We start from the raw sequence: 86,023 nt of genomic DNA on the forward strand, positions 1-86,023 counted from the left end.
CAGAACCAGAACCAGAACCAGAACCAGAACCAGAACCAGAACCAGAGCAGCCATCCGGAGGGAATACAATGAGCGACACCTCACCCCCCATTGACATCCAGCATGTCAAAGACCAAATCGGTGATAGCATGGACTTGGTAAAAATGCTGCTTGATAAGTACGTAAAAAACCAAACCAATGATTTAGAGGCTTTGAAGGCCGCATTTGCAGAACAAGATATCGAAAAAATTAAAAAACTTGGCCACAAAATGAAAGGAGCGGCCGCCATGATCGGCGCCAAAGCACTATCACAAACATGTCTTGAGTTAGAAAAGTCACCGCATGATGAGTTGGAGGCGCTACATCCCTACCTTCAGCGGATAGAGGATCAGACAACACAGGTGATTCAACAGGCAGAGCACCTCTCTGAAACATCTTGATACATTATCCGGCACTGGTTAGCATAGCCGTTAGCGCGGGATAAGATAAAAACAATGACCCATCAAAGACCTAGGGCCCGACAAACGCTGTCGGATCCTGGGTTTTATTGTAAGGAAAAACTGATGATAATGCGTTTTGTATTGAGCGGTTGCCTCGCTCTCTCCCTAGCTGGCTGTGGTGAGCCGAAGGTTTCAGCACCGTCTGAAACACCGCCTCGGCCAGCAAAATTACTGGCGGTAGTGACGAATGAAGATGGACTCGCCCGCCAATTTCCTGCCCAAGTTGAAGCGGATGATAAAGCCTTGCTCTCATTTCGTGTATCAGGCGTGATTGAGTCAATGCCGATCAAAGCAGGTATGGATGTTGCGAAAGGGCAAGTCCTGGCGGCGTTAGACAGTCAGCAATATCAGCTGCAATTGGATAAGGCGCGTGCGCAATATCAGCTTGCTCAGGTACAGTTTAACCGTGCCGAACGCCTGCACAATAATAAAGTGATCGCCGAACAAAGATTCGATGAAGCCCGCTCGGCACTCAGTGAAGCGGCGGCTGGTCTAGAGCAAGCGCAGACAAATCTGAATTATACGCAACTAAAAGCGCCGTATGCGGGGACGGTCTCACTCCGAATGAAAGAGGAGAATGAATTCGCACAAGCACAAGCGCCAGTGCTACACATTCAATCCAAAGACATCATTAATGTCAGCTTTCAATTGCCAGAACGCTATTTCCATTACTTTGCACAGCATGCGGATAATTTGGTCCCAAGCGTATCATTTGACACCCACCCATCACGCCAGTTTCCCGCGCAGTTTAAGGAAATTGATACAGAGGCGGACCCTAAAACGGCGTCTTACCATGTCACTGTGAGTTTAAATCGACCTGACGCCATCAATGTTTTGCCGGGAATGGCAGCAAAAGTGCATGCCACCATTCCTACTCAGTCGCAAACGCAAGTGCCTCAGTCTGCCGTGCTCGAGACCAATGAGGGAACGGCCGTATGGCGCGTTGGTGATAACGGTGAAGTTAAGCTAACCCCAGTCACCTTGCGTGAAGGAAAAGTCGTTTCGGGCCTAGAAAATGGTGAGGTGATTGTGGCAACTGGCGTCAGTGCGCTGAAAGAGGGTGACCGTGTGAAAGCATGGGTGAAGGAGAGAGGATTATGAGAGCAATACATGGACTGATTGGTGTCCTTGCGGTGGGGGCGCTGTTTGGGTGCCAACCGGAGACCGAGTCTCAACCTGCTCCTTTGCCGGTAGTGTCCACGTTTACCGTGAGCCAACAACCATTAAATGAACGCATCTCTTTCCCCGCGGTGGCGGCAGCAGCTGATAAAGCCACGCTCGCGTTTCGCGTACCGGGGGAAATTCAAGCGATCAATGTCAAAGCGGGTGATCGCGTGACGCAGGGACAGGTATTGGCACGTTTGGAGCCGACCGATTACCGCTTAGCGGTAGAGAATGCCAGTGCACGTTTTGACGTGGCCGATGCGCAGTATCGCCGCTCAGCCCCCCTGGTAGAGAAAGGTATGCTTGCCCAATCACAATTTGATGAATTAAAAGCGCAGCGTGAAATTGCGCAAGCGGAGCTGGCTCTGGCCAATCTTCGTTTGTCTTATGTTGCGCTCAGAGCGCCAGCTGACGGGGTGATATCTAAGCTGAATGTTGAGCCATTTGAAACCATCGCGCCAGGACAAGGGATCATGAACATTCATGACGCCTCGCGTGCTGATATTCGAGTACAAGTGCCGGATGTGTTATTCACCCAAAACACGGGCGCGAGTGCAGAAGAAGTGCAAGCGCGACTCAAACCGAAAGTCTTAACTCAGCAAGGGCAGTCTTACCCCGCCACTATCGATGAATACACGGCAGAGCCGGATCCGAGCAGTGGTGCTTTTGTGGTGACGCTCACCATGCCAATGCCGCAGCAGCAGTTTATTTTAGATGGTATGCCCGTACAGGTCAGTATCGCTCGGGAAGGACTACAACTGACACGCACCGGGCTCTCTGTGCCAATCGAAGCGGTGTTTAATCAAGACGGCGATCCACTGGATAGAGCCCATAGTTATGTATGGATTTATGACAGTCGCACGCAAACCGTGGCGAAACGGCGGGTAACGATGGGGCTCATTCATGGCCAGCGGCTAGAAATCACCCAGGGTGTGTCTAAAGGGGATCGTATCGTGGTGGGAGGAACCAATCACCTGTCTGAGGGGCAAAAAGTGACGCTGGCATCGAAAGAGGAAAACGCATCATGAAGCAGGGTGTAGCCGGATATTTTATTCAAAATAAAGTGATTAGCTGGATGATCACGCTGATTTTCCTTATTGGCGGCACCCTTGCATTTTTGGGCTTAGGGCGGTTGGAAGACCCGGCTTTCACAATCAAAGATGCGATGGTGGTGACCAGTTATCCAGGTGCCACTCCCCAGCAAGTGGAGGAAGAAGTCACTTATCCGCTGGAGAAAGCGGTTCAGCAGCTGACCTATGTGGATGAAGTACGTTCGATCTCCAGTCGGGGTCTGTCCCAGATCACGGTCAAAATGAAACCCAAATACCGCTCTGATGATTTGCCTCAGATTTGGGATGAGTTGCGACGAAAAGTCCATGATGCTCGTGGCGCGCTTCCTCCTGGTGTTAATCCGCCACAGGTGAAAGATGATTTTGGCGATGTGTTTGGGATCATGTTAGCCGTCACTGGCGAAGGGTACGGCTACAGCGAACTGAAAGACTACGTCGACTTTTTACGCCGCGAGCTTGAGCTTGTTGATGGCGTAGGCAAGGTGCAAGTCAGCGGTACGCAGCAAGAGCAAGTCTTCATTGAGGTCTCGATTCAGCGGTTAAGTAGCCTAGGGATCGCACCGGATACCTTGTTTAATTTGTTGGCGACACAAAACCTCGTGAGCAACGCCGGGGCCTTGCGTGTGGGTGATGAATATATTCGCATTCACCCAACTGGCGAGTTTTCCTCCGTGGATGAGCTGGGTAACTTAATTCTGACTGAAGCAGGGTCACAAGGGCTAATTTATTTGCGCGACGTTGCCGAGGTAAAGCGTGGATATCAAGAAGTACCGCGACAAATTATTTCGTATAACGGTAAACAAGCGCTACAAGTAGGGATATCGTTCGCTGATGGTGTGAACGTGGTAGAAGTCGGCGACAAGGTGGATAAGCGTCTCGCGGCGTTAAACAGTGATCAGCCTGTGGGCATCAATGTCCATCATGTCTACAACCAGCCCAATGAGGTCGATACCTCAGTCAGCGGATTTGTCTCCAGTTTAGGCCAAGCGGTAGCGATTGTGATTATCGTACTGCTCTTTTTTATGGGCCTGCGCTCTGGGCTATTAATTGGTTTGGTGTTATTGCTGACGGTACTGGGTACGTTTGTATTCATGTACTATTTTGAGATTAACCTGCAACGTGTGTCTCTCGGGGCGTTAGTCATTGCCCTAGGGATGTTGGTGGATAATGCCATCGTGGTGGTCGAAGGGATACTCGTGGGCTTAAAGCGAGGGCGAACTCGTCTACAGGCGGCTCACGATATTGTGACGCAAACCAAGTGGCCTTTGCTGGGGGCGACGGTGATCGCGGTAACGGCGTTTGCCCCGATTGGCTTGTCCGAAGACGCAACGGGCGAATACTGTGGCACCTTATTTACGGTGTTATTAATCTCCTTACTGTTAAGTTGGTTTACCGCCATCACGTTAACGCCTTTCTTTGCCAGCGTGTTTTTCAAAGAAACTCCGCTCGACGAAGGGGATGAGGGCAGTGATCCCTACAACGGGATTCTGTTTGTGGTGTATAAACGTTTTCTTACCGCCTGCATGCATCACGCCTATATCACCTTGTTGGTAATGGTAGTGGCATTGGGGGCCAGTATTTATGGCTTTGGCCACCTCAAGCAGTCGTTTTTCCCAGACTCTACCACGCCCATGTTTATGGTCGACATTTGGCTGCCAGAGGGCACTGATATTCGTGCAACACAAGGTACCTTGGATGAGGTGTCGAGCTGGCTGAGTAAACAACAAGGCGTCAACTATGTCTCTACCAGTGCCGGACAAGGCTCGCAACGTTTTATGTTGACCTATTCACCGGAGAAAACATATGCCGCCTATGGCGAGCTGATCGTCCGCGTTGACCAATACGAACATGTTAAACCCACTATGGGCATGGTGCGTGAGCATGTTCGTAGCCAGTACCCAGATGCGCAGCTTAAACTGAAGCCTATTTCCTTAGGGCCTGCGACTGGCTCGAAAATTGAAGCGCGTATTTTTGGTTCAGACCCCACTAAGTTACGCGCAATTGCTAAACAAGTAGAAGCACGATTGCATCAGGATCCTGATGCGGTGAATATTCGCCATGATTGGCGTAATCGCACCAAAGTTCTTGAACCTGCGTTCAATGAAAGTCAGGCGCGACGCTATGGTATCACCAAAAAAGATGTCGACGAGTTACTGACAATGACATTCAGTGGCAAACGGATTGGTGTATACCGGGATGGGACTAACCTTATGCCGATCGTTGCGCGATTGCCCGATGAGGAGCGTGTGAATATCAATACCTTAGAAGGCATGAAAATATGGAGCCCGGTATTGAAAGACTACATTCCTTTACAGCAAGTTATTCTCGATTACGACATGCGCTGGGAAGATCCGATTATCATGCGTAAAAACCGCAAAAGAATGCTCACCGTGTTGGCTGATCCCGATCCCTTGCGGGAAACCACCGCGGCGACCTTGCTAAGCCGCGTGCGTGCGGATATTGAGTCGATTCCTCTGCCTGAAGGTTACAGCATTGAATGGGGCGGGGAGCATGAGTCTTCCAAAGAGGCAAAAGAAGGCTTATTTAGCATTATGCCGCTTGGTTATTTGTTTATGTTCCTGGTCACCATATTGCTGTTTAACTCGGTGAAAGAGTCATTGATCATTTGGCTCACGGTGCCCTTAGCGGTGGTTGGGGTCACCACAGGGCTGCTGTTGTTAGATACGCCGTTTGGTTTTATGGCGCTTTTGGGCTTTTTAAGTTTGAGTGGAATGCTGCTTAAAAACGGCATTGTGTTGATCGATCAGATCAACATCGAAGTGGCCAGTGGTAAGCAACGCTATCAAGCGGTCGTCGATGCGGCGGTAAGCCGGGTACGCCCGGTGTGCATGACAGCCATTACCACTATTTTAGGGATGCTCCCTTTGTTGCCGGATGTTTTCTTCCGGCCGATGGCGGTGACGATCATGTTTGGGCTCGGATTTGCCACCGTGCTGACATTGATAGTAGTGCCCGTGCTATATCGGATCTTCTATCAAATTCGCTATCACCCTGAATAACCCCACCTTAAGCACCGTGTTGACGGTGCTTTTTTTGTGTTTCAATCTTAAGATAAAAGCGCCTGTGTATAACTTAAATTTCATCCACAAAAACAGTTGATAACTCGGTGAATTTCATCGCAACCTCGCGATTTTATCGGCGTTGCGTAAAGTCAATAATGTAATGGTGAATTCAGAACCAAAATCACAATGGTGTTGGGGGTTATGTAACTGATTGATTATACTTTATGGGTAAGTAGGGCCAGTCTATTATGGAGATAGACTGGCTGAAGACGTGACAAACAATGAACTGATAAGCGCGTTGATAGTGGATTAGCCGTCGATTTTTTTGACCGATAGCGTCAATTCAAAGGTCGCCATAGGCTCATCCCCGTGTAAGCTCGGGCAAGTGGCGACAATGGTGACAGGCTGATTAACGCGATGACCTGTTTCGATTGATTCACTGATCATCTGGTTAATCTTGTTGCCATCGAAACAAGTAAACACCACATCATCCTCGGGTCGTTTATGAAAATCAGCGTTGACGGATTTAAACGCTAAGCTAATTTTAACCCCGCGTTGCTCAGCCATCGCCATGGCAAGAAAGCCACCTGCGACATCAGCGCCAACCGCCAACGCGCCGAAATACATGCTGTTGAGGTGGTTTTTGGTACGCCGCCCCAGTGGGATTCGCATTGTGACATGCTTATCGTCGATGGAGAGGATCTTAGGACGACACCAGCCAATCATCGGCACTTTTAAGAAGCCGAATAACGACAAATGTTGATTAGCGCGTGCTAACGGAGACGAGAACATAGACACTCCTTGTTATCTGGTCATACCTGTCACGCTACATCGATGCTCAATTTGTCGTCAACATCTTGTTAACAAAGTTGTGGTCTAGTGCTTTATTTTTTCAGGCATTCGACATCCATTGTTGGGATTAATCCATTGCATAAGGCACGAAGAATAATGGCGCAGGTTTTGGTGTCTGTGACTTGTCCATTGGCAACGAGTGCCTGTAACTGGGAAGGGCTCACCCAATAAGGCTCGATAAACTCATCGTCATCGAGTTGCGTCTCGGTGGATGTGAGCGCTTGGGCAATGTAAAAATACTGCACCTCATCGCAAAACCCGGGCACAGGGTGCGCGATGCCGAGTGGATGCCAGCGAGTTGCCACATAACCGGTCTCTTCTTCTAACTCTCTTTTGGCGGCGTCTCGTGGTGGCTCCTTCGCTTCCAGTGTCCCTGCTGGCGCTTCGATAATCCATTGATTGATAGCCGGACGAAATTGCTTGAGCAGTAGTATATTGCCAGCGTCTGACAGGGGTAATACCACGACGGCCCCGGGGTGGCGCACAACGTGATGTGCGTGGTACTGGCCATCAGGTGTGTATGTATGCGCCTCCACCAAGCTGAGCTTTTGCCACTGGTAGCGTATCGTGTCATTCATGTTCGTATGATCCTTTGTTCGTGGTGCCATCAGTATTTTTGGTGCAGTGTTTTTTGCTAAAGTATGATAGCATTCGCCGCCTTAATTGGCGTGTGTACGCCTTTTGCTTTTGATTTACCTTTGGAGTGATACCTTGCAATTTGACGATCTGGGACTCGATAGACGCTTACTGTCGCTTATTGCCCACCGTGGATTTGAACAGCCAACAGACATTCAACGTCAAGCCATTCCCGTTGTAATGGCAGGCAAAGACCTATTGGCCTCTTCAAAAACAGGGTCGGGGAAAACTCTGGCGTTTTTGTTGCCAGCTATGCAGCGTGTGTTGCGTTCTAAACCCCTCAGTCGTCGCGATCCGCGTGTTTTGATCTTGGCGCCGACCCGTGAGCTAGCAAAACAAGTGTATGGTCAGCTGCGTATGCTGACTAGCGGCACTAACCACAAACCGGCTTTGGTGCTCGGTGGCGAGAATTTTAACGAGCAAGCGAAAGTGTTTCGTCAATCGCCAACCTTTGTGGTCGCGACACCGGGTCGATTAGCTGATCATCTTGAACAACGCCATCTGTCTTTGTCGGGGCTGGAAATGCTGATTTTGGATGAAGCGGATCGCATGCTTGACCTAGGCTTTAAAGCACAGCTCGATACAGTTAACCAACATGCTGATCACCGTTTAAGACAGACATTGATGTTTTCTGCCACCTTGGATCATCAGCAAGTGACTGATATCGCAGCAGGGATGCTCAAGTCGCCTAAACGTGTAGCCGTAGGAGAAATTGAAGCGTTACATAGCGATATCGAACAGCACTTTGTGCTGAGTGATCACCTCGACCATAAACACGCGCTGCTTGAGCAACTGGTCAAAGCCAATGCGCATAAGCAAGTCATGATTTTTACTGCGACACGCGCTGATACTGAGCGTTTGGCGGAGCGTTTTTCTCAGGCAGGCTACCAAGCAATTGCACTCAGTGGCGAATTGAATCAGGCCACACGCAGCCGAATCATGAACGAGTTTGAGCGTGGATTTCATGAGGTATTGGTGACCACGGACGTGGCATCGCGTGGTCTGGATTTAATGAATGTGTCTTTGGTGATTAATTTTGACATGCCAAAGCATGCGGAAGAATACATCCATCGAGTAGGGCGTACCGGTCGTGCTGGACAGCAAGGGTTGGCCTACTCATTGGTTGGACCTAAAGATTGGCGTAGTTTTAAAAATATCGAAGGCTTTTTGCAGCAAAAACTCGATTTCACCAAGATTGAAGGCTTTGAAGGAAAGTTTAAAGGCTTTAAAGAGCAAAAAGCGAAAAAATCAAAGCCGTCGGATTCAGTTAAACATAAAAAAAAGCCGGCTAAAGCGCAGAAAAAAGCACCTAAAAAACGTGATAGAAGCTTTTACACCAATGTACCTGCTGGTGATGCGCCTTTAGTCAAAAAGAAACCTAAGCCAGAATCCTAACCTCGCAGTGGTGACAACGCGTTTGTCACTTAGTGTTAATCGTTAACCTGCTCGCTGCGCCATAAGCGCAGCGGTATCTGTTCCCTCGCTATCCGGCGATTGTTTTCTCTTTAATTGTTAGTCGCAATCGTCAGCGGTAGTGAAAGCTGCGCATTGTCGCACCGCAAAATGTTTAGTGATGAAATTTTATGCGTTCAACTGTCGAGTTGAGCAAAAAACTCACTTTTCTTTGCGTGAGATCGATTCTATGGCTGATTTTACAGTGAGTTATCCGTAGACTACGCCCATCTGTTGGAAAGCGCTTATCCTTTGAACAGTTTGAGTCGCTGAAAACACGTATCGCTCTGTCTATCATTTTTAAACTGGGAAAATTGCTGTGGAAACTGCACTGGTCGTTGCTTTTATCACTGCTGCGGCGTGGATTGTTCGCCGTGAACGTGCTGCACAATAATCTGCTGATTGAGCCCTTTTATACACTCGTTTTAGTCAGCAAAAACGAAAAGCCTTCTCCGTGGAGAAGGCTTTTTTATGTTTATGTGTTCTAATGCCAGGGGTCAGCTGTCGTAATAGTCACCATCTGACACTTCATGAAAATCTTCTACTTGGCTGGCGGCTTGGAAATCAGCAGCAGGCTTGAGTTGACGTCGCCGTAACATCGTTACTTGCTCTTCCAAGCGATGAGCAGTCTCAATGTTGCCTTCTTGATAGGCCTCTTGGATCTTTCTTTCAAATTCATCAATACGTTGAGTCATCACCATCGTTATACCCTCCGACAGTTCCCACGCACAATCACAACAAGCATCGCTGTGGGAGTTGCACCACGCACTAAGACGCCCGCCTTTTGATAGCGGTTACGTCCATACCTTAAACTTAGTTTAGTTTGACAATATAACCAGTGAGAGAGGTCACACTGGACGGCAACACAAGGGAGTGAGATGGTTACCGTTTGCTATTAATACAGGTATCTGACAGAAAAAATCAAGCGATTTTGTTCCAAGCCATTGGCACGCCACGTTGCGCCGAGCGACAAGGTTTCAGTGGAGTGAAAGCGCCCGCCAATTTCCACCAAACTGGTGGTGTCGTCCTGATCAAAGATGATAGAACCGACATAGAAATTCGCCTCAAAAGGTGGCGCGATCCACGCTCGCATGCCACCGCCAGCTACCGTGGCAAACTGACCTGTATCATGCACTCTATCTCCGGTACGTTTTAACCACGCCCCTTCCAGCTCGCCATACACATCGACAAACTGGTTAATTGGGGCATGAAACCCCACACCGCCTGAGGTGTACCAGTCTCCTTCAAACTGCGTATCCCCTTTGACGACAAAGTGTGCGCCTTCGGTAAATGCAAAGCGTCCTAGCCCGCCAATCCCACTCGGGTTTGCAAGGACGTTGACCTGAATATGGTTGTAATCAAAATTGGTCGCATGGACAGCGGGTACGGTCAGGGTTATGGCCAATAGTGCCGCTTGACTGAGGCGTGTGATCACAGCATTTACTCCATTTGCATTTAACATCAGTGTAATAGCTTCAACGCAACCAGTGCAATCACTTCGCCGATCTTGCACCCATATTTAAGTTACGGCGCACATTGTTGTTCGCTTAATTTACGGGTCTGATTGTGTCAACATTTTTGTTGATTTGATGTTTGTGTTTTGCGTAAAAAAATATTTGCACAAAAGAATATGGCAGGTTAGCGTAAGAGTTCAACAAAGAAAACGTGGTAATCAGCTACGTGAACCCGCGACATGCAAACACAGGATTAGCCCATGAGTGTACACCCAACGGATGACGTAAGAATTGAGCAAATAAAAGAACTTCTTCCGCCTATTGCTGTATTGGAAAAGTTTCCCGCAACTGACGCGGCGGAACAGACTGTCTTTGCGGCGCGTCAGGCGATCCATCAGATCCTAAACGACCAAGACGATCGTTTGGTTGTCGTTGTGGGGCCCTGTTCTATTCACGATCCTAATGCGGCACGTGATTATGCCAAAAAACTTAAGCAGCTGCGTGAGACATTGAGTGCCGACCTGGAAGTGGTGATGCGGGTTTATTTTGAAAAGCCGCGCACAACAGTGGGTTGGAAAGGCCTAATTAATGACCCGTATTTAGATAACAGTTTTAAAATCAATGATGGCCTGCGATTAGGACGCCACTTACTGTTAGACATCGCAGATTCTGGTTTGCCAGCAGCGGGTGAATTTCTCGACATGATCACGCCACAGTATATGGCAGATTTAATTAGTTGGGGCGCGATTGGGGCGCGCACGACAGAGTCTCAGGTGCATCGCGAACTCGCTTCTGGGCTATCTTGTCCTGTTGGGTTTAAAAATGGCACAGATGGGAATATCAAGATTGCTACGGATGCGATTCGCTCAGCGAGTTCACCGCACCAGTTTTTATCGGTGACCAAGTATGGGCACTCTGCGATCGTCGCGACTGGAGGTAATGAGGATTGTCATCTGATCTTACGTGGGGGCAAAACACCTAATTATTACGCGGGTGATGTCGATCAGATCTGTGGCGCGTTGGCCGATGCTGGATTACGACAAAAATTGATGATTGATTTGAGCCATGCCAATAGCAGCAAACAATATCAAAAGCAGAAAGAAGTCAGCGAAGATGTGGCGGGGCAAGTTGCAGCCGGTAACAAAGCGATCTTTGGAGTGATGATTGAGAGTCATCTCGTCGAAGGTCGCCAAGACTTAACTGACGGTCAGTCACTAACCTATGGCCAAAGCATTACGGACGGGTGTATTGGTTGGGAGGATACAGAGCGCGTCCTCCATCAGTTGGCCGCCTCTGTGCGAGCACGCCGCGAAAAGGCCACGCCACTCAGTGAATCCGCTTAATCTACAAAAAGCCCCCAACGCTTGGGGGCGAATCATAGCGGTCAGTGCGTGTCACTGGCCCTATTTATTTTTGGAAAATGGCTTGAAACTCGCGTTTTAATCCTGGCTTTAAGCGTGCTTGTTTCAGTTGCTTCGATAAATCTTTAACACAAGAGCTGAGCACATCATCAAGAATTTGCGCTTTGTAGTTATCACGCTCTTCGTCAGACATATCACTTAAATCCACTTTTTCCAGCTCGCTCAGTGCATCGATACCAGCATAGCTTTGGCTTATGGCGACGAGTGCATGAAATTGATCATAGTTGTCGAGAATGTTTTGCGCACTGGCAGGCAGTTTTTCCCACGCCTCTTTGACACTGGCACTGGACGCGTCATGGACAGAAGCGATCATCGCGTACATGGCTTCAGGGGCTTGCTCGTATCGGATCACGCATTGTAGCTCAGGAGAAAAGCTATCAAAGCTGACCGTTGGTTGGTTAGCGTCGGGCATTCACAGGCTTCCTTACGACTGTTTTGAGGAGGATGGATGTGTTTTTTTGTCGTTGCTTGTTTTATCGTGTGATCTTGCTTGCTCCGCCAATGGCACCACGGTGTCTGTTGAGAGGGTGGCACGGTTCTCACCAGCAAGCAGTCCCCCTTTTTCAATGGTCAATTGCTCGGTGTTCAGGACGCCTTTCATCTTGCCTTGAGAGAGAATATCGATAGCGTCTGCATCGCACTGTCCCTCGACCAAGCCGTTGATGGTGATATGCTTCGCGTTGATGGTACCGCGAAAGTGGCCAGACGCTGAGATAACAACGGCGTTAGCCTGGGTGATATTCCCTTCCCCAAACCCATCAATTTGAATATCCCCTTCAAGATCAATATCACCGACCACTTTACAGTTTCTGGCGACGATCGATAAGCCATGACTCGGGGTAGACTTTGAACTAAACAGACCCATGTCGTGCACTCCACATACATCATTTTGGTCAAGTATATCATTAGCTGTGCGTCGATGGTGGCGCTCTGGTGCACAACCCGATGACTAAGGTGTGATCCCGCTACCAGTATTGGTGATCGTCGCCTTGGATGGATTATTGCGCGGTTATCGGCGCAGTGATTGCTTGCGTGACACTCAGTTGATATAACTCGATGAAACCGACTATATGGGACCATCGTTATGTCAAGGACACTCTCAGCGTATCAGCAACGTGTCATTGGTTGTTTGCTTGAAAAAGAAGTGACCACTCCAGAACAGTATCCGCTCACACTCAATGCGCTGACCACTGCCGTGAATCAAAAAAGCAATCGTGAGCCTGTCTATGAGATGGCTGATTCAGAGGTATTAGACATCGTAGAGAGCTTGATTGAGAGGCGTCTGGTGAGTCTGCAAGAGGGCAGTGGTGGTCGTGTCTCCAAGTATCAACATCGTTTCTGTAATACACAATTTGGCGATCTCACTCTCAGCGAGCCGCAAAAAGCGATCCTGTGTGTCATGTTATTGCGAGGCGCTCAGACGCCCGGGGAGTTGAGAACCCGCACACAGCGCCTCTATGCCTTTAATCGTGTCGAAGATGTTGAGCGCACACTGGCTGACATGATTGCGTCAAACTGGGTAAAAAAATTGCCGCGTGAGGCTGGGAAGCGCGAGTCGCGTTATCAACACCTATTTACTGACGGTGTGAATACGCCGAGTCACTCAGTATCGCAGGAGGAGTCAGAACCGACCACTGATGCATCTTTGGTGACGCGAGTGAGTGCGTTAGAGCAAGAAGTGGCGGAGCTACGTCAGATGTTAGAGGCTGTTTTGGAGCGATAACACCAATGAATACGCCTTGGTTTGTTTATTTGATTCGAACGCGCCAAGGGCAGCTTTACTGTGGCGTCACCACGGATGTTAGCCGAAGGTTGATACAACATCGCCAAGGTAAAGGCGCGCGAGCGCTAAGAGGGAAAGGACCGCTGTCACTGGCGTGGCAATCGCAGCCGATGGAAAAGCGAACGGCGATGCGGCGCGAATGGCAAATAAAGCAATGGCCGAAGCAGCGCAAGGAGGCGTTATGCGCGCGCTTTGATGGTGTGCGTGACAGTTTCGATTAATTAAATAAGCGGGTGATAGGTTGTGACTGAGTGAGGAGCGCCGTTAACTGGTGGATATTCATTGAGGGATAGTAAAGGTGCCCCTGCGCGTAGCGACAGCCCAGATCAAGCAAAAAGTCACGCTGATCTTCGCGTTCCACTCCTTCCGCAACCACTTTTAATTTCAGCAATTGCGCCATCTTAATGACGGCTTGGCAAATCACGATATCGTCTTTGCAATGAGGCAGATCGGCGACAAAACTGCGATCGATTTTGACGGTGTCCACCGGGAAATGCTTAAGGTAGGCGAGGGAGGAGTACCCCGTGCCAAAATCGTCAATTGCTAGGGAAACGCCTGCTGCCGCGAGCGTGTGTAAGGTATGTTGGTTTTGGCTGAGGTTTTCAATGAAAACTTGTTCTGTCAGCTCAATTTGCACTCGTTCGGGTGGGACTTGATGGCGTTCGATGGCATGGAGAATAGTATCGGCGAGGAAGCTGTCTTGGAATTCATGCCCAGAGATATTTATCGCGATAAATGGAGGGGCGCAGTGCTGCGCCAGCAAGGTTGCATAGGTTTCTAGCGCCTCATTAACCACCCAAGTACCTAACTGCCGCATAAGCCCGGTGTCTTCTGCGGTACGAACGATGGTATCAGGAGAAATTACCGCGCCCTCTGTATCTTGCCAACGTACCAAGGCTTCAATGCCGGCAATGCTGTGATCGTTTAAATCGATTTGCGGCTGAAAATGTAAGCTCAACTCGTTACCTTGAATCGCTTTGCGGATGGCGTACTCGGTATCTTTTTTCTGATGCAGATGGTCTCGCATGGCCATTTGGAACACCACGACTCTGTGATGAGAGAGTTGACGAGCGCGATGGGCCGCGGTGTCTGCGTGACGTAACAGTTCCTGAGCCGGCATGGACGCATCGTAACGGTAACTAATGCCGACGGCACAGGTGACAATAATCTCCTCTGCGTGATGGAAGAAAGGTTGCTCAATGGTTTTGCGGATCTGTTTCGCGTAGATCTCCGCTTTCAGCGGTGAAAGCTCGCTGCCGGCAATCGCGAATTGGTCATCGCTGATTTTGGCAATGTAGTCATCGGTTTGCCTGACGCGTTGTAGACGCTGTGCTAATTCAACTAAAAGCTGATCATGCACCGCTTGTCCATATAAATCATTGATCTCTTTTATGTTATCAATATCTACGCAGATTAGCGCGAGATCGTGTGGGTAAGTGCTGGATTCATGTACTCGCTGCTGAATATAGCGAGTGAGGGCATGACGATTGGGGAGATACGTCAAGGCGTCGTGGTTTGCGATAAAATGTAGTTGCTGCTCGACGTCTTTGCGTTGCTCAATTTCATTTTTTAAATAATCAATCGTGGTCTGTGCCGCCCGGCGAGACATCAAATTCACCTCAGCCAAATACAAGGTGATGCCCAATAAAAGCGCCACAAGCATGCCGGCGATGTAAATCATGATGGGTAATGAAATAAACTGACTGGCGCCTGGCTCTTGCCAAAGCGTGAGCTGCATCGCCGATTGCGTGCTCGTCAATCTCAAAGGTGCCGAACCAACCGCGGCAAACGGGGAGATAGTGTCACCGCGCAACACGGTGTCGTTTGCCCAACGGGTGATGGTGAGGTGTTGATGTTGGTTAAGATAGTCGGACGCAACCTGGTTAATAAGCGCGTCAAGATTAATGATTGCACCAAGATAGTAGCTTGGCTCTGCACGGTCACGGCTATAAATCGGATAAGCAATTCGCCATTGGGTAAGATCGGGCTGGTCTGTCTTAAGCTGGCCCTCTGGTTCACCCACTACGTCAAATGAAAAACGCGGTTGATCCTGGCTGGTATCCGCGTGTGTTTGCCAACTTATTACTCGTCGACTGTCCGCCCAAAATAATGATGAAATATAGGCACTGTCTTGTTGGGTTTGTTGCACCAAGGCTTGCCATGTCGAGAAGGTCGAGGGCACATCTAACTCGATATTGCTGGCTAATGCACTTAGCCGCGTGAGTTGCGTATCAATGTCACGTTCGACGGCACGAGACAAAGCTTGAACTTCCACATTGAGAAGTTTTTCAATCCGTTGTGCTTGTTGTGATTGGGCAGCCTGATACAACAAAAACGTCGCAACGAGCACAGCAAAACAGACGAGCGCGATGAAAATCATCGCACGTCCACGGGGTTGTGCCGACCGTCTAGCGAGTGTGATCGGGTCCTCGTTGTGACCGTTGAATGTCGATAAAGGCATAGGGCCTGCGCGTAAGGCTTAAGGTTATAACCAGATTTTGCCAGTGTAGTTCGAAGAATGGGTGATTGCGCGTATCAATACTGAGACATTGCCCGGTAGCGTGGCGCCGACAGAATGGACTGATTAATCCAGCCTCTGACCCAAACGCGACCGAATATGGAATTGTACAAAAAAATTTTTTTGTACAATTTTGATCCATCCTCTACTCTTAGTTGTACAACATATTATAAATGTACAACTCCGTAGCCAATACGGCGCGGCTAGTGTAGAGGTCAGTTATGTCATTCCCCGTCGGTGTTAGCGCCTGTGTTATTGGCGAAAAAGTACGATTCGACAGTGGTCATAAGCGGAGTCCCTTTGTCAGCAAAGAGTTAGCACCCTATGTAGACTTTGTGCCAGTATGCCCTGAAGTCGGGATCGGACTCCCTGTACCGCGCCCCGCTATTCGGTTAGTCGACAAAGGCGATTTGTCAGTGAGGCTGGTGGAAACCAAAGATCAGCAAAAAGATTACACCGAAAAAATGACGGCGTTCAGTGAGCAAAAAGCGGAGGAGCTCGCTCATCAATCACTGCGTGGCTACATTGTTTGTGCTAAGTCACCGACTTGTGGCATGGAGCGGGTGAAAGTCTACCGCGAGAATGGTTACGCCTCCGATATTTCCGGGGTAGGGCTTTACACTCAGGCACTGATGGCGCGTATGCCATGGCTACCTGTTGAAGAAGACGGCCGGCTTAACGATCCTATCCTCAAAGAGAACTTTGTTTTTCGGCTATTTGCGCTTGATGATCTTTACCAGAGTGTCGAGCAAGGGGTGACCAAGAAAGCCCTTGTCGATTTCCACTCACGCTATAAGTTGGTGCTGATGGCGCACTCACCTGAAAAGTACCGTGAGCTTGGGCGATTTATGGCCAACATCGGCCATTATGACCTTGATCGTTTTTTTGAACAGTACCGCACCGCGTTTATGCAAGCCATCGCCATTCGTGCGACGCGTAAAAAACACACCAACGTGCTGATGCACCTGCAAGGCTATTTTAAAAACAACCTTGATAAAAGCCAGAAAGCTGAGTTAGCGAACCTTATTCATGCGTATCGTCAGGGCACCATGCCTTTACTGGCACCGCTGACGTTGATTTCGCATCACCTCCATAATCACCCTGATGCGTACTTAGCTAACCAAGCCTATCTCAAGCCTTATCCTGATGCGCTGAGGCTTCGCTATGGCCTTTAACACGACTCACGCTCTGACCATCAGTCAGGTCGCGGATCAAACCGGGGTTAACCCTGTCACGCTGCGTGCTTGGCAGCGACGTTATGGATTGCTTGCGCCTGAGCGGACGGCCAAGGGACATCGGCTTTATAGCCAAGAAGATGTAGAGACTATCGCTCATATTCTTCAATGGTTAGATAAAGGCGTACCGATCAGCAAGGTCAAGCCACTTCTGGCTCACAGTCCCGCGTCGGCAGACACGGGCGATGACAGCGTGGCACGTGAACTGATTGACTGTATTCACACATTCTCGGTTAAACGGCTAGGGAACGTTCTGGACACGCTTTTAAAAGAGTATCCCTTCTATTGGTTAGTCGAGCATGCCTTTACCCCAGTCGACCAATGGTTAGGTGACGACGGGGAAGCGGTACGTTTGTTACAGCGCGACCTGTGGCAAAGCGCCGTGATCGATCGATGCCGAACAGCGCTGGCGGCGAATGCAAAACGGCATGCACCATCTCGATGCTGGCTTGTCTCCTTAACCGTGACCAGTGAATACCAACGTGTGCTGATGGCCATGGCACTCAACGAGAAGGGTTACAGTGTCACTATTCTGTCAAGCCCGCATCAACAGTTGAATATGTTGGTTGAGGTGATGCGGGAGCAGGGGGCGAGAACATTGGCCTTGATGGCAAATCGTCGGCTCGATCGTGCCCAACTCAATCAGGTACGCCATTGCCTTGCTCAAGATGATATTGAGGTGGTGAGCCAAGCTTTTATCTGCTCCGTACACGGTGACGAGTTGGCAGAACTTAAGGAGAACAAAACGTTATGCATCTAGTCTGGTTTCGGCGCGATTTACGCGGGCTGGATAATCGTGCGTTGAGCGCAGCCAGCGACGCGTCCGAGCCCGTGGTGGGGATTTTTATTGAGACACCGGAACAGTGGGCATCGCACCATCTTTCGCCCAAGCAAGCGGGCCTTATTAAGGCGCGGCTAGACGCGTTACGTGAGGAGCTTAGCGAGCAAAATATTCCTTTAGTGGTGGAGCGTGCGGCTGATTTTCCTCAATCGGCAGAAAAAGTGGCCGAGTATGCGCACCGCATTGGCGCAACAGCGGTGTTTGCCAACAAGGAGTACGAGCTTAATGAAAGCAAGCGTGATGGACAGGCATGCGCGGCGTTAGCGGACAAAGGCATCGCATGGTATGCCTATGATGACCGCAATTTATTTGCCCCGGGCACCATAAAATCGGGAAAAGGTGAACCGTATAAGGTGTTTACTCCCTTCAAAAAAGCCTGCTTACGAGCCCTAGACGGCATGGATGTTTCACCGTGCCAAAAACCATCCAAGCGCGAGACAAACTCAGCCGTTGACGCGATCTTTTCACAGCTTCAACCGATTCATTTTGATTATCCGATGGAGGATGTCTCGGACTGGGCGTCCGATGAGAAAGGGATCCTCGCGCACATGCGTCGTTACTGCCGCGAGCAAGTGGCGAATTATAAACGACAGCGTGACTTTCCGGCGGTTGATGCCACCAGTCAGCTTTCTCCTTATTTGGCCATTGGCGCATTATCCCCGCGTCAATGCTTGGCGCGTTTACAAGAAGAGCAAGCCGATTGGCGCGAGCCCGATACAGGGGCTGCCACCTGGCTGTCGGAGCTTATTTGGCGTGATTTCTATCAGGAAGTGAGCGCACAAAACCCAGCAATCAGCAAAAAGTACAGCTTTTTAGCCTGGGGCGAATCCGTGGTATGGGATAACGACCCGACATTGTTTGAGGCTTGGAAGACGGGAAAAACGGGCTTCCCCATTGTGGATGCGGCCATGCACCAGCTTAATCAAACGGGTTGGATGCATAACCGGTTGAGAATGATTGTGGCGAGCTTTTTGACCAAAGATCTGCTTATCGATTGGCGCTGGGGAGAAGATTACTTCATGTCCAAACTGATTGATGGCGATTTTGCCTCGAACAACGGGGGCTGGCAATGGTCTGCGTCGGTGGGGACCGATGCTCAACCTTATTTTCGGATCTTTAATCCGACCACACAGGGAGAGCGATTTGATAGCGATGGGCGCTTTATTCGTCGCTGGTTACCGGCGCTTAAAGAGGTGCCAGGCAAGCATATTCACAACCCCTGGCAGTGGGCGGATAAGTATGCTCAGTCCCTTGATTATCCGCGTCCGGTGGTGGATCACGCCACTCAGCGCAAAAAGGCGCTGGCTATTTTTGAAGCGGCGAAGAATCAGCCTCAGGAGCAAACACCATGACTCGCTCCCCAACCCATGTCGGTGTGTCGCAATTTGTGACGACCTATCAAGCGCTTAATAAAGATAACTTGTCATCACTGGCGACGATTTATCACCCCAAGATTGTGTTTGTCGACCCAGCGCATGAGATAACCGGCTTAGAAGCGTTTATCCAGTATTTTTCGCTGCTGTACGAAAACGTGACCGATTGTCAATTTCATATACACACGACCGCGGTAGATGGAGACGATGCCTTTGTGACCTGGACCATGATGTTATCGCATCCCAAGTTGGATGGGGGGAAAACGCGACAAGTCCAGGGCTGCTCTCACTTACGTTTTTATGACGGCAAAATCATTCGCCATCGTGATTACTTCGACTTAGGTGAAATGCTGTACGAGGCGCTGCCAGTGATAGGTCGCCTGCTCAAACATATCAAAACGAGGCTAGGACAATGAAACACGTATTGATCACCGGCGCCACGTCGGGAATTGGTGAGCAATTGGCAAGAGACTATGCACGTCAAGGTTGGCAGGTAACGGCCTGTGGGCGAAACCAAGACAAGCTCAACACCATGGCTCGCGATCACGCATCATTAGACGCATTGGCGTTTGATGCCACGGATGGCGAACAAACGGATCAAGCGCTGAGTAACCTAAGCGTCTTTCCCGATTTAATTATTCTAAATGCTGGGACGTGTGAATATATCGACCATGGCAAAGTCGATGTGGCGCTGTTTAAACGCGTTTTTGAGATCAATGTCTTCGGCGTCCTCCACTGTATTGAAGCGCTACAGAGTCGGTTCACCAATAGTACGCATCTTGCTATTGTCGGCTCGTCGGCCAGTTACATGCCGCTGCCACGTGCGGAGGCATACGGCGGTTCGAAGGCGGCGATTAGCTACATAGCCAACACCTTATCGGCAGATCTGGCGCAACAAGGAGTGACGGTGTCACTTATTTCCCCAGGGTTTGTAAAGACACCACTGACAGACCAAAACGACTTTGCGATGCCAATGCGCATCACGGTGGAGCAAGCATCGGCGGCGATTCAACAAGGATTAGCAAAAGGAAAAACGGAAATACATTTTCCGCGAAAATTTACCTTTATTCTCAAGTTTCTCGCGCTATTGCCTATGTCCTGGCAGCGAGCTCTCGCACGACGTATGACAAGGAACTAAATCATGAAAATTGCCATCATCGGCTCAGGCATTGCCGGTTTGACGTGTGCTCATTATCTCAATAAACAGCATGACATCACCTTGTTTGAAGCGAATGATTATTTGGGGGGCCACACGGCCACGGTCGATGTCGAGGTCGCCAGTGGACAGTACGCGATTGATACCGGCTTTATCGTTTTTAACGATCGCACATACCCGAATTATGAACGTTTGCTCAATGAAATTGGTGTGGGTCGCCAACCTTCCCAGATGAGCTTTAGTGTTCGCAATGATGCGAATGGACTGGAGTATAACGGGCATAGCCTGTCCTCGTTATTTGCGCAGAAGCGCAATGTCATCAATGTACGCTTCTACCGGTTTTTGGCGGAGATCATGCGATTCAACCGCCTCGCGCGCGACGCACACGAGACGGGTGAGGCCGAGCGGCAAGGCGCACTCAATACCCTAGGCGATTTTCTCAATCAACATGGGTTCAGTGATTATTTTTGTCAAAACTATATTCTCCCCATGGGCGCGGCTATCTGGTCATCTACCTTGTCGGATATGCGTGGCTTCCCCTTGGCGTTCTTTCTACGTTTTTTCCAAAATCATGGCTTATTGGATATCGCGAATCGGCCGCAATGGTATGTGATCCCCGGTGGCTCTCGTGAATATGTTAAAAAGCTCACGCCTGCCTTTGAGGATAAGATCCACCTGAATTCACCGGTGACACAGGTTCGCCGTACCCCTGATGCGGGATGGGTGACGACAGAGGCCGGTGAGCAGGCGTTTGAGCAGGTGATTTTTGCCTGTCACAGTGACCAAGCCTTGGCCATGCTGGCCGATCCTAGTGAAGCGGAGCAACAGGTGCTCGGGGCGATTCCCTATCAAGACAATGAGGTTGTGCTTCATACCGATACATCGCTGTTGCCCAAGCGTCAGGGCGCCTGGGCGAGTTGGAACTATCATTTGCCCTTGTCAGATAAAATAGACACAGATCCGGCGGCTTTGACCTACAATATGAATATATTGCAGTCAATTCAGGCGCCTGAGACATTCTGCGTGACGCTAAATCAAACCGATAGGATTGAGCCGAGTAAAATTCTCAAGCAATTTGTCTATGCTCACCCCGTATTTAATACCGACAGTGTTGCTGCACAGCAACAGCGCCATCGAGTGAATGGCCAGCAACGTAGCTGGTTTTGTGGCGCCTACTGGTATAACGGCTTTCACGAGGATGGTGTGCGGAGTGCGCTTGATGTGGTGGAGGGGATCAATTCGTGAGTGAGTCGGTTTCAGCACTCAATAGCGGCTTGTATGTCGGACACGTGCGGCATCGGCGTTTTAGCCCAATAAAACACACGTTCAATTACCCGGTGTTTATGCCTGTGATTGATCTGGATGAGCTTAGTTTGCTGGCATCGCAGGTCACAGGGTTTCGCTTGGGCAAGTGGGGGGTAGCCGCCTTTGATCACCGCGATTATTTGAATGGACAAGCGGATACCAAAGCAGCATGCATCGATAAGATTCAAGAACTGACAGGCGAGCGCATTGAGGGGAAAGTGTATGCGTTGTGCCAGCTACGTTATTTGGGCGTGTATTTTAGTCCGGCCAACTTTTATTACCTCTATGACCAAGCGCATAACTGGCGTTATTTATTAGCCGAAGTGAGTAATACCCCGTGGGGAGAGCGGCATTATTATGCCGTGCCTGCGGGTCAACGGTATGAACATGACAAAGCGTTTCATGTCTCTCCGTTTAATCCTATTAAGCAGCGTTATCACTGGCGTCTGCGCCCCTTAGGTAAGCGGGTTCACTTGCACCTCGAGGCTCACCGACAACAGAAAGAATTCGACGCCACACTGGGACTGCAGCGACGTCCGTTTACATCAAAAACACTGAATAAGTTATTGATCCGGACGCCGATGGAAACAGTAAAAGTTGTCATTGGTATTTATTGGCAAGCGCTCAAACTATGGATAAAGGGCGCACCGTTTTATCCGCACCCGAGTGCGAAGAAGGAGTAATTATGTCTGCAACGGACGTCCCTCAGAGTCAACGCACACTGACACGTAAAGAGCACTACGCTAAACAGTTGGTTTACACCTTGCTAGCACATGTTGATGAGGCGTGTATTTCTCTGGTCGATGAGCAGGGCCAGACCTTACAGTGTGGTGTTCCTCAGGCACAATTACATGCATCCGTGCTGGTACACGACCCACGCTTTTACACCCGGATTTTAACCGGCGGCAGCATTGCGGCGGCCGAGGCATACATCGATGGTTGGTGGGAATCGCCAAACTTAACTGACGTCATTCGCGTATTTGCTCGCAACCTGCCTGCTATCGACAGAATTGAAAAGCACACTGGCTGGCTGGTGGGACTAGGTAACAAGCTTGCTCACTGGCGCAATCGCAATGAAAAAGAGACCGCGCGCCGCAACATCGCAGCACATTATGACCTCGGCAACGACTTGTACCGTCATTTTCTTGATGAGCAAATGCTGTATTCCAGTGCTATTTACACTGACAAAGAAATGACCCTAGAGCAGGCCCAAGTGGAAAAAATGGACCGACTCTGCCGACAGCTTGCGCTGACCTCAAACGATCATTTGCTCGAGATTGGCACTGGCTGGGGAGGCATGGCGGTCTACGCGGCCAAGCATTACGGCTGCCGCGTGACCACCACCACGATCTCACAAGAGCAATATGCGTGGGCGAAAGCCTGTGTCGAGCGAGAAGGGCTGGAAGATAAGATCACGCTGCTACAACAAGACTACCGCGATCTGACCGGTGAATACGACAAACTGGTATCGATTGAAATGATTGAAGCGGTGGGCAAAGAGTACTTGAACACTTTTGTGCGTCAATGTCAGGCCTTGCTTAAGCCTGATGGTTTGATGGCTATCCAAGCGATCACCATTGCTGATCAGCGTTACGAACATTACAGCCGGAACGTCGACTTTATCCAAAAGCATATTTTCCCCGGAGGATTCTTACCTTCAGTGAGTGTGTTGTTGTCTCACCTCACCGCTCAAACTGATTTTGTGATCAGAGACTTAAAAGACATCGGCTTGGATTACGCACAAACCTTGGCGGATTGGCACACACGCTTCAATCAGCAGTCGGAGGTACTGCGCGATTACGGCTATGACGACCGTTTTGCGCGTTTGTGGCGCTACTACTTTTGCTATTGTGAGGGCGGCTTTAGGGAGCGAACCATCAGTGCCGTGCAGCTACTCCTAAGTCGCCCTGCTTGGCGAGAGGCATAATCCGTGCGCTTTGTCGTTATCTCTTTATTGTTCAATGTTTACTGGTTTTCGGCGGCGCTTGGCCCGCCGAGCTTTCAGTGGTTAATGGTCGCGATGCTGCTGGGCGCGATCCTTTATGATCGCAGCGTGATGTGGGCTATTGCCGTGCTTACGCCTGTTGGCTTGATTGGAGATAGCTTATTACTCCACACACAGTGGTTGGCTGTTGATACTGAGTACGTTGTGATGCCGCTGTGGCTACTATTACTGTGGCTAGGATTTTGCAGTTTTGTCTGGTTAATGCGTGACCTGATCCTTGCACGTGCATTTTGGTTTATGGCGGCGCTGGGCAGTTTGGGTGGCGCGAGCAGTTACTGGGCAGGAGAGCGTTTAGGGGTTTTAAGCTTCCCACAGTCACTATGGGTCACTGGCGCGGTACTGATAGGGGTCTGGTTAGTCTACAGCATCTTCCTGATTAACCTGATGCAATGGCTGCAACATCAATTGCGTGCCCGTTCTACCGCGACAAGGAGAGAGCCATGAATAGGCGGATAAAACACCTTATTTTGATGCTTGCGCTCGCAATGCCTGGCTATGCGGTCGGGACCACGACGTCGTCAATGACATGGCAAAGCTGGCCACAAGTTGGCGAAGCGACGTTAACTTGGGGCTGGTGGACCATCTATCAGTCATCACTGCGCTCACCGACCGGGCGTTATCAAGCGCAAGCACCCCACGCGCTAGTGATTACCTACGCGCGAGACATCAGTGATCAACGACTGATGAAAGCAACCAAGGATCAGTGGGAACACTTGGGCTTTACGGAAACACAACGAGCGGGTTGGGAAAAAGCGCTAGACAAAGCGTGGGGAGATATTGAAGAAGGCGATCGTTTGGCATTCGTGCGCCACGCACAAAAAGGGATATTTTACGCCCAGCCAAAAGGAGAAAGCTGGCAAACGACATTGACCGTGGATGACACCGAGCTGGCGGATGCATTTCTCGCGATCTGGTTATCGGAAGACACGGATTATCCAGATCATCGTCGAGCATTATTAGGAGAAACGCCATGAGAAAAATGACGCAGACGATAGGCAAGATCCTAACGGTATTGGTGAGTGCCATGCTGGTGGTGGCGTGCTCTGCCGATATTGATGATTACCAAGGTCAAAAGCCGGACTTTAACTTGTTTGAATACTTTGAAGGACAAACAAAAGCCTGGGGTATGGTGCAAGATTTTACCGGTGAGCAAACCCGACGCTTCGTTGTTGATATCGAAGGTGTGGTAGAGGGAGACACACTGACACTGGATGAATCCTTTGTGTATGCCGATGGCGAAACGCAAACCCGAGTTTGGACGATTAAACGTCACCCTGACGGGACTTATACAGGGACGGCTGGCGACATCGTCGGGACGGCAAAAGGAGTGGTGGCGGGCAATGCGCTTAATTGGCGGTACGACTTAGTGGTGCCAGTTGGCGACAGCGAATACCAACTCCACTTTGACGATTGGATGTTTCGCCAAGACCAAGATCGCCTCTTTAACGTCACTTCGATGCGTAAATGGGGGATAGAAGTCGGCAAAGTCACGCTTTTCTTTGAGCGGGTAGAGCCATAGTGCGCGAACAGGACGCGTCAGAGGCGTTAACCAACCCCCCTGGCTAGACCGATTGCGCGTTGGATAACCCAGCGCAACAGCTTGGGGATCGGGGCTTTTAACTCGTTCTCGGTATAAGCGATAATGGCCAGCGCGGCGTCGGGCTTGGCATAGCGTTTTAACGCTTTGGCGATAATGCGTTTGTCGTTCATATGAGGCTGCTGTCCCGTGACGCCGGCCATATCACGAAACAAAGGCTCATAGCCGTTATTATATAGGTAGTGTTCAATGTCGCGGTCAGGCAGCACGGTTAAACGCGCGCCCTCTGGTTGATGCTCTATTTGCCCGCGCGCCGTCGCAGCGTACTTCTTACCAGCCATATCGCCATCTGCCACTAAATGCCATTCAATGCCCAAGGCCTTGGCGGCCTTGATCAACGGCCGCAAACCGCTTTGGGCAAACTCGATAAGGTGTACCCCTTCTGCCGCTAAGTCATAACCTTGCAATCGCGCTAGCTCGTTAAACAGCCAAATTTCTGTTTCACCCTCCACCAATAGCCAACAGCGTGCAAACAGTGCACTGGGTCGGTGAAAACGAACATGGAAGGTGACGCGGCGACGCTCGTCTTGGCTGAGAAGGTGAGACGGTACTTGGTGGCTATGGGTTTCGGTGGGGTGTCGCACCAGACGGCGAATATGGTCTAGTTGTACACCCGCGAGCAAATCACCACTATTGGTAGTAAGCAGCTTTTGCATCGGCATCAACTGAATCAAGCGCCACGCTTGGTTCAGTAAGGTTGGATGAAGTCGCCCCTCTGGATCTTCAAATAGCATCACTGGCCGCGCATTACGTTTGAGCTGTTTGGGCCCGCGTGCTCGGACAAACGCACTTAATAGGCCCATGAGCACGAGCCGGCTTTGATTAGAGGTGTTTGCGGCCACCGCTTCGAGCGGGTGCATTTGGTTATGCGTGATGGCCAATGCGCCTGGGGCATGAATGGGATAAGGATCGCGGTCATGCTCGTAGGCGGCAAAATAGTGATCGAGCAATTGACGCATCGCATGCAGGCCGCTCTTTATCTCGCCTTTATTCACATGGCCAGGCATCATCAACAGGCGGCGATAAGTGTTGTCTAACCGCTGCTCAAGACGGGTGTTATCTTTGGTCACCGCTTGTCCTGGTACGCGCATGCGCCTTGCGTCACGTACACGAACGACAGGATGGATTTGCATCAGGTGGCTGGCGAGCGCGTCACTGTTTTCGTGCTCAATCATATCGCCTTGTGAGGATAAAAACGCTCTTCGTACCGAGACCTTGCTTTCTTGGATGGTGGCGCTCAAGCAATAATCAAGGGTTCGGCAACCCGCGTTGGTTCCATTCCAAACGGGTTTAAAACGACGATAGCGACGCGCTTTATGCTCACCGGGAAAGCTCTCTTGCCAACGGAGAATGATTTGAAACTGTTGTTCAGGCAAGACCCCCAGAACATGGTCGACATGAAAGTCCGAGCGTTTGAATTGAGGTTTATCGCCACTGGGGTGGAGGGCAATTTCTAACGCATCGAGTAGAGAAGATTTCCCCCATGCATTTTCACCGATTAAAACGGTCAGTTCATCTACTTGCAGTGACAGGCGGTTGATACCACGAAAGCCTGCTATTTCAATTCGGTCTAGTCTCATTGTCACCTCTGTTTTACAGTATGACACCTTCTTGAAAAAGAAAACCCAGTCCTTTGTGGTTTTGTGCTATATGCCTGATTTATTGCACTTAACCAAGTGGGGACTCGGGCATATTTACAATAGGGTGGTGAGCGAAACCCTGATATAGTGTTTAGAGTTAATAACGCAGCCCGATTGGGCGATCATCAAGAGACAGTCATGCTATCGTTTGAAGCCCTACAAGTGCTGGATGCCATTGAGAGAAAAGGAAGTTTTGCTGCCGCCGCTGAATCATTGAGTCGTGCGCCGTCATCATTAAGCTACCAGGTTCAAAAACTCGAAGACGAGCTGGGTTTGGTGATTTTTGATCGCTCCGGACATCGCGCCACATTTACCGATGCGGGGTATTTATTGGTTGAACGTGGGCGGATGTTATTGAATGCCGCCGATGAGATGGTCGCCGATGCGGCCTCCTTGGCACACGGATGGGAGTTGGAGATTTGCCTGGCCTATGATGGGCTGTTTAAAAGCCACTTCTTCTTTCCTCTGATCGAGCGCTTGGCGAAGAAAAGCAATACGCGCCTTAAGTTGACCGAGCAAATCTTGGCAGGATGCTGGGAAGCGCTGGCTCAAGACCGCGCTGATGTGTTGGTGGCACCCATTCCCGACACGGTGCCGCAGGGCATAAAGGTACAGCCTTTGGGCGAGATGAGCGCCTATTGGGTAGCCGCGCCCGACCATCCCATTCACAAAGAGTCGCGTCCCGTTGAGCCAGATGTGCGTGCCAAATATCGCGGGGTGGCGGTGGCGGATACTGCGCGTGGTATGCAACCTAAAACCTTTAATGTGTTAGAAGACCAGCCGCGGCTCACCGTCAGTTCAATGCACGATAAATACGCGGCGATCTTAAACGGACAAGGGATCGGGACGCTGCCTTGGTTTTGGATACAAGATGATCTCAATGCGGGCCGTTTAAAACGCTTGAAAGGCGGAGAGCCATTCGAGCTAACGCTTGGGGTGGCCTGGAAACGTAATCGGATGGGTAATGCTAAATCATGGTTAGTACGCCAGCTTCCCAAGCTCTTAGCGCCCTACCTGCAAGCAGGGGATATTCCCATTGGTCACAAGTAGGTAAAACAGCGTTTCGCTTGCTCGTTTTTAGCCGCGCTCGTCCGGCCGATGCATGCAGCCCAAGTCCGTTTAGACGTTTTTAGTCGTTAACTGGCGGATGCGGGTGCAAAGACAGCTGCATATCGACAATGCCATCTTCCATTTGCACATCAATACTAAAACCACATTTTTGTGCCAAGGTTATCATCCCTCGGTTATTGGGCATCGTCATCCCGGTGATCCGCGATAATCCCGCTTGGCGACCGTAATCGATGATGGCTTGCATAAGCACGCGACCTAAACCTATCCCTTTCAGATCGGAACGCACGAGCACGGCAAACTCAGCGTCGGTGTTTTGTGGATCTGCCAGCAAGCGTGCTACCCCCCAAATCTCTTCTTCGCCAGACGCAAGATGGTAAGTAGCCACGAGTGCCATTTCACGGTCATAATCAATTTGGGTCAGGTTTGCCAGCGCTTCATGGTTGAGTTCGCCGACGTCGGAAAAAAAGCGACGATACAAATCTTCTTCAGAGACTTTTTCTACGAAGGCTTTATGCGTCGGTTCATCCTCGGGAAGAATAGGACGAAGCAGAATGGTCTGCCCATTTTTGAGCTGGATAGACTGCTCAAGCTCTTTCGGATAGGGGCGTATCGCTAACCGCTTTTGTTGACTGCCTGCGTAATCACGCAACCGTAGGGAGGCATCGAGAATAGTCAGCTCATTGCCAGACACCAATAAAGGGTGAATATCGAGTTCATCAATCTCTGGGCAATCAATGATCATCTGTGACAGGGTCACTAAAAAACGGCATAAGCGGGGAATATCAATAGAGACCGGAAAACCACGTTGTTTGATTTTGCCGCTCTTTATCGCGCCAATGACCAGGTAACGTGCCAATGCCATGTTTAATGGTGGGATCGCAACCGCGGCATCCTTGGTCACATCCCAATCCGAGCCCCCTTCACCCAGCAGAATGATAGTGCCGAATACGGGATCATTGCTGATGGTCACCCGCAATTCTTGCGCGCCAGCGCGATGAGCCATGGATTGGACTAACAGGCCTTCAATACGCGCGTCTGGAAAGGTAACCGTGACACGATCCACAATGGCTTGGGCGGCATTCGCGACTTCAGCGCCAGTGCGTAGATTGAGCATGACGCCCTGTACATCCGATTTGTGTCGGATATCTTGTGAGCGCAGTTTTACCGCGACCGGGTAGCCAACCTGTTCAGCAATTTGCGCGGCTTCGACCGAATCATTAGCTAACCAGGTTGCTATTACTTGCATGCCATAGGCTTCGAGTAAGGGGCGGACTTCGTGGGTGGTTAAGGTCAGGTGCTCAATATCTTCTGCTTGATCGATAAACGCGCGAGCGGCGGGCAAGTCGTAGTCCATATTCCCCGTCGAGGTGGGCGTTTCCATTAATTGCTTTTGGTTGCGCCGATACTCCACGAGATGCATATAAGCGGTAACGGCGCTTTCGGGCGTACGATAGGTCGGAAAACCGGCATGGGTAAACGCGAGACGCGCGACCGTGGCATCATCGCCTTCGCCTTGCCAGTTGGTCAGAATATTAAATCGGCGCGCGCGAGGGTTTTCTTTGAGTGAATGGATAATGGCCTTGGCGGTGCTCAAGCCCGGCGCGGTGACCGAGGGAGAATGCATGATAAGTACGGCATCGGCATCGTCACTGTTTAATACAATGTCAATCACCGCTTGATACCGTTGCGTATCGGCGTCGCCCACGATGTCAATGGGGTTGGTTTGCGACCAGCTTTTGGGAAGGACCTGATGCAAGGCGTCGAGCGTTTGTTCGCTCAGCGTCGCTAACTTGCCGCCAGCATCCATCAGCGTATCGACGGCCATCACCGCCGGCCCGCCCCCATTGGTAATAATTGCAAGGCGTTCACCACGGAGTGGCACCGAGTGAGCAAGGGTTTCCACCGCCGCAAACAGCTCGTGCGTATTGTTAACGCGAAGCATACCTGAGCGGCGAATTGCCGCATCGTAGGCGGCATCTAAACCAATATTGGTATGACTGAGCTGCTCGAGCGCCACCGAGCCACCTCGTGTGCGGCCGCTTTTAAGTACCAGGATCCGCCGATTACGGGCAGCGGCGCGGGCGGCTGATATAAATTGGCGCGCGTCGCGTATTGAGTCGACATACAGCAAAATGGCGTCGGTTTTGCTGTCACGACAAAGAAAATCGAGTAACTCTGGAAAATCGATATCGCTGGCTTCACCGAGTGAGATAAAAGTGGAAAAGCCAATACGTTTGTTGCGAGCCCAATCTAAGATGGTGGTGCATACCGCTGCAGATTGAGAGACAAAGGCAATATTGCCCTTATTGGCAGGGACCGGCGCAAATGACGCATTGAGATTGAGCCAAGGTAAGATCATGCCAAGGCTATTAGGGCCGAGGACGCGCATGGTATATTTTGCCGCGATCTGTTGCATGGCGTCGTATTGACTGATCGCTTCTACATTTAATTGTCCCCGCATGCCCGCTGCCAGCACAATCACCAGCTTTACCCCCCGCTCGCCAAGCTGCGCAATAAGAGGAGGGGTGATTTCGCCACGCGTACAGAGGATGGCTAAATCAGGCACCAAGGGAAGATCTGCCACGGTTTTGTAGGCTAATATACCGGCAACCGCTTGGTACTTGGGCGTCACGGGCATGATAGGGCCTTGGAAGCCGCCGGACTGCAAATTGCGCGTGACGACATAGCCAGCACGACCACTGTGATCAGACGCGCCCACTACAGCGATGGACTTTGGCTTGAGGAGTTGATCAATACCGGCCATGGTGCCCTCCGTTGGTTGACGTGTGCTTGCTTGTGGTGCTCAGAGGTGCAAGCGTGTTTATTGGCCAGTTTATCGGTTTGCGCTTGAATTCAACGGTTTTTTTTAGCGCAATGTGATCTCGGCATGGCAGAAAATGAACAGTGAGATAGACTAAAAGCGACGTTTAACGTGACTATCTGTGAGCTGTAGCCGGAAACCTCTTGCAAGAGGATAACTTTTGGTTGAATGGCTCCTAGGTCGGGGGCACAATGAAACAAACTTGGATAACTGACAGAATCACAATGAAAAAATTGGCCTTACTGGCTATCGTCATGCTGCTGACCGGATGCAGTGGCGGTGGCGTTACCACTGAAATTTACAGTCAGACAATTGAATCAACCGACAAGCGCGATAGCGTGCAAACGGAAGATACCGCGCGAACGGCAGACGCCGAGCCGATGATGAACACGGCCAAGCCTGAGCCGAAGCCAGCACCGAAAAAGCAAGCGGTGAAATCCGCGACGCAAAGCGCTGGGTATACCATCCAAGTCGTTGCCCTTAGTCATGATAGAGGGTTCAGTGATTATGCCAAACGGCTTCCGAGCGACCAGCCATTGTGGAGCAACAAAAAAATGGTAGATGGTTTGCCATGGTACACCTTGTTATACGGTGAATATCCAAGCCGTGATGCCGCGAAACGAGCGATTAAGGCACTGCCACAAACCATTCAGGAATATGGTCCTTTTGTACGCGATATCAGTAAAATAAAACGGTCTTCAACACCTGAGATGATCCGTGTGAATTAATTCGCGGGTTGGTGTGATTGAAAAGCTGGCGAATGCCAGCTTTTTTGTTGCGTGGCGTTTATCCCTGTATTGCCGGTGACGCGCTAGCGGCACAGATTGAACAAACCTCCAGCAAATGGGCTCTAATGAACGAATAAAAACACCTCTGAGAGATGCAAGCGAATCCGCATTTGTCTACTATGGCGTTAATGTCCGAACAGCGCGTCTAGACGCGTGATGAGAGAAGAAAATGACCAAACTCAACCTGCTTTTGTTATGCGGTGGCGGCGGGGCAGAACATGATATTTCCCTCGTATCTGCCCGGTATATTGAATCACAATTAGCTAAGTTACCCCGCGTTAAGGTGCATAAAGTTGAAATGACCCAAGACGGGTGGCACCTGGATGACGGTATGCGCTGTCATCTTGATACTGATGGCAACCTGTGCAGTAAAGTGGAACTCACGCAAATTCACTATGTTGTGCCTTGCCTTCATGGCTTCCCAGGCGAAACCGGCGATATTCAGTCATTACTGACGATCACTGGCCTGCCATACTTGGGATGTGACGCGGAAGGTAGCCAGATCTGTTTTAATAAAATAACGTCAAAGCTATGGTTTGATGCACTTGGTATCCCCAACACCCCCTATGTGTTTATCACCGATCAAGGCGAGCAGAGCCAAGCACGTGCCTCCGCGTTTCTAGCGGACCATCAGGCGGTGTTTGTGAAAGCGGCCAGCCAAGGGTCGAGTGTAGGGTGTTACCACGTAACAGATGCCGCGCAGCTACAAGCCCGGATTGCCGATGCATTCACCTTCTCGGATCAGGTATTGATCGAAAAAGCGATCAAGCCGCGTGAATTAGAGGTGGCAGCGTTTCAAGTGGGCGATGAAATTATCGTGACACGCCCCGGGGAAATCCGGTGTCCCGAAGGGAGCTTTTACACCTACGAAGAAAAGTACAGCGAAGGGAGCCACAGTAATACCTATATAGAGGCTGAAAACCTGACTGAAGCACAAGTGGCAGCAATCCGTGCCTACGCCCATCAGGCATTCAAGCAACTGCGTTTAAAAGACATGTCGCGTATCGATTTCTTCTTAACCGAAGACAACGAAATCTTAGTCAATGAAATTAATACGTTTCCTGGCATGACGCCTATTTCTATGTTCCCCAAACTGATGGAGCACCATGGCTTAGCATTCCATGAATACTTGGCATCCTGTATTAGCACGGCCACGGGTCGACGGGTCAATTGATTAATCGGTAAGTTTTTTTCGTCGGTAACGCGACTTGGCTTGTTCGCTGGCCTCCGTATTACCGACATATTGCGCCGGCATGGCGGGGCTTTTCCAACGTCCCATATGTTGGATTTGTTTTATCGTCATGCCTTTTTTCGCGAGCGACCGACTTGCCCCCACTCTGGGTGACTGGCCGGAAAAGGTGACGGACTCATCCAACAGCGCACTAGCTCGTCGAAAAACACGATAAATCGATGATGGGTCAAGCGGCGCTTCTCCCAACTGACCATGCTTATTAATTCGCCGAAGTAGGGGGCCTTGGCGGATACCTGTTTTGTCTAACCAGTCCATCAATAACCTAGCGACGGATTCAGACAGTGGGACGCGCTGGTCTCTCACCATAATAAATGCTTGTGCCTCGACCGTGATCAGGTCATCTACCGACAGGGCGGCTAGCTCGCTGCGCTTTAATAATCCTTCGTATGAGAGCGACCAAACTAAACGATCACGTATGTCTTTTAAGCGCTTTGAACGGGCAAGCTGTTGGTTTAACGCCGCTAGATGATGAGATTGAAAGGGAGTGGCCTCTCGGCTTTCTGGTAACTTCGCGTGGAGTAGGCGCGCCATTGCGTACTTTACTTCCCGGTGTTTACTGGGATCTTTAAATTGGTGAAGCTTGTGCACCAAGCCGACGGTAATAACCATCCTACGCACGGCTGAAATCTTACGCCGATTGGCTGTTATTTCAGCAAAACGGCGCAGCGTGGTGACAGCACAAGGAAGTGGCGTCACATTCTGTTTTTGGCAGAAGGCAACGAAAACACGCCAGTCATTACGATAACTCAACAGCGAGTTTTGACTATAGACGTCTTGCGTGACAGAAGACCATTCTTCAATGCTCAATGTGCCTGTATTAAAGCGAGCTTGACTTTCTTCAATATCATTTGTGTCTAAAGGCAATAGTCTTTTCATAACGCACTATAACTTTTTATTAATAAATCCAATGTATCAGATTTTAGTGAAGAATGTTTGAAATATATCTCAATTCGCCTACTCCTTAGTCTAACAGCCGCTTGTGCGGGTGAAATTTCTCGAACAACGCGTGATAATAGTCTAAAAATGAAAGATGTTCGTACGCCATGTATGTGTATCGGATTATTGTTCGCGAAAGGAGATAACCATGACTCGACGCCTTTTTCATCGTGGTTATACGATTGAAAAGACAGAAGGTGGTAATGAGACCACGGAGGTTTACCGGGCTAGAGTCGCAGGTAAATCGATCTCTGGCAGTTTGCAGAATGTAAAAAAGTCAATCGAGTGGTGGGCTGACACAAGCACATTCGTGGAGCCCGCTGATTTTGACGATGAAGAGAATGACGTATCGTCAAAAAAGCAGGTGGAAGAATATAAAGGTTTTCGTATCATGAACGACGACCCAGAAAAAGATGAAAAGGGCTGGTACATGATTGTACGCGGTAACTTAATGAAAGGCTCGCTGCCCGCACTCAAACACTTTATTGACAAAAATGCAGAGCAACTCCGCGCTTAAGAGGGAAAGCCACTGAGTGGCTCTCCCTGTCATCGGCTGCTATGTGGATTCAGCTTTGATATAGTGTGCCCAAACGCTTCAACGATACAGAATTATGTCTGATAATAATCATTTAGTTTACTCGACAGAAACTGGCAGAATTAAAGCCGAGCCAGAAAAGCCAAGCCGCCCTAAAGGTGATGGCATCGTTCGTATTCAGCGACAAACCAAAGGGCGCAAAGGTAAAGGCGTCAGCTTGGTAACAGGGTTGGATCTTGATGATGGCGCGCTGAAACTGCTCGCCGCTGAGCTTAAAAAAGTGTGTGGCTGTGGTGGCGCAGTCAAAGATGGCGTTATTGAGATCCAAGGGGACAAACGCGATGCCCTCAAGGCACACCTAGAAAAGAAAGGCCATATAGTGAAGCTGGCGGGCGGCTAAGATCTAAAAACATCATAATAGAAACAAAAAAGGCAGCGTGGGCTGCCTTTTTTGTGTTCAGTGCAGTTATTAGGTATGACCGTCTGCGTCAATCAAGGCATCGAAGCGCTCATTACCGTGTAGAGATTCGAAGTCTGCTTCTTCACGAGCGGCTTCGCGCAGTGACGCACTCTCTGCAACCGCCAGCTCTAAGTCAGAGACAGCCTGATCTTCCGCCCCCAACCTCGTATAAGCACATGCGCGTTGGAAGAGGGCGTTGGCATTACGCTCATCCACCTCGAGCACGCGGTTACTGATACTGAGCGCCCAATGGTATTCGCCCATTTCCATCGCAGCATCCGCCTTATGGGTGAGCGCTTCAAGGTCACCAGGACGGATTTTGAGGATTTCATTATAAATTTCCATCCGCTGCTCTGGCGTCTGCGAATGTTGCGCACGCAACCATAAGTTATGGATCTCGTTAATGCGTTCAATCTCTTTGTTATTTTCAGCAATAATGCGCGTTTTACGCTTCAAGTCGCGTTCCAAAGCTTGGAACTTGCGTTCATATTGCTCTGCAATTTCAGATAACTGTTGATCCGCCAGTTCTTTAGTATTGGTTTTTATATCGCGCAAAGACTGCCAACCCACCAACGCAATCAATGATGCCGCACCGGCAATCAGATAAAAGAAGTAGGTCACTGTTACATTGGCATAGTTCAGTGATTTATCCGCTACGTCCAGCTCACGATCGGTAATCTCGGTCACCATTCGCTTTTCTAGCGCCTGGAAATCGGTTCTTAAGTTTCGGATTTCATCCAAAACGTACCTTTCCATCAGGGGTTTATCGTAAATACTTTGCTCAGCATACGAGGTCGGCTCTTTCGCCGCTTTGATATGCTTGACATCGTTTTCATCTTCAGCACTAGCACTGAAGCTTGCTAACGCCACGAGCAAACAAGCCCAAATGTGCGCTTTCATGGTTATCCTTATGTAACGAATCAGTGAGAACTAGCGAGACTTTAGCAAACCTTCTGCAGACTAAAAAGGTTAACAGATGGAATTCGCTGATAAGATGACTTTTCAATACCTAACGCCCGATACGATCCGTGATTGGAGCGTCAAGCACCGTGAGCGACCGCCTTGACAATCACTATAACGACAATCATATTGGATGTATATAAGTCAAATATTGTTGACATGGTGAGCGCAATGAACCGATCTATTTTAGATGCAGTCATGAACGCAGAAGGTATCGTTGAACCAAGCAAAATGGCCGCGTTCTTCCATACCAACTTGAAAGAAATTGCGTCGTTGTCTGGATTACCTTATTCCACGTTAAGCCGCACAGAGCGATATTCAACGATTAAGGCACAGCAACAACTGCGTAACTGCACAGAAGTGATCAACCGCATCCTGCCGTGGACGGGAAATGAATTTCATGCCTACGCATGGTATCGGAGCGAGGGGCTGCCAGAGTTTGGCGGATTAACCGCAGAACAACTGGTTAAACACGATCGAATGGACGCACTGAGAGCCTACCTTAATCATACGAGCGAAGGCGGTTATGCATAAAGAAAGGCTGCAGGAATACCTATTCCGCTTTGAAGGTGCGGTATTTCGTGGCCATAACCCTCGCTGGTCATACGCGCCTAACAGTGGGGAAGGAGCAAGACGCAATGGTGGGCGCTTTAACCCCAAAGGCGTTGCCGCGCTATATACCTCATTGTCTCAATCGGGTGCATGGGTCGAGGCTCAACAGGGATTTCGTTTTAAAGCGCAGCCTTTGACAATATGTCAATATGATGTCGACTGTGACAATGTACTCGACCTGACCGATGAAACAGTGCTGCTAAACTGTGGCATCAAGCCCTCAACACTCAGCTGTGCCTGGTTAGATCAAGTAACCCAGAACCAAACCCCCGATAGTTGGCACTTATCGAAACAGCTCATCAGTGCAAAGGTCAACGCCATTATTGTGCCCAGTTTTGCGCGTGGCGCCACCCGAGAGATGAAAAACATCGTATTTTGGCGATGGCGTGATACGCCACCCAACATGGTTAAAGTGATTGATGACTTTGAACGGCTGCCGCCATCACCTTACTAGCGCCACCCGCCAAGGTAAGTGAAGCCCCAGTGTTTGCCAAAATAGCTTGGTATAACCCGTAAAGCCGTTCCGTCTGGCTCATCACCGCGCGCTTGAAGCATCTCAGGTCAAGCGGAGCATTTGAACTGAGTGGGTTAAAGAAAGTGGTGATTAGCTATTTTATGGTAAATATCGTTTATGGTAAATGATGGGCAAGCATGAATACACGTCGCTAAGTAGGGCGACAGTTGTCGTAATGGCGCATCAGCAGCGCTCTCTATATGATAAACAACAAACCTCGTTTTACTTCAGCACTCCCAAACTATATTTAACATAACATACATAATGCGCACTGGTGGTTGGTTTGTTAACATACAGCCGTAACGCTCAGTCCATTGCGTAAATCTTCTCAACCTGACTAATGTCTTTCCCGTTCCAAATCATTTCTGCATGGAAGCATTGTATGACGTCGCTAACCACTTGTGGCGTAGACATCGCCCAACAGCTCCCTTTTTCATTTCTTACTGAGTTGTAGCGGATCCCCGTTAATGCGTCATCTTGCCGAACCTGACGACCAAACGCCTGTGCCGCTGAGTAATCAATCAGGTCGTAGATTGGATCTGTCATTGGCTTATCGCACACATCAATCACTTTATCGTCATCAAATGTGAAACGAAGCGCCCTAAACACCAAGCGATCATAATGAAGCCCATTAACATCAGTCCAACACTTGCGCTGGTGATACATGACTTCCTTTAAAGCGGTTTGTTCGGTGTCGCCGATATACAGCATTCCAAAGCTGCCATCAGCGAAACGCGAACCATCACGATTAATGTGAGTAAAGGCAGCGACAGCATAGCTACGCCCACGCTCACAGTGGCACGGGATTTCTTCCGGCTTAATCAGGGATACATCGCCCACTTCATCGAGAATACGTGGATTCGTCAATGCTTGCAGTTGATACATCACCTCAAAGTCCTCAGGATTGAGGACATCATCAAACAAGTCAATCGTCGGGTACTTAGACGGAATGAGCCTATATCCTACCGCTTGATGTTCTCGAGCATTCAGCATTTTATCCCCACTGACCTGAACGTAAAGCGTCAACACGACAAAACACTTCGTAGAGATCAGCAAATTTGCCGCTACTCATAATAGATAAAGGAGTCCGCCCTTCGAAGTAAGCGTTTTTGTTCTCCATAGACATGAATCCCTGAACGTTCTCTTGGTTATCGAAGATAATTCGAAGACTACCGTGGATGTTTGCGATGTAGCTTAAACGCTCAAGCTGATCATCATCCATAGATATCGTGTCTGGGTTAGCCTTGTACTTTTGGAACGTAGACCTTGGTATGCGAAGAATTCGTTGCATGTCTGCGCCGGTACATCCCCATCCTTCCATTATGTTTACAGCAGCCTTGAAGCCGACCTGAGCCATTCTCTTCTTGTCTGCCGCTTTTAGTGCTTGTGCTGCTGTCATATCATTCACCATTTCATGTTTGCACACTCTCATCATGGACCTAATGTTTAATTTTGTCCACAATGAGACATAAGGCCTTACACAGCTCGCGACATTTTTTCGTCTTGGGTTGACCAAACCTCGCCCCCGAATCAACGCCCTAACAGACCACGCTTGATGTCATCGTCTGGTATGTCTTGATACATTAAACAGCGGCGCGCTGCCACACCTCACCTCGCTTGGATTGATTGGTATAACGATGTCCGATAAAGTGCTGATAATACGTCGTCAATGCGAGTGAGCTTTATGATAAAAACAGCTTTGGTGGGTTTTGGCTTTTCTGCTAATACATTTCACGTTCCTTTTTTGAGTGCAATCTCTGAGTTTGCGATTTCAGCTGTTGTATCCAGTAAACCCGAGCAGGTTGCACAGCGGTTACCTAAAGCGGCCTGCTTTGATGATCTCAGCACCTTACTCACCCAACAAACCCCGGATTTGGTGGTGATCACCACACCCAACCATCTCCACTACCAACATGTTAAACAAGCATTAGAAGCCGGTTGTCATGTCTTAGTGGAAAAGCCTTTTGTCACCAATAGCCGTGATGGTCTCGAGTTAGCAGAGCTGGCCAGGCAAAAAGGCTTAGTGTTGTGTCCTTACCACAATCGACGTTGGGATGGGGATTTTCTCACTCTGAAAGGTTTACACCTCGCAGGTGAGCTTGGCGACATCAAAGTCATGCACTCTAGCTTTAATCGCTACCGCCCAGAGGTTCGTCAACGGTGGCGTGAGCTACCAGGTGAAGGCGCCGGTATCTTGTATGATTTGGGTTCACATTTAATTGACCAAGCACTGCTCTTATTAGGGGATCCGAATGCGGTTTCCGCCAGTTGCCGCGCACTCCGCCCCGGCAGTGAAACGACTGACTACTTTCAGGTGACTCTGCACTACCCAGACAAAGAGGTAATTCTTTCCTCAAGTCCCTATCGATCTGGCACCACAGAGCGTTTTGTTGTTCATGGTGAAAAGGCAACCTTCAGTACCGTAGGGCTGGATATTCAAGAAGAGCAACTACGCGCTGGCTTGATGGTGACTGTCTCTGGTTTCGGTGAACAAGCGTATCAAGGGATGCTCGAAGTAGGTGACAGCGTCACACCTGACCCGCTTACGCTTGAAGATGGCCAATACCACCGCCTATTTGACGGGCTAGCTCAGGCAATTACCAATGATCAACCCTCGCCTGTTTGCCCCATCTCCGCAAGCAAAGTTATCTATGCTATTGAGTTGGCACAAACAGCCTCCGATACAGGCACTCGCCAGCCTTGGCAGTTCCAAGACTAACTACCTTTAAAAGATTAAACCTAGCCTAGTCACATCATCGGTGTGACTAGTATTTTTCATTCAACTATTTAAAGTTATAGTGCATTATAGTACGAAAAAATAGCCCAGGACATGACTGGGCTATAAAATAGAGTCGCTTTAGGCGATGGTAAACTGATAGACCATCATCAACAGGAGCAACCAAAACACAGAAACACGCCACCTGATGAGCGCAATCAAACCTAGCGCTATCGGCAACAAATCAAGCGGTTGTGTATAAGCAGACACCCACACTGGTTGATACAGCGCGGCGGCGAGCAACCCCACGACACTGGCATTAATGAGGCTGATAGCGCCGGCTAGGCGTGGCTGTGTCTTCACCGCCTCCCAGATAGGTAAAACACCAAACATCAGCAATGCGCCAGGCAAGAAAATTGCGATAGTGGCAATAATACTGCCCCAAAGCGGTGACAAGCCATCAATACTGGCGCCAAGGTAGCTCGCCATCGTAAACATAGGGCCAGGCACAAGCTGTGCTGCCGCGTACCCTTCAATCAACGCAGAGTCTGTGACAACGTCACCCACTATAGGCTCGAGCAAAGGCAGCACGACATGGCCACCACCAAACACAAAGCTCCCTGCCTGATAGAAAAGATTAAACACTTGTACCCAAAGTGTCTGGTTAAACAACCAAGGCACCGTTAGCAATAATAAAAACAGGCCAATAATACTGGCACTACGACGCCACGCAATAGATACGGCAGTGTGGCTCTGTTGCGGTTTTGCAAACCCTATCGCGCCAACCATTCCAGCAATCAAAATAGGCAAAATTTGGTACAACACGCCTGAAGGCGTCAGTAACAACCAAAGTGTCGTTATTACCGCGACAACAGCACTCGACCACGAGGCGATAAATTTTTTACCCATCGACACCGTGGCATCAATCACGACCACCACCGCCAGTAACTTTGCCGCACTGATGATCGTCGATACCCAGTCTGACGCTTGTCCACTACTGTTTAATACCGCCGCCGCCGTCAATAAGGCAAAGGAAGGGAGAGTAAACGCCACAAACGCGCCGAACGCCCCCAGGTATCCTGCACGCTGATAGCCAATATACATGCCTAACTGACTACTCCCCGGGCCAGGTAAGAACTGACTCATTGCCAAGCCCGATGCAAATGTCTCTTCACTGAGCCAGCGCTTATTTTTGACGAAAACCCGCTCAAAATAACCCACATGGGCGGCAGGCCCCCCAAAGGACATACAACCCAACAAAAAAAACTGCTTGATTAACTCAATCATTGTTTACCTCCTACCACGAGTGTACGCAAACAGAACAATGAACAAAAACAGACCATTTTGATTTTATGAATCGATTAAATTAATAAATAAAGGAGAGGTAGCGCTGAGCAGAAGCGTTGTGTAACTTTACAACATAAATAGGAGTAAGCACTTACAACTCTGCATTCACCATGTTTACTTGAAGAAACAATCATTATTTTTCGCTTTAAATCATAAAGTTATAGAATTATAGGTTTGCCGTAAAAAATAACAGTGTAGGCTCATGTATCGTTCATAGGGGCAGAAAAGACGTGCCCTCATTGACGCATCGATGTCACAATGTGCACGCATTTAATAAAATACACTCGAAGTGGTATAAACCGTTTATCTTTGATGAATACGCATGCGTGACATTGTCACACACATTCCTGACCACCGACGTTATGTGGTAGTCTCACGCTATTGATGAAATGGATGTGCGTAGAATGCTCGATTACCTTCAACAAATCGTTGTGCTAGCCGCTGTTGCACAAGAGCAGCACTTTACTCGCGCAGCAGACAGGCTGGGAATTTCGAAGTCTCAGGTCAGCAAACAGGTTCGCTATTTAGAGGATCGCTTAGGTGTGCAGTTGGTGCAGCGCAACACCCGCTCTGTTTCCCTTACCGAAGTCGGTAGCAGATATGCGGAGTATGGCAGCCAGTTGATCGCTACCTTGGACGAAGCGGAAGCGATGGTGGCAGGCTATCGCAATGAAGTGACAGGCAAACTTAAGATTGGCGTCGCACAGTCGTTTGGCAATACATTAATGACGCGTCATTTCGCTAAATTCCGCCAAACTTACCCAGCGCTTAACCTCAACATTAATCTTTTTGATCACCGCCCTAATCTGGTCGAGGAAGGCTACGATTGCTGGGTCGCGATTCATGAACATCCCCCAGAAGGCATGGTGGCGCGAAAGCTGGCTGATTGCCAATTTAAACTGGTCGCGGCACCCAGCTACCTAGAAGCGAGAGGCACACCACAACAACTGGGTGATTTGCGTCAGCACGATTGCATCACCTATCAAAGCCGTGAACGCCGTTATGATAAATGGCCGTTTATGAAAGCAGGCATGGAGCAAGTGGTGCATGTCAGTGGCCAGTACACAATTAATAACGCACCCGCGGTACTCGAGGCGGTTAAAGCGGGACTCGGCATTGCCTATTTGGCTACTTACCTTATTAACGAGGAAATAGAAAAAGGTGAACTCATTGAGCTATTGCCTGAATGGCAACCTTGCCTTGAGCTGCCGATATACATTGTGTATCCAAGACGCAAACACCTTGCGCCCAAAGTGAGAGAGTTTGTCGATTTTATGCTGCAAGAAGTCGGCGATCCGCCGATTTGGGATCGCCACCATAAGTGACACTGTCACTTGTTATTTTCTGCTGCGAGAGGACTGTCCTGATTGATATTGTCTGAGCTTGTTGCACACTGATTGAGCACAGGGTTAGCGTACATTTCACGCAAATAGTCACGCGCCGCTTCGGGGGCCTGGGCAAGCTTCTGCTCATAGAGGCGCTGCTCAGCTGGCGTGACACTGTCATGTTCTACCCCAGCGGCAATATAATTAGCCGGGTATAAACGGTATAACTGGTGGATTTGCGCATCAATTTTTGCGGCCATTGACTCGGGTGTGTCTTGTGACAGGGTCACAGGCTCACCAAAGGCCACGTGCACATGCCGTTTGTCACCGACAATCCCTTTCACGATGGTTTGAATATCTTCAAACTCGCTTTTTTCGTAGGCACCAAGGCGGTTGACCGCGTCTAATTCAGTTGCTTTGTCCAGATCGCATGGATCGTTTTGGTAGGAGATGGCGACAGGCACCACATTAAGCGCTTCCATATAGCTGTCAAAGTCTTGCTTGCGTTTTCGCCCTTCCATGAAGAACATTTTTAAGATTGCCGGATCCGTGACATCTTGGCCCGTCTTGGCTCGCCCCTCTCGCTGAGCAATCCAGATCGACTGACCCTCATCGAGGGATAAGCGCAAATAACCCGATAACTGTGATAATGACTTCATCATTTCACGTGGTGCTTTGGCTGAGCGTTTGACAATAAAGCTTTTGTTAAGCTTCATCAGCTCAGTCGCACACGGTTTACGTAACAGGTTATCACCGATAGCGATTCTCACTGTATCGAGCCCCTGTTGGTGCAAGCACCAGTTTACTAGCGCAGGGTCCATCGCAATGTCTCTGTGGTTGGAGACAAATAGGTAGGCTTTATTCGGATCCAGTTTTTCTACGCCAGAGACCGTGACTTTATCACAGGTTGTTTTAATCATCTTGCGCATATAGCTGGCGACATGCAGTTGGACATCCTGCACTGTTTTAATATTGCTCCACTTTTTAGTTAGATACAATTTAAGAGCAGGCTTTAAAAGCCAACCAAGCGGGCCAGACGCATGCGGATAGCGATAAGATAGAATCGCATTGATAAACTCGTCATCTTGGATGAGTCGCTGAATTGCACTGGGAACTTCGTCGTCATGATAAGGACGAATCTCTTGATAGGGATCGTTAACTGTCTGCACTTTCTTCCATTATATCGAGTAAAAACCGCGCCATTCTACGCAGTCAACAAAGGATTCAAAGTGAACCCACCGAAATTTTACACAGGTTGGAGGTCAGACCTTCAGCCTGGTTAAGAGTTCCCTTTACCGTCATTGACTTGACCTCAACAGCAAAAGTGCTCACCATTGCCGCCTTATTACATCGAGACACTGTTATGAAGACCACGAGCGAATACACTCTTTATCACACACCCTCATTGATATTCACCCCTCGAAAGCGCCGCTACACAGCGAACCTGCTTTATGTTGAGGACGGTTTGGTGCTTGTTCGCTTAGGAAAAACAGATATCCCTGTCTATACCGGTCAGGGGTTCTGGCTACCTTTTGAGTGCCTTCATGCATTGACCATCACGCCCAATACCCGTTTACACCAATTGGCCGTATCGCCACGCACACAACATCCCCTCCCTGAGAGTGTGGGACATGTTGTGTTGTCCCCACTACTGGCCGCCGGCTTAATGGAGCTTGGCACGCCAACAGCATCCGTGTTAACGGCAGCGCAGTCGCATCACATTCAAGCCGTGATACTTGACCAAATCACGCACCTCGCGCCGACCCAGCAACTTGATGCGCCCACCCAAGCGCTGGCAGATTGTACGGCATTTGCCCAAACAGGCCAGCCGCCGGTGAGCACAGCGCAACACTACCAATTACAAGCGCTCACTCAGCTGACCATTGCACAACTGCAAGAGTATTTTACCGTTCGACAGCTAAGAGCAGCGATGAAGTCTGGTAAAACATGGGAGCGCGCGGCTGAGTCGGCCGGCGTCTCCACGGCCGACGCTGACACCCTGTGCACTCGCTATGCCTGTGTGTTTGAAAGCTAAACGCGAGCACTGTTAAAAACGCACCGATAGGCCGCTAGCGACAAAATACGGCTTCGCTCAGCTGTGCTGCGATACTGGGTGTGGTGAGATCATCAATCGGTAAGCCTTGCGCCAGTCGTTCACGAATATGTGTACTACGCACCACCACCGTCTCAGGCATCCCCAATACTGACCAGCGCGAGAGTATTTGCGCACTATCGGCAAACTGGTCAAATTTGAGCAAGTTATCAGGACCAACAACGAACGTGAGTGCCGCGTCAGGATAATCGTCCTGTAACGCAGAAAGCAGCATGTGTGTTGTGACAGCGTCACCTTCTCGTCCTAACGATGCCTCCCGCTGACACAAGTGTAGATTCGGTAAGCGCAAGTCATGAATCAATGCCTGTACCCACCCGCATCGTGTCTCGTAAGGTGCCATCATTTTTCCCCATGCATGTCTATAACTCGGCACGAGCAGCACCTTGTCAAAATGACACAATTGCGCCAGAACAGACGCGTGACCTTGAGTGGGTGGATTGAATGCGCTGCCAAATACGGCTATTTGCTCTGTCATTATACGCTCTTCGCCAAGTCATTCTCGTGTTTAGGGATTATGCGAAATGATGCCATGAATTTGACCAAAAGCCTAACCTATCACCATCAGGGTGAGGAGATTCACTTGCGCTATACCCAAGCCAACAGAGATCATGCACAATAACTCACAGTAGAGTCTTCATTGACATTGTATGCCAGAGTGATTGAGAGGAACCTAAGATGGAACACCAGATCCGCGAAGAAATGCGCGTCCAATCCAATATCGACCCAGAAACGGAGATCCGTCGTCGCATCGCCTTTATCAAAACTATGTTGCAACGTTCCGGGACACGTAGCCTCGTGTTAGGTATCAGTGGTGGTGTCGATTCGTCGACATGTGGACGACTGGCACAGTTAGCGATTGAAGCGCTTAACCAAGAAGCAAACAAGGATCACTATCAATTCATTGCGGTCAGATTGCCCTATGGCGAACAAAAAGACGAAGACGAAGCGCAACTCGCCCTGTCTTTTATCAAGCCGAGCAAAACCGTCACGGTCAACGTTAAGCCGGGGGTCGATGGTAATCACCAATCAGTTTTAGATGCCGTGTCTGCCGTAGGCTTACTCCCCGACAGTGATAGCCGGGTTGATTTTGCCAAAGGCAATGTCAAAGCACGCGCAAGAATGATGGCGCAATACGAAATAGCAGGATTAACCCAAGGGCTCGTCATTGGGACTGACCATTCTGCCGAGAACATCACGGGCTTCTATACTAAGTTCGGCGATGGTGCGTGTGATCTTGCGCCGCTCTTTGGTCTAAGCAAACGACAAGTGCGTCAACTCGCCGCCACATTGGGGGCACCAGACGTCTTGGTAAATAAAACGCCCACCGCTGACTTAGAAGACTTATCACCGCAAAAAGCGGATGAAGAAGCGCTGCAGCTGACCTATGAGCAAATCGATGATTTTCTTGAGGGTAAGCCGGTTGAAGACGCGGTTAAAGAGAAGATTATTCAGGTTTACCAAGCCACACAGCACAAACGTCAACCGATTCCGACAATTTATGATCTCGATAACTGATTGATGAACTAAAGCATTAAGGAGAAAAGCGTGTCTGGCTTAGTCTGAGTCAAGAGATGGATGCGTGCAGTTGATGATCTGGATGCCGGTCTGCTTGTTGGCCGGCATCAATCAAGCCATCAAGCTCACGCCAGAGGTGATCACATAACCCTGGCCGATACACCGCGACCCGGAAGCCTCCATGCTCGCGTTGATATTGTAAAAAACGCGGCGGACTGTGCTCACTACTGGCAATCACATTGGCTAAACGGTCACAGGTTTTTACCACTAATGCTAGCCACGCAGCTTCATCGCTCGGATCGAGCGCGATCAAACGCTGGTTCAATGCGCGCTTTCTCTCTTCCCGGCTTGGCCGTCGGGGATCCGTCACGAGCATGACCGCCCTGGCAACCGTTGGGCCGAAAAGTGCTGAGATCTCGTCAACACGTGTGGCGGTATCTTCCAAAATGTCATGCAATTGCGCCACAATGCGTGCTTGCTCACCAAAGGGCGCGGCAATGCGCTCAACATGATCAAGGTGACAACGATAAGGCTGGGCACCATAACGTTGCAGTGCGTGCCGCACCCTCGCCCACTCGCGCGCCTTTTCAAGCCGATTGCTCATCCGACACTCCTTTTACTGATCTCCTTTAAATAAATCAGGGATTGGCGGAATTGTAAATAAAAAGGCGATTTGTTTGCAGCTTGTCTCACTCTTCAGACGAAGATGCCTGCGCCGCTTGCGCTCTGATTTCATTAGCAACGTGCATAATGGCCTCGCCACTGCTCATCCCTTCTGCCATCAGTGCATGAATGCGCTCTGCCGCTTCTTGCTGTTGTTCATGGTTTAACGTGACGCCATCAAACATAGGGAGCTCTCTTGGTGGTAAATCGTGATCAAAAAAGGCAGGCCATTTTAGGGCCTGCCTCATCATTTGTCATCATCAATAAAGGACTAGAATGTAAATGCCAGCTGAGCCGATCCGCCATAACTGTCGCTATCAATAATACTGGCAGCAATATCGAAGTTGGCCACACCAAAGGGAGACAACCCTAAACCGAGCGTAAACGCATTGTCGACGTTATCTTCAAGATCCGCGCGATAACCGGTACGTAACTGCGCATGACCAAAGGCATCAAACTCTGCCCCAACCCGGAAAAACTGGGTGTCATCGTCCACATCCAGGGTACCTTTAAAGCCCTTTTTCTTGTTCAAATCCAAATCCGCCGCGAGGGTGACAAAGTCAGATACAAAGGCTGAACCCAGCGTGACTTGCGGCTCAAGTTCATAGGTGAAACTGTGACCGGTTCTCGCGCTAGTCACAGTATCAACATCTTGGCTAACAAGGTTTTTACCTGAAAGCCCCACCCGGTAAGGGCCGGACTGCCAGACGGCGCCAAGGTCAAGGTTAAACGTGTTTTCTTCTTCTCGGTAGCGGCTATCATCCCAATCATCCGTATCGTAATCGTCGACCGCGACACCGTAATTATAGGTGGTAATTCTCTGTAGTTTCGGCGTCACGCCCACCGCCACTCGCTGACCCGCGAGCTCGAGGTTAGTGGCCAACGCGACCCCTAACTCACCAATACCCGCGGCAATAATGGTCGCAGTTGAATTGGGGTTGGAAGTGACACCAAAATCACTGGTGTCGATATCAGGTAACACCGCGCCTTCAATCAACCCTGAGGTATAAAGGGTGGCCGAGACAGAGCCAGTAGGAATGCCGACTGCGGCACCGACGCCTGCATTGAGATACGCTTTATCGCCTTGCACCGCTCTCAATGATTGTTCAATTTGATTGGCATCATTGGTATCAAACGCATCCGCTACATCATCAAGCCCATCAACCAGCTCATCAGGGTCACGCACCTCAGCGCCAAGATAAGGCACGAGGACACCAAACGCGCTGTCAGGGTCAAGCGCCGCCAAAGCAGGATTATGAAAGCCAGCAGAGAGGTAGTCGCCCGATGCGACACCCACTCCGCCCATCGCATTGCCGCGCGCATCGGTGGGATTGGTTGCAGCCATCGCACTGGCAGAGCACGTGGCTAACGCTAGAACAAGTGCTTTCGTTTTAAAAGTCATTGAGCGGCCTCTATATTGTTTGTCTCGCTACTAAAAGCAAGAATAGAGGCAAAACCCAATGGGTGGAGAGCGTTCACTAAAACCTGTGAGCTTTATCAAACTACGACACATCTAAACGTCGCTTTACTGATTATCAGCCTCAGGCGCAATCGCCTCAAGTGAGCCAGGGTCCAAGTCCGGCAGATCAATCGCACGCCCGATGCGCTGTACTTCTTCTATCGATAACGCGCCTTGCCAGCGACGCTCAATCAAGGCAACACTGAACCAATACTGTCCATTAGGTACATCCAGCATGGGTAACTGAGTCGGGAGTCGTTTGTGCTTCTCTGCCGACCAAATCGGTGCGCCATCAGTTTGGTTTTGCGGATAAAGATTAAGCGTCAAAAAAGGACGCTGGCAGGTTGAGTTAAAATCATCAAAAGGCGCAATGTGCCAACTGCGGGTGTCTTTCCAGCTCAGCGTTTGACGCGGCTGAGGTTGTGTCAGCAATAACCAACTAGACCATGTCTCTCCCGCCACTGACTCAGCGGTTAACTGGTAAAGCCCTTCAGAAACCGGCTCTGATAGCCCATCTTTCACAAGGCGCCAGCGATGTTGTTGCTCTGTCGATAAATCGTCACTGATGACGGTTTCGTCCGGCCATTTTTTCAGTGTAAACGCCTCAACGCCAGGCTGCGACTCTCCCGCCACTTGGACGCGGTAGTAAACGCGACTGGTAGTCTGCACCGTTTCTCGACGAATGGAGACATTATTCAGCCAATCCGGCAACGTCTGACGACTCAAACTACGGCCACAATCTTCAGTAATGGCCAGTGCCAATAACTGAGCCAGATGATCCTGACGCGACGCTGAAAGACTGGGCTGTTGCCACGCCTCAATCATCGATTCGACACTGGCCGCGGTTTTCCCCTCTAACAGGCGCTGATGGGCACTGGTTAATGCATCATTGCCATCAAACCATGCTGCATGCACACCACTTGCAGTCAAAATCGTCAGTAATGTTCCAGAAATGACCCACTTTTTCATCATGCTTTCATACGGTAGCCAACGCCACGCAAGGTTTCGATATTGACCGAAGGTAGCTTTTGCCGCAGCTGTAATATGTGCGTATCGACGGTGCGAGTTGTGGGATAATGGTTGTAGCCCCACACTTGATCCAATAGTTCATCACGCGTAAATACCCGTCCCGCATTCTTGGCCAAAAAGTGTAAAAGGTCGAACTCAGTTCGTGTCAAAGTCATCTCTTCTTCGCCACAAAATACCGCTCGGCTCGCGGTATCAATACGCACATCATTGATAATGAGGTCATCGCTCGAGACTTCCACCTCACCCACGGGATGGCGAAGATGCACACGCACGCGCGCAAGCAACTCGGCCTCCGCAAAGGGTTTGGTGATATAGTCTGTGGCGCCGGAGTCCAGGCCGCCTACACGATCGCGCACCGAGACCATGGCCGTCAGTAAAATCACAGGAATGGTTTTAAGCTTATTCCAATCCGCTAGCCATTCAATGGAGTCGCCTTCTGGCAATTGGCGATCGAGGATCACGAGATCGGCATCTCTCCATAATTCGGCCACTTTTGTCGCATTTTCTGCATATAAGCAGCGGTAGCCTGCTTGTTCCAAGCTTGCCAGTAAACCATCAGCCAGGTTGGCATCATCTTCAACCAGAAGTAACGTCGCTTGCGTCACAATGAATCTCCAAAGTAAATGTGGTGGGTGGGCCAGATAAAATTAACTTCCCCCCCATTCGCTCAATCATGGATTCTACAATCGTCAGCCCCAGTCCAAGTCCACTTTGGCTGACAAAAGGTTTACGTATGTGTTTCCAGTCCTTGGCCGTGAGTTCCCCTTGATCGCGTATCGCGATCGTAAAACGATCCTCAGACACGTGAGCATGAACATCGACGGGTGCAACACCATATTTGACCGCATTAGCAATCAAATTGTTCAACGATGTTGCTAACCAATAAACATTCGCTCGCACGGCACCATCTTGGCTTACGTGTAACGTAACTTGGTGCTCGTCGCAAATATAACCCAACCACTCTTCAACAGAAGGGATCGTCTCTTTACTGAGAGGTTTCTGGTTGGATTGTAAATAATCTTTACTTGCCTCTGCCAATTGTTTTAGGCGTCGCGAATCCTCGCAAAGCCGGCGGAACTCCTCATAAAAATCATCGGGTAAACTATCAAATTTGCGCCGAAAGCCCTCCACTGTCATGGAGAGGCTCGCAATCGGCGTGCGCAGTTCATGGGTGAGAATTTGCAACACCAGCATACGCTCTTGCATCAACCGGCGCTGCACCGTCCAACGGTTAAACGCCCAACCACCCAGTGCCACAAGGTTGATAACGATTAATGCTCCGACCAAGTAGGGCCAATAACTGGGCGCTTTTTCCTCATTCCAACAAATGTTGCCCACTCGCGCCAAACAGAAATCTTGCTCCCCACGAGGGGTGATCCTTAAATCAAACTCGGCCAGTAATGGCTGCCATTGCGAGGCTTGGTATAAATGGTAATAACTGCCAACGCGCACCCACATCTCATTCTGACTGATTAACGATTTAGCGCCGCTGTTTAAGGCATCAACGGCATTAGACTCCATCCGCTGCAATCGTCCCAACAAGCTGTCTGGTTCTGCTTGAGGCCGCTCTTGAATATGAAAAAAACGCATTAGTTCGCTGCGCCGCTCAGGAAATTGCTCTGCATATTTTGCCGCGTAACTTCCCCCACCGGGATGAATAAAGCCAGACCGAGAGAACCATGCCACCGGAAGCTGGGTGTTATTACACATCGCTCGCGTGAACACCAACGGCTCTGTCACCTTCGGATTGACGGGCCACGGGCCTTGGCATTTTTGTGCAGCTTGATAAAGGCGGCGAATATCTTTTAAAGGATAATTAGCGCTTTGCGGCAACAAGCTATCGGGGCTAAGCAGCACACGAGGGAACGCACGGTTAATACCAATCAGGTTATAGCGTGCAACGGGATCGGCAAGCAATAACTGCGCACGAAAGGCAGTCATCTGTTCCGAGAACGTGCTCGCGGCCAAGGTTGGCCAGCCAGTCAATGTGAGAATGAGTAGCAGCAGAATTCGCATGATCGCAAGCTTACCATCAATTTTTATCAAAATGTCAGTGCCGTGTAAGTTCCAAGGCCGCGCCCGGCACTCTCCGTCACGCCAAAAGACGTGGCGAAAAAAAAGAGCCAGTCGAAACTGGCTCTTTTCGGCAACGCCACCAATCAATAGACGTCATTTATAATGCTTTAAATATCGCTTCAACGCTTTGTTTCGCGTCCCCAAATAGCATACTGCTATTGTCTTTGAAGAACAGCGGGTTTTGCACCCCGGCATAACCTGTGTTCATTGAGCGCTTAAATACCACCACATTTTTGGCGTTCCAAACCTCAAGGACCGGCATGCCAGCGATGGGACTCGATGGATCGTCCGTCGCCGCAGGGTTTACCGTATCGTTGGCACCAATGACCAAAACCGTATCTGTGTCAGGGAAGTCATCATTGATTTCATCCATCTCCAGTACAATGTCATAAGGCACTTTGGCCTCAGCCAACAAGACGTTCATGTGGCCTGGTAAACGACCCGCAACAGGGTGAATCGCAAAGCGCACCTCAATCCCCATACTCCGGAGTTTTTCTGTCACCTCGTAAACAGGGTATTGGGCTTGCGCAACCGCCATGCCATAACCTGGGGCGATGACGACGCTGTTAGACTCTTTCAGCATTTCGGCAACTTCTTCGGCTGTGCTTTCTCGATACTCACCGACTTCGTCATCACCAGAAGACGCAGTGCCATCAGAGCCAAAGCCACCGGCGATCACACTAATGAAAGAGCGGTTCATCGCTTTACACATGATGTAAGACAGAATCGCCCCCGATGAGCCCACTAGCGCGCCTGTCACAATCAAGAGATCATTTGCCAACATAAAGCCAGCTGCAGCGGCGGCCCAACCTGAATAGGAGTTCAGCATCGATACCACCACGGGCATGTCTGCACCACCGATCGAGGCCACTAGGTGATAACCAAACGCTAACGCAATCACGGTCACTATCAGCAGTGCCGCTGTTGAACCTTCTGCGTTGACAAAGCTGATTAGCAACAGGAACGACACAACGACAGCAGCCAAGTTAAGCTTGTGGCGATGTGGCAACATCAACGCCTTGGAAGAAATCACGCCACGTAGCTTACCAAAGGCGACAATCGAGCCGGTGAAAGTGATCGCACCGATAAAGACACCGAGGAAAATCTCAACCAAATGGATATTAAGCATCGCGCCCGTCAGCGGCGGGTGATCGATGTAGGTATTAAAACCCACCAATACCGCAGCCAAACCCACGAAACTGTGTAGCATCGCCACCAGCTCAGGCATTTCTGTCATTTCTACGCGCTTAGCGTAATAAATACCGATCGCGCCACCAATGACCATGGCCAGAATAATCCAGCCCACACCTTGCACTTCCGGCCCCCAAATAGTGGCAACCAGAGCGATCGCCATCCCGGTAATCCCGTAATAGTTGCCTGCGCGCGCTGACTCTTGCTTTGATAGCCCAGCCAAACTGAGAATAAAACAAAGCGCAGCGACAATATACGCAGCTTGTACCAATCCTTCAGACATTCTTTCTCCTTACCCTTTACGGAACATTTCAAGCATGCGCTTTGTAACAGTAAAGCCGCCAAATATATTGATGCTGGCGATCAACACGGCAATGAAAGCAAGGAAGGTTACAAAGCCAATGCCTTGTCCTACCTGCAATAACGCCCCAACGATGATGATGCCTGAGATCGCATTGGTCACGGACATCAGCGGGGTATGCAGCGCGTGAGTAACATTCCATACCACGTAGTAGCCCACCACACAGGCCAGTACGAAAACGGTAAAGTGTGAGAGGAATTCACTGGGGGCATAATTGGCAATCCACCCGAACGCCCCGGCGGCAGCGGCCATCAGGCCATACTTGGTCGCACGAGAGGTTTTTTTGGGTGCCGGCTTAGGAGCGGGTTCTGCTTTAGGCTCTGCTTTGGGTTGCGCAGAGACTTGAATCGGTGGCGCAGGCCAGGTGACCTCGCCTTCTTTGATCACGGTAACGCCGCGCACGACCACATCATCAAAATCAATTTGGATGTTGCCGTCTTTCTCTTTGCAAAGCAATTTGGTGAGGTTGACTAAGTTAGTCGCATAAAGCTGTGACGATTGGGTGGGCAAACGGCCGACCATATCGGTGTAACCAATCACTTTTACACCATTGGGCGTGGTGATCACTTGGTCTTTTTCCGTGTACTCACAGTTACCACCATTCGCTGCGGCGAGATCGACGATCACACTGCCCGGCTTCATGCTGTCAACCATCTCTTTGGTGATCAGCGTGGGCGCTGGCTTACCAGGGATCAGTGCGGTCGTGACGATAATGTCGACATCTTCTGCTTGCTGCGCATAAAGCTTTTCCGCCGCCTGATTAAACTCGTCAGACATTTCTTTGGCATAACCATCGCCACTGTCTGAGTTGTCTTGTTTAAAGTCGACTTCTAGAAACTCCGCGCCCATGCTCTCGACTTGTTCTTTCACTTCAGGACGAACATCAAAAGCACGGACAATCGCCCCCAAGCTACCGGCTGCGCCAATCGCCGCTAGCCCAGCAACGCCAGCCCCCGCGACAAACACTTTCGCAGGCGGTACTTTACCCGCCGCCGTGATTTGTCCGGTAAAGAAGCGACCAAACTCATGCGCTGCTTCAACCACCGCACGATAACCGGCGATGTTCGCCATCGAACTTAGCGCATCCAATGACTGCGCACGCGAAATACGTGGGACCGCATCCATGGCCATCACATTCACGTTCTGCGCTGACAGACGTTCGAGTAATTCTTCGTTTTGAGCGGGCCAAATAAAGCTCACCAAGGTGGTGCCTGCTTGCAGCAATGCCACTTCATCTTGGCCTGTCTCTTCAATCACGCCTGGTGCATTAACTTTAAAGATGATGTCAGACTGCCAGGCAGCATCTGTATCAACAATGTTCGCCCCAGCTTGTTCGTACGCAGTGTCTTCAAAGCTTGCTTTTTCACCTGCACCCTTCTCTACTACGACGTCAAAACCGAGCTTGATAAGCTGCTCAACCGACTTAGGTGTCGCAGCTACCCTCGTTTCATTAACGAGCCTCTCTTTTGGAACACCAATCTGCATAGCTATTCCCTGAATGTTGGCTTATAAGAAATTTTTTTGGTTATCACAGGCGCTAAAACCGCGGCCTGAAATAGGTTCACTGACAAAAATAAGCATTCCAAGCGGTTTTATTCGCTTATCACGCTGTTGCGGTCTGTTGTCAGTATTTCGTGCTTAGCAACGCAACAGTGTTAACTTAACGAGTTTATTCCTTAATCACCACAGGGCGGGGATCGCCATTGGGGCATAAATGTGATCTGGGCTACACTTTATCCGAATTAATTGCTCATATTTATGCATTATTTTTGCTATCGCGCGATTCGTTGACGCCCCTCAATCAAATAGCCGATCACCGTTTTGATCAATCATCATTTTTGCTTTTGTGACCATCAAGCTGTTGGCATCTTCCTGACTTCCCAGCAAATCTGAGCGAATAAACGTATGAGTGAGTACCTTGTCATCAAGCGGTTTGCAAATGCGGCCACTGACACGATATTGACCGTTTTCGGCGGTCGATTCAGGGTATATTAAATAGCCTTGGTATTCTGTGGGGGTGACTGACACCTGTGGTTGTTTGTCGCTTCCCTTGGAAAACAGTGCAGAGAACCATCCCATCTTTTGTACTCCTCAATTGATCGCAATCGTCGGCTTAACAAGCCACTCATTTTACGTAAACATTCGAGAACGATTAAACCATAAAAAAAACGCCACATCTCGATGATGTGGCGTTTCGCGTTCTATCCGTTTTAAGTCGTCTTATCGGTTTATACCAATATCACGCTGCAAATGTGCCGGTAAGCGACTGGCATCATAAGCGGGAGCGTGTGTGCTGCTAGTGAACAGCACATCCATGGCGTGAGCGATCAGTCCTTTGATTGTTACCGCGTAAGATCGACGAGAACGGGGCATATTAACCGTTGCAGTCGTCATAAGATCCTCGCTTTGTTGTCTTAATCACTCGCCGCAAATTATAAGGGGCTGCCCCGAGATTTAAACTGATGAAAATTAAACCAATGGATTAGTTTTTCTAATCTAAAGTGCTTGCCGGTTAGCACGTATTCATTATGTTAAGTTGCAGTAAAATAAGCTAATCACTTACTTGACATACAAACCATCAATGAATTCAGTTTGTCTGTTTGAATTCACCGCTCGCGCCTTCATCCTGTCTGACTTTTTATACGACACAGTGTATTAATCATTGAAAAAGACTATTTTTCACTCGATTAGTTGTGTAAACCTGATAACATCGTGATTACACATGTGACCAAGGTGTTGACCATGCTCGCGTTTCTCGCCAAACATTCAGCGTTGTGTCTTTTTATTGCCGCATTGATTGGCTTTGCCTTTCCGAGCGTCTCGTTAGCCTTATTTCCGTTTTTACCTTATGTGCTATTCGCCTTGATGCTGTTTACCCTGCTTGGCATTCATCAAGGTCTATTAGTGAAAGCGTTAGCCCGGTGGCAGGTCTGGGTGTACGCATTAGTTCACTCAGTGCTACTCACCGTACTCACTTACTCTCTCGCGTGGCTACTCGGTGCGTCTACCCCTTTGTTACTTGCAATCAGTGGCATTTGCGCCACTGGGTCTTTGTTTGCAACGCCTGCCATCATTCGTTCTTTGGGAATGGACGCGCTCATCGCCATGGCCTACACCATCGCGTCAACATTGCTCATGCCCGTCGTCTTATTCATCAATCTCACGGTGCTGTCAGGTGATGATTTTTCATTGGATCTAAAAAGCTATGCGGTGCGATTGGTGATCTTTATTTTTGGTCCCATGCTGTTTGCCGCGCTTTTTCACGCGCTGATCAAACCCGAAAAGCTTAAACGCATTCACAGCAAACTGGCACAGTTTACCATTGTGCTGGTGTTCAGTTTTCCATTAGGGCTAGTAGGGCCGTTCGGGGCAATGTGGCAAAAGGATTCAGGCTACGCGTTGGAGCTTTTAGCCATTTCAGTTGCAATTTGCATACTTTTTTTCATCATTGCGTATGGGCTATATCGACATCAGGGGCGAGAAGCGAGCATGATCGCCGCGGTGTCAGCGGTCAATCGGAATGTATTGCTAACGTACACCGTTGCTGGTGCCGCGCTGGGGCCGGCATTTCTACCATTAATCGGCGCCATACAGCTGCCAATCTATTTACAGCCGTTGTTAGTGCGCTGGGGAACCCGACTCAAACAGGTTCCCCCGCAATCCGCGGATCAGTAAATAAGTTAAATGACTGGCACAAAGTAAACAATCGATGCCCAAGCCACCAACCAAAAACTGATCAAGCCGATATCAAACCAATCACGTTTTTCCATAACCCCTCACCTTTCGATAGTGTGTCGATCAATTCAGGTTCACTTAATGTATCGACAATCTTGTCAAAAACTTAAACGGCAATTGTCTGCCGTCAACACCAAGCTGACTATCAATAAGCAAAGGGCAAGCCAAGTTATTTCCCCCAGCAGGTTTTCCTCTCACCAGACGTTCGGAGGTAACACACTAAAGGCTCAGTAGGCAGTGCCAACACTGGCTGTTGACGCGCATAGTCAATAAAGCACTCCGCCATGGATAAACCAATCGAGCGGCGGTGGCCGGTTTGAATCGCATCGTATCCTTCTTTACCTTGGGCAGTATAAGATGACGACACACCCGTGTATTGTCGCTGATCATCGATGGCTATCCAGTGATTACCGCGCTTTATCTCGAGTTGTGTTACCCGCGCCCCCATCGGCTGCCAGGCTTCGTAGCGATAGCGTATATCGGCGCAATACGGAAAGCTGCCCGACCCGAGGCCCGTTACGCCATTATCTGTCGCATTGTTGATCGCGCCTTCAATCGCACGACGGATCTGTGCGCCGGTTACTTGGTAGGCTATCACGTCGATAGCAAACGGTAACAACGTGCCTGCAATTAAAGCAGCAGAGAGCGGCCCGGCGTTTAAACTGACTCTCACACCACCCGCATTGTGAATAGCAAAATCGGCTTCAATCCCTTGCTCACGCGCGGCCCACAGAAAGCTTTCTGTCACCAATGGGGCCACTTCACTGCCCCCCTCGCTGTCAGGCACACGCACATGACGGAGTCGTTGCGGCACATGTGTGACAATGTCACTTTCTAGTTGCGCCACATGGGGACGGTAGGTCCGCTGTATATACTGCTTCAACGCGAGATCACTGGGTAAAATCAATACATTGTCCTGTCGGTTGAGATAGGCTCTCACTGCTTGATACGAACCTTCGGTCAATTGCTGCTCCCGCGAGGCATCCATCGCGAGGCTGCGCCCGAGCAACAAGTAGTTCTGGCCATCAAAGGCAGCTGGTCGACCGTTTTCATCGATAGATAACGTAAACCGGCCAATGGCTTGCGCATGGCAACCTGCTTGCACAATCCAAGTATCCTTGACTTTATAGCCATAGGGATCTTCTTGCGCCAAACCAAGGTTTTGAAAGTCTCCCTGCAGCACATGGGTATGACCACCCACAATCACATCAATCCCATTAACCGCAGCCGCTAGTTCCTTGTCTTTGTCATAACCCAAGTGGCTCAATAAAATAATGGTATTCACGCCTTGTTGGCGCAAAAAAGCCACGGTGTTTTCGGCGATGCGTGTTGCCGGCAAAAAAGGAGTATCGTGATCAGGGTGAGCCAGTGCCGCCATTTGCTCAACCGCTAAACTGAAGATGCCCACTTTGTGCCCGGCATAGGTTTTGATGAGTGCACTCGCGCGTTCCTCCGGAGCGATATATGGCAATAAAGCGGGTTTGTCACTGACACGCTTATCCTTGTCTTTTGACTCATCCGCCACATGCCAATTCCCCGCAAGTAAAGGGAATTGAATATCATCAAGAAAGTCGGCCACGGGGCCATTGCCCTGATCTAGCTCGTGATTCCCAATCGCCATCGCATCAATGCCGAGTCGATTCAGCAAATCTGCATTCGCTTTACCTTTGAATAATGAGTAATACAGAGTCCCTTGAAAGCAATCCCCAGCATGTAAAAAAAGGAAGGCATGATCATCCTGCTTAGCCTGCTCGCGAAAATGTGATACCGCAGATGCAATGCGTGCGAACCCGCCGCTATTGGCATAAACCGGTGTAGCCTTGTCGTCCAGGTTCAGTGAGACAGGAGTGGACTCAAAGTGAGAGTGGGTGTCGTTAATATGCGCGATCGTTAACGAGAAAGGTTGTCGTGCTGTCATAATTATCCGTGCCACAACACAAAAGAAGATGATACAAGCTTATCATCGACAAATACAACAAAGGTTAAGTTTCTGATAAATTAACCCCAAATTAACGACAAGGAAGCAAGATAACCATGCAACTCAACAATACCAAGGTAGCCTTTATTGGCCTAGGCGTGATGGGCTTTCCAATGGCCGGGCACCTTCAACACCACGGCTACCCAACTTGCGTCTATAACCGCACCACCGGCAAAGCCGAAGCTTGGTGCGACACCTATTCAGGCACATATGGAATAACGCCAGCCGAAGCCGTGGCTGATGCTGATATCGTCTTTATGTGCGTGGGAAACGATGATGACGTACGCAGTGTGGTGTATGGCGATATTGGTGTGTTAGCCAATATGAAAAAAGGCAGTACGCTGGTCGATCACACCACTACCTCTGCCGAGCTGGCCCTTGAGTTGGCACAAGTATGCGAGCGTCAAGGCCTAAGCTTTCTCGATGCCCCCGTCTCAGGCGGCCAAGCTGGCGCGGAAAAAGGCGCACTCACTATTATGGTCGGTGGCAGCCCGACTGTGTTCAGTGACGTTGAACCCGTCATAAACGTCTATGCCAGTGCCATCCAGCATATAGGCTCGTATGGCAGTGGCCAGCGCTGTAAAATGGCCAACCAAATATGTATTGCCGGCGTTTTGCAAGGCTTATCCGAGGCACTCACCTTCGCGCAATCCGCTGATCTCGATATCGAAAAGATGCTCAATGCCATTAAGCATGGAGCCGCAGGCTCTTGGCAGATGGAAAACCGTGCTTTGACCATGGCGGAAGACAGTTTTGATTTTGGCTTTGCGATTGATTGGATGCGTAAAGACTTGGGCTTTTGTTTAGAAGAAGCCGCCAAATTAGGCGTGAACCTTCCCTTAACCGAGCAGGTGGATCAACAGTACAACAAGTTACAAGCGCGCGGCTATGGCCGTTGCGACACCTCGGTCCTGATCAAGCAGTTTGATACGGATACCAAACCATCTTCATCGACCTAACCTAAAAATACGGCAATCCTCGGCACTTGAGGCCGAGGAAAGGCGAAACAAGGAGTATACTAAAGTTAACCAATAAGGAGGGTTGCAATGACAGCTATCTATGTAATCTGCGCCATCGCCATGATAATTGGCCTGTTCACCTTATCCGCACCCTCTATTGAAAAATGGTGTGATAAGCAATTAAGCCCAAGAAAGAAAGATACGTAGTTATTCACACCTGCCCTCGCTTTTCTCATCCCTCTGATTAAGTGGTATGATGCGCGCCATTCTTGCGCCACTGACTGGTATCGTGTTGGCGCACTGGCATCAGCAAGGTTGTACAAACATGGTTAACAACAAAATCCAGTGGTTTCCTGGGCATATGCATAAAGCTCGCAAGGAGATCGAAGAGGTCGTCCCTAAGATCGACGTGATCATCGAGGTGCTCGACGCGCGCATTCCGTTTAGTAGCGAAAATCCCCTGATCCGCACGCTTCGTGGTGAAAAGCCAGTGATCAAGGTACTGAATAAACGCGATCTAGCCGATCCGGCGATGACCGAAATGTGGATGGCGCACCTAGAGCAAGAACAGGGTGTGTCAGCGATGGCAATTACTACCTCGCACCCGCATGAAGTGAACCAGATTATGGATCGCTGCCGCGCACTGGCACCGCATCGGGAAACCATGGGAAAAAACATTCGCTCAATGATCATGGGGATCCCCAACGTCGGCAAGTCCACCATCATTAATAGCCTTGCTGGCCGAGTGATAGCAAAAACCGGCAACCAACCGGCGGTGACGCGCCAACAACAGCGGATCAACCTGCAAAACGGCGTCGTGCTCTCTGATACACCCGGGATTTTATGGCCAAAGGTTGAGAATCCACATAGCGGTTTTCGCCTCGCGGCAACCGGCGCCGTGAAAGACACGGCAATGAATTATGACGAGGTCGCCTTTTACACCGTGGAATACTTGGCGAGCGCCTATCCCGAGCGGCTTAAAGAACGCTATCAGCTTGATGTATTACCCGAAACAGACATTGAGTTAATGGAAGCGATTGGTGCCAAACGCGGTTGTTTGCGCGCGGGTGGACGGGTTGACCTCCATAAAGCCTCAGAAGTGCTTTTGCACGACTTACGCACCGGTGCGCTAGGTGGCCTCACTTTAGAGAAACCGGATATGATTGAAACCGAGCTGGTACAGGTTGAAGAAGACAACGCCCGCCGAGAACAAGAAAAAGCCGCTAAAAAAGAGGCCCGTCGTAAGCGTTACCTCAAAAACAAACGTTAATACAACTCGCGACATGACATCAAGTCATATGCCAAAGGGGCATTCGTCCCCTTTGGCAAAGGTATACTAGACTTTAAATTGCCCCACTAGTTGTTGCAGCGCCGTATTTGCAGCTTGTAAATCATGTGCTCGTTGCTCGGTGGTTTGTCCGTGTTGATGCAGTTTGGCAACGATATCACGGATAGACGTCATGGTTTGGCTGATATCCTCGGTGACTTGGCTTTGCTCGGTGGCCGCCGTGGCGATTTGCGTACTGAGTTCGTCAACCTGCGTCACCGATTGGGTCATGGTGTCGATCCGCTGTTCAACCTGTTGGCTCCGCTCTGAGGATGAGACGCACTGCTCTCGAGTATTTTGCATGGATTGACTAGCCTGTGTCACAGCCTCACTTACCTGTGCCAACATCTTATCAACTTCACCCGTGCTCTGTTGTGTCCGCGAGGCTAAGTTTCTTACCTCATCCGCAACGACCGCAAAACCACGCCCTTGCTCACCCGCCCGAGCCGCTTCAATCGCCGCATTCAAGGCAAGCAAGTTAGTCTGTTCAGCAATATCACCAATCACACCGAGAACGGATTCAATCGCGGTAGCATGCTCTCGCATTTGCGCGACTTTTTCCTCACTGGTTTCAACGTTATCGACGAGTGCGATAACACTGCGTGTCGATGCCTGTGTCTCTTCACGTGCTTGCTGCGCTTCTGATTGCATCTGACGTGTGACATCATGGCTTTGATTCACGTTTTCCGCCACATCAGAGGCAGAGGCACTCAGCTGATTAATCGCGGTAGCCACGCCTTCGGTTTCTCGCACATGAGCCTCTAACGTAGATAGTGTTTGGCTGGCGTCATGAGCAATTTGCTCAACATAGTTGGAGCAGGTTCGATTTGCGCTCATCACTTTCTGTACTAAATCTTGCAAGTACGCGATGAAATCATTCACTGAGTGAGAAATATTATCAAGCTCATCATTACCTTTAATTGGCAAGCGTAGTGTGAGATCCGCATCGCCTGAAGATAAACTATCCACGTTGTGCTTAAACGTCTCAAAGCGGCTATGAAGTCGCTTAAAGGCAATGAGCATGATCACGAGCAATAGGCCAATCAAGGGTAACTGGATCCAAGCAAGGGTAGTGAGCATTTTATCGCTCAGCGCCGTGAGTGCCGAGGTTGGTTTAGCAACGACGAGCGTCCAGGGCGTACCAGGGACTGGCGACAACAATAAGGTTTGCTCTTGGCTTTTACCTTGAAAAGTCACACGTTGCGTTTGTTGATTCAAGGCTGTCTCAATGGCTTTGGCAAAAGGCGTGTTAAAACCTGACACCGATTTAAGTACATCATCACGCGTGAAGCCCCCGCGGCTTTGGCTAAGGATCTTTCCATCAGATTCCACAATAGCAATCTTGGCATCTAATGCCTTTTGCTTCTCGGCGACCAATTGATTAAAAAAGCCAAGCGTGACATCAATGGTGGCCACACCGTATAAGTCACCTTGTTGATAAATTCCCATGGCGCAGTTAGTACGAGGCTGCGCACTCGCTCCATCTTTGTACGCATTGGCCCAAACACATTCTCCCTGAGGGGCATTTTGGCCCGCACGGTGCCAAGGTTGGGTGTAATAATTCGGGGCCTCGTCACTATTCCAGTAGGTATTCTCAACCAGTTGCCCGCTATCATCACGATGATAAAAGGTGGAGGCGCGATCAACGCCTGCGAGACGTTTGTTAGGCAGCGGCCATATACCGCCCCCGAATACCAAAGGGTTGCCGTACTGATCAATCAGGTGCGGTAACTGGGTATCGATTTGGGCGCTGGTTAACGTTGGAATTAGTTGCGTAATAGCCCGTTGCTGCGCTTTGACCTCACGCAGTGCAAAGGTAATATCACGCCCAACTTCATTCAGGCTCAGCTTGAGCCTTTCTTCTCCCTCTTTTTTTAGCGTTGGAGCAATCCATGTCTGAATGCTAAAAATCGTCAGGATCGTCGCAATCAGTATAAATACGACCAATCCGATACTGTATCGGCCTTGTATGGTGGCAAACGGTGATCGAGTAGTCTGCATGAACATTCCCTATTTGTCTCCAGCTTCGGGACACGAGTATAAGACACCAAACTCTAATGTTGTAAAAAAAGCGTGGGGGAACATCACATTATGTGTGCACAGTTATAAAAAAAGCCCGTCTTACCAAAGTATGACGAGCCTATGAGAATACTTCTACCTGACCATTGACCTAACGAGTCACATCCACCAGCGCATCGGCCAGCCTATCAATGTGACGTTCTGCTAGGCCGGCAATGTTAATCCGGCTATCACCGACTGCATACACGCCGTGTTTGTCGCGCAACGTAGCGACTTGCTCTCCTGTTAATCCCAAGACGGAGAACATGCCACGGTGGTGCTGAATAAAATCAAAATAACCATCGCCCGTGCGGTCGCGCAGTGCTGCTGTTAACCCTTCACGCAATGCGTTAATCCGAGTATTCATTGCCTCAATTTCATCACGCCACTGTTTGGTGAGAGCATCGTCGGTGAGGATGGTTTCAACAATCGCGGCGCCGTGATCGGGTGGCATGGTGTAGGTGCTTCGCGCCAGCTGCAAAATACGCCCTTTGGCGTTTTGGGCTTCTTTGGCGGATTTACCCACTACAATCGCCGCGCCGGTGCGCTCACGATACAAGCCAAAGCTCTTAGAGCACGAGGTGGCAATCAACATTTCCTCAACGTTATCGGCGAGAGTACGCAAACCACGCGCATCTTCCTCTACTCCATCGCCAAAGCCCTGGTAGGCAATATCCACAAACGGTGTAAAGCCATTACGGTTTGCAAGCTCGGTAATCGCTTCCCATTCTTTCAAGCTGACATCAGCCCCCGTGGGGTTATGGCAGCAACCGTGTAGTAAGACCACATCGTCCGCACCGGCCTGTGACAAGGCGTTAAGCATGGCATCGGTATCCACCATTTTGGTGTCGCGATTAAAATACGGATAGAATTTTACCGTCAGGCCTGCCGCTTCCATGACAGGTTTGTGATTCACATAGCTAGGATCAGTCAGCCACACCGTGGTCACCGGCTTAGCCAAGTTCATCAAATCGGCCAGCATACGCAGCGCACCACTTGCGCCTGGCGTTTGTACCGCAGCGCAGCGATCATAGGCATCTGTCCCTTTGAGCAGAAGATCAACCATGGCTTGGTTGAAATTTTCATTACCCGCCAGCCCGACATAGGCCTTGGTTTGTTGGCTTTGTGCCAGTGATTGTTGCGCTGCTTTAACCGCTTGCATGATCGGCGTTTGACCGTGACTGTCACGATAAACGCCAATGCCCAAGTCCATTTTATGCTCGCGTGGATCGTCACGATACGCCAATGATAAGGAGAGAATCGGATCCTGCTGAGCAGGCGAGAGCAGATCTAACATAGTATTACGTCCTTTTAAGCTTGGATGCTCAAGATACGCTATACCCTACCCCATGCGGGGAAATTGGCAACCTCTTAACCATGATTCTCTTACCCTTTTCGGGCTCGCTCGGACAGAAAGTGTACGCATTGATTGGCACTTCCCCGCCACACCAAATGAGGATCCGCCTCATCTTGGATAAACTTGCCGTCAATTAATACATCAACCAGATCGACAACATCTCGCTGTTTTGATGACAATTCTGCCAATGTGTAGCCTGTCCACAGCCAAATGTCTTTGCTCGGTGCGCGGCTGACCACCCCTTGTAACAATTTTTTTACACTGTCGATATTGGCAGGATGAAGCGGATCACCGCCACTTAATGATAATCCTCGGCGCGGGATCCGTGAATCGAGTAAGTCTTGAACAATCTGCTCTTGCATAAGGTCAGTGAAAGGATGGCCGCTGTTCAGCGGCCAGGTGGCTTTGTTGTAACAACCACGACATTGATGTTCGCACCCCGACACAAACAAGGTACAACGTGTGCCAGGCCCGTTAACCACATCAACCGGAAGGTATTGGTGATAATTCACATCTTCCCCCTACATGTGTTTCACACGGCGAATCACTTCTTGTTGTTTGCCCGGATTAAAAGGTCGCGTATCAGGGCTGCCTAAATAGCCGCACACACGTCGTGTCACTGACACACGTGCCGGATCGTGATTGCCACACGCAGGACAGGTAAAGCCTTTGCTCGTACAATCAAATTCACCGGTAAACCCGCACTCGTAACACTCGTCTATAGGCGTGTTGGTCCCATAATAAGGCACGCGATCGTAGCTGTAGTCCCAAACGTTCTCTAACGCTTCTAAGTTGTGTTGAATGTTGGGATATTCCCCGTAGCAAATAAAGCCGCCATTGGCTAAGCGTGGGTAATCCATCTCAAAATCGATTTTATCGTAAGGCGTCACCTGCTTTTCCACATCCAAATGGAAACTGTTGGTGTAATAGCCTTTATCTGTCACGCCCTCAATCACGCCAAACGCCTGGGTATCGAGCTGACAAAAACGACTGCACAAGTTTTCACTTGGGGTGCTGTACAAACTAAACCCATAGCCTGTTTCGGCTTTCCAACGCTCAGTGGCATCGTGAAGATAAGCCACAATCGCCTTGGCTTTCTTTTGTTTCACCACGCTGTCGTAGATGTGCGGCGCGCTACCGTACAGCGCATTGATGGTCTCGTGCAGGCCAATGTAGCCGAGCGAAATGGACGCACGTCCGTGTTTAAAAATCTCGCTGACATCATCGTCTGGGTTCAAGCGGATACCACATGCACCTTCCATATATAAAATCGGCGCCACCCGCGCTTTCACGCCTTTAAAGCGAGCAATCCGGGTATCGAGTGCTTGGCGCGCAAGGTTTAGTGTCGCATCAAGGCGGGCATAGAACTCTTCCTCATCTCCTTCCGCTTCAATGGCCAAACGCGGCAGGTTGACACTCACAACCCCTAAATTGTTTCGGCCTTCATGCACCAGTGCACCGTCTTGTTCATAAGCACTTAAAAAGCTGCGACACCCCATTGGGGTTTTAAAGGATCCGGTGACGGATACCACTTGGTCATAGTTAAGAATATCGGGATACATGCGTTTAGACGCACACTCGAGCGCCAATTGCTTGATATCGTAATTGGGATCATCGGCCCGACGGTTTAAGCCCTCTCGGATACAGAACACGAGTTTCGGGAATACCGCTGTTTTGCGATTCTCCCCCAGACCCGCAATGCGATTGGCTAAAATCGCACGTTGCACCGCACGCGCCGCCCAGGATTCACCGAGCCCCAAGCCAAACGTCACAAAGGGAGTCTGTCCGTTGGCGGTATGTAAGGTGTTAACCTCATACTCCAACGATTGAAAGGCATCAAAACACTCTTTGTCGGCGCGCGCACGTGCGTACGCTTCAGGCTCCTTAATTGCCCACTCACGCGCGACCAGTAAGTGCTTTTGATAACTGGCTTCCACATAGGGTGCCAGCACTTCATCAATGCGGTTAATGGTGGTGCCACCGTATATATGGCTGGCGACTTGCGCGATGATTTGGGCGGTCACCGCGGTGGCGGTGGCGATGGATTTGGGCGGTGCAATTTCCGCATTGCCCATCTTAAAGCCTTTTTGCAGCATGCCAGCCAAGTCAATGAGCATGCAGTTGAACATCGGGAAGAAAGGCGAATAGTCCAAATCATGATAGTGAATTTCACCTGACTCATGGGCTCTTACTACGGCACTGGGCAGCATATGTTGTTTGGCGTAGTGTTTGGCCACAATTCCCGCAAGCAAGTCGCGTTGCGTCGGGATCACTTTACTGTCTTTGTTGGCGTTTTCGTGCAGCAATTCAGTGTTAGTTTGGCCTACCAGCCCTTGTACTTCATGATTCAAACGGCTACGGCGCTCACGGGCGATATCTCTATCATGACGGTACTCAATATAGGCGCGCGCCACCGCTTTGTGCGGCCCAGCCATCAGCACATCTTCAACGGCATATTGGATATGATCGATATCCACTTCGGCATCGCCAGCAAACTGCGTCGCAATCGTATCGGCTAACCGTCGGATCTCATCGTCGCTCAGTTGACATTGCTCAGCATCACGCATCGACTGCGCTGACTCGCGTGCACAAGTCACCGCCTGGACGATTCGAACTGCATCAAATGGGACGCGCGTTCCATCGCGTTTAATTACCGCTGGCATATGCCCTCCACACCATATATAGGATATACAATAAAATAAAAACACAAGATGTGGCATTAGATAGCAATTAGGGGATTCATTGTGTTGACACAGATCATCGAAGTCTCGAATAACCTTCGTTAGGCGAACTAAATGCCTATCTGTGCCGCAATCTCACTGATCTTCGTTATGATAGTTATCAGTTAAAATCAAAGGTTCTCCGCAAAGTGCTACAATGCGCCAGTGCATGCCCAACATTTCCAGTAGGATCACAGAGAAACGCGTAATAATGAGGTATCCACCATCGTACTTCGAGTTTTAGGCCTGCTCGTCCTTGTCGGGATATTTTCAGCCCCTAGCTATGGGCTGACAGTGGCAACATGGAATTTTGAGTGGCTGACCTTAAAGGACGATCAGCGGGCAGGCATCCGTCATCAAGATGATTATCAACAGCTGTCGTCGATCTTTGTTCAACTCGCTCCCGATGTGTTGGCTTTTCAGGAGGTTGATAGTCCTGAGGCGCTGGCACGCGTCGTTCCCGCGGAGGACTATACTGTCTATTTTTCCGACCGCTATGCAGAACTTAAAGCACGATCCCAAAGCCAGCAGCTCACCGGGATTGCCGTGCGCAAAGGTTGGAAGGTGGAGGATCCTAACGATCTGCGTCAAATCGCGCTGCCGGGTTTTTTTGGCGTCCCATCACTGCGATATGGCACCTATTTAGTAGTTACGCCGCCTAATCAAGCACCAATACATATTCTATCGATACACCTTAAATCTGGGTGTTTCAAACAAACCCAAGCCTCACGGAGCTGCGAAAAACTGCGCAAGCAATTCAGTGTGTTAGCCGATTGGGTGCTTGAACATGGAGATAAAAACATTCTCATTGCTGGCGACTTCAATCGCCATATCAGTGATAAACAGGATCCCTATTGGCAACAATTTCGCCAAACCCTCCTTGAAAATGCCTCCGCCCCACCCGATATTGTTAATGTCACCCAAAGCGTGCGTGCACGGTGCAAAGCGAGACGCTACAACTGGCGCACCCAAACGTGGAATCAAGTGATGTATAGCCGTTTGGTCGATCATATTTTGGTGTCTGAATCACTGGCTTCTCGGTGGCAATACAGCTTTCAGCATCATTTTGCCTATCACAAGGTGATGAACTATCGACTTAGCGATCACTGCCCGGTGGTGGCGACGTTTAAAGCCAATCAGCGCTAAAAGCGATTGACCTCCCCAAAAGATTGCGAGAGGCTAGCGCATTGTCATGGTGATGACATAAAGGGTCGTTAGCCTCCCTTCATATGGACTGTTGAAGTCACCCAAGGAGAAAAAATGGATAGCTTACAACATCAAGTCATCCCGACCGATGACGATTTATTAGCCGATTACCTCGGTGATATTGGCGTGCTTCACGGCCAAGATGCGCGCAGTGACAACGACGTATTTAGCGACGACATCGAGGACGCCACACGATAGGCATCGATGTTGCGTTTCTAACATCACGCTGACAACTACACTCTCGCGCCGTAGTAGGTTGTTAGTACATTCACCCACATACCTGATGCACTATGAAAAAACGTCTTTCTATCGCGCTCTTTTTTCTTTCTTTTTTATCATTCCACGCCTCTGCCGCACCTGAACTTATCGCCAAATCCACACTCGATTTTGGCGACTTTGAAGAAACGGCCAACGTAGAGATACAAGGCAATATTCAAGAAGATGTCTTACGCCTGGCCGAACGCGGGGTGGAAAAAGAAGAAGCGGATTATTTCGTGATCGATCAGGTTAGCGAAGATACCAAGAAAGATCTCTTAGTGGTCTCGGTGACGCTTTATCGTGAGCACACCACAGACACGCAAAAAAGCCTAGAAGCTCGCCTCGGCTAATCCGTTTTCGAGACAGGCAGGTTGTCGCTTGCCTGTTTTCCTCTCTGCCTTACTCCGCTCTCTCCCATTTGCTACACTTGCCGCTCTTAATAAAACTAGAATGAGCAATGTCGTGATTGGAACCTTAGATAAGATGCGCACAGAAGCCGACGCAGAGGTACAGTACTTTCTGCGTGTCGGTGACGAAGAGCTGCATCTCAACCCTCTCCTTGGACAAACACTAACCCTGACCCACACTGGCAATATCTTTTGCGATGCCTGTGGGCGAAAAACCAAGAAAAGCTATTCGCAAGGTCACTGCTACCCCTGCATGAAAAAACTCGCCCGCTGCGACATGTGTATTATGAAACCGGAAACCTGTCACTATGCACAAGGTACCTGTCGCGAGCCCGAGTGGGGCGAGCAATTTTGTATGACCGACCATATTGTCTATCTTGCCAACACGTCTGGGTTAAAAGTGGGGATTACCCGCGCCAACCAAATGCCCACACGTTGGCATGATCAAGGTGCCACGCAAGCGCTCCCTCTGTTTCGGGTGAAAACGCGCCAGATTTCCGGGCTAGTTGAAGTCGCGATGGCGCAACATGTCGCGGATAAAACCAATTGGCGTGCTCTTTTAAAAGGCGATAATGCTCAGCTTGATCTCCATGCCGAAGCAACACGTCTGACCCAAGCCATTGAGTCAGATCTCGCTGATATTCGCCTGCAATATGGTAGCGATGCCGTGCTGCCCGCCGAGCTGGATGCCCTGAGTTTTAGTTACCCTGTCACTGAACACCCTACCAAGATAAACTCACACAATTTTGATAAAAATCCAGAAGTGGGTGGAGTGTTGCAAGGCATTAAAGGTCAGTATCTGATATTTGATACGGGCGTTATCAACGTGCGCAAGTTTACCAGCTACGAAGTGACCGCCTCGCACAGCTAACGGCGCATCAATCAGCATCAAACAAACCGTGCCAGTGGTCGTGACCACTGGCACGGTGTTGGTGAGGCGACTACTGAGGTTGGATGCCCGTCATATCTGAAATTAACGCAATATGTTGTGCACTTAACGGCAGTGACCAACGGACATTACCGGCATCGGCCACCAGCACATTGGCGTCGGCGATAATCTGTAGCGAGTCGGATTGCACCTGCATGCTCAATTTCATTGCGGGCAATTTGATCACCACCTCATGGGCGGTCACGATCAACTTACCTTGCTCGATATCAACCACCATTAGCGCGTTCCTCCAAAGGCTTATCGGCGCGTTTATCGCTAAGCACCGCCATCGTAAGCCGGCTCACGCACACATCTCGGCCTCGTTCATCCTGGATGGTGATATTCCACACCTGCGTAGTTGCGCCGAGATGCACAGGGGTCGCCACGCCAGTCACCGTGCCTTCTCGCATCGCACGCAGATGATTCGCATTGATGTCCAACCCGACGCAGTACTTTCCTTCCGGCACACACATGTTCGCCGCCAAGGAGCCCAATGTTTCCGCGAGCACGACAGACGCCCCGCCATGGAGCATACCCAGCGGCTGATGCGTGTGCGGGGCCACCGGCATGGTGCCCGTTAAGCTGTTATCGTCAAATGCGGTGTATTCAATACCCAAATGCGCGACCAATGTATTGGCTGAAGAGGCATTTAACCCCACCAACGACATGTCTTTTTCCCAAATACTCACAATACTTTCACCCATTGCCATTTGTCCCGATGGAAACGAAATCGCTGCGCGAAACGCGGACTACCAAGCTGCGCCCAACGCTGCCTGCGCGCATCAGTAGACGTTAAGCCAAGAAGCCAGTACATTAGCACTCTGATAGCTTTGCTAATAATCACTGCGACTGTGGCGCAAAACGATACAGGAAATGATCATGCTACGCACTGCCAAAACCGTCATGTTATCTCTATGCCTGATGGTCGTGCTTTCATCTTGCTCTCACTCACCTACAGGACGAAACCAGTTATTGCTCTTTTCCGGTGATGACATGGCGAACCTAGGACAGCGTTCGTTTGAGGAGATGAAAAAGTCGCAACCTATCAGTGACGACCAAGCCATCAACGCCTACGTGCAATGCGTCACCAACGCCATCTTAAAAGTCGTACCACCGCAAACCAACTTCTCGGAATGGGAAGTGGTGGTATTCGACAGCGATCAAGTCAACGCCTTTGCCCTTCCCGGCGGCAAAATCGGCGTTTACACCGGACTGCTCGATGTAGCACAAACCCCGGATCAATTAGCCGCGGTGATCGGTCATGAAATTGGTCATGTTTTAGCCGACCACAGTAATGAACGTCTTTCTCGCTCTCAACTTGCCGCACTGGGGCTAACGGTTACTGGTATGTCTCTATCAGATAGCCCTCATGCCGCCATGGCAATGGCAGGTTTAGGGCTTGGCGTGCAAGTCGGTATTTTGCTGCCCTATAACCGCGCTCAAGAATCAGAGTCAGATAAAATTGGCCTGCAATTAATGCACCAAGCAGGGTTCGACCCAAGTGCGAGCGTTGCCCTGTGGCAAAATATGGCAAAAGCATCCAAGGGCGCACCTCCGGAGTTGCTCTCAACTCACCCATCACCTGATACCCGTATTAACGCGTTACAAACGGGCGTCAGCCAATTGCCCAATATCCCTCATCGCTTAACTGCAAACTGTCAGCGACCGCCATCAACGCAATAAAAACAAACATTTCCTTAACAAAGTGAACGTCATCACAAAGCCTGCATACAAACGCGGGCTGCGCGTCATAGCGTGAGAACAGCCCGTCGTCGTCACACAAAAAATTAACCTATATGTTACGCTTAAGTTTTATTAGAGGACGAGTGACGACACGCGTGATGAAGCCGCTTTTCATCTTGTTTTGTTTGATGTTACAGGTGCCGTTTGCCTTCGCAACGGCACAAGAGACAAACGATCTTTTTGAGCAGCTGTTTGAGAAGCATGCATTAGTCATGCTGCTCCTTGATCCTGATACGGGTAAGATAAAAGCGGCTAATCCAGCCGCCAGCGAGTTTTACGGGTATTCACAGCAGACGCTGAGCCAAATGAATATCGCCAGCATTAATGCGCTGTCCCCCGAAGCGGTCGCTGAAGAACGTAAGCTGGCAGCATTAGAGGATCGAAACTATTTCATTTTTAGTCATACGCTATCGGACGGCACAACCAAAACAGTGAGGGTGTCGTCGATACCTATTGTCTACCACGATGAGCCAACCCTTTTTTCAATTATCACCGATATCAGCGATTATCGTGCCACCCAAGAGTCATTGTGGCACTATCAAAATCGACTCGAGCAAATGGTGGCACAACAGACCGAGCAAATTGCCAAGCAAAAAAATGACCAACTGATTTTTACATCCTTGATAATCGTTGTACTCGGCGCAGGGCTTGCGACAATGTGGTTTGTGCTCACTAAATCACGACGCACCGAGTATGAGCGGCAATTGGAGCGTAAGCGCTTAGATGAAATAATCCGCGGCACCCATGTGGGCACTTGGGAGTGGCATATCCCTAGCGGAGAACTGGTCATTAACGAGCGCTGGGCAGAAATTTTGGGTTATCAACAGCACGAGCTAATGCCCGCTTCCTTTGAAACCTGGGAAAAGCTTTGTCATAGCGACGATTTCGCGCGCGCGTCTAACGAGCTTGATGCCGCCTTCAGCGACACTAACCCTTTTTATGAGTGCGAATTTCGTATGCTACATAAAGAGGGTTTTTGGGTCTGGATTTTGGCAAAAGGCAAAATCATGGAGTGGGATCGCGACCACAACCCGATTCGCATGGCGGGCACGCACCAAGATATCAACGAAACTAAGCGTCTTTATCTGCAATTTGAGCACATGGCGCATACCGATACCCTGACAGGTGCCCTCAACCGCGTTGCGTTTAAGCAGCGCGCGGATATTGTGCTGGCGCAAGCACGCCAACAGGGCGCACATTTTGCCCTACTGTTTATCGATCTCGATGGCTTTAAGAAAATAAACGATACCCACGGCCATGATGCCGGTGACAGTGTGCTCATTGAAACCACCGAACGGATGGGACAGAGTATCCGTAATTCGGACACCCTCGCTCGCCTGGGCGGCGACGAGTTCGCGGTGATTTTAGAGTACACCAGCCATTCAAAAGATGCCGCTCGCGTCGCCAAGAAAATCATCGCCTGCCTCAATCAGCCGTTCAAGGTGGATGAGCAGCAACAGGCGCATCTATCAGCCAGTATTGGTATAGCGTGCTACCCGGAACACGGCGAGTCGGTTGAGCAACTTCTTAACTGCTCCGACGCCGCCATGTATTATGCGAAGAAATCGCTAAAAGGCGGCACTTATGCCGTCTGTGACCCTGATAATCATGCAACTACCAGCAACAACCGCGGGAAACAATCACTCTAGACACTCACGGTTGGCTATTTTGAGATGCTTATTTTTGCGCGGCTTGTTGTGATGGTGCTGTGGCACGCGGCGTTTGGCTCGCCAACGCCTCATTGGTCACATCCTGGATGGAGATAAACATGTGATTGACCTCACCCCGCGTATTCGCCATTGGATGCATGGTGACGTTTTGATACATAAAGGGGAGCTGACCGGTGATCGGGCGAACATGACGACAACGGAACAAATACGGGCGTTGCTGCCAGACAATAAAACTGCGACAACGGAGATCGAACACGGGTTGCGACTTGGCACGAAACCAAGGCTCATTGATTTCCGGAAACACCTCGAATAACGAGCGATTTTGCACGTCTTTGGCGTGTTTACCGCTATGGTGGACCATAAAGCCGTTCCACATTTGGATGTGGAAGTCTCTGTCTAACACAATCAATCCCATGTCGATGTGCTGTACCATGTCGAGCATCCAATGGAATTGGTCAAAATCATCTGTGCTCATCGCATTACTCCTCATCCATTAGGTAGGCCAACTTCGCATCGAGCAGCGGCAAAGACTCATCCAGTAGCAATAGTAACAAATCGCATTTTATATCTGTTCCGTCTATCTGATAGCTCACCTCAATGGTTACTGTGCGTTTCCAAGACCCTTTCATCGCCGCTATCAACTGATCCACTTCAGCGTGCTGACCCAAGAGCGCCGGATAGCTTTGCGAAAACTCTAACGCGCCTTGATCGCCTAAGCCCTTTAAAAAGGCACTAATCAGAATATTGCTAATATCTACCAGCAATTCGAGCTCGTTGTCGACCGACCCATCCTCGGGATAGTCCAGCAATTTCACCATCTCGGTAATACTGGAATCACTGATCAGCATCAGTGCTTCGCCAGCGATCCCTTCCCCACTAAAGCCCTGACACACACCGTTCATGGTATCTGACTGTGCCAAGTGACGAATGGTCATGGTCAGCTCAGTCACTTCAAACACGTTCACCTGTGGTAGCGGCATGTGGACGAACACCCCACAATGTCGGGCAAGTTTATCTGCTGCCTGCCCCATGGCAATATTCACCACTTCCATGTAAATATCTCGGCGACTGAGTTTTTCTGTTGGCGCGTGTGAACGCTTGGTCTCTGACGCAGAGGCAGTAGATAAATACGCTTTGATTAATGCGTCGACGCGCTCACGACTGATGGGCTTTTTAACAAAGTCTTTCGCTCCCCGCTCCAGCACCTGCTGCTGAGCAAGCGGCTGAATGTCGCCTGAGACCACCACGACAGGCACCGTCATCCCGGCTTCTTGCATTGCTTCGAGCGTTTGGTATCCATCAAGTTCCGGCATCGTCAAATCAAGAAACATGATGTCGATCGGCTGACTACTTAAGACGTCCAACGCCACGTTACCATTTTCGGCAAAATGTACATCGGCGTCCAAATCATCGGGGAGTGTTCGCGCTAGCTGCTTGCGCGCAAGCGCAGAATCGTCAGTGATCAGTATTTGTGTGGTCAAAAGCCTCTCCTTTCCGACTTCTTTGCTGAGAGTGTGGCTGGGTTAACACTGTAAGCATAAACCAAGATAGCGAGGAATGAGGGCAAACCAGTCAAAATGCGATGATTCTTTTGATATCAGGAGGCTACTTTTATCTTTGGCATAAATGAGTAAGGCGATCTGAGCGACTGATCAGGTTGGGAGCATGCAAGTAAAAATAATGCAAACATGTCAAACAAAGCTGAACGCATTGGTACACTTTTTCGCTGATGATCTCAGGCGAGTCGTCAAATTCACCCGTGATTAACGCTTGCCAATCCTCGGCAAACCTATCGACCATAGTAATGTCTCTCTCTGGCGCAAGGATATGGCTCAAGGCCTTTTTTATCGGGGTGATATCTTCACTCGCGGCAAAAATATTTCTCAGCGCAATAATCACATCCACCAATGCGTCTTGTGTATCTGGCTTTTTCGCCGCGTTATAAAGACGAGACATAGCCAAGCGAATACCACGCGAGTCGGTGTCATCCACCAGCATACTCCAGCGTTCAATATCAACTAAGTCTGTCTCACTGATCGCCACCGGGTCGTCCGTTTCTGCTACCGAACCAAAGTCTTGGCGCCGATTATCAAGCGAGAAAGGATCGATGCGCCACACCCATTCGGGAGCAACAAAAGCCTTATGCTCCGCGAGATAGCAAAGCGCCATACACAAAACAATATTCAGCTCAGTGGTTTGTTGTTCCGTCTCGGCATCTAATACCTCTTCAGGCCAATCATCGTCCTCTAAAAAATCACCAAAGTTAATCGCAAACGCATAACCCGACTCGAGCATGAACCCGTTATCGCGACGTTTGGCCATTAGACGCGCCGCCTGTAGAACATATTCCGCAATCCCAGGGGTATAGCGGCGCACACTGCCCCATTTCGTATCCAATTCAGCCAAATTGGTGAGTGCCGCATTGCGAAAGCCCACAAACATCGGAATATGAGCAACTTCGCCATCAGCTAAGCTACGTGCCATCTCCAGCATTTCTTGCACGGTTTCCACGAACGTATCAGGGCTAACAACCCCGCGAATGCGCATCAAGTCATAGCTATTAACCAGAATCGACACGGGTAAACTAGCCAAACTAACCACGCCGCGGTGGCCACTGGCATCTTTGTAGTCGCCGCAGGTTTGCTGCGGCTCTTTCCCCGACGTTGTGAATAAGCGAGACAGAGCAGGGTCAGCGGCCATACGTTTTTGAACCTGCTTACTGACCGGGAACTGCTCAATCGCCGCGGTGAGATAACCAGCTCCTCGGTAAAAAAGGTGCGGCCGCTGTCCCGCTTTAATCAAAAATAAAGGATAAAGTTCACCCGCCAGTTGGCAAAACGCACTGGTTAAAGGGTCCGAACTATTAATTCGCGTCGCCAGCTCACCCCCCTGCTGCGCACGCCAGACATTAAAGACGTGGCGTCCATTTTGCATCACGTGCGGCAACCGATAGAAGAAGGACTGTTCACTTTCTCCTTGCTCCACTGCAGACACACGTAAGTGGCGACAAAGCTCAATATATTGATTGAGTGTGTCGCGCTGAATCCGGCTCAAGCCCAGTTTTTGCATCAAAATTAAGCGGCCTTCCGCTTCTGTCACATTCAGGATGTAGCTCACCACGCGGTGGCCCATCGCTTTGACAAAATGTGGAATAGCCGGATAGGACATCATCGTTTCCTAACCTTGTGTTAATCGTTCACAGATATCAATACGTGCTCAGGCATCTATTATGGTATCGACATCAGAGCGGAAAACTATACCGTTCGGAAGCGTCGGCCATTAAAGACATGACCCCTTTGGGTGATGTTAAAAAGTAGAGCGCTTCCATTGACTTGGCAAGCCGGGACAAACCCTGAAACACTTTTGCCCACAAAGGCGACGGTGGATGCTTGACCAAGCGATAGCACGCATCTATTCTAGCGTACAAGTGTACGCTTAAATGAAGATAACGAGTTATGGATACCAAGGCTTCAACCTCTCCCCCTCAGAAACCACGCTTAATCTGGTTAAACATTAGCGTGTTTACCCTCACGTTTTTGATTGCAGTGATAGGAACACCATTGTGGGCGTGGCATCACGGCTTTGATTGGGTGCAAATTACCGCGCTGATTGTTGCGTTTAGCTTTTGTGGCCTGTCGATCACCGCCGGCTATCACCGGTTGTGGGCCCACAAAACCTATCAAGCCCATCCGGTGCTGCGCTTTATCTTCGCCATTGGTGGGGCATTTGCACTGCAAAACAGTGCGCTTCATTGGTCGTCGGATCACCGCATTCACCATCGCCATGTCGATGACAACGATGTTGACCCGTACTCGGCCAAACGCGGCTTTTGGTTCTCACACCTTGGCTGGATGCTGCGTGAATACCACCCCAACCGTTACGGCGATTACAGCAACTGCCGCGATCTGCAAAAAGACAAGATCGTGATGTGGCAACACAAGCACTACCTTGCGCTAACACTAGCAACCAACTTTGGCTTCCCCATCGCCTTTGGTTTGCTCCATGGCGATGTTTGGGGCGCGATTTTACTGGTCGGCTTTACTCGGCTAGTACTTAGCCATCACACCACCTTTTTCATTAACTCGCTGGCGCATGTGTGGGGCAACCAGCCGTATACCGATAAAAACACCGCGCGGGATAATGGTGTGCTTGCCTTGATGACCTTTGGCGAGGGCTACCACAATTTTCACCACATTTTTGAGAACGACTACCGCAATGGCATTCGCTGGTGGCAATTTGATCCTACCAAATGGCTGATCAAAACCGCGTCTTGGCTGGGTCTCGCGGAAAAGCTGCGCGTGACCCCCGAAGAGAAGATTGAAAAAGCGCGTGCGACCATGCAATTGCAGCGCATCACGCAACAGCTTAGTGACAAGCCACACGCGTCGCATCGTCTGCAAATCTTGCAACAAGAGTATGATGCCTTGGTCGCCAAAATGGCGGACTACTACACACTGAAAAAACAGCTGTTAGCGCTCGAGCGTGACAAGCTGCGCGAAAAAGTCGAAAACGCCGAGCTAACCCAGCAATACCAAGATTTAAAGGTGCGTTTTCAGCAACAAAAACGCAGCTGGCAGGTGCTTACCGCCAAATATGCTAGCTAGACGCGACGAGCACGCGACACACACCAAACCGGCCACTTGGGCCGGTTTTTTTAGCGGGCACGGACGCACCGCTGGCAAGATCTGTTTATATCCTTTATTAGGACGGGGTCAGAAAAGAAAGCAGGATCGACTCCAGCTCATCCCACGGTAAGGCGTCGGTATCGATCACTTCGATGCGCGACTCGGCGTATTCAATCGACATAGGCGTCACAGTAACCACCTGATTGGCGACGTTAAACGCGTAAAAACCCTCGTCAGTATTGACCACTGCTTTAATCCGTTGGGCGTTGATGTTGCTCAATAGCCCGTATAAAGCATCAAACGGAAAGCAACAGTGCGCGGCAAACAACCAGCCGCAGCTGACATAGCCCTGCCCTTGGTTCTCTTTGCGGGTATAGGTATCGTCCGGACCCAGTGCTAACGTGGTCATGGGCTCGGCATCATTGTGATGGTGATGATAGTGCGCTTGACGAGCGTGACGCGGTAACGCAAGCCACGCGGTCTCGAGCGCGCCCTGTTCAACGCCGGTGACCAAGCTTTTCTCGCCATCAAACGCGGCGACATAATCATAAAAGGTGGCGATTTGCGCCTCACTACACTGGTCAAGCTTGTTGGCCACCACCACATCCGCGAGCGCGATTTGATCATGAAAGTTTTGATTTTCACGATAGCGCACATCATCAATACAGCGCGGATCCACCAAAGTAATGGTCGCGCCCAGCGACAAGGTGGTATCGAAAGGCGGCTGAGTCAGCTTACCGATAATGTCTTTAGGATGACCCAGTCCCGTCGGCTCAATCAAAATCCGATCCGGCTGCTCGGCGAGCAAGGTATTGAGCCCCACCGTCATGGGTAAGCCAGCCACACAACACATGCATCCGCCCGGCACTTCCTTTACCAGCGCGCCTTGTTCAGAGAGAATAGCGCCATCGACACCCACCTCTCCAAACTCGTTCACCAAGATAGCCCAACGCTCATGCTCGGGTTTATTCGCTAATAAATGACGAATCGCCGTGGTTTTCCCCACGCCAAGAAACCCAGTGATAATGTTGGCTGCGATCTGACTCATGATTCTATCCGCTCGTTACTTGTATCGGCGTAGTGTAACGGATTGCGCCACACGCGTCGCCTTTTGGTCACGCACATGGAACGTGTCCATGTGCAGCTCAGTGAATGGCACAAAAAATGATGAAATATCATGCACTCACTGCAAGTGGTGATCATTACCAATAAAAGCTTGGTAGAATAAGAGGTTCGCTAACACACTTCTTAGGAGGAAGTATGCTGAATCCATCAACGGCAAAGTCGGTGATTGACCATGCTCTGTTTTTAGGCGCGGATTTCGTCGAACTCTTTGTCGAACGCCATCACTCAGGCAACGTGGAGCTGTTGTCTGGTGAGGTGGATAAAGTGAGCTCAGGGATTGATTTTGGTATTGGTATCCGGTTGTTCTTCGGTCATAAAGTGCTTTATGGCTATACCAACAGCCGCGATGAAGAACAATTGAAAAAAGTCACCAGCTTGCTGTGCGCGCGCGACAAGCGCGATCAAATTGCCACCGCTGGGCCGCTCAATTTATCCCATTTAAATGACAAGCACCCCGTGTCTGAGCCGTTATCGTCGGATCAACATGTGGCCGATAAGGTGGCATTCTTACGCCAAGTGGATGCGCGTATTCGTGCCGAGAGCGATAAAATTGCCCAAATTATTGGTCGTGTCGGCCAACGTGAGCAACAAGTCGAGATTTTTAACTCTCATGGCCTTCATGTCACAGATACCCGCCACTACACCCGTATTGCCGCTACAGCGGTCGCCACGAACGGTGAAGAGCAGTCAACGGGCTTTGATGCTCCCGGTGCGCTCACAGGCTGGGAATTCCACCAAGATATCGATCCGGTTGAGATGGGCGAGCGTGTGGCACGACAGGCGCTGGTTAAGCTTGGGGCCCAAGCCTGTCCATCGGGCGAAATGCCGGTGGTGATTGGCAACGGTTTCGGTGGCGTGATTTTCCACGAAGCCTGTGGCCACTTGTTAGAAACCACCTCTGTGGCGAAACAGGCCTCCGTTTTCCATGACCAAATGGGCGAAATGATTGCCAGCCCAGTGGTGAGTGCGGTGGACGATGGCACCTTAGCGAATGCGTGGGGCTCAATCAACATCGATGATGAAGGCATGGAAACCCAGCATACTCAGTTGATCAAAGACGGTAAGCTCACCTCGTTTATGGTCGATCACATGGGTAGCCTGAAAACCGGTTATGCGCGCACCGGCTCTGGCCGACGTGAGTCTTATAAATTCGCACCGACCTCGCGGATGCGAAACACCTTTATTGAGCCCGGTAACGACAGCTTAGACGCCATGATTGGCTCGATGGAGCGTGGCATCTATGCCAAGAAAATGGGGGGTGGCTCAGTACAGCCCGGCACCGGCGAGTTTAACTTTGCGGTGCAAGAAGCCTATTTGGTAGAAGATGGCCAAATCACCGCGCCACTCAAATCTGCCACCTTAATCAGTACGGGGCCTAAGGTGCTTAAAGAAATCAGCATGGTCGGCAAAGATCTTGCTCTTGCCGCCGGCATGTGTGGTTCGGTGAGCGGCGCCGTCCCCACCACCGTGGGTCAACCTGCATTGAAAGTCGATAACATCCTAGTAGGAGGCGGTAACGCATGAGTGAGCCAACCATTAAAGCAACCCTAAGCGATGCCGTCGATCAGGTCCTCAGCTTGGTGAAACAGCAAGGGGCGCAAGCAGACGTGATTGCCAACGCCAGCGAAAGCTTGTCACTCAAAGCCGACCAAGGCGATCTCTCCGAGCACAAAGTCACCGCCGGTCAAGTAATTGGCGTACGTGTCATCAAAGGGGATCAAGTTGCCACCAGCTATTCAGAATCGCTAGATAGCGACAGTTTAGCCAGCATGGTGAACGCCGCACTGACTAACGCAAGCTTTACCAAAGCAGAGCCCGATCAGCAAATTCGCGCTGAGGAGCAGCACATTGATCAGCAAGATCCTAGTTTACTGCAAGCAGATAGCACCCCGATTGAAGACAAGATCGCCTTAGCGCTTGCCCTTGAGCAAGATGTGGTTAGCCAACCCCGCGCAACGGGTGCCCCCTACAATGGGTACAGTGAGCAAACCCAATATCAGTTGCTTGCCAATACTCTAGGCACGCGCTGCTATCACAGTGAGCGTCGCTTTAGTTGCTACACCGCAGCACTGCTCAATCACGACGGTAAGCAAGCGATGCATCTCGGCGCGTCAGTATCACGCCGCTTTGCTGACCTAGATCTCGCCCATGCGACCCAACTGGCCTACCAAACCGCTGACGCCTTGCTTGAGGGTGGCCCAGTGAAAACCGGTTCGTATCCGGTGATTTTTGAGCATGATTGTCTCAGCGAATTGCTGGGCGCCTTTGGCAGCTGTTTCTCCGGCGATGCCGCCAAGCGCGGCACCAACCCGTGGCGTGAAAAAGTCGGCAAGCCCGTTGCGGATACGGCACTCACCATCACCGATGTGGCAAGGCTTGATGGCGGGATGCGTATTAAAGCGTTTGATAGCGAAGGCTTTGCCACCGCCGACACGCCTTTGATTGAAAACGGCGTCTTAGTCGGCTTTTTACATAACAGCGCCACAGCGCAGCATTTTGGTGTCCCCCATACGGCTAACGCAGGCCGCAGCCCCAAAGGCGGTTTGGATGTCACTTCTCGTCATGATGTGATTGCCGCAGGTCAACACAGTGATGCGGACGTGCATGCCGGTGAATACCTTGAGTTGGTGTCACTACAAGGTGTGCATTCAGGCGCGAATGCCATCAGTGGCGATTTCTCTTTCGGTGCAAGTGGGTTTGTTTGCCGAGAGGGAAAACGCGTTCGTCCGGTTCGCGGGATAACGGTGGCTGGTAATTTCTATACCATGCTCAATGAGATAGATGCTATCGGCAATACCGTGTTACCCAACTATGATGGCGCCTTCTTCGCGCCACGCATCCGCTTTGCCCGCTTATCCATCGCCGGCGAGTAATGGCGAACCCTGCAAAGGCATCGGCTTAGGCCGATGCCTTTTTATTCTCAGTTTGTGCTTCAACACTTTGTACCGCGGGGTTCATCTTCGCCGCTAAGTCGGTAAATGCCTGCATGGCGACGTCACTGGTCAGAATACGCCCATGCCCTAACCCTTCGGTGGCTAGCACAGTCACATGCGGGTAGTCAGTGGCTTTTTCGGTGACGGCAAAGGAGGCAAAACGATCATTTTTGTCGTGGGCAATCACCACCGGATGGCGGCGGCGCGACAATTTTTCTAGCGGCTCAATGGTCTCGATTGGATAACCGTGCTGCTCACCCACTTCTTGGACAATTTCATCAAACAGCTTCAGTGAATACCCCGATTTTCGGACTGTGGCATATAAATTCTCGCGATAATTCAGCACAGGCGCGACCAAAAAGAGCGGTAAATCATCCACCTGAGGGTGCTCGCTTTCCAACACCGCGGCAGCGCCCATACTATGCGCAATCACCCCAGACACATTATCGACTTGATCTAGTACATCATTGATCGCCTGCACAAAGCCGGGAATGTGGCTTTCTTCCCCGCCACTTTGACCGTGTGCTGGATGATCAAATGCGACCGTACGAAAGCCTAGTGACGCGATATGTGCCATGAGTGGAAAGAACTGACTGGCGGATCCCGACCAACCATGCGTCAGCAACCAGGTTGGCCCAGCGCCAAGGCTATACATTTGTAGCTCTCCTTCTTGGCTTTGCACTCGAGAGCGCACCACGCCTTCAGGCTCTGCGTTCACCATAGGACTGCGTGTTGGGGTGAGAAAGAGTTTTCGTGCGACTTTTTTAGCATGACGAGGTGCCAAGCGGTGATGACACCGGCTCACCGCCCCCACGAGAGAACGTTTGGCGCTAAAGCGGCCCGGCGTTGAAAAATACACTTTTTTACTCATGGTCATTGAATCCTTAAAATCGAACGAGTGTTCGTTTTTATACTGAAAAATATCGTTGGTTCGATACCGACACAATGTTCATTCTTATCGGGAACATTCGCGGCGGCTTTGCGCGAGCAACTGCTCGACACCATGCCAAAAGCGTGTCCCTTCCGGCGATTCGAGTGACAAACGAAGAAATAACTGGCTACTCAAATAGTGCCCATACAACTGATAGACAGCTTGCCAGGTATCAAGGTCGGCGCGAAATTCGCCGGCTTGCTTGCCCTTTTCAAACTGTGCGGCCAGGTAGTCAAGCCATTGACGGGTGACGCGCTGCAACGCCTGATGGATGGGATCATTGCTCGCACGCTGCTCATGCCACGCATCTAAAAATAAGCACTGACCCTGAAAGTGCTGATGCCAGCCCATCCAATTTCGCAGCAAGTGTTGTAATTTGGCTTCAATACTCGCGTGGTCGGCTTCTCGACTCGGGCTAATCACCCGCTCGATAAAACGCTCACCGGCAAAATGCACCACCGCAATCTGCAAGTTTTCTCGCGAGTTGAAATGGGCAAACAGACCACTTTTTGACATTTTCACGTCACGCGCCAAGCTACCAATCGTCAAGCTTTCCAATCCATACACGCTGGCTGACTCAAACGCGGCTTCGAGAATACGCAACCTGGTTTGCTCACGTTTCGAGAGCGAGTACGTCGGTTCACTAGATACGCCCATCTCATTAAACCTTCAAAAAACGGATTGCTAAAAACCAAATGACTACGCCAGGACACCTTGGCAGTCAACGTTTATTACCTTACCGCAACCGTCTATCCATTAATAGTACGAACGTTCGTTTTTATCCAGTCGATATGTGGATCTGTTTGCCTTCTCCACCACCGTAAGGTGTGTAAGAAAGCGCATTTTCATGAGGTTGCGCAATTTATCGACAAAAATTGCTGAAACCACATTCCATATTCTTTTTAGTTTTAACAAGTGCTTTTTTTATCTAGTAGTAATGTGACATAGGTCTTCATTGCATGCACCTTCCGGCATATGATGCCAACCAATCACTAACTCTTTAATACGTTTAAACGGGGTTAGGCACTCAAATCATTATAATTCTCTAGGTTGGAACGCCGATTATGACAGTTATCCTTTTAAACCTGATTGCTTTTGCGCTGCTGCTGGCGATGCTTGTCAAATTGCACAAGCAACAAAAATCCTTATCCACACGCGTGTTTACCGGCCTCGGCATGGGAGTTGCGTTCGGTGCTGCGCTGCAAGCGTTATACGGTGCTGACGGCGCAATCACGCGCGAAACCATTAACTACATCAATATCGTCGGCTCCGGTTATGTCAGCCTACTCAAAATGATCATCATGCCGTTGATCACCGTGTCGATTATTGGCGCGATTTTGAAAGTGAAAGACTCAGGTTCTCTAGGCAAAATCTCTAGCTTAAACATCGGCATTTTACTTGCCACCACCGCTGCTTCCGCGCTCATTGGCGTGTTCGTCAGCAGTCTATTTGGATTGTCTGCGCAAGATATCGTGCAAGGTGCACGAGAGATGGCACGTGGGGCCGCTCTAGAGCAACGCTTGGGCTCAGTCGAAGACTTATCTTTGGCTGATATGTTTATCTCTTTCTTCCCACAAAACCCATTTGCAGATTTGGCCGGTAGCCGTCCAACCTCGACCATCGCTGTGGTGATTTTTTCTGCCCTTGTCGGTATAGCCGGTGTGACCTTGTCTCGCACTCAGCCTGAGCTTGGTGAGCGTTTTGAGCGCTTTATGGATGTGGCTCAGGAATTAGTGCGCACGCTCGTACGAATGATCATCGGCCTCACTCCCTACGGTATTTTGGCTCTAATGACCAAAGTGGTGGCTGGCTCAAACGTGAGCGAAATTCTTGAGCTGGCGAACTTTGTGGTTGCCTCTTATGTAGGCTTAGGTGCTATTCTGGTGATGCATCTGGTATTGATTGGCCTTGTCGGCATGAGCCCGATTCAATATCTGAAAAAAGTGCTCCCAGTGCTGACGTTTGCCTTTACGTCTCGTTCAAGTGCTGCCACGATTCCTCTTAATATCGACTCGCAAATGAAGAACTTGGGCAATGATCCGGCCAGCGCCAACTTCTCCGCCTCATTTGGTGCCACCATGGGTCAAAATGGTTGTGCCGGCCTGTATCCAGCCATGCTAGCGGTCATGATTGCGCCCACCATTGGTATTAACCCACTCGACCCGGGCTTTATCGCCACCTTGGTTGCGATTGTCACTGTAAGCTCATTCGGTATTGCAGGTGTAGGCGGCGGCGCCACCTTTGCGGCACTGATCGTGCTCTCTGCATTGGATATGCCTGTTGCGCTTGCCGGCTTGCTGATTTCTATCGAACCCTTGATTGATATGGGCCGTACTGCTGTGAATGTGAGTGGCTCAATGACAGCCGGCACTCTCACCTCGCGTTTAACCGGTGGCCAAGATAAAAGTGTTTTCGATCACCATGAAGTGGTAAAGCAAGACACGGCTAACGCCTAACGTTACATAACCTTGATTGAGACAATGCCACGCGTTTGCGTGGCATTTTTGTATTTGCGTTACTCAACATATATAGCCACTCTATTCGCTGATTCAATCCCTTATAACTTGTAAGAATTTATGTCAGCGATTACACTCTGCCTCATTGTTAATGCAGGGACATTCCTGCCCGTTGTGAGATAAAACATGAGTATTGAACAAACGCTTCAGGCGCGCAGTGGCGGCCAATGTGAACTATGCGCCAGCCAAGACAACTTATCTGTGTATGACGTCCCTTACTCGCCCGACACCACAGCAAACAGTTGCGTATTGGTTTGTGGCACGTGTCACGATCAGCTTCAACATCCAGACAATATCGATGTGAACCACTGGCGTTGTCTAAGCGAGAGCATGTGGAGCCAAGAGCCTGCGGTTCAAGTGGTTGCCTATCGCCAACTTTCTCGTCTTTCTAGTGAAAGCTGGGCGCAAGATAATCTCGACATGATGTACATGGAAGACGATGTCCGTAAGTGGGCAGAAACGGGGCAAGATATCGAAGAAGTCAAAGTATTGGACGCTAACGGCGTCGCACTGCAAAAAGGCGACGACGTGACCGTGATTAAAGATTTGCCCGTTAAAGGCTCAAGCCAAGTGATCAAACAAGGCACGGTGATCCGCGGCATTAACTTGACCGACGAACCGACCCATGTACAGGGTAAAGTAAACGGCCAAACCCTGTTTGTGATTGCGGAGTTCTGCCGCCGTAAGTAATTGACTTTCACACCTGTCGAATTCGATACGTAACATGCAAACCGACGCCATCAAGGCGTCGGTTTCAGACTGCTGACAAAGGTCTAGCTTTCGAGCTAGACCTTTGATC

82 protein-coding genes are annotated in these 86,023 nt (G+C 50.0%); 44 read left to right on the top strand and 38 right to left on the bottom strand.

The window, feature by feature from the left end; translation table 11 throughout:
• The 4 genes from C7A19_RS02245 to C7A19_RS02260 form a co-directional block, all read left to right on the top strand.
• A partial coding sequence (locus tag C7A19_RS02245; protein ID WP_201264054.1) for an Hpt domain-containing protein occupies nucleotides 1–419 on the top strand: 419 nt, incomplete at its 5' end.
• Between the two features lie 123 nt (nucleotides 420–542).
• The gene (locus tag C7A19_RS02250; RefSeq protein ID WP_235614245.1) at nucleotides 543–1,580 is read left to right on the top strand and encodes an efflux RND transporter periplasmic adaptor subunit; all 1,038 of its coding nucleotides are present in this window, start codon (nucleotides 543–545) and stop codon (nucleotides 1,578–1,580) included.
• Complete coding sequence (locus C7A19_RS02255) at nucleotides 1,577–2,671, top strand: efflux RND transporter periplasmic adaptor subunit (protein ID WP_116644042.1); 1,095 nt, start codon at nucleotides 1,577–1,579, stop codon at nucleotides 2,669–2,671. The genes C7A19_RS02250 and C7A19_RS02255 overlap by 4 nt, the downstream gene beginning before the upstream one ends.
• Complete coding sequence (locus C7A19_RS02260) at nucleotides 2,668–5,733, top strand: efflux RND transporter permease subunit (RefSeq protein ID WP_116644043.1); 3,066 nt, start codon at nucleotides 2,668–2,670, stop codon at nucleotides 5,731–5,733. Before C7A19_RS02255 ends, C7A19_RS02260 begins: the two co-directional genes overlap by 4 nt.
• 312 nt (nucleotides 5,734–6,045) lie before the next feature.
• Here C7A19_RS02260 and C7A19_RS02265 read toward each other — a convergent pair whose 3' ends face one another.
• Nucleotides 6,046–6,528, bottom strand: a complete 483-nt coding sequence (locus C7A19_RS02265; protein WP_116644044.1) for a DUF4442 domain-containing protein — start codon at nucleotides 6,526–6,528, stop codon at nucleotides 6,046–6,048.
• A gap of 92 nt (nucleotides 6,529–6,620) precedes the next feature.
• Nucleotides 6,621–7,166 carry an NUDIX hydrolase gene (locus C7A19_RS02270; protein ID WP_162300231.1) on the bottom strand — a complete coding sequence of 182 codons (546 nt, stop codon included), beginning with the start codon at nucleotides 7,164–7,166 and terminating at the stop codon, nucleotides 6,621–6,623.
• A gap of 133 nt (nucleotides 7,167–7,299) precedes the next feature.
• Between C7A19_RS02270 and C7A19_RS02275 the strand changes: the two genes are divergently transcribed.
• Entirely contained in the window at nucleotides 7,300–8,619 is a 1,320-nt protein-coding gene (locus C7A19_RS02275) for a DEAD/DEAH box helicase (protein ID WP_069363013.1), read from the top strand.
• 554 nt (nucleotides 8,620–9,173) lie between these two features.
• On the opposite strand, the gene C7A19_RS02280 is transcribed toward C7A19_RS02275, so the two are convergent.
• Entirely contained in the window at nucleotides 9,174–9,371 is a 198-nt protein-coding gene (locus C7A19_RS02280) for a hypothetical protein (RefSeq protein WP_131825180.1), read from the bottom strand.
• 200 nt (nucleotides 9,372–9,571) lie between these two features.
• The gene (locus C7A19_RS02285; protein ID WP_235614246.1) at nucleotides 9,572–10,111 is read right to left on the bottom strand and encodes a hypothetical protein; all 540 of its coding nucleotides are present in this window, start codon (nucleotides 10,109–10,111) and stop codon (nucleotides 9,572–9,574) included.
• Between the two features lie 279 nt (nucleotides 10,112–10,390).
• Here C7A19_RS02285 and aroG point away from each other — a divergent pair, with 279 nt between their 5' ends.
• Nucleotides 10,391–11,473: a 3-deoxy-7-phosphoheptulonate synthase AroG gene (aroG, locus tag C7A19_RS02290; protein WP_116644047.1), complete on the top strand. Its 1,083-nt coding sequence runs from the start codon at nucleotides 10,391–10,393 to the stop codon at nucleotides 11,471–11,473.
• A gap of 64 nt (nucleotides 11,474–11,537) precedes the next feature.
• Here the strand turns inward: aroG and C7A19_RS02295 are convergent, their stop codons facing one another.
• Both C7A19_RS02295 and C7A19_RS02300 read right to left on the bottom strand, forming a co-directional pair.
• A complete protein-coding gene (locus C7A19_RS02295) occupies nucleotides 11,538–11,963 on the bottom strand; it encodes a DUF3069 domain-containing protein (protein ID WP_069363009.1) in 426 nt (141 codons plus the stop codon).
• Nucleotides 11,964–11,975: 12 nt separating this feature from the next.
• On the bottom strand, nucleotides 11,976–12,416 hold the full coding sequence (locus C7A19_RS02300) for a polymer-forming cytoskeletal protein (protein ID WP_069363008.1): 441 nt from the start codon (nucleotides 12,414–12,416) through the stop codon (nucleotides 11,976–11,978).
• 219 nt (nucleotides 12,417–12,635) lie between these two features.
• Between C7A19_RS02300 and C7A19_RS02305 the strand changes: the two genes are divergently transcribed.
• Entirely contained in the window at nucleotides 12,636–13,274 is a 639-nt protein-coding gene (locus C7A19_RS02305) for a DUF480 domain-containing protein (protein WP_116644048.1), read from the top strand.
• A 5-nt stretch (nucleotides 13,275–13,279) separates the two neighbouring features.
• Nucleotides 13,280–13,555 carry a GIY-YIG nuclease family protein gene (locus C7A19_RS02310; RefSeq protein WP_116644049.1) on the top strand — a complete coding sequence of 92 codons (276 nt, stop codon included), beginning with the start codon at nucleotides 13,280–13,282 and terminating at the stop codon, nucleotides 13,553–13,555.
• On the opposite strand, the gene C7A19_RS02315 is transcribed toward C7A19_RS02310, so the two are convergent.
• The gene (locus C7A19_RS02315; RefSeq protein WP_162300232.1) at nucleotides 13,552–15,714 is read right to left on the bottom strand and encodes a GGDEF domain-containing phosphodiesterase; all 2,163 of its coding nucleotides are present in this window, start codon (nucleotides 15,712–15,714) and stop codon (nucleotides 13,552–13,554) included. The two genes, C7A19_RS02310 and C7A19_RS02315, sit on opposite strands and share 4 nt — an antisense overlap.
• A 359-nt stretch (nucleotides 15,715–16,073) precedes the next feature.
• On the opposite strand from C7A19_RS02315, the gene C7A19_RS02320 reads away from it, so the two are divergent.
• The 11 genes from C7A19_RS02320 to C7A19_RS02370 are packed head-to-tail and all read left to right on the top strand — an operon-like array spanning nucleotide 16,074 to nucleotide 25,286.
• Entirely contained in the window at nucleotides 16,074–17,027 is a 954-nt protein-coding gene (locus C7A19_RS02320; protein WP_069363004.1) for a DUF523 and DUF1722 domain-containing protein, read from the top strand.
• Nucleotides 17,017–17,847 (top strand): MerR family transcriptional regulator, encoded by an 831-nt coding sequence (locus C7A19_RS02325; protein WP_077458327.1) that lies wholly within the window; start codon nucleotides 17,017–17,019, stop codon nucleotides 17,845–17,847. Before C7A19_RS02320 ends, C7A19_RS02325 begins: the two co-directional genes overlap by 11 nt.
• A complete protein-coding gene (gene phrB, locus C7A19_RS02330) occupies nucleotides 17,838–19,280 on the top strand; it encodes a deoxyribodipyrimidine photo-lyase (RefSeq protein ID WP_116644051.1) in 1,443 nt (480 codons plus the stop codon). Before C7A19_RS02325 ends, phrB begins: the two co-directional genes overlap by 10 nt.
• Nucleotides 19,277–19,717 (top strand): nuclear transport factor 2 family protein, encoded by a 441-nt coding sequence (locus tag C7A19_RS02335; RefSeq protein ID WP_074214723.1) that lies wholly within the window; start codon nucleotides 19,277–19,279, stop codon nucleotides 19,715–19,717. The genes phrB and C7A19_RS02335 overlap by 4 nt, the downstream gene beginning before the upstream one ends.
• Complete coding sequence (locus tag C7A19_RS02340) at nucleotides 19,714–20,439, top strand: SDR family NAD(P)-dependent oxidoreductase (protein WP_116644052.1); 726 nt, start codon at nucleotides 19,714–19,716, stop codon at nucleotides 20,437–20,439. Before C7A19_RS02335 ends, C7A19_RS02340 begins: the two co-directional genes overlap by 4 nt.
• A 3-nt stretch (nucleotides 20,440–20,442) precedes the next feature.
• The gene (locus tag C7A19_RS02345) at nucleotides 20,443–21,702 is read left to right on the top strand and encodes an FAD-dependent oxidoreductase (protein WP_116644053.1); all 1,260 of its coding nucleotides are present in this window, start codon (nucleotides 20,443–20,445) and stop codon (nucleotides 21,700–21,702) included.
• On the top strand, nucleotides 21,699–22,445 hold the full coding sequence (locus C7A19_RS02350; protein ID WP_077599467.1) for a DUF1365 domain-containing protein: 747 nt from the start codon (nucleotides 21,699–21,701) through the stop codon (nucleotides 22,443–22,445). The genes C7A19_RS02345 and C7A19_RS02350 overlap by 4 nt, the downstream gene beginning before the upstream one ends.
• A gap of 2 nt (nucleotides 22,446–22,447) precedes the next feature.
• The gene (locus C7A19_RS02355; protein ID WP_116644054.1) at nucleotides 22,448–23,689 is read left to right on the top strand and encodes a cyclopropane-fatty-acyl-phospholipid synthase family protein; all 1,242 of its coding nucleotides are present in this window, start codon (nucleotides 22,448–22,450) and stop codon (nucleotides 23,687–23,689) included.
• A 3-nt stretch (nucleotides 23,690–23,692) separates the two neighbouring features.
• On the top strand, nucleotides 23,693–24,211 hold the full coding sequence (locus C7A19_RS02360; RefSeq protein WP_116644055.1) for a DUF2878 family protein: 519 nt from the start codon (nucleotides 23,693–23,695) through the stop codon (nucleotides 24,209–24,211).
• Nucleotides 24,208–24,741 carry a hypothetical protein gene (locus C7A19_RS02365; protein WP_201264055.1) on the top strand — a complete coding sequence of 178 codons (534 nt, stop codon included), beginning with the start codon at nucleotides 24,208–24,210 and terminating at the stop codon, nucleotides 24,739–24,741. The genes C7A19_RS02360 and C7A19_RS02365 overlap by 4 nt, the downstream gene beginning before the upstream one ends.
• Nucleotides 24,738–25,286 (top strand): DUF3833 domain-containing protein, encoded by a 549-nt coding sequence (locus C7A19_RS02370; RefSeq protein WP_235614247.1) that lies wholly within the window; start codon nucleotides 24,738–24,740, stop codon nucleotides 25,284–25,286. Before C7A19_RS02365 ends, C7A19_RS02370 begins: the two co-directional genes overlap by 4 nt.
• 26 nt (nucleotides 25,287–25,312) lie before the next feature.
• On the opposite strand, the gene C7A19_RS02375 is transcribed toward C7A19_RS02370, so the two are convergent.
• Nucleotides 25,313–26,944 (bottom strand): DUF2813 domain-containing protein, encoded by a 1,632-nt coding sequence (locus tag C7A19_RS02375; RefSeq protein WP_116644056.1) that lies wholly within the window; start codon nucleotides 26,942–26,944, stop codon nucleotides 25,313–25,315.
• A 198-nt stretch (nucleotides 26,945–27,142) separates the two neighbouring features.
• On the opposite strand from C7A19_RS02375, the gene C7A19_RS02380 reads away from it, so the two are divergent.
• Entirely contained in the window at nucleotides 27,143–28,054 is a 912-nt protein-coding gene (locus C7A19_RS02380; protein ID WP_116644057.1) for a LysR family transcriptional regulator, read from the top strand.
• Nucleotides 28,055–28,133: 79 nt separating this feature from the next.
• Here the strand turns inward: C7A19_RS02380 and C7A19_RS02385 are convergent, their stop codons facing one another.
• Nucleotides 28,134–30,839, bottom strand: coding sequence for a bifunctional acetate--CoA ligase family protein/GNAT family N-acetyltransferase (locus C7A19_RS02385; RefSeq protein WP_077523183.1), 2,706 nt, complete (start codon nucleotides 30,837–30,839; stop codon nucleotides 28,134–28,136).
• Nucleotides 30,840–31,120: 281 nt separating this feature from the next.
• On the opposite strand from C7A19_RS02385, the gene C7A19_RS02390 reads away from it, so the two are divergent.
• Complete coding sequence (locus tag C7A19_RS02390; RefSeq protein WP_201264056.1) at nucleotides 31,121–31,624, top strand: SPOR domain-containing protein; 504 nt, start codon at nucleotides 31,121–31,123, stop codon at nucleotides 31,622–31,624.
• Nucleotides 31,625–31,853: 229 nt separating this feature from the next.
• Entirely contained in the window at nucleotides 31,854–32,858 is a 1,005-nt protein-coding gene (locus C7A19_RS02395; RefSeq protein WP_069362991.1) for a D-alanine--D-alanine ligase, read from the top strand.
• Here C7A19_RS02395 and C7A19_RS02400 read toward each other — a convergent pair whose 3' ends face one another.
• Entirely contained in the window at nucleotides 32,859–33,812 is a 954-nt protein-coding gene (locus tag C7A19_RS02400) for a tyrosine-type recombinase/integrase (RefSeq protein ID WP_116644058.1), read from the bottom strand.
• Between the two features lie 208 nt (nucleotides 33,813–34,020).
• Here C7A19_RS02400 and C7A19_RS02405 point away from each other — a divergent pair, with 208 nt between their 5' ends.
• The gene (locus C7A19_RS02405; protein ID WP_116644059.1) at nucleotides 34,021–34,389 is read left to right on the top strand and encodes a DUF3319 domain-containing protein; all 369 of its coding nucleotides are present in this window, start codon (nucleotides 34,021–34,023) and stop codon (nucleotides 34,387–34,389) included.
• A gap of 94 nt (nucleotides 34,390–34,483) precedes the next feature.
• Entirely contained in the window at nucleotides 34,484–34,807 is a 324-nt protein-coding gene (yciH, locus tag C7A19_RS02410; protein ID WP_069362988.1) for a stress response translation initiation inhibitor YciH, read from the top strand.
• Between the two features lie 69 nt (nucleotides 34,808–34,876).
• On the opposite strand, the gene C7A19_RS02415 is transcribed toward yciH, so the two are convergent.
• Nucleotides 34,877–35,767 (bottom strand): alkyl sulfatase dimerization domain-containing protein, encoded by an 891-nt coding sequence (locus C7A19_RS02415; RefSeq protein ID WP_077458301.1) that lies wholly within the window; start codon nucleotides 35,765–35,767, stop codon nucleotides 34,877–34,879.
• 231 nt (nucleotides 35,768–35,998) lie between these two features.
• On the opposite strand from C7A19_RS02415, the gene C7A19_RS02420 reads away from it, so the two are divergent.
• Together C7A19_RS02420 and C7A19_RS02425 are read left to right on the top strand one after the other, a co-directional pair.
• Entirely contained in the window at nucleotides 35,999–36,361 is a 363-nt protein-coding gene (locus C7A19_RS02420; protein ID WP_077458299.1) for a hypothetical protein, read from the top strand.
• Entirely contained in the window at nucleotides 36,354–36,893 is a 540-nt protein-coding gene (locus tag C7A19_RS02425) for an RES domain-containing protein (RefSeq protein ID WP_116644060.1), read from the top strand. Before C7A19_RS02420 ends, C7A19_RS02425 begins: the two co-directional genes overlap by 8 nt.
• 366 nt (nucleotides 36,894–37,259) lie before the next feature.
• Here the strand turns inward: C7A19_RS02425 and C7A19_RS02430 are convergent, their stop codons facing one another.
• Both C7A19_RS02430 and C7A19_RS02435 read right to left on the bottom strand, forming a co-directional pair.
• On the bottom strand, nucleotides 37,260–37,946 hold the full coding sequence (locus C7A19_RS02430) for an RES family NAD+ phosphorylase (RefSeq protein ID WP_116644061.1): 687 nt from the start codon (nucleotides 37,944–37,946) through the stop codon (nucleotides 37,260–37,262).
• Nucleotide 37,947: 1 nt separating this feature from the next.
• Nucleotides 37,948–38,352 carry an antitoxin Xre-like helix-turn-helix domain-containing protein gene (locus tag C7A19_RS02435; protein ID WP_077659229.1) on the bottom strand — a complete coding sequence of 135 codons (405 nt, stop codon included), beginning with the start codon at nucleotides 38,350–38,352 and terminating at the stop codon, nucleotides 37,948–37,950.
• Nucleotides 38,353–38,637: 285 nt separating this feature from the next.
• On the opposite strand from C7A19_RS02435, the gene C7A19_RS02440 reads away from it, so the two are divergent.
• Nucleotides 38,638–39,672: a Gfo/Idh/MocA family oxidoreductase gene (locus C7A19_RS02440; protein ID WP_116644062.1), complete on the top strand. Its 1,035-nt coding sequence runs from the start codon at nucleotides 38,638–38,640 to the stop codon at nucleotides 39,670–39,672.
• A 138-nt stretch (nucleotides 39,673–39,810) separates the two neighbouring features.
• On the opposite strand, the gene chrA is transcribed toward C7A19_RS02440, so the two are convergent.
• The gene (gene chrA, locus C7A19_RS02445) at nucleotides 39,811–40,956 is read right to left on the bottom strand and encodes a chromate efflux transporter (protein ID WP_077459662.1); all 1,146 of its coding nucleotides are present in this window, start codon (nucleotides 40,954–40,956) and stop codon (nucleotides 39,811–39,813) included.
• A gap of 464 nt (nucleotides 40,957–41,420) precedes the next feature.
• Between chrA and C7A19_RS02450 the strand changes: the two genes are divergently transcribed.
• A complete protein-coding gene (locus tag C7A19_RS02450; RefSeq protein ID WP_116644063.1) occupies nucleotides 41,421–42,341 on the top strand; it encodes a LysR family transcriptional regulator in 921 nt (306 codons plus the stop codon).
• Between the two features lie 5 nt (nucleotides 42,342–42,346).
• On the opposite strand, the gene C7A19_RS02455 is transcribed toward C7A19_RS02450, so the two are convergent.
• Nucleotides 42,347–43,510, bottom strand: coding sequence for a 1-acyl-sn-glycerol-3-phosphate acyltransferase (locus C7A19_RS02455; RefSeq protein WP_069362980.1), 1,164 nt, complete (start codon nucleotides 43,508–43,510; stop codon nucleotides 42,347–42,349).
• Between the two features lie 194 nt (nucleotides 43,511–43,704).
• Between C7A19_RS02455 and C7A19_RS02460 the strand changes: the two genes are divergently transcribed.
• Nucleotides 43,705–44,376 carry a hypothetical protein gene (locus tag C7A19_RS02460; RefSeq protein WP_116644064.1) on the top strand — a complete coding sequence of 224 codons (672 nt, stop codon included), beginning with the start codon at nucleotides 43,705–43,707 and terminating at the stop codon, nucleotides 44,374–44,376.
• A 34-nt stretch (nucleotides 44,377–44,410) separates the two neighbouring features.
• On the opposite strand, the gene C7A19_RS02465 is transcribed toward C7A19_RS02460, so the two are convergent.
• On the bottom strand, nucleotides 44,411–44,929 hold the full coding sequence (locus C7A19_RS02465) for a nicotinate-nicotinamide nucleotide adenylyltransferase (protein ID WP_116644065.1): 519 nt from the start codon (nucleotides 44,927–44,929) through the stop codon (nucleotides 44,411–44,413).
• Between the two features lie 200 nt (nucleotides 44,930–45,129).
• Between C7A19_RS02465 and nadE the strand changes: the two genes are divergently transcribed.
• Nucleotides 45,130–45,969: an ammonia-dependent NAD(+) synthetase gene (gene nadE, locus C7A19_RS02470; RefSeq protein WP_077458892.1), complete on the top strand. Its 840-nt coding sequence runs from the start codon at nucleotides 45,130–45,132 to the stop codon at nucleotides 45,967–45,969.
• 49 nt (nucleotides 45,970–46,018) lie between these two features.
• Here nadE and C7A19_RS02475 read toward each other — a convergent pair whose 3' ends face one another.
• The 9 genes from C7A19_RS02475 to C7A19_RS02515 form a co-directional block, all read right to left on the bottom strand.
• Nucleotides 46,019–46,573, bottom strand: coding sequence for an HD domain-containing protein (locus C7A19_RS02475; protein WP_046075867.1), 555 nt, complete (start codon nucleotides 46,571–46,573; stop codon nucleotides 46,019–46,021).
• An 85-nt stretch (nucleotides 46,574–46,658) separates the two neighbouring features.
• Nucleotides 46,659–46,817 carry a YoaH family protein gene (locus C7A19_RS02480; RefSeq protein WP_077579155.1) on the bottom strand — a complete coding sequence of 53 codons (159 nt, stop codon included), beginning with the start codon at nucleotides 46,815–46,817 and terminating at the stop codon, nucleotides 46,659–46,661.
• An 86-nt stretch (nucleotides 46,818–46,903) separates the two neighbouring features.
• On the bottom strand, nucleotides 46,904–48,034 hold the full coding sequence (gene traF / locus C7A19_RS02485) for a conjugal transfer protein TraF (protein WP_116644066.1): 1,131 nt from the start codon (nucleotides 48,032–48,034) through the stop codon (nucleotides 46,904–46,906).
• A gap of 123 nt (nucleotides 48,035–48,157) precedes the next feature.
• Entirely contained in the window at nucleotides 48,158–49,063 is a 906-nt protein-coding gene (locus tag C7A19_RS02490) for a DUF2861 family protein (RefSeq protein ID WP_235614248.1), read from the bottom strand.
• Nucleotides 49,060–49,725, bottom strand: a complete 666-nt coding sequence (locus C7A19_RS02495; RefSeq protein ID WP_046075870.1) for a response regulator transcription factor — start codon at nucleotides 49,723–49,725, stop codon at nucleotides 49,060–49,062. The genes C7A19_RS02490 and C7A19_RS02495 overlap by 4 nt, the downstream gene beginning before the upstream one ends.
• Nucleotides 49,697–51,136: a DUF3404 domain-containing protein gene (locus C7A19_RS02500; RefSeq protein WP_046076074.1), complete on the bottom strand. Its 1,440-nt coding sequence runs from the start codon at nucleotides 51,134–51,136 to the stop codon at nucleotides 49,697–49,699. Before C7A19_RS02500 ends, C7A19_RS02495 begins: the two co-directional genes overlap by 29 nt.
• Before the next feature lie 157 nt (nucleotides 51,137–51,293).
• Nucleotides 51,294–52,670 (bottom strand): Re/Si-specific NAD(P)(+) transhydrogenase subunit beta, encoded by a 1,377-nt coding sequence (pntB, locus tag C7A19_RS02505; RefSeq protein WP_046075871.1) that lies wholly within the window; start codon nucleotides 52,668–52,670, stop codon nucleotides 51,294–51,296.
• Between the two features lie 9 nt (nucleotides 52,671–52,679).
• A complete protein-coding gene (locus tag C7A19_RS02510) occupies nucleotides 52,680–54,233 on the bottom strand; it encodes a Re/Si-specific NAD(P)(+) transhydrogenase subunit alpha (RefSeq protein ID WP_046075872.1) in 1,554 nt (517 codons plus the stop codon).
• Between the two features lie 312 nt (nucleotides 54,234–54,545).
• Entirely contained in the window at nucleotides 54,546–54,827 is a 282-nt protein-coding gene (locus C7A19_RS02515) for an HlyU family transcriptional regulator (RefSeq protein WP_046075873.1), read from the bottom strand.
• Between the two features lie 663 nt (nucleotides 54,828–55,490).
• Between C7A19_RS02515 and C7A19_RS02520 the strand changes: the two genes are divergently transcribed.
• Nucleotides 55,491–56,423 (top strand): hypothetical protein, encoded by a 933-nt coding sequence (locus tag C7A19_RS02520; protein ID WP_201264057.1) that lies wholly within the window; start codon nucleotides 55,491–55,493, stop codon nucleotides 56,421–56,423.
• Nucleotides 56,424–56,652: 229 nt separating this feature from the next.
• Here C7A19_RS02520 and C7A19_RS02525 read toward each other — a convergent pair whose 3' ends face one another.
• Nucleotides 56,653–58,401, bottom strand: a complete 1,749-nt coding sequence (locus tag C7A19_RS02525) for a bifunctional UDP-sugar hydrolase/5'-nucleotidase (RefSeq protein WP_116644068.1) — start codon at nucleotides 58,399–58,401, stop codon at nucleotides 56,653–56,655.
• Between the two features lie 116 nt (nucleotides 58,402–58,517).
• Here C7A19_RS02525 and C7A19_RS02530 point away from each other — a divergent pair, with 116 nt between their 5' ends.
• Complete coding sequence (locus C7A19_RS02530) at nucleotides 58,518–59,420, top strand: NAD(P)-dependent oxidoreductase (RefSeq protein ID WP_116644069.1); 903 nt, start codon at nucleotides 58,518–58,520, stop codon at nucleotides 59,418–59,420.
• A gap of 325 nt (nucleotides 59,421–59,745) precedes the next feature.
• Entirely contained in the window at nucleotides 59,746–60,690 is a 945-nt protein-coding gene (gene ylqF, locus C7A19_RS02535) for a ribosome biogenesis GTPase YlqF (RefSeq protein WP_116644083.1), read from the top strand.
• Between the two features lie 66 nt (nucleotides 60,691–60,756).
• Here ylqF and C7A19_RS02540 read toward each other — a convergent pair whose 3' ends face one another.
• The 4 genes from C7A19_RS02540 to nrdD all read right to left on the bottom strand — a co-directional run bounded on the left by C7A19_RS02540 (nucleotide 60,757) and on the right by nrdD (nucleotide 66,825).
• Complete coding sequence (locus tag C7A19_RS02540) at nucleotides 60,757–62,748, bottom strand: methyl-accepting chemotaxis protein (protein WP_116644070.1); 1,992 nt, start codon at nucleotides 62,746–62,748, stop codon at nucleotides 60,757–60,759.
• Nucleotides 62,749–62,917: 169 nt separating this feature from the next.
• The gene (locus C7A19_RS02545; RefSeq protein WP_116644071.1) at nucleotides 62,918–64,102 is read right to left on the bottom strand and encodes an amino acid aminotransferase; all 1,185 of its coding nucleotides are present in this window, start codon (nucleotides 64,100–64,102) and stop codon (nucleotides 62,918–62,920) included.
• Nucleotides 64,103–64,191: 89 nt separating this feature from the next.
• Nucleotides 64,192–64,674, bottom strand: a complete 483-nt coding sequence (gene nrdG / locus C7A19_RS02550) for an anaerobic ribonucleoside-triphosphate reductase-activating protein (RefSeq protein WP_116644072.1) — start codon at nucleotides 64,672–64,674, stop codon at nucleotides 64,192–64,194.
• Between the two features lie 9 nt (nucleotides 64,675–64,683).
• Entirely contained in the window at nucleotides 64,684–66,825 is a 2,142-nt protein-coding gene (gene nrdD, locus C7A19_RS02555) for an anaerobic ribonucleoside-triphosphate reductase (RefSeq protein WP_116644073.1), read from the bottom strand.
• A 351-nt stretch (nucleotides 66,826–67,176) separates the two neighbouring features.
• Between nrdD and C7A19_RS02560 the strand changes: the two genes are divergently transcribed.
• The 4 genes from C7A19_RS02560 to C7A19_RS02570 all read left to right on the top strand — a co-directional run bounded on the left by C7A19_RS02560 (nucleotide 67,177) and on the right by C7A19_RS02570 (nucleotide 69,624).
• Nucleotides 67,177–68,028: an endonuclease/exonuclease/phosphatase family protein gene (locus tag C7A19_RS02560; protein WP_162300233.1), complete on the top strand. Its 852-nt coding sequence runs from the start codon at nucleotides 67,177–67,179 to the stop codon at nucleotides 68,026–68,028.
• 114 nt (nucleotides 68,029–68,142) lie between these two features.
• Nucleotides 68,143–68,286, top strand: a complete 144-nt coding sequence (locus tag C7A19_RS15520; protein WP_155522534.1) for a hypothetical protein — start codon at nucleotides 68,143–68,145, stop codon at nucleotides 68,284–68,286.
• Nucleotides 68,287–68,378: 92 nt separating this feature from the next.
• A complete protein-coding gene (locus tag C7A19_RS02565; RefSeq protein WP_069362950.1) occupies nucleotides 68,379–68,696 on the top strand; it encodes a hypothetical protein in 318 nt (105 codons plus the stop codon).
• Between the two features lie 100 nt (nucleotides 68,697–68,796).
• The gene (locus tag C7A19_RS02570; protein ID WP_069362949.1) at nucleotides 68,797–69,624 is read left to right on the top strand and encodes a DUF2797 domain-containing protein; all 828 of its coding nucleotides are present in this window, start codon (nucleotides 68,797–68,799) and stop codon (nucleotides 69,622–69,624) included.
• Nucleotides 69,625–69,694: 70 nt separating this feature from the next.
• On the opposite strand, the gene C7A19_RS02575 is transcribed toward C7A19_RS02570, so the two are convergent.
• Both C7A19_RS02575 and C7A19_RS02580 read right to left on the bottom strand, forming a co-directional pair.
• Nucleotides 69,695–69,919 (bottom strand): DUF3389 family protein, encoded by a 225-nt coding sequence (locus tag C7A19_RS02575; protein ID WP_116644075.1) that lies wholly within the window; start codon nucleotides 69,917–69,919, stop codon nucleotides 69,695–69,697.
• On the bottom strand, nucleotides 69,909–70,370 hold the full coding sequence (locus C7A19_RS02580; RefSeq protein WP_116644084.1) for a hotdog fold thioesterase: 462 nt from the start codon (nucleotides 70,368–70,370) through the stop codon (nucleotides 69,909–69,911). Before C7A19_RS02580 ends, C7A19_RS02575 begins: the two co-directional genes overlap by 11 nt.
• A 190-nt stretch (nucleotides 70,371–70,560) precedes the next feature.
• Between C7A19_RS02580 and C7A19_RS02585 the strand changes: the two genes are divergently transcribed.
• Both C7A19_RS02585 and C7A19_RS02590 read left to right on the top strand, forming a co-directional pair.
• The gene (locus C7A19_RS02585; protein WP_116644085.1) at nucleotides 70,561–71,364 is read left to right on the top strand and encodes a M48 family metallopeptidase; all 804 of its coding nucleotides are present in this window, start codon (nucleotides 70,561–70,563) and stop codon (nucleotides 71,362–71,364) included.
• A gap of 143 nt (nucleotides 71,365–71,507) precedes the next feature.
• The gene (locus C7A19_RS02590) at nucleotides 71,508–73,073 is read left to right on the top strand and encodes a sensor domain-containing diguanylate cyclase (protein WP_162300234.1); all 1,566 of its coding nucleotides are present in this window, start codon (nucleotides 71,508–71,510) and stop codon (nucleotides 73,071–73,073) included.
• 28 nt (nucleotides 73,074–73,101) lie between these two features.
• Here the strand turns inward: C7A19_RS02590 and C7A19_RS02595 are convergent, their stop codons facing one another.
• The 3 genes from C7A19_RS02595 to C7A19_RS02605 form a co-directional block, all read right to left on the bottom strand.
• Entirely contained in the window at nucleotides 73,102–73,569 is a 468-nt protein-coding gene (locus C7A19_RS02595; protein ID WP_077608532.1) for a PAS domain-containing protein, read from the bottom strand.
• A 4-nt stretch (nucleotides 73,570–73,573) separates the two neighbouring features.
• Nucleotides 73,574–74,575 carry a response regulator gene (locus C7A19_RS02600; protein WP_077649522.1) on the bottom strand — a complete coding sequence of 334 codons (1,002 nt, stop codon included), beginning with the start codon at nucleotides 74,573–74,575 and terminating at the stop codon, nucleotides 73,574–73,576.
• Nucleotides 74,576–74,705: 130 nt separating this feature from the next.
• Nucleotides 74,706–76,265 carry a hypothetical protein gene (locus tag C7A19_RS02605; protein WP_116644076.1) on the bottom strand — a complete coding sequence of 520 codons (1,560 nt, stop codon included), beginning with the start codon at nucleotides 76,263–76,265 and terminating at the stop codon, nucleotides 74,706–74,708.
• A 284-nt stretch (nucleotides 76,266–76,549) separates the two neighbouring features.
• On the opposite strand from C7A19_RS02605, the gene C7A19_RS02610 reads away from it, so the two are divergent.
• Nucleotides 76,550–77,698, top strand: a complete 1,149-nt coding sequence (locus C7A19_RS02610; protein ID WP_077458874.1) for a fatty acid desaturase — start codon at nucleotides 76,550–76,552, stop codon at nucleotides 77,696–77,698.
• Nucleotides 77,699–77,795: 97 nt separating this feature from the next.
• Here C7A19_RS02610 and C7A19_RS02615 read toward each other — a convergent pair whose 3' ends face one another.
• Nucleotides 77,796–78,767, bottom strand: a complete 972-nt coding sequence (locus C7A19_RS02615) for a GTP-binding protein (protein ID WP_077649521.1) — start codon at nucleotides 78,765–78,767, stop codon at nucleotides 77,796–77,798.
• A 212-nt stretch (nucleotides 78,768–78,979) separates the two neighbouring features.
• On the opposite strand from C7A19_RS02615, the gene C7A19_RS02620 reads away from it, so the two are divergent.
• A complete protein-coding gene (locus tag C7A19_RS02620; RefSeq protein WP_116644077.1) occupies nucleotides 78,980–80,368 on the top strand; it encodes a TldD/PmbA family protein in 1,389 nt (462 codons plus the stop codon).
• Complete coding sequence (locus C7A19_RS02625) at nucleotides 80,365–81,717, top strand: TldD/PmbA family protein (RefSeq protein ID WP_116644078.1); 1,353 nt, start codon at nucleotides 80,365–80,367, stop codon at nucleotides 81,715–81,717. Before C7A19_RS02620 ends, C7A19_RS02625 begins: the two co-directional genes overlap by 4 nt.
• Nucleotides 81,718–81,742: 25 nt before the next feature.
• Here C7A19_RS02625 and C7A19_RS02630 read toward each other — a convergent pair whose 3' ends face one another.
• Nucleotides 81,743–82,648, bottom strand: a complete 906-nt coding sequence (locus C7A19_RS02630; RefSeq protein ID WP_077458896.1) for an alpha/beta fold hydrolase — start codon at nucleotides 82,646–82,648, stop codon at nucleotides 81,743–81,745.
• Nucleotides 82,649–82,732: 84 nt separating this feature from the next.
• A complete protein-coding gene (locus C7A19_RS02635) occupies nucleotides 82,733–83,365 on the bottom strand; it encodes a TetR/AcrR family transcriptional regulator (protein ID WP_077649518.1) in 633 nt (210 codons plus the stop codon).
• 407 nt (nucleotides 83,366–83,772) lie between these two features.
• On the opposite strand from C7A19_RS02635, the gene C7A19_RS02640 reads away from it, so the two are divergent.
• On the top strand, nucleotides 83,773–85,164 hold the full coding sequence (locus C7A19_RS02640) for an L-cystine transporter (RefSeq protein ID WP_116644079.1): 1,392 nt from the start codon (nucleotides 83,773–83,775) through the stop codon (nucleotides 85,162–85,164).
• A gap of 186 nt (nucleotides 85,165–85,350) precedes the next feature.
• Nucleotides 85,351–85,914 carry a PhnA domain-containing protein gene (locus C7A19_RS02645; RefSeq protein ID WP_116644080.1) on the top strand — a complete coding sequence of 188 codons (564 nt, stop codon included), beginning with the start codon at nucleotides 85,351–85,353 and terminating at the stop codon, nucleotides 85,912–85,914.
• Nucleotides 85,915–86,023 lie beyond the last annotated feature (109 nt).

Origin of the sequence: Salinivibrio sp. HTSP, from assembly GCF_003390965.1 — a bacterium.
GTDB lineage: Bacteria > Pseudomonadota > Gammaproteobacteria > Enterobacterales > Vibrionaceae > Salinivibrio > Salinivibrio kushneri.

Bases quoted from the DNA above. Each gene is read 5' to 3' on its own strand.
- C7A19_RS02250 (WP_235614245.1), top strand. From the start codon at position 543: ATGATAATGCGTTTTGTATTGAGCGGTTGCCTCGCTCTCTCCCTAGCT.
- C7A19_RS02255 (WP_116644042.1), top strand. From the start codon at position 1,577: ATGAGAGCAATACATGGACTGATTGGTGTCCTTGCGGTGGGGGCGCTG.
- C7A19_RS02260 (WP_116644043.1), top strand. From the start codon at position 2,668: ATGAAGCAGGGTGTAGCCGGATATTTTATTCAAAATAAAGTGATTAGC.
- C7A19_RS02265 (WP_116644044.1), bottom strand. From the start codon at position 6,528: ATGTTCTCGTCTCCGTTAGCACGCGCTAATCAACATTTGTCGTTATTC.
- C7A19_RS02270 (WP_162300231.1), bottom strand. From the start codon at position 7,166: ATGAATGACACGATACGCTACCAGTGGCAAAAGCTCAGCTTGGTGGAG.
- C7A19_RS02280 (WP_131825180.1), bottom strand. From the start codon at position 9,371: ATGACTCAACGTATTGATGAATTTGAAAGAAAGATCCAAGAGGCCTAT.
- aroG (WP_116644047.1), top strand. From the start codon at position 10,391: ATGAGTGTACACCCAACGGATGACGTAAGAATTGAGCAAATAAAAGAA.
- C7A19_RS02295 (WP_069363009.1), bottom strand. From the start codon at position 11,963: ATGCCCGACGCTAACCAACCAACGGTCAGCTTTGATAGCTTTTCTCCT.
- C7A19_RS02300 (WP_069363008.1), bottom strand. From the start codon at position 12,416: ATGGGTCTGTTTAGTTCAAAGTCTACCCCGAGTCATGGCTTATCGATC.
- C7A19_RS02305 (WP_116644048.1), top strand. From the start codon at position 12,636: ATGTCAAGGACACTCTCAGCGTATCAGCAACGTGTCATTGGTTGTTTG.
- C7A19_RS02310 (WP_116644049.1), top strand. From the start codon at position 13,280: ATGAATACGCCTTGGTTTGTTTATTTGATTCGAACGCGCCAAGGGCAG.
- C7A19_RS02315 (WP_162300232.1), bottom strand. From the start codon at position 15,714: ATGATTTTCATCGCGCTCGTCTGTTTTGCTGTGCTCGTTGCGACGTTT.
- C7A19_RS02320 (WP_069363004.1), top strand. From the start codon at position 16,074: ATGTCATTCCCCGTCGGTGTTAGCGCCTGTGTTATTGGCGAAAAAGTA.
- C7A19_RS02325 (WP_077458327.1), top strand. From the start codon at position 17,017: ATGGCCTTTAACACGACTCACGCTCTGACCATCAGTCAGGTCGCGGAT.
- phrB (WP_116644051.1), top strand. From the start codon at position 17,838: ATGCATCTAGTCTGGTTTCGGCGCGATTTACGCGGGCTGGATAATCGT.
- C7A19_RS02335 (WP_074214723.1), top strand. From the start codon at position 19,277: ATGACTCGCTCCCCAACCCATGTCGGTGTGTCGCAATTTGTGACGACC.
- C7A19_RS02340 (WP_116644052.1), top strand. From the start codon at position 19,714: ATGAAACACGTATTGATCACCGGCGCCACGTCGGGAATTGGTGAGCAA.
- C7A19_RS02345 (WP_116644053.1), top strand. From the start codon at position 20,443: ATGAAAATTGCCATCATCGGCTCAGGCATTGCCGGTTTGACGTGTGCT.
- C7A19_RS02355 (WP_116644054.1), top strand. From the start codon at position 22,448: ATGTCTGCAACGGACGTCCCTCAGAGTCAACGCACACTGACACGTAAA.
- C7A19_RS02365 (WP_201264055.1), top strand. From the start codon at position 24,208: ATGAATAGGCGGATAAAACACCTTATTTTGATGCTTGCGCTCGCAATG.
- C7A19_RS02370 (WP_235614247.1), top strand. From the start codon at position 24,738: ATGAGAAAAATGACGCAGACGATAGGCAAGATCCTAACGGTATTGGTG.
- C7A19_RS02375 (WP_116644056.1), bottom strand. From the start codon at position 26,944: ATGAGACTAGACCGAATTGAAATAGCAGGCTTTCGTGGTATCAACCGC.
- C7A19_RS02380 (WP_116644057.1), top strand. From the start codon at position 27,143: ATGCTATCGTTTGAAGCCCTACAAGTGCTGGATGCCATTGAGAGAAAA.
- C7A19_RS02385 (WP_077523183.1), bottom strand. From the start codon at position 30,839: ATGGCCGGTATTGATCAACTCCTCAAGCCAAAGTCCATCGCTGTAGTG.
- C7A19_RS02390 (WP_201264056.1), top strand. From the start codon at position 31,121: ATGAAAAAATTGGCCTTACTGGCTATCGTCATGCTGCTGACCGGATGC.
- C7A19_RS02395 (WP_069362991.1), top strand. From the start codon at position 31,854: ATGACCAAACTCAACCTGCTTTTGTTATGCGGTGGCGGCGGGGCAGAA.
- C7A19_RS02400 (WP_116644058.1), bottom strand. From the start codon at position 33,812: ATGAAAAGACTATTGCCTTTAGACACAAATGATATTGAAGAAAGTCAA.
- C7A19_RS02405 (WP_116644059.1), top strand. From the start codon at position 34,021: ATGACTCGACGCCTTTTTCATCGTGGTTATACGATTGAAAAGACAGAA.
- yciH (WP_069362988.1), top strand. From the start codon at position 34,484: ATGTCTGATAATAATCATTTAGTTTACTCGACAGAAACTGGCAGAATT.
- C7A19_RS02415 (WP_077458301.1), bottom strand. From the start codon at position 35,767: ATGAAAGCGCACATTTGGGCTTGTTTGCTCGTGGCGTTAGCAAGCTTC.
- C7A19_RS02420 (WP_077458299.1), top strand. From the start codon at position 35,999: ATGAACCGATCTATTTTAGATGCAGTCATGAACGCAGAAGGTATCGTT.
- C7A19_RS02425 (WP_116644060.1), top strand. From the start codon at position 36,354: ATGCATAAAGAAAGGCTGCAGGAATACCTATTCCGCTTTGAAGGTGCG.
- C7A19_RS02430 (WP_116644061.1), bottom strand. From the start codon at position 37,946: ATGCTGAATGCTCGAGAACATCAAGCGGTAGGATATAGGCTCATTCCG.
- C7A19_RS02435 (WP_077659229.1), bottom strand. From the start codon at position 38,352: ATGACAGCAGCACAAGCACTAAAAGCGGCAGACAAGAAGAGAATGGCT.
- C7A19_RS02440 (WP_116644062.1), top strand. From the start codon at position 38,638: ATGATAAAAACAGCTTTGGTGGGTTTTGGCTTTTCTGCTAATACATTT.
- chrA (WP_077459662.1), bottom strand. From the start codon at position 40,956: ATGATTGAGTTAATCAAGCAGTTTTTTTTGTTGGGTTGTATGTCCTTT.
- C7A19_RS02450 (WP_116644063.1), top strand. From the start codon at position 41,421: ATGCTCGATTACCTTCAACAAATCGTTGTGCTAGCCGCTGTTGCACAA.
- C7A19_RS02460 (WP_116644064.1), top strand. From the start codon at position 43,705: ATGAAGACCACGAGCGAATACACTCTTTATCACACACCCTCATTGATA.
- C7A19_RS02465 (WP_116644065.1), bottom strand. From the start codon at position 44,929: ATGACAGAGCAAATAGCCGTATTTGGCAGCGCATTCAATCCACCCACT.
- nadE (WP_077458892.1), top strand. From the start codon at position 45,130: ATGGAACACCAGATCCGCGAAGAAATGCGCGTCCAATCCAATATCGAC.
- C7A19_RS02475 (WP_046075867.1), bottom strand. From the start codon at position 46,573: ATGAGCAATCGGCTTGAAAAGGCGCGCGAGTGGGCGAGGGTGCGGCAC.
- C7A19_RS02480 (WP_077579155.1), bottom strand. From the start codon at position 46,817: ATGTTTGATGGCGTCACGTTAAACCATGAACAACAGCAAGAAGCGGCA.
- traF (WP_116644066.1), bottom strand. From the start codon at position 48,034: ATGACTTTTAAAACGAAAGCACTTGTTCTAGCGTTAGCCACGTGCTCT.
- C7A19_RS02490 (WP_235614248.1), bottom strand. From the start codon at position 49,063: ATGATGAAAAAGTGGGTCATTTCTGGAACATTACTGACGATTTTGACT.
- C7A19_RS02500 (WP_046076074.1), bottom strand. From the start codon at position 51,136: ATGCGAATTCTGCTGCTACTCATTCTCACATTGACTGGCTGGCCAACC.
- pntB (WP_046075871.1), bottom strand. From the start codon at position 52,670: ATGTCTGAAGGATTGGTACAAGCTGCGTATATTGTCGCTGCGCTTTGT.
- C7A19_RS02510 (WP_046075872.1), bottom strand. From the start codon at position 54,233: ATGCAGATTGGTGTTCCAAAAGAGAGGCTCGTTAATGAAACGAGGGTA.
- C7A19_RS02515 (WP_046075873.1), bottom strand. From the start codon at position 54,827: ATGGGATGGTTCTCTGCACTGTTTTCCAAGGGAAGCGACAAACAACCA.
- C7A19_RS02520 (WP_201264057.1), top strand. From the start codon at position 55,491: ATGCTCGCGTTTCTCGCCAAACATTCAGCGTTGTGTCTTTTTATTGCC.
- C7A19_RS02525 (WP_116644068.1), bottom strand. From the start codon at position 58,401: ATGACAGCACGACAACCTTTCTCGTTAACGATCGCGCATATTAACGAC.
- C7A19_RS02530 (WP_116644069.1), top strand. From the start codon at position 58,518: ATGCAACTCAACAATACCAAGGTAGCCTTTATTGGCCTAGGCGTGATG.
- ylqF (WP_116644083.1), top strand. From the start codon at position 59,746: ATGGTTAACAACAAAATCCAGTGGTTTCCTGGGCATATGCATAAAGCT.
- C7A19_RS02540 (WP_116644070.1), bottom strand. From the start codon at position 62,748: ATGCAGACTACTCGATCACCGTTTGCCACCATACAAGGCCGATACAGT.
- C7A19_RS02545 (WP_116644071.1), bottom strand. From the start codon at position 64,102: ATGTTAGATCTGCTCTCGCCTGCTCAGCAGGATCCGATTCTCTCCTTA.
- nrdD (WP_116644073.1), bottom strand. From the start codon at position 66,825: ATGCCAGCGGTAATTAAACGCGATGGAACGCGCGTCCCATTTGATGCA.
- C7A19_RS15520 (WP_155522534.1), top strand. From the start codon at position 68,143: ATGGATAGCTTACAACATCAAGTCATCCCGACCGATGACGATTTATTA.
- C7A19_RS02565 (WP_069362950.1), top strand. From the start codon at position 68,379: ATGAAAAAACGTCTTTCTATCGCGCTCTTTTTTCTTTCTTTTTTATCA.
- C7A19_RS02570 (WP_069362949.1), top strand. From the start codon at position 68,797: ATGAGCAATGTCGTGATTGGAACCTTAGATAAGATGCGCACAGAAGCC.
- C7A19_RS02575 (WP_116644075.1), bottom strand. From the start codon at position 69,919: ATGGTGGTTGATATCGAGCAAGGTAAGTTGATCGTGACCGCCCATGAG.
- C7A19_RS02585 (WP_116644085.1), top strand. From the start codon at position 70,561: ATGCTACGCACTGCCAAAACCGTCATGTTATCTCTATGCCTGATGGTC.
- C7A19_RS02595 (WP_077608532.1), bottom strand. From the start codon at position 73,569: ATGAGCACAGATGATTTTGACCAATTCCATTGGATGCTCGACATGGTA.
- C7A19_RS02605 (WP_116644076.1), bottom strand. From the start codon at position 76,265: ATGATGTCCTATCCGGCTATTCCACATTTTGTCAAAGCGATGGGCCAC.
- C7A19_RS02610 (WP_077458874.1), top strand. From the start codon at position 76,550: ATGGATACCAAGGCTTCAACCTCTCCCCCTCAGAAACCACGCTTAATC.
- C7A19_RS02615 (WP_077649521.1), bottom strand. From the start codon at position 78,767: ATGAGTCAGATCGCAGCCAACATTATCACTGGGTTTCTTGGCGTGGGG.
- C7A19_RS02620 (WP_116644077.1), top strand. From the start codon at position 78,980: ATGCTGAATCCATCAACGGCAAAGTCGGTGATTGACCATGCTCTGTTT.
- C7A19_RS02625 (WP_116644078.1), top strand. From the start codon at position 80,365: ATGAGTGAGCCAACCATTAAAGCAACCCTAAGCGATGCCGTCGATCAG.
- C7A19_RS02630 (WP_077458896.1), bottom strand. From the start codon at position 82,648: ATGAGTAAAAAAGTGTATTTTTCAACGCCGGGCCGCTTTAGCGCCAAA.
- C7A19_RS02635 (WP_077649518.1), bottom strand. From the start codon at position 83,365: ATGGGCGTATCTAGTGAACCGACGTACTCGCTCTCGAAACGTGAGCAA.
- C7A19_RS02640 (WP_116644079.1), top strand. From the start codon at position 83,773: ATGACAGTTATCCTTTTAAACCTGATTGCTTTTGCGCTGCTGCTGGCG.
- C7A19_RS02645 (WP_116644080.1), top strand. From the start codon at position 85,351: ATGAGTATTGAACAAACGCTTCAGGCGCGCAGTGGCGGCCAATGTGAA.